General features: G+C 69.4%; 110 protein-coding genes and 1 other RNA gene (1 of these 111 only partly in view). 73 read left to right on the top strand and 38 right to left on the bottom strand.

Features of this window, described 5'->3' with window-relative positions; translation table 11 throughout:
- Nucleotides 1–288: the final stretch of an ABC transporter permease DevC gene (gene devC, locus WJM96_RS00555; RefSeq protein ID WP_424810466.1), read on the top strand. The gene continues 981 nt to the left of window position 1, outside the view; 288 of the gene's 1269 nt are visible here — the last part of the coding sequence; its start codon lies off the left edge, out of view; its stop codon occupies nt 286–288.
- Nucleotides 288–1022 carry an ATP-binding cassette domain-containing protein gene (locus tag WJM96_RS00550; protein WP_424810465.1) on the top strand — a complete coding sequence of 245 codons (735 nt, stop codon included), beginning with the start codon at nt 288–290 and terminating at the stop codon, nt 1020–1022. Before devC ends, WJM96_RS00550 begins: the two co-directional genes overlap by 1 nt.
- On the opposite strand, the gene WJM96_RS00545 is transcribed toward WJM96_RS00550, so the two are convergent.
- Nucleotides 970–1953 (bottom strand): NAD(P)H-dependent flavin oxidoreductase, encoded by a 984-nt coding sequence (locus tag WJM96_RS00545; protein ID WP_424810464.1) that lies wholly within the window; start codon nt 1951–1953, stop codon nt 970–972. The genes WJM96_RS00550 and WJM96_RS00545 overlap by 53 nt on opposite strands.
- A gap of 65 nt (nt 1954–2018) precedes the next feature.
- Nucleotides 2019–2933: an ornithine cyclodeaminase family protein gene (locus WJM96_RS00540; RefSeq protein ID WP_424810463.1), complete on the bottom strand. Its 915-nt coding sequence runs from the start codon at nt 2931–2933 to the stop codon at nt 2019–2021.
- Nucleotides 2934–3060: 127 nt separating this feature from the next.
- Between WJM96_RS00540 and WJM96_RS00535 the strand changes: the two genes are divergently transcribed.
- The 6 genes from WJM96_RS00535 (at nt 3061) to WJM96_RS00510 (ending at nt 10093) form a co-directional block, all read left to right on the top strand.
- Nucleotides 3061–4137 carry an amino acid ABC transporter substrate-binding protein gene (locus tag WJM96_RS00535; protein WP_424810462.1) on the top strand — a complete coding sequence of 359 codons (1077 nt, stop codon included), beginning with the start codon at nt 3061–3063 and terminating at the stop codon, nt 4135–4137.
- Between the two features lie 110 nt (nt 4138–4247).
- Nucleotides 4248–5450 (top strand): amino acid ABC transporter permease, encoded by a 1203-nt coding sequence (locus WJM96_RS00530; protein ID WP_424810461.1) that lies wholly within the window; start codon nt 4248–4250, stop codon nt 5448–5450.
- A gap of 10 nt (nt 5451–5460) precedes the next feature.
- On the top strand, nt 5461–6603 hold the full coding sequence (locus WJM96_RS00525; protein WP_424810460.1) for an amino acid ABC transporter permease: 1143 nt from the start codon (nt 5461–5463) through the stop codon (nt 6601–6603).
- A gap of 35 nt (nt 6604–6638) precedes the next feature.
- Nucleotides 6639–7418, top strand: a complete 780-nt coding sequence (locus WJM96_RS00520) for an amino acid ABC transporter ATP-binding protein (RefSeq protein WP_424810459.1) — start codon at nt 6639–6641, stop codon at nt 7416–7418.
- A 132-nt stretch (nt 7419–7550) separates the two neighbouring features.
- Entirely contained in the window at nt 7551–9389 is a 1839-nt protein-coding gene (locus WJM96_RS00515) for a potassium transporter Kup (RefSeq protein WP_424811801.1), read from the top strand.
- Nucleotides 9389–10093, top strand: coding sequence for a lysophospholipid acyltransferase family protein (locus WJM96_RS00510; RefSeq protein ID WP_424810458.1), 705 nt, complete (start codon nt 9389–9391; stop codon nt 10091–10093). Before WJM96_RS00515 ends, WJM96_RS00510 begins: the two co-directional genes overlap by 1 nt.
- Before the next feature lie 15 nt (nt 10094–10108).
- On the opposite strand, the gene WJM96_RS00505 is transcribed toward WJM96_RS00510, so the two are convergent.
- From WJM96_RS00505 to WJM96_RS00495, 3 genes are read right to left on the bottom strand one after another with little or no spacing between them, the layout of a single operon-like run.
- Nucleotides 10109–10942, bottom strand: a complete 834-nt coding sequence (locus WJM96_RS00505) for a GNAT family N-acetyltransferase (RefSeq protein WP_424810457.1) — start codon at nt 10940–10942, stop codon at nt 10109–10111.
- Nucleotides 10939–11421, bottom strand: a complete 483-nt coding sequence (locus WJM96_RS00500) for a Fur family transcriptional regulator (protein WP_424810456.1) — start codon at nt 11419–11421, stop codon at nt 10939–10941. Before WJM96_RS00500 ends, WJM96_RS00505 begins: the two co-directional genes overlap by 4 nt.
- Nucleotides 11422–11453: 32 nt before the next feature.
- Entirely contained in the window at nt 11454–11885 is a 432-nt protein-coding gene (locus WJM96_RS00495; RefSeq protein WP_424810455.1) for a MucR family transcriptional regulator, read from the bottom strand.
- 87 nt (nt 11886–11972) lie between these two features.
- Here WJM96_RS00495 and WJM96_RS00490 point away from each other — a divergent pair, with 87 nt between their 5' ends.
- On the top strand, nt 11973–12239 hold the full coding sequence (locus tag WJM96_RS00490) for a sulfurtransferase TusA family protein (protein ID WP_424810454.1): 267 nt from the start codon (nt 11973–11975) through the stop codon (nt 12237–12239).
- 48 nt (nt 12240–12287) lie between these two features.
- Here WJM96_RS00490 and WJM96_RS00485 read toward each other — a convergent pair whose 3' ends face one another.
- From WJM96_RS00485 to WJM96_RS00470, 4 genes are all read right to left on the bottom strand, one after another.
- On the bottom strand, nt 12288–12725 hold the full coding sequence (locus tag WJM96_RS00485; RefSeq protein WP_424810453.1) for a GNAT family N-acetyltransferase: 438 nt from the start codon (nt 12723–12725) through the stop codon (nt 12288–12290).
- On the bottom strand, nt 12722–13342 hold the full coding sequence (tsaB, locus tag WJM96_RS00480) for a tRNA (adenosine(37)-N6)-threonylcarbamoyltransferase complex dimerization subunit type 1 TsaB (RefSeq protein ID WP_424810452.1): 621 nt from the start codon (nt 13340–13342) through the stop codon (nt 12722–12724). The genes WJM96_RS00485 and tsaB overlap by 4 nt, the downstream gene beginning before the upstream one ends.
- 61 nt (nt 13343–13403) lie before the next feature.
- On the bottom strand, nt 13404–14264 hold the full coding sequence (locus WJM96_RS00475; protein WP_424810451.1) for a cell division protein FtsX: 861 nt from the start codon (nt 14262–14264) through the stop codon (nt 13404–13406).
- A complete protein-coding gene (locus tag WJM96_RS00470; RefSeq protein ID WP_424810450.1) occupies nt 14257–14922 on the bottom strand; it encodes a cell division ATP-binding protein FtsE in 666 nt (221 codons plus the stop codon). Before WJM96_RS00470 ends, WJM96_RS00475 begins: the two co-directional genes overlap by 8 nt.
- A 70-nt stretch (nt 14923–14992) precedes the next feature.
- Between WJM96_RS00470 and WJM96_RS00465 the strand changes: the two genes are divergently transcribed.
- The 7 genes from WJM96_RS00465 (at nt 14993) to WJM96_RS00435 (ending at nt 21250) form a co-directional block, all read left to right on the top strand.
- Nucleotides 14993–15535 (top strand): zinc-ribbon domain-containing protein, encoded by a 543-nt coding sequence (locus WJM96_RS00465; RefSeq protein WP_424810449.1) that lies wholly within the window; start codon nt 14993–14995, stop codon nt 15533–15535.
- Nucleotides 15536–15757: 222 nt separating this feature from the next.
- Nucleotides 15758–16000, top strand: a complete 243-nt coding sequence (locus WJM96_RS00460) for an acyl carrier protein (protein WP_424810448.1) — start codon at nt 15758–15760, stop codon at nt 15998–16000.
- A gap of 27 nt (nt 16001–16027) precedes the next feature.
- Entirely contained in the window at nt 16028–17308 is a 1281-nt protein-coding gene (fabF, locus tag WJM96_RS00455) for a beta-ketoacyl-ACP synthase II (protein ID WP_424810447.1), read from the top strand.
- A 50-nt stretch (nt 17309–17358) separates the two neighbouring features.
- Nucleotides 17359–18345: an endolytic transglycosylase MltG gene (mltG, locus tag WJM96_RS00450; protein WP_424810446.1), complete on the top strand. Its 987-nt coding sequence runs from the start codon at nt 17359–17361 to the stop codon at nt 18343–18345.
- Complete coding sequence (locus tag WJM96_RS00445; RefSeq protein ID WP_424810445.1) at nt 18342–18734, top strand: MAPEG family protein; 393 nt, start codon at nt 18342–18344, stop codon at nt 18732–18734. Before mltG ends, WJM96_RS00445 begins: the two co-directional genes overlap by 4 nt.
- A 162-nt stretch (nt 18735–18896) precedes the next feature.
- On the top strand, nt 18897–20249 hold the full coding sequence (locus WJM96_RS00440) for an LLM class flavin-dependent oxidoreductase (RefSeq protein WP_424810444.1): 1353 nt from the start codon (nt 18897–18899) through the stop codon (nt 20247–20249).
- 8 nt (nt 20250–20257) lie between these two features.
- Complete coding sequence (locus WJM96_RS00435; RefSeq protein ID WP_424810443.1) at nt 20258–21250, top strand: Bug family tripartite tricarboxylate transporter substrate binding protein; 993 nt, start codon at nt 20258–20260, stop codon at nt 21248–21250.
- A 124-nt stretch (nt 21251–21374) separates the two neighbouring features.
- Here WJM96_RS00435 and WJM96_RS00430 read toward each other — a convergent pair whose 3' ends face one another.
- From WJM96_RS00430 to WJM96_RS00405, 6 genes are all read right to left on the bottom strand, one after another.
- Nucleotides 21375–22214, bottom strand: a complete 840-nt coding sequence (locus WJM96_RS00430) for a DMT family transporter (protein WP_424810442.1) — start codon at nt 22212–22214, stop codon at nt 21375–21377.
- A 13-nt stretch (nt 22215–22227) separates the two neighbouring features.
- Nucleotides 22228–22872: a YciI family protein gene (locus tag WJM96_RS00425; RefSeq protein WP_424810441.1), complete on the bottom strand. Its 645-nt coding sequence runs from the start codon at nt 22870–22872 to the stop codon at nt 22228–22230.
- Between the two features lie 153 nt (nt 22873–23025).
- Nucleotides 23026–23802 (bottom strand): ABC transporter ATP-binding protein, encoded by a 777-nt coding sequence (locus tag WJM96_RS00420; protein ID WP_424810440.1) that lies wholly within the window; start codon nt 23800–23802, stop codon nt 23026–23028.
- Nucleotides 23799–24584, bottom strand: coding sequence for an MlaE family ABC transporter permease (locus WJM96_RS00415; protein WP_424810439.1), 786 nt, complete (start codon nt 24582–24584; stop codon nt 23799–23801). The genes WJM96_RS00420 and WJM96_RS00415 overlap by 4 nt, the downstream gene beginning before the upstream one ends.
- Nucleotides 24581–25624: an alanine racemase gene (gene alr / locus WJM96_RS00410; protein ID WP_424810438.1), complete on the bottom strand. Its 1044-nt coding sequence runs from the start codon at nt 25622–25624 to the stop codon at nt 24581–24583. Before alr ends, WJM96_RS00415 begins: the two co-directional genes overlap by 4 nt.
- Nucleotides 25625–27130 (bottom strand): replicative DNA helicase, encoded by a 1506-nt coding sequence (locus WJM96_RS00405; protein ID WP_424810437.1) that lies wholly within the window; start codon nt 27128–27130, stop codon nt 25625–25627.
- A gap of 249 nt (nt 27131–27379) precedes the next feature.
- On the opposite strand from WJM96_RS00405, the gene WJM96_RS00400 reads away from it, so the two are divergent.
- Together WJM96_RS00400 and acs are read left to right on the top strand one after the other, a co-directional pair.
- A complete protein-coding gene (locus WJM96_RS00400) occupies nt 27380–27694 on the top strand; it encodes a hypothetical protein (protein WP_424810436.1) in 315 nt (104 codons plus the stop codon).
- Nucleotides 27695–27880: 186 nt separating this feature from the next.
- The gene (gene acs, locus WJM96_RS00395; RefSeq protein ID WP_424810435.1) at nt 27881–29818 is read left to right on the top strand and encodes an acetate--CoA ligase; all 1938 of its coding nucleotides are present in this window, start codon (nt 27881–27883) and stop codon (nt 29816–29818) included.
- A 238-nt stretch (nt 29819–30056) separates the two neighbouring features.
- Here acs and WJM96_RS00390 read toward each other — a convergent pair whose 3' ends face one another.
- Together WJM96_RS00390 and nudC are read right to left on the bottom strand one after the other, a co-directional pair.
- Nucleotides 30057–30341, bottom strand: coding sequence for a hypothetical protein (locus WJM96_RS00390; protein WP_424810434.1), 285 nt, complete (start codon nt 30339–30341; stop codon nt 30057–30059).
- Nucleotides 30338–31261: an NAD(+) diphosphatase gene (gene nudC, locus WJM96_RS00385; RefSeq protein WP_424810433.1), complete on the bottom strand. Its 924-nt coding sequence runs from the start codon at nt 31259–31261 to the stop codon at nt 30338–30340. Before nudC ends, WJM96_RS00390 begins: the two co-directional genes overlap by 4 nt.
- A gap of 319 nt (nt 31262–31580) precedes the next feature.
- On the opposite strand from nudC, the gene ffs reads away from it, so the two are divergent.
- From ffs to recR, 4 genes are all read left to right on the top strand, one after another.
- Nucleotides 31581–31678: signal recognition particle sRNA small type (gene ffs, locus WJM96_RS00380), an RNA gene on the top strand.
- A 31-nt stretch (nt 31679–31709) separates the two neighbouring features.
- On the top strand, nt 31710–33608 hold the full coding sequence (locus WJM96_RS00375) for a DNA polymerase III subunit gamma/tau (RefSeq protein ID WP_424811800.1): 1899 nt from the start codon (nt 31710–31712) through the stop codon (nt 33606–33608).
- Nucleotides 33609–33932, top strand: coding sequence for a YbaB/EbfC family nucleoid-associated protein (locus WJM96_RS00370; protein WP_424810432.1), 324 nt, complete (start codon nt 33609–33611; stop codon nt 33930–33932).
- A gap of 4 nt (nt 33933–33936) precedes the next feature.
- Nucleotides 33937–34521 carry a recombination mediator RecR gene (gene recR / locus WJM96_RS00365; RefSeq protein WP_424810431.1) on the top strand — a complete coding sequence of 195 codons (585 nt, stop codon included), beginning with the start codon at nt 33937–33939 and terminating at the stop codon, nt 34519–34521.
- On the opposite strand, the gene WJM96_RS00360 is transcribed toward recR, so the two are convergent.
- Nucleotides 34505–35239 (bottom strand): methyltransferase domain-containing protein, encoded by a 735-nt coding sequence (locus WJM96_RS00360; protein ID WP_424810430.1) that lies wholly within the window; start codon nt 35237–35239, stop codon nt 34505–34507. The genes recR and WJM96_RS00360 overlap by 17 nt on opposite strands.
- 44 nt (nt 35240–35283) lie before the next feature.
- On the opposite strand from WJM96_RS00360, the gene gloB reads away from it, so the two are divergent.
- From gloB to WJM96_RS00340, 4 genes are read left to right on the top strand one after another with little or no spacing between them, the layout of a single operon-like run.
- Nucleotides 35284–36012 (top strand): hydroxyacylglutathione hydrolase, encoded by a 729-nt coding sequence (gene gloB / locus WJM96_RS00355; RefSeq protein WP_424810429.1) that lies wholly within the window; start codon nt 35284–35286, stop codon nt 36010–36012.
- A gap of 1 nt (nt 36013) precedes the next feature.
- Nucleotides 36014–36454, top strand: a complete 441-nt coding sequence (locus WJM96_RS00350) for a cupin domain-containing protein (protein ID WP_424810428.1) — start codon at nt 36014–36016, stop codon at nt 36452–36454.
- Complete coding sequence (locus WJM96_RS00345) at nt 36451–37056, top strand: SAM-dependent methyltransferase (RefSeq protein WP_424810427.1); 606 nt, start codon at nt 36451–36453, stop codon at nt 37054–37056. The genes WJM96_RS00350 and WJM96_RS00345 overlap by 4 nt, the downstream gene beginning before the upstream one ends.
- A 22-nt stretch (nt 37057–37078) precedes the next feature.
- Nucleotides 37079–37252, top strand: coding sequence for a hypothetical protein (locus WJM96_RS00340; protein WP_424810426.1), 174 nt, complete (start codon nt 37079–37081; stop codon nt 37250–37252).
- 2 nt (nt 37253–37254) lie between these two features.
- Here the strand turns inward: WJM96_RS00340 and WJM96_RS00335 are convergent, their stop codons facing one another.
- The 3 genes from WJM96_RS00335 to WJM96_RS00325 all read right to left on the bottom strand — a co-directional run bounded on the left by WJM96_RS00335 (nt 37255) and on the right by WJM96_RS00325 (nt 39290).
- Entirely contained in the window at nt 37255–38247 is a 993-nt protein-coding gene (locus tag WJM96_RS00335) for a hypothetical protein (RefSeq protein ID WP_424810425.1), read from the bottom strand.
- Nucleotides 38248–38444: 197 nt separating this feature from the next.
- Complete coding sequence (locus tag WJM96_RS00330) at nt 38445–38651, bottom strand: NepR family anti-sigma factor (protein ID WP_424810424.1); 207 nt, start codon at nt 38649–38651, stop codon at nt 38445–38447.
- A gap of 9 nt (nt 38652–38660) precedes the next feature.
- Nucleotides 38661–39290 carry a sigma-70 family RNA polymerase sigma factor gene (locus tag WJM96_RS00325; RefSeq protein ID WP_424810423.1) on the bottom strand — a complete coding sequence of 210 codons (630 nt, stop codon included), beginning with the start codon at nt 39288–39290 and terminating at the stop codon, nt 38661–38663.
- A 308-nt stretch (nt 39291–39598) separates the two neighbouring features.
- On the opposite strand from WJM96_RS00325, the gene WJM96_RS00320 reads away from it, so the two are divergent.
- The 6 genes from WJM96_RS00320 to WJM96_RS00295 all read left to right on the top strand — a co-directional run bounded on the left by WJM96_RS00320 (nt 39599) and on the right by WJM96_RS00295 (nt 44155).
- Entirely contained in the window at nt 39599–40318 is a 720-nt protein-coding gene (locus WJM96_RS00320) for a PhyR family response regulator anti-anti-sigma factor (protein WP_424810422.1), read from the top strand.
- Between the two features lie 90 nt (nt 40319–40408).
- A complete protein-coding gene (locus WJM96_RS00315) occupies nt 40409–40606 on the top strand; it encodes a CsbD family protein (RefSeq protein ID WP_424810421.1) in 198 nt (65 codons plus the stop codon).
- Between the two features lie 143 nt (nt 40607–40749).
- Entirely contained in the window at nt 40750–40914 is a 165-nt protein-coding gene (locus WJM96_RS00310; protein WP_424810420.1) for a DUF1328 domain-containing protein, read from the top strand.
- A gap of 2 nt (nt 40915–40916) precedes the next feature.
- Entirely contained in the window at nt 40917–41567 is a 651-nt protein-coding gene (locus tag WJM96_RS00305) for a hypothetical protein (RefSeq protein ID WP_424810419.1), read from the top strand.
- Nucleotides 41564–43432 carry an ABC transporter ATP-binding protein/permease gene (locus WJM96_RS00300; protein ID WP_424810418.1) on the top strand — a complete coding sequence of 623 codons (1869 nt, stop codon included), beginning with the start codon at nt 41564–41566 and terminating at the stop codon, nt 43430–43432. The genes WJM96_RS00305 and WJM96_RS00300 overlap by 4 nt, the downstream gene beginning before the upstream one ends.
- 48 nt (nt 43433–43480) lie before the next feature.
- Nucleotides 43481–44155 carry an RraA family protein gene (locus WJM96_RS00295; RefSeq protein WP_424810417.1) on the top strand — a complete coding sequence of 225 codons (675 nt, stop codon included), beginning with the start codon at nt 43481–43483 and terminating at the stop codon, nt 44153–44155.
- Nucleotides 44156–44258: 103 nt separating this feature from the next.
- Here the strand turns inward: WJM96_RS00295 and WJM96_RS00290 are convergent, their stop codons facing one another.
- From WJM96_RS00290 to groES, 3 genes are all read right to left on the bottom strand, one after another.
- On the bottom strand, nt 44259–44462 hold the full coding sequence (locus WJM96_RS00290) for a cold-shock protein (RefSeq protein ID WP_424810416.1): 204 nt from the start codon (nt 44460–44462) through the stop codon (nt 44259–44261).
- Between the two features lie 235 nt (nt 44463–44697).
- On the bottom strand, nt 44698–46341 hold the full coding sequence (gene groL, locus WJM96_RS00285) for a chaperonin GroEL (protein ID WP_424810415.1): 1644 nt from the start codon (nt 46339–46341) through the stop codon (nt 44698–44700).
- 47 nt (nt 46342–46388) lie between these two features.
- Nucleotides 46389–46679, bottom strand: a complete 291-nt coding sequence (groES, locus tag WJM96_RS00280) for a co-chaperone GroES (RefSeq protein WP_424810414.1) — start codon at nt 46677–46679, stop codon at nt 46389–46391.
- Nucleotides 46680–46979: 300 nt separating this feature from the next.
- Between groES and WJM96_RS00275 the strand changes: the two genes are divergently transcribed.
- Complete coding sequence (locus tag WJM96_RS00275) at nt 46980–47231, top strand: usg protein (RefSeq protein WP_424811799.1); 252 nt, start codon at nt 46980–46982, stop codon at nt 47229–47231.
- A gap of 25 nt (nt 47232–47256) precedes the next feature.
- On the opposite strand, the gene WJM96_RS00270 is transcribed toward WJM96_RS00275, so the two are convergent.
- Both WJM96_RS00270 and WJM96_RS00265 read right to left on the bottom strand, forming a co-directional pair.
- Nucleotides 47257–47934, bottom strand: a complete 678-nt coding sequence (locus WJM96_RS00270; RefSeq protein WP_424810413.1) for a TVP38/TMEM64 family protein — start codon at nt 47932–47934, stop codon at nt 47257–47259.
- The gene (locus tag WJM96_RS00265; RefSeq protein WP_424810412.1) at nt 47931–48674 is read right to left on the bottom strand and encodes a glycosyltransferase family 2 protein; all 744 of its coding nucleotides are present in this window, start codon (nt 48672–48674) and stop codon (nt 47931–47933) included. Before WJM96_RS00265 ends, WJM96_RS00270 begins: the two co-directional genes overlap by 4 nt.
- Nucleotides 48675–48782: 108 nt before the next feature.
- Between WJM96_RS00265 and WJM96_RS00260 the strand changes: the two genes are divergently transcribed.
- Genes WJM96_RS00260 through tldD form a run of 3 tightly spaced genes read left to right on the top strand, consistent with a single transcriptional unit; the run spans nt 48783 to nt 56272 of the window.
- Nucleotides 48783–49880: a COX15/CtaA family protein gene (locus tag WJM96_RS00260; RefSeq protein WP_424810411.1), complete on the top strand. Its 1098-nt coding sequence runs from the start codon at nt 48783–48785 to the stop codon at nt 49878–49880.
- Nucleotides 49877–54802, top strand: a complete 4926-nt coding sequence (locus WJM96_RS00255) for a PAS-domain containing protein (protein ID WP_424810410.1) — start codon at nt 49877–49879, stop codon at nt 54800–54802. Before WJM96_RS00260 ends, WJM96_RS00255 begins: the two co-directional genes overlap by 4 nt.
- A 33-nt stretch (nt 54803–54835) precedes the next feature.
- On the top strand, nt 54836–56272 hold the full coding sequence (gene tldD / locus WJM96_RS00250; RefSeq protein WP_424810409.1) for a metalloprotease TldD: 1437 nt from the start codon (nt 54836–54838) through the stop codon (nt 56270–56272).
- Between the two features lie 36 nt (nt 56273–56308).
- Here the strand turns inward: tldD and WJM96_RS00245 are convergent, their stop codons facing one another.
- Nucleotides 56309–57136: a hypothetical protein gene (locus WJM96_RS00245; protein ID WP_424810408.1), complete on the bottom strand. Its 828-nt coding sequence runs from the start codon at nt 57134–57136 to the stop codon at nt 56309–56311.
- A 293-nt stretch (nt 57137–57429) separates the two neighbouring features.
- Here WJM96_RS00245 and WJM96_RS00240 point away from each other — a divergent pair, with 293 nt between their 5' ends.
- The 7 genes from WJM96_RS00240 to WJM96_RS00210 all read left to right on the top strand — a co-directional run bounded on the left by WJM96_RS00240 (nt 57430) and on the right by WJM96_RS00210 (nt 65166).
- The gene (locus tag WJM96_RS00240; protein ID WP_424810407.1) at nt 57430–58920 is read left to right on the top strand and encodes a hypothetical protein; all 1491 of its coding nucleotides are present in this window, start codon (nt 57430–57432) and stop codon (nt 58918–58920) included.
- Nucleotides 58917–60236 (top strand): glycosyltransferase, encoded by a 1320-nt coding sequence (locus WJM96_RS00235; RefSeq protein WP_424810406.1) that lies wholly within the window; start codon nt 58917–58919, stop codon nt 60234–60236. Before WJM96_RS00240 ends, WJM96_RS00235 begins: the two co-directional genes overlap by 4 nt.
- 176 nt (nt 60237–60412) lie before the next feature.
- A complete protein-coding gene (locus WJM96_RS00230; RefSeq protein ID WP_424810405.1) occupies nt 60413–61588 on the top strand; it encodes a polysaccharide pyruvyl transferase family protein in 1176 nt (391 codons plus the stop codon).
- 255 nt (nt 61589–61843) lie between these two features.
- Nucleotides 61844–62971: a polysaccharide pyruvyl transferase family protein gene (locus WJM96_RS00225; RefSeq protein WP_424810404.1), complete on the top strand. Its 1128-nt coding sequence runs from the start codon at nt 61844–61846 to the stop codon at nt 62969–62971.
- A 78-nt stretch (nt 62972–63049) separates the two neighbouring features.
- Entirely contained in the window at nt 63050–63382 is a 333-nt protein-coding gene (fdxA, locus tag WJM96_RS00220; RefSeq protein WP_424810403.1) for a ferredoxin FdxA, read from the top strand.
- 322 nt (nt 63383–63704) lie between these two features.
- Nucleotides 63705–64727: a CarD family transcriptional regulator gene (locus WJM96_RS00215; protein WP_424810402.1), complete on the top strand. Its 1023-nt coding sequence runs from the start codon at nt 63705–63707 to the stop codon at nt 64725–64727.
- A gap of 7 nt (nt 64728–64734) precedes the next feature.
- Nucleotides 64735–65166, top strand: a complete 432-nt coding sequence (locus tag WJM96_RS00210; RefSeq protein ID WP_424810401.1) for a SufE family protein — start codon at nt 64735–64737, stop codon at nt 65164–65166.
- On the opposite strand, the gene WJM96_RS00205 is transcribed toward WJM96_RS00210, so the two are convergent.
- Nucleotides 65167–65436: an RNA-binding S4 domain-containing protein gene (locus tag WJM96_RS00205; RefSeq protein ID WP_424810400.1), complete on the bottom strand. Its 270-nt coding sequence runs from the start codon at nt 65434–65436 to the stop codon at nt 65167–65169. It lies immediately after the preceding gene.
- A gap of 3 nt (nt 65437–65439) precedes the next feature.
- Entirely contained in the window at nt 65440–68289 is a 2850-nt protein-coding gene (locus WJM96_RS00200) for a helicase-related protein (protein WP_424810399.1), read from the bottom strand.
- 84 nt (nt 68290–68373) lie between these two features.
- Here WJM96_RS00200 and WJM96_RS00195 point away from each other — a divergent pair, with 84 nt between their 5' ends.
- The 3 genes from WJM96_RS00195 (at nt 68374) to WJM96_RS00185 (ending at nt 70373) form a co-directional block, all read left to right on the top strand.
- Nucleotides 68374–69495 carry an MFS transporter gene (locus tag WJM96_RS00195; RefSeq protein ID WP_424810398.1) on the top strand — a complete coding sequence of 374 codons (1122 nt, stop codon included), beginning with the start codon at nt 68374–68376 and terminating at the stop codon, nt 69493–69495.
- Between the two features lie 157 nt (nt 69496–69652).
- Entirely contained in the window at nt 69653–70045 is a 393-nt protein-coding gene (locus WJM96_RS00190; protein ID WP_424810397.1) for a hypothetical protein, read from the top strand.
- A 118-nt stretch (nt 70046–70163) separates the two neighbouring features.
- Nucleotides 70164–70373 (top strand): hypothetical protein, encoded by a 210-nt coding sequence (locus tag WJM96_RS00185; RefSeq protein WP_424810396.1) that lies wholly within the window; start codon nt 70164–70166, stop codon nt 70371–70373.
- 1 nt (nt 70374) lies between these two features.
- Here WJM96_RS00185 and WJM96_RS00180 read toward each other — a convergent pair whose 3' ends face one another.
- Nucleotides 70375–71280 (bottom strand): MurR/RpiR family transcriptional regulator, encoded by a 906-nt coding sequence (locus WJM96_RS00180; protein ID WP_424810395.1) that lies wholly within the window; start codon nt 71278–71280, stop codon nt 70375–70377.
- 108 nt (nt 71281–71388) lie between these two features.
- Here WJM96_RS00180 and WJM96_RS00175 point away from each other — a divergent pair, with 108 nt between their 5' ends.
- Nucleotides 71389–72738, top strand: a complete 1350-nt coding sequence (locus WJM96_RS00175) for an aspartate aminotransferase family protein (protein ID WP_424810394.1) — start codon at nt 71389–71391, stop codon at nt 72736–72738.
- Complete coding sequence (locus WJM96_RS00170; protein ID WP_424810393.1) at nt 72735–73751, top strand: amino acid ABC transporter substrate-binding protein; 1017 nt, start codon at nt 72735–72737, stop codon at nt 73749–73751. The genes WJM96_RS00175 and WJM96_RS00170 overlap by 4 nt, the downstream gene beginning before the upstream one ends.
- A 13-nt stretch (nt 73752–73764) precedes the next feature.
- Here WJM96_RS00170 and WJM96_RS00165 read toward each other — a convergent pair whose 3' ends face one another.
- Nucleotides 73765–74403: a glutathione S-transferase family protein gene (locus tag WJM96_RS00165; protein WP_424810392.1), complete on the bottom strand. Its 639-nt coding sequence runs from the start codon at nt 74401–74403 to the stop codon at nt 73765–73767.
- 114 nt (nt 74404–74517) lie between these two features.
- Here WJM96_RS00165 and WJM96_RS00160 point away from each other — a divergent pair, with 114 nt between their 5' ends.
- Nucleotides 74518–75078 carry a YSC84-related protein gene (locus WJM96_RS00160; protein ID WP_424810391.1) on the top strand — a complete coding sequence of 187 codons (561 nt, stop codon included), beginning with the start codon at nt 74518–74520 and terminating at the stop codon, nt 75076–75078.
- Between the two features lie 61 nt (nt 75079–75139).
- On the opposite strand, the gene WJM96_RS00155 is transcribed toward WJM96_RS00160, so the two are convergent.
- From WJM96_RS00155 to WJM96_RS00145, 3 genes are read right to left on the bottom strand one after another with little or no spacing between them, the layout of a single operon-like run.
- Entirely contained in the window at nt 75140–75766 is a 627-nt protein-coding gene (locus tag WJM96_RS00155) for a DUF1345 domain-containing protein (RefSeq protein WP_424810390.1), read from the bottom strand.
- Between the two features lie 4 nt (nt 75767–75770).
- On the bottom strand, nt 75771–76742 hold the full coding sequence (locus WJM96_RS00150) for a threonine ammonia-lyase (RefSeq protein ID WP_424810389.1): 972 nt from the start codon (nt 76740–76742) through the stop codon (nt 75771–75773).
- On the bottom strand, nt 76739–77842 hold the full coding sequence (locus WJM96_RS00145; RefSeq protein ID WP_424810388.1) for an NAD(P)/FAD-dependent oxidoreductase: 1104 nt from the start codon (nt 77840–77842) through the stop codon (nt 76739–76741). The genes WJM96_RS00150 and WJM96_RS00145 overlap by 4 nt, the downstream gene beginning before the upstream one ends.
- A gap of 271 nt (nt 77843–78113) precedes the next feature.
- Between WJM96_RS00145 and WJM96_RS00140 the strand changes: the two genes are divergently transcribed.
- From WJM96_RS00140 to WJM96_RS00095, 10 genes are all read left to right on the top strand, one after another.
- Nucleotides 78114–79316, top strand: a complete 1203-nt coding sequence (locus WJM96_RS00140) for an ABC transporter substrate-binding protein (RefSeq protein WP_424810387.1) — start codon at nt 78114–78116, stop codon at nt 79314–79316.
- A gap of 60 nt (nt 79317–79376) precedes the next feature.
- Nucleotides 79377–80315 carry a carbohydrate ABC transporter permease gene (locus WJM96_RS00135; protein WP_424810386.1) on the top strand — a complete coding sequence of 313 codons (939 nt, stop codon included), beginning with the start codon at nt 79377–79379 and terminating at the stop codon, nt 80313–80315.
- Entirely contained in the window at nt 80315–81217 is a 903-nt protein-coding gene (locus WJM96_RS00130) for a carbohydrate ABC transporter permease (protein WP_424810385.1), read from the top strand. Before WJM96_RS00135 ends, WJM96_RS00130 begins: the two co-directional genes overlap by 1 nt.
- A gap of 5 nt (nt 81218–81222) precedes the next feature.
- Nucleotides 81223–82311: an ABC transporter ATP-binding protein gene (locus WJM96_RS00125; protein ID WP_424810384.1), complete on the top strand. Its 1089-nt coding sequence runs from the start codon at nt 81223–81225 to the stop codon at nt 82309–82311.
- A 327-nt stretch (nt 82312–82638) separates the two neighbouring features.
- Nucleotides 82639–83724 carry a malate/lactate/ureidoglycolate dehydrogenase gene (locus WJM96_RS00120; protein WP_424810383.1) on the top strand — a complete coding sequence of 362 codons (1086 nt, stop codon included), beginning with the start codon at nt 82639–82641 and terminating at the stop codon, nt 83722–83724.
- Between the two features lie 10 nt (nt 83725–83734).
- A complete protein-coding gene (locus WJM96_RS00115) occupies nt 83735–84412 on the top strand; it encodes a hypothetical protein (protein ID WP_424810382.1) in 678 nt (225 codons plus the stop codon).
- Nucleotides 84413–84472: 60 nt separating this feature from the next.
- Nucleotides 84473–85429 (top strand): Bug family tripartite tricarboxylate transporter substrate binding protein, encoded by a 957-nt coding sequence (locus WJM96_RS00110; protein WP_424810381.1) that lies wholly within the window; start codon nt 84473–84475, stop codon nt 85427–85429.
- A 60-nt stretch (nt 85430–85489) separates the two neighbouring features.
- On the top strand, nt 85490–86476 hold the full coding sequence (locus WJM96_RS00105) for a Bug family tripartite tricarboxylate transporter substrate binding protein (RefSeq protein WP_424810380.1): 987 nt from the start codon (nt 85490–85492) through the stop codon (nt 86474–86476).
- Between the two features lie 80 nt (nt 86477–86556).
- Nucleotides 86557–87765 carry a pyridoxal-phosphate-dependent aminotransferase family protein gene (locus WJM96_RS00100; protein WP_424810379.1) on the top strand — a complete coding sequence of 403 codons (1209 nt, stop codon included), beginning with the start codon at nt 86557–86559 and terminating at the stop codon, nt 87763–87765.
- A gap of 127 nt (nt 87766–87892) precedes the next feature.
- The gene (locus tag WJM96_RS00095) at nt 87893–88132 is read left to right on the top strand and encodes a DUF2171 domain-containing protein (RefSeq protein ID WP_424810378.1); all 240 of its coding nucleotides are present in this window, start codon (nt 87893–87895) and stop codon (nt 88130–88132) included.
- Between the two features lie 6 nt (nt 88133–88138).
- Here WJM96_RS00095 and WJM96_RS00090 read toward each other — a convergent pair whose 3' ends face one another.
- The gene (locus tag WJM96_RS00090; RefSeq protein WP_424810377.1) at nt 88139–89680 is read right to left on the bottom strand and encodes a serine hydrolase domain-containing protein; all 1542 of its coding nucleotides are present in this window, start codon (nt 89678–89680) and stop codon (nt 88139–88141) included.
- Nucleotides 89681–89734: 54 nt separating this feature from the next.
- Between WJM96_RS00090 and WJM96_RS00085 the strand changes: the two genes are divergently transcribed.
- The 4 genes from WJM96_RS00085 to WJM96_RS00070 all read left to right on the top strand — a co-directional run bounded on the left by WJM96_RS00085 (nt 89735) and on the right by WJM96_RS00070 (nt 93400).
- Complete coding sequence (locus WJM96_RS00085; protein WP_424810376.1) at nt 89735–90325, top strand: NeuD/PglB/VioB family sugar acetyltransferase; 591 nt, start codon at nt 89735–89737, stop codon at nt 90323–90325.
- A 165-nt stretch (nt 90326–90490) separates the two neighbouring features.
- Nucleotides 90491–91882: a S41 family peptidase gene (locus WJM96_RS00080; protein WP_424810375.1), complete on the top strand. Its 1392-nt coding sequence runs from the start codon at nt 90491–90493 to the stop codon at nt 91880–91882.
- Nucleotides 91883–91961: 79 nt separating this feature from the next.
- Nucleotides 91962–92921, top strand: a complete 960-nt coding sequence (locus tag WJM96_RS00075) for a divergent polysaccharide deacetylase family protein (RefSeq protein WP_424810374.1) — start codon at nt 91962–91964, stop codon at nt 92919–92921.
- Nucleotides 92918–93400 carry an RNA pyrophosphohydrolase gene (locus WJM96_RS00070; protein ID WP_424810373.1) on the top strand — a complete coding sequence of 161 codons (483 nt, stop codon included), beginning with the start codon at nt 92918–92920 and terminating at the stop codon, nt 93398–93400. The genes WJM96_RS00075 and WJM96_RS00070 overlap by 4 nt, the downstream gene beginning before the upstream one ends.
- A 153-nt stretch (nt 93401–93553) precedes the next feature.
- On the opposite strand, the gene WJM96_RS00065 is transcribed toward WJM96_RS00070, so the two are convergent.
- Nucleotides 93554–93886 carry a hypothetical protein gene (locus tag WJM96_RS00065; RefSeq protein WP_424810372.1) on the bottom strand — a complete coding sequence of 111 codons (333 nt, stop codon included), beginning with the start codon at nt 93884–93886 and terminating at the stop codon, nt 93554–93556.
- 63 nt (nt 93887–93949) lie between these two features.
- Here WJM96_RS00065 and WJM96_RS00060 point away from each other — a divergent pair, with 63 nt between their 5' ends.
- Together WJM96_RS00060 and WJM96_RS00055 are read left to right on the top strand one after the other, a co-directional pair.
- On the top strand, nt 93950–94795 hold the full coding sequence (locus WJM96_RS00060) for an AAA family ATPase (protein WP_424810371.1): 846 nt from the start codon (nt 93950–93952) through the stop codon (nt 94793–94795).
- Between the two features lie 5 nt (nt 94796–94800).
- Complete coding sequence (locus WJM96_RS00055) at nt 94801–95988, top strand: vWA domain-containing protein (RefSeq protein ID WP_424810370.1); 1188 nt, start codon at nt 94801–94803, stop codon at nt 95986–95988.
- Between the two features lie 24 nt (nt 95989–96012).
- On the opposite strand, the gene WJM96_RS00050 is transcribed toward WJM96_RS00055, so the two are convergent.
- Nucleotides 96013–97146: a zinc-dependent alcohol dehydrogenase family protein gene (locus tag WJM96_RS00050; protein WP_424810369.1), complete on the bottom strand. Its 1134-nt coding sequence runs from the start codon at nt 97144–97146 to the stop codon at nt 96013–96015.
- Between the two features lie 73 nt (nt 97147–97219).
- Between WJM96_RS00050 and WJM96_RS00045 the strand changes: the two genes are divergently transcribed.
- A complete protein-coding gene (locus tag WJM96_RS00045; RefSeq protein WP_424810368.1) occupies nt 97220–98011 on the top strand; it encodes an N-acyl homoserine lactonase family protein in 792 nt (263 codons plus the stop codon).
- A 56-nt stretch (nt 98012–98067) separates the two neighbouring features.
- Here WJM96_RS00045 and WJM96_RS00040 read toward each other — a convergent pair whose 3' ends face one another.
- On the bottom strand, nt 98068–98958 hold the full coding sequence (locus WJM96_RS00040; protein ID WP_424810367.1) for a fumarylacetoacetate hydrolase family protein: 891 nt from the start codon (nt 98956–98958) through the stop codon (nt 98068–98070).
- Nucleotides 98959–99098: 140 nt separating this feature from the next.
- Here WJM96_RS00040 and WJM96_RS00035 point away from each other — a divergent pair, with 140 nt between their 5' ends.
- The 7 genes from WJM96_RS00035 to WJM96_RS00005 form a co-directional block, all read left to right on the top strand.
- Nucleotides 99099–100154, top strand: coding sequence for a glycosyl hydrolase family 8 (locus tag WJM96_RS00035; protein ID WP_424810366.1), 1056 nt, complete (start codon nt 99099–99101; stop codon nt 100152–100154).
- A gap of 108 nt (nt 100155–100262) precedes the next feature.
- A complete protein-coding gene (locus WJM96_RS00030) occupies nt 100263–101405 on the top strand; it encodes a hypothetical protein (RefSeq protein ID WP_424810365.1) in 1143 nt (380 codons plus the stop codon).
- 15 nt (nt 101406–101420) lie between these two features.
- Nucleotides 101421–102221 (top strand): cellulose synthase operon protein YhjQ/BcsQ, encoded by an 801-nt coding sequence (locus tag WJM96_RS00025; protein ID WP_424810364.1) that lies wholly within the window; start codon nt 101421–101423, stop codon nt 102219–102221.
- A 44-nt stretch (nt 102222–102265) separates the two neighbouring features.
- Nucleotides 102266–107008 carry a UDP-forming cellulose synthase catalytic subunit gene (gene bcsA, locus WJM96_RS00020; RefSeq protein WP_424810363.1) on the top strand — a complete coding sequence of 1581 codons (4743 nt, stop codon included), beginning with the start codon at nt 102266–102268 and terminating at the stop codon, nt 107006–107008.
- A 114-nt stretch (nt 107009–107122) separates the two neighbouring features.
- Entirely contained in the window at nt 107123–108046 is a 924-nt protein-coding gene (locus WJM96_RS00015) for an alginate O-acetyltransferase AlgX-related protein (RefSeq protein ID WP_424810362.1), read from the top strand.
- A 5-nt stretch (nt 108047–108051) separates the two neighbouring features.
- Nucleotides 108052–108732 (top strand): ABC transporter permease, encoded by a 681-nt coding sequence (locus WJM96_RS00010; RefSeq protein WP_424810361.1) that lies wholly within the window; start codon nt 108052–108054, stop codon nt 108730–108732.
- A gap of 16 nt (nt 108733–108748) precedes the next feature.
- The coding region (locus tag WJM96_RS00005; RefSeq protein ID WP_424810360.1) for a tetratricopeptide repeat protein at nt 108749–109980 on the top strand (1232 nt) is incomplete at its 3' end.

Genomic DNA, 109980 nt, shown 5'->3' with positions numbered 1-109980 from the left:
AGCCACATCTCCGAATACGCGACGCTGAAGGCGATGGGCTACTCCAACGGATATCTCGCACGGGTGGTGATGAGTTCGGCGCTCATCCTCGCGGTGGTGGGTTTCATTCCCGGCTTCGGCCTGTCCTGGTTCCTCTACGACGTGGTGGGCAAGGCGACCTTCCTGCCTCTCTTCATGCATGCCGGCCGGGCACTCGCCGTCTTCCTGCTGATCTTCGCGATGTGCTCGGTCGCGGGCGTGCTCGCGGTGCGCAAGCTGCGCGATGCCAATCCGGCGGACATGTTCTGATGGCCACCGAAGCCCCCGTCGAGCTGAAGGACGTGACCTTCGCCTATGGCGCCGGGGAACTTCGTCGCAACGTGCTGCGCGAAGTGGACCTCTCCGTCGCGCCCGGCGAAATCGTGCTGCTGACCGGCCCCTCCGGCTCGGGCAAGACGACGCTGCTGACGCTGGTCGGCGCGCTGCGCGCCATGCAGCTCGGCTCCTGCCGGGTGCTGGGGCAGGAGCTCGCCGGCGCTTCCGAAGGGGATCGTGTGAAGTTGCGCCGGCGCATCGGCTTCATCTTCCAGAACCACAACCTGCTCGGGTTCCTCACGGCGCGGCAGAACGTCGCCATGGCGATGGAGCTCGACAGCCGGATGACGGAAGCCGGACGCCTGGCGCGCGCCGGCGAGATGCTGGCCGCCGTGGGCCTCACCGGCCATGAGGAGAAGCCGCCCTCCCAGCTCTCCGGCGGCCAGCGTCAGCGCGTGGCGGTGGCGCGCGCGCTGGCGGGCTCGCCGGGTCTGATCCTGGCGGACGAGCCGACGGCCGCGCTCGACAAGGTGAGCGGGCAGGAGGTGGTGCACCTGCTGCGCGACCTCGCGCGCGGCCAGGGCGTGCCCATCCTGCTGGTGACGCATGATCCGCGCATCCTGGACATCGCGGACCGGATCATCGCCATGGAGGACGGGCGTATCGTGCCGGCGACTACAGCCGCCAGCCCTGCCCCCGAGCCAGCAGGGCTTCCGCCTCCTCGGTGATGTTGCGCACGATCTCGCCCGCCGGGAGCACGTCGTGGATCATGGAGATCGCCTCGCCCGCGATCACGGCCGCCACGTCGAAATCGCCGGCCTCGCGCGCGGCGGCGTAGCGGGGACCTTCCTCCGCCATGTGGCGCGTCAGTTCCAGCTCGCGGTCCATCCACTTCCTGGCGTGCTCGTTCATCAGCACGCGGCCGGTGAAGGGCGCGGGCCAGATGTTGTTGCGCGAGATATCGAAGATCAGGCTGCGGATGGTATCGTCGCCCGAGGCGTTCACGATGCGCCGCTTTGCTTCCTCGTTCGCCGCCGCCTCGATGCTCGCGTAGAAGCGCGAGCCGAGGACCACGCCCTCGGCGCCCAGCATCATGGCCGCGGCGAGGCCACGACCGTCGCCCACGCCACCGGCCGCGACGACCACCGCCTTGTCTCCCACGGCATCCACCACCGCCGGTACCAGCGCGAAGGTGCCGCGCGAGGCGCCATGGCCACCGGCTTCCGCACCCTGCGCGACGATGACGTCGGCGCCCTTGGCCAGCGCCTCCTCCGCCATCGCCACACTCTGCACCTGGCAGATGACTTTGGCGCCGGCCGCCTTGGCGCGTTCGGCATGCGGGGCGGGATCGCCGAAGGAAAGCCATACGGCGTCGGGCTTCGCCTCCAGCGCCAGGTCCAGCAGCTCGGGCTGCTTGGCCATGCTCCAGGTGATGAAGCCGATTCCGAACTTGAGGCCCGTCCTTTCCCGCGCGGTGGCGAGCTTGGCCGCCTCCTGCCGCAACCAGTCGGCATCGCCATAGCCGCCGCCCAGGATCCCGAGGCCGCCCGCGGCGGAAACCGCTTCCGCCAGGCGCGCGTCCGCCAGCTTGTCCATGGCCGCCAGCAGGATGGGCCGCTCGATCCCGAAGAGCTGCGTGAGGCGCGTGCTGATCGACATGGCGCGGTTCCCCCTGACGGCGCCCGATGCTAGCGCAGCCGGCCCGGGGCGCGAGGGGAAAAGCGTCAGCCCCCCTGCGTCGCCAGCATCGCGGCGGCCAGGTCCTCGCCCGCCCAGCCAACGGATTTGAAGAGCGTCACCTGCGCCTCACTGGTCCGCCCTGGGTGTTGGCCGCGGCACAGCTCGGCGAGGTCGCACGCGATATCGTCAGCCGTGACGTGGCCTTCGGCGATCGCCTGGACGATATCCCCGGCCTCGGCCAGCGCGCCGATCCGCGTATCCACCACGCAAAGGGCCCGGGCCAGGGCGGCGCCGTCGGCCTCGCGCATATCGGCACGGAAGGCTCCGACGAGGTCCACATGCATGCCGGGCGAAAGCGATGCCCCATGGATCAACGGCTCCCGCGACAAGGTCGCCGAGCTCACGATGTCGAAGCCGGTCGTGTCGGGCGAGGCAGCCGCACGCGCCGGAACGCCATGGACCGCGAGCCGCATGGCCAGCGCCGCCGCCTGCTCCGGCCGACGGGCCCAGATGGCCACCTCCTCCAGCTGGAAGCTGGCCGCATAAGCCTCGGCCAGGGCGGCGGAGACCTTGCCCGCGCCTATAATCAGGAGGCGCCGCGAATCGGGCCGCGCTAGGAAGCGCGCCGCCAGGACCGAGGCCGCGGCGGTCCGGCGGTCCGTCAGCTCGCCGCCGTCGAGGAGGGCGATGGGCGCGCCGGTCACGGCATCCGACAGCAGGTATTCGGCATGGACGGCGGGCAGCCCCCGGCCGGTGTTCCCGGGGGCCACATGCACGATCTTCACCCCCGAATGGGTCGCGCCCACGGCGGGCATCATCAGGAGGGTGCCGCCTTCGGGCAGATCGTGGCGGTGGCGGAGCGGCGCGTAGCAGCCGGCCACGAACATGGCTCTCAGGGCCTCCACCAGCCCGGCCCAGGGCAAGCGGGCCGCGATTTCTGCCTTATCCAGTTGCAGCATGGTCATCCGGGGCGTGATTAGGGGATCATTGTGCGATTGATCGGTGGCGCCTCCTAGCGCAGCATCAGCGAACCAACGAGGCGGCACACGGCCCGCACACCGACTGGGGAGACTTGGAATGAAATCCATGCGTCGTAAACTGGCCAGCGCGCTCGGCGCGGCCGCGGCCATCGTCGCTACCGCCTTGCCGGCCGTGGCCCAGGCGCCCGCCCCCGCGGCGCCCGCACCGGCCGCCGCGCCCGCCGGCAATTCCGGCTCGCCCACGCTGGACGCGATCCGTGCGCGCGGCACGTTGATCTGCGGCGTCAGCACCGGCCTTGCCGGCTTCTCGGCGCCCGACAGCCAGGGCGTGTGGCGCGGCTTCGACGTCGATTACTGCCGGGCGGTCGCGGTGGCGATCTTCAACGACCCGAACAAGGTCCGCTTCGTGCCAACCACGCCGCAGGTCCGCTTCACCGCGCTGCAGTCGGGCGAGGTGGATATCCTGGCCCGCAACACGACGTGGACGCTCTCGCGTGACAGCGCGCTCGGCCTCGACTTCGCGGGCATCAGCTTCTTCGACGGTCAGGGCTTCATGGTGAAGCGCAGCCTGAACGTGCAGAATGCGGCGCAGCTCGACGGCGCGACCATTTGCGTCCAGCCCGGCACGACGACCGAGCAGAACCTGGCCGATTGGGCCCGCAGCATACGGGTGACGATCCGCCCCGTCGTGATCGAGCGACAGGAGGACAATGTCGCCGCCTATGTCGCCGGCCGGTGCGACGCCTATACGACGGACGTCTCGGGCCTCGCCTCCGTCCGCTCCCAGCAGCAAAACCCGAACGACCACGTCATCCTCCCCGACGTCATCAGCAAGGAGCCGCTGGGCCCGCTGGTTCGCCATGGTGATCAGCGCTTCGCCGACATCGTGCGCTGGATTCACTTCGGCCTGATCGGCGCCGAGGAGCTCGGCATCACGGCTGCCACCGTGGACCAGGCGGTGGCGAACGACACCCGGCCCGAAGCCCAGCGCATGCTCGGCCGTACCGGTGACCTTGGCCGGGGCCTGGGCCTCGACAATGGGTGGATGGTCCAGGTCATCAAGGCGATGGGCAATTACGGCGAAGTCTTCGAGCGCAATCTGGGGCCGATTGGATTGCAACGGGGCCGCAATGCTTTGTGGACGACCCCCGGCGGCCTGCAATACGCTCCTCCTTTCCGGTGAGACGCGCAGGCTACGGCTTGGTTTGACTACCGGGGCCAGGGTGCTAACCCCTGGCCTCCCCCCGAAGGCGGAACACCGCCAAAGGGTTCTTGGAACAGGGATCGACATTCATGTCTGGGGCCTCCACCGACCCGCGCCTTTTGCGCAAGGCGCCGCCGCGCCCGCTCCGCCTCTCATGGTCGGATGAGCGCTTTCGCAATATCATCTGGCAGATCCTCGTCGTTGGCCTCGTCGCGGCGGTCTTCTTCTGGTTGTGGTCGAACACCCGGTACAACCTCGAGGTCCGGCGCATCGCCACGGGGTGGGGCTTCCTGGGCCGGGAGGCCGGCCTGCCGATCGGCGAGCACCTGATCCCCTACGATCCGTCCAATACCTATTTCCGGGCCTTGCTTGTCGGCGTGCTGAACACCTTGAAGGTGGCGCTGATCGGCATCGTGCTGGCGACCATCCTCGGCACGCTCCTGGGCGTTGCTCGGCTTTCCAAGAATTGGATGCTGGCCAAGTTCACGGCCGCCTATGTCGAGATCGTGCGCGATTTGCCGCTGCTGCTGCAGCTCCTCTTCTGGTACGCGGTGCTTCAGGGACTGCCGGGGCCGCGCCAAGCGATCAACCCCGTCACCGGCGTCTACCTCTCCAACCGCGGCCTCAAGCTCCCCTTCTTCGAGTGGGACCCGGCGCATAGCTGGGCGCTGCTGGCCTTCGTGGTCGGCCTGGTGGCGACCTTTCTCTATCGCCGGCACGCGCGGGCGAAGCAGATGCTGGACGGCCAGCCGCGTCCCGTCTGGTGGGTCGCGATCGTGCTGATCATCGGCCTGCCGCTCGCGGTGTGGGCGGCGCTGGGCGCGCCCTTCACGCCGGATGTCCCGGCGCTCCGCGGCTTCAACTTCCGCGGCGGCCTCGATGTCAGCCCGGAATTCTTCGCGCTGCTGCTGGGCCTGACTCTCTACACTGCGGGCTTCATCGCCGAGATCGTCCGCGCCGGCATCCTGGCCGTGAGCCAGGGTCAATGGGAGGCCGCCGAGGCGCTCGGCCTGCCGCGCGGGCGGGTGATGTCGCTGGTCGTCCTGCCGCAGGCGATGCGCGTCATCATCCCGCCGATGACGAGCCAGTTCCTGAACATCACCAAGAACTCCTCGCTGGCGGTCGCCATCGGCTACCAGGACATCGTGAGCATCGCGAATACGACGCTGAACCAGACGGGCCAGGCGATCGAGGGCATCGCCATCATCATGCTGGTCTATCTGACCATCAGCCTGTCGATCAGCCTCTTCATGAATTGGTACAACGCCAAGATTGCCCTGGTTGAGCGGTGAGGATCAGGACATGAGCGAAGTCACCGCAGAACCCACCCTCGCCGCCCCGCCCGAGCCGCGCCGCGCGCCGATCAGCATGATCGGCCCGGTAGCCTGGGCCCGTCAGAACCTCTTCGCCAACTGGTGGTCGACCGCGATCACGCTGGCGCTGATCTACCTGCTCGTTCGCGCCGCTGTCGGCTTCGTGAACTGGGGCTTCATCAACGCCATCTGGTCCGTCCCCGTGAACGCACAGGGGGTCGCGAACACGGAGGCCTGCCGCGCCGCCAAGGGCGTCGGCGCCTGCTGGGCCGTGATCACCGAGAAGCACCGCTTCATCCTCTTCGGCACCTACCCCTATGAGCAGCACTGGCGCCCCGCCTTGGTCTGCGTGCTCTTCATCGGCCTCTACATCGTCTCCGCCATGCGCCGCTTCTGGCGGTGGGAGCTGTCGCTGGTCTGGATCGCCACGCTTACCTTGATCGGGATCCTGATGTGGGGCGGCGTGTTCGGCCTCTCTTACGTCCCGCAGGAGCGGTGGGGCGGCCTGCCCATCACCCTGATCCTCGCGACCTTCGGCCTGGCCTTCGCTTTCCCGCTGGCGATCCTGGTCGCGCTGGGCCGGCGCTCTCAGCTGCCCGCGATCAAGGCTCTGTGCGTTCTCTATGTCGAGCTGATCCGCGGCGTCCCGCTGATCTCCCTGCTCTTCATGGCGAGCGTGATGTTCCCCCTCTTCCTCCCCGAGGGGCTGAACATCGACAAGCTGCTGCGCGCGCAGGTGGCGATCATTCTCTTCGCCGGCGCCTATCTGGCGGAGGTCGTGCGCGCCGGGCTGCAGGCGCTGCCCAAGGGCCAGTACGAGGCGGCCGATGCGCTCGGCCTCAGCTACTGGAAGAAGATGGGCTTCATCATCCTGCCGCAGGCGCTGCGCCTCGTGATCCCGCCCCTGGTGAATACCTTCATCGGCTTCTTCAAGGACACGTCCCTGGTGCTGATCATCGGCATCTTCGACCTGCTAACGGCGGGCAAGACCGCGATCATCGAGCCGGCGTGGCAGGGCTTCGGCGTCGAGGTCTACATCACGCTGGGCATCATCTACTTCATATTCTGCTTCGCCATGTCGAAATACAGCGCGGGGCTTGAGGCGGAGTTCAACCGCCATCGGCGCCGGTGATCCCCGTATGACCTTTCTCTCCTGGAGTGCCCCACATGTCGGCTGCTGAAACCCTCGCCTCCTCGGTCCGCAAGGGCGTGCCGGCCATCGAGCTGAACGGCGTGAACAAGTGGTATGGCGCCCTGCATGTCCTGCGGGATGTGAATCTCAACGTGGCGATGGGTGAGCGTGTGGTGGTCTGCGGCCCTTCCGGCTCGGGCAAGTCCACCCTCATCCGCTGCATCAACCGCCTGGAGGAGCATCAGGAGGGGCAGATCATCGTGGACGGCATCGAACTGTCCAACGATCTGCGCAGCCTGGACGCCATCCGCCGCGAGGTCGGCATGGTGTTCCAGAGCTTCAACCTCTTCCCGCACCTGACCATCCTCGAGAACTGCACCCTCGCTCCCATCTGGGTCCGCAAGATGCCCAAGAAGGAGGCCGAGGAGCTGGCGATGGAGTACCTGACCCGGGTCCGCATCCCGGAGCAGGCGAACAAGTATCCGGGCCAACTTTCAGGCGGCCAGCAGCAGCGCGTGGCCATCGCCCGCGCGCTCTGCATGAAGCCCAAGATCATGCTCTTCGACGAGCCCACTTCGGCACTCGACCCCGAGATGATCAAGGAGGTGCTCGACACCATGGTCATGCTCGCCGAAACCGGCATGACCATGATCTGCGTGACCCATGAGATGGGCTTCGCCCGCCAGGTCGCCGACCGGGTGGTGTTCATGGATCGCGGCGAGATCGTCGAGCAGGGCGTTCCCCAGGAACTCTTCGCCAATCCCCGTACGGACCGCCTCAAGACCTTCCTCAGCCAGATTCTCCGCGGCCACTGACGAGGCGGACCACCGGGCTGCCATGGTCGGGCCAAGTCTGATAAGGGAGAGGCGTTGCATCGAAGCGCCCTCCCCGGCCATGGCCATTCCGTGACTGCATCGAACTCCTCAAACAAGCTGACAGCGGCCACGATGCTGGGCGTGCTCGGCGTCGTCTATGGCGATATCGGGACCTCGCCGCTCTATGCGCTGAAGGCCGCGTTGCTGCATTTCGAGGATGGCGGCATCGAGGAATGGGAGGTGCTGGGCGTCCTTTCCCTGATCTTCTGGTCGCTGATGCTCACGGTCACGATCAAATACGTGGCCTTCGTGATGCAGGCGGACAACAAGGGCGAGGGCGGCATCATGGCCCTGATGGCCCTGGCCCAACGCACCGCGAGCACCGAGCGCGGAAAATTCGTCATCGCGATCTTCGGCATCACTGGCGCCTCGCTCTTCCTCGGCGACGGCATGATCACGCCGGCGATCTCCGTGCTGTCGGCGGTGGAAGGCCTCAAGGTCATCAACCCGGTCTTCGAGGACGTGGTGATCCCGCTGACGCTCGGCGTGCTGCTGGCGCTGTTCCTGGTGCAATACCGGGGCACCGGCAGCATGGGCCGCGTCTTCGGTCCGGTCTGTGCTCTTTGGTTCGCGACGATCGGCGTCCTCGGCCTGATCGAGTGCGTGCACTATCCGCCCGTTCTGGCCGCTCTCTCGCCCTGGCCGGCCATCAACTTCGCGCTCCACTATCACCTGGCCGCCTTCATCGCGATGGGCGCGGTGGTGCTGTCGGTGACGGGCGCCGAGGCGCTCTACGCGGATATGGGCCATTTCGGGCGCAAGCCCATCCGCCTGGTCTGGCTCTTCTTCGTGCTGCCCGCGCTGACGCTGAACTATCTGGGCCAGGGAGCCCTGCTGCTCCGCCACCCGGAGGCGATCAGCAACCCCTTCTTCATCCTGGCGCCCGAGTGGTTCCGTGCGCCGCTGGTGCTGCTGGCCACCGCGGCCACCATCATCGCCAGCCAGTCGATGATCTCGGGCGCCTATTCCATCGCGCGGCAATGCGTGCAGCTCGGCTTCGCGCCGCGGCTCGAGGTCAAGCACACCAGCGCGACCTCCGAGGGGCAAATCTACATGCCCCAGGTCAATTTCGCGCTGCTCGTCGGCGTCGTGATCCTCGTGCTCGAGTTCAAGAACAGCGACAGCCTCGCGGCGGCGTACGGCCTGGCCGTGACGGGAACCTTCCTCTGCACCACCGTCCTGGCCCTGCTGGTCTTCCGGCGGCAGTTCGGCTGGCACTGGCTGCTGGTCGGGCTGGTCTTCACGCCGCTGCTCCTGCTCGACTTCTCCTACTTCATCGCGACCGCGCTGAAGATTCCCGAGGGCGGCTATGTACCGGTCGTCATCGGCCTCGTGACCTTCTCGCTCATGTACATCTGGTACCGGGGGCGGGAGCTTCTCTTCGTCCGCTTCCGGCAGGACAGCCTGCCGCTCAAATCCTTCCTGGCCCGTCTGCCCCAGTCGCGCACCATCCGGGTGCCGGGCATCGCGGTCTTCATGACCGGCCAGGCCGATTTCCTGCCGGGCGCGCTGCTGCACAACCTCAAGCACAACAAGGTGCTGCACGAGCGGGTGCTGTTCGTGACCGTCCGCAACGAGGACATCCCCAACGTCGCGCCGGAGAAGCGGGCGGAGGTGACGGAGCTCGGTCCCGATATCCACCGCGTCATCCTTTGCTACGGCTTCCAGGAAAGCCCCAATATCCCGCGCGAGCTGGAGCGTCTGGCGGCCGAGGGCCACTTCGCCTTCGAGACCATGCAGGCGAGCTACTTCCTGGGCCGCGAAACCGTGGTGGCCGCTGCCGTGCCCAAGATGTGGCCCTGGCAGCAGTGGATCTTCACGCTGCTGTCGCGCAACAGCGTGCCGGCCACTGAATTCTTCAAAATTCCATCCGACCGCGTGGTCGAACTGGGTGTGCGCGTCGCGATCTGATGCTGGCCTTGCGTTCCCTGCTCTTCAATATCGCCTTCTTCACGTCGGCCGGTCTGGCCGGCCTGATCGGCCTGCCCCTGCTCTTCGGCCCCAAGCGCTGGCGGAACGCCGGAATGCGCGGCACGGCGCGCATGGAGCTCTGGCTGCTCAAGCTCATCTGCGGCATCGACATTCGCGTTGAGGGGCAGGAGTACCTTCCACGCCAGGGCGCCGCGCTGATCGCGGCGAAGCACCAGTCGGCCCTGGACACCATCGTCTGGTTCGGCCTGCTGCCCGATGTGGCCTATGTGATGAAGCGGGAGCTTTTCCGGATTCCCATCTATGGGTGGTTCGCCCGCCGCGCCGAGATGATCGGCGTGGATCGCAGCGGCGGCGCCCAGGCCATGCGGGCCCTCATGCGCGACGGCAAGCGCGCGGTCGAGGAAGGCCGGCAGATCGTGATCTTTCCCGAGGGCACACGTACCAGCCCGGGACAACAGGTGCGCTACCAGCCAGGCATCGTGGCGCTTGCGGCCGCGACCAAGCTGCCGGTGATCCCGGTGGCCACCAACTCCGGCCTGTTCTGGAGCCGCCGCGCCTTCACCAAGCGGCCCGGCACGGTGATCGTGCGCGTGCTGCCCCCGCTGACCGAGCAGCGGGATGAGCTTCTGACGAGGTTGGAAGCGGTGATCGAGGCCGAGCAGCCGGCGCTGGAAGGGCGCTGACCACGGGCATGGCGCTCAGCCCCGCTCGGGATGGCCTTCCCAGCCTGCCTTGCGCTCGTAGTGCTTATAGTACTTGTCGGTGACCTGGTCCGTCATGACCACGATCGCGACGTCGGTCGTATTGAACTGCGGGTCCAGAACCGCGCCATCGCCCACATAGCCACCCAGGCGCAGATAGCCCTTGATGAGCGGCGGCAGCGCCATCAGCGCGGCCTTCGCGTCGTAGCTGCCGCGCGGCAGCCGGTCCATGTCGAGATAGCGGGATTCCAGGGCCCGCGGCCGCAAGTGCTCCGGCGCCATGTGGTGCTGGGCGAGGTAGGAAAGCTGTTCGGCATTGGCGTCGAGGTCGAGGCCCTGCAGGCTCGCGCAGCCGAACATCACCGCGATCTTGTGATTGAAGACGTAGGCCGCGATGCCCTGCCACAGCAGCTGCAGCGTGCCCCGCGTGCGATAGTCGATCGCCGTGCAGGAGCGGCCGAGCTCGAGAATGCCGCCCGGATAGTTCAGCAGGGTGCTGATGTCGTACTCGTCCTGCGAGTAGAACTGTCCGATCCGCTGGGCGGCGCTGCGCCGGATGAGCCGGTACGTGCCCACCACGGATTCCGGCCCTGCGCCGCGGTCATGGTCCACGACCAACAGATGGTCGGCCACTGCGTCGTAGCCGTCGGCGTCCAGTTTGCTGAGGGCGGTAGCGGCGTCGGGATGGGCGCCCATTTCCTCGTAGAACACGCGATAGCGCAGCGCCTGCGCCGCCAGCACTTCCCATTCCTCGGTCGCCACCCGCACGCCGAGATTGCCCGCACGCAGCTCCGGGAAAGGAGGCGGCCCGAACGTGAAGACCTGGCTCATCGGCGCTTGCCGGGCCGCGCCGCTGGTCCGGGTTCGGCTGCGGCGGCAGGTGCCGGCCGGCGGCCGAAGATTTCCAGGCGAAGCTGAACCATATCGAACCCCAGGCGCTGCGCGATCTTGCGCGCCAAGGCGTCATGTTCCGCGTCCTGGAACTCGATCACGTTGCCTGTGTCCACGTCGATCAGGTGGTGGTGAATGCCGCGGTCGGCGGGGTCGAAGCGCGCCCTGCCGCCGCCGAAGTCGCGCCGCTCCAGAATGCCCTTTTCTTCGAGCAGGCGGACGGTGCGGTACACGGTCGCGACCGAAACACGGCTGTCGAGCGCCACGGCGCGGCGGTAGAGCTCCTCCACATCCGGGTGGTCTTCGCTCTCGGACAGGACACGGGCGATGAGGCGACGCTGACCCGTCATCTTCAGGCCGCGCTCGATGCACATGCGCTCGATCCGGGAAGTCGTCTCGCTAATGTCCCGCTCCCCCATCGTCCCTGTCGCCATCACCCTAGATCGGATCGTCAGCCCTTAGCAGGGGACTCGCCCTTGCGCGACTGGGTACCCAGCCCGATCTGCTTGGCAAGCGACGAACGATGCTTGGCATAGTTCGGCGCGACCATCGGGTAATCGGGCGGCAGACCCCACTTATCCCGGTACTGGTCGGGCGTCATACCATAGGAGGTCTGGAGGTGGCGCTTGAGCATCTTCAGCTTTTTGCCATCCTCGAGGCAGATGAGATAGTCGGGCGTGATCGACTTCTTCACCGGCACTGCGGGCGGCTTCTTCTCGGCTTCAACCCTGACCGGAACGGTGCCGAGCGAGGACAGGGTGCGATGCACATCCACGATGAGCGCGGGCAGGTCATTCACCGAAACCGGGTTGTTCGACACATGCGCGGAGACAATTTCAGCGGTCAGACCCAAAAGGTCGCCGGCGGAAGAGCTTTCGGACATATCGGCGGTTCCCATTCAACTCAAATTGCTGCGAAAGGCTTAACTCCATTTCTGCCGTTTCTGCAAGGCATGCTTCCCGCTTGAACGATGCGCCGGGATTATAGCAAGGAAATTGATGGATCGGACATGACGCAATTAATCGATGTCTCGAAAGACACTTGCCCCATGACCTTCGTGCGCGCGCGCCTCCAGCTCGACCGCATGGGCGCGGGCGAGGTGCTTGAAATCCGCTTCCGGGGTGAAGAGCCGCGCCGCAATCTTCATCGCAGCTTCGCCGAGCAAGGCCATGAGATCGTTTCGCTCGACGTGGCCGAGGATGGAAGCGGCCGCCTTCTGATCCGCAAGGGATCGTGACTTTGATCCCGGCGGCGGTGGTGCCGCAAATCAATTCCAATGACTAATTCAGAGAGCGAAACGTAGCACTCCGGCATCTTGTCCGGGTCCGTAATAATTCGGCCGCCTTCCTATCCGGACAAATCCGGCCAGAGTATAGAGCGCAACCGCGGGTTGATTCGCCTCCGCAACCTCCAGGAATACTTCCGTCACCCCTGCCGCGGCGGCGAAAGCCAGCGCTTCCGCCAGAAGGGTGCCGCCCAGACCCTGCCGCCGGTCCCCCGGGCGCACCGCCAGGGTCAGCACCTCGGCTTCCCCCATGACGTGACGCATCAGGATGAAGCCCTTGTCCTCGGTCCTGAGCCCATAGACCCCCGGCATTGCGAGCAAGGTGCGGAATGCGGGGGCCGACCACGCGCGTCCGGCCGCGCTGTCGGCCGCGAAGGCGGCCTCGTGGATCTCCGCCAGCAACTCTTCCTCGCCGGGCTGGACGGCGACCGGCTTCATGTCGTGGCCGGCGGCTCGACATAGAGGGGTTCGGCGGCGCGGCCCGGCAGTTCGCCCGAAAAGCGCCTTGCGGCCACGCGGGCCAGGGCGGCGGCATCGATCCCGCGCCCGTCTCCCAACGCCACGGGCCATCCCCGCGCGGCCATCCGCGACGCCGCGCGCGGTGCGCCGTCGCCGACCAGGCGCGTCAGGACCTCCGGCTGCGGCAGCGCGTCCTCCTCCACGACGACCGGCCCGCCCTCGGCGCGGAGGCCGGGGGCGAAGCGTTCGAGGAACAGCTGCCCGCGCCGGTTCTCGGTGGCGGCCCAGACCGGGCCGGGACCATGCTCCGCCGCGGCCAGCGCCTCCCCCGTCGTGACGGCCATGACCGGGATGCCACGGGCGGCGGCGAGGCCCTGGGCGAGCGAGATCGCGGTGCGCAGGCCGGTGAAGCTGCCAGGGCCGACCCCTACGGCGACGGCATCGATCTCACCCTGCAGGACCGCTTCCGCCAGGGGGGGCAGCGCGGCAGCCTGGCCATGGGCGCCCTCGGCGACGCGCTCGGCGACCACGTGCCCGTCCTCGACCAGGGCGGCGAGAGAGCGGGAGAGGGCGGCGTCGAGGACGAGAAAGCGCATGCATCCGCATCGCATCCGGCGCGGAGTCCCGGCAACCCTGCGCTTGGCGCGGATGCCCGCCTCAGCCGAGCCGGCGCAGCCAGGTCCGCAGCGTCACCAGCGCGGTGAGCCAGCCCAGTCCGGCCGCGAGCAGCGGCAACAGGGCGAGGCCGAGCCAGGGCAGGTCCGAAAGCGTGGCCTCGCGGGCCAGCGCCACCGGCACCGCCTCGCGCGCCAGCAGCCAGAGCACGGGCAAGGCGATGGCGAGCCCATAAACCGCGCCCAGGCCGCAGAGCCAGGCGAGCCGGCGGGCGAACCGGCCGGCGATGTCGCGGTCGCGGGCGCCGAGCTCATGGAGAATCTCGATCGTCTCGCGCCGCGCGGAAATCCCGGCGCGGGTCGCCACGGCCACGAGGGCGCCGCCCACCAGCCCGGTGATGAGCAGCAGCGCGATTGACAGCACCCGCATGCCCTCCGCGAGCCGCAGGACCTGCCGCACAGCGCCGCCCTGCCCGTCGAGCTGAGCGCCCGGAATGTCCTGCACTAGGTCGAGGAAGGGCGTCTGGTCGGCCTCGGGCCGCAGGGTCACCGAGATCATGCGCGGCAAGGGCAGGCCCGGAACCTCGCCCAGCCAGGGGGCCAGCAGCTCGCGCAGCCGGTCCTCGGGGACGAGCGTGGCCTGCGCGGTTCCCGGCAGCCCGGCCAGGCGCTCCACGACCGGGCCGGCGTCGGCATCCGCGGGGAGCTGCAGCAGCAATTGCCCGGCCGTGCCCTGCGCCCAGCGGGCGGCCAGGGCGCCTGCCCCTTCCGTCCCGGCGATGGCCAGCGCGGCCAGCAGCGCCATGGCGGCCACCAGCGCCGGCAGCAGCCGGTCCGACAGGGCGCGGCGCAGGCCCAGGGGGTCGCGGCCCCGGAGCTGCCGCATGCGCGGGATATCACTCATAGCCGACGAGCCTCCCGGCCTCGAGCCGCAGGGCGGGGGCGGGATATTCGACCGGCAGGATCTCGCTGTGGGTGGCCACCACGACGGTGGTTCCCAGGCGATGCATCTCGCGCAGCAGCGTGATGACGCGCCGGGCCTGGACCTCGTCGAGATTGCCCGTGGGTTCGTCCGCGACCAGCAGGGCGGGGCGGGAGACGACGGCGCGGGCGAGCGCGAGGCGCTGCTGCTCGCCGCCCGAAAGCGCGGCGGGCAGCGTCTCGGCCCGGTCCAGCAGGCCGACCCAGCGCAGGATTTCCCGGACGTCGGCGACCAGCCTGGCCTCGCTGACGCCCTGGATCCTCAGCGGCAGGGCCGCGTTCTCGAAGGCCGAGAGGTGCGGCAGCAGCCGGTAGTCCTGGAACACCACGCCGATGCGCCGCCGGAGCGCGGGAAAGGCGCGACGGGGCAGGCGGCCGATATCGGCGCCGAGCACCTCCACATCGCCCTCCGTCGCGCGGAGCGAGAGCTGCATCAAGCGCAGGAGGCTGGACTTGCCGGCGCCCGATGGCCCCAGCAGCCAGGTGAAGCTGCCGGGCTGCAACAGGAAGTCGATGCCGCTCAGGGCCCAGGCGCCCCGCCCCTCCGGATATCGCAGGCCGACTCGCGAAAAACGCACCATGAGGGAAGTTTCACAGCGCCTTTCATCATAAAGCAAACAGGAGGTTGCAGGATCAGCGCGGCCTTGGCACATGCGAATCGAGATGGACATCAACTGCCCCGCCTGCGCTGCTTTGTACCGCGTGCCGGAGTCGATGCTGGCCAGTGGCCGCCCCCTGCGATGCGGCCTGTGCCAGCACGAATGGGTTCCCGCGCGGCCGGCCGCGGAGCCCGCGGCGATGCCCGTGTCGGTTCCCGTGGAAGCTCCGCCGCCTCCGCCTGCCCCCCCGCCGCCCGAGCCGGAGCCCCCATCCGAGCCGGCTCCAGCCCCGGCGCCGACTGTCACCGAGGCGCGGCCCGCCGAGGAGCCCGTCAGCCGGCCGCTCCGCAAGCCGCCGCCGCTCATCCCGTCGGACGGCATGCCGCCCCCGACGCATCGCGGCCCGCCCCATCTCGCGACCCGGCGCTTGCCCGAGACCGCCAAGCCGCCCGCGCGCCGGGCGGCCCTGCCCCTGGCCTGGATCGCCAGCGTCGCCGCCGTCCTGGTCCTGGTCGCCTGCCTGGTCCTGTACCGGGCGCCGATCGCCGCCGCCTGGCCGCCCTTCGCGCGTCTGGCCGGGCTCCTCGGCGGGTGAAGCGGTCCTGCTGCGGCTGGCGAAACATGCTGTATTGTGACGTGATGCCGGGATGCTCGGCCCGGGCGTGCCAGAATCCCACATTGCGGGCTTGCCACGCATCGCGGGGCGGCCTAGTGCGCCCCACGCATACGTGATAACCCGCCCGGGCCGGTGCCCAGGCGCATCCCAGCCGCAGGTCCCCGAACGACGGGGAACGGCTGGCAGCAGGAGAGCAGGTAAATGAGCGAGACCGCCGACAAGGTGAAGAAGATCGTCGTTGAGCATCTGGGCGTCGACGAGGCGAAGGTGACCCCCGAGGCTTCGTTCATCGATGATCTCGGTGCGGACAGCCTCGACACGGTCGAGCTGGTGATGGCCTTCGAGGAGGCGTTCGGCGTCGAGATTCCGGATGACGCGGCTGAGAAGATCCAGACCGTCAAGGACGCCATCGAGTTCATCGAGAAGCAGCAGGCCGCGGCCTGATTCTCGTCCACGGGTAGGGAACGTCCATTGTTCGCGCAGGGCTTCGCGCCGCGCCGCGTCGTGGTCACCGGCATGGGGATCGCGAGCCCGCTCGGGCTCGGGATCGAGAATGTCTGGAAGCGCCTGACGAACGGTGAAAGCGGCATCTCGGCCATCCAGGCCTTCGATACCAAGGATCTTCCGGCGCGCATCGCCGGGCAGGTCCCCACGGGCGTGAAGGCCGACGGCAAGCTCGACCTTGCCGAATGGATCCCCGTCAAGGACCAGAAGAAGATGGACCGCTTCATCCAGCTCGCGCTGGTGGCGGCCATCGAGGCGGTCGAGGATTCCGGCTGGATGCCGGAAGCCGAGGAAGACCGCTGCGCGACCGGCGTGATGATCGGCTCGGGCATTGGCGGTCTCCAGACCATCCAGGAGACCTCGGTGCTTGTCGCCGAGGGCCGGACGCGGCGCATCTCGCCCTTCTTCATCCCGGCCTCGCTGATCAACCTGGCCTCCGGCCATGTCTCGATCCGCTATGGCTTCAAGGGTCCGAACCACTCCGCGGTCACGGCCTGCGCGACGGGCGTGCATGCCATCGGCGATGCTTCCCGCCTCATCGCGCTCGGCGATGCCGAGGTGATGGTGGCCGGCGGCGCCGAATCCGCGATCTGCGAGCTCGGCATCGGCGGCTTCTGCGCCTCGCGCGCGCTGTCCACCGGCTTCAACGACACGCCGACGGCGGCCTCCCGCCCCTGGAGCAAGGATCGCGACGGCTTCGTCATGGGCGAAGGCGCCGGTGTCCTGGTGCTCGAGGAGTACGAGCACGCCAAGAAGCGTGGCGCCAAGATCTATGCCGAGGTCATCGGCTACGGCATGTCGGGCGACGCCTACCACATCACCGCCCCGCCGGATGATGGCGACGGCGCCTTCCGCTCCATGAAGGCCGCGATGCGCGACGCCGGCGTGACGGCGGATCAGGTGCAGTACGTCAACGCCCACGGCACCTCGACCTTCGCGGACGATGTGGAGCTGCAGGCGGTGGAGCGGCTGTTCGGCGACGCGGCGAACAAGCTGGCCATGTCGTCCACCAAGTCGGCCATCGGGCATCTGCTCGGCGCGGCGGGCGCGGTGGAGGCGATCTTCTCCATCCTCGCGATCCGCGACGATGTGGCCCCGCCCACCCTGAACCTCGAGGATCCGTCGCGCGAAAGCCCGATCGACCGCGTGGCCAAGGTGGCGCAGGAGCGCAAGATCGACGTGGCGCTGTCCAACAGCTTCGGCTTCGGCGGCACCAATGCCTCGGTGGTGTTCCGGGGCGCGCCCTGACGCGCCCGGCATGAACGCAACCCAGCAGCCGGCCGGGGTTTAGTTCCGGCATGCTGCGCGCGCTGGGTCTTCTCGGCGCCCTCCTCGTCATGCTGGCCGTGGGCGCCGGCTTCTGGGGATGGGACGCCTATTCGCGGCCGGGTCCGCTGTCCTCCCCCGCCACGGTCGTCATTCCGCGCGGCGGGACAGAGGCCATCGCCGCCGCCCTGCGCGAGAAGGGCGTCATCGGCGACCCCCGAATCTTCGCCGCCGCCGCCTGGATCACCCGCGACCAGGGCCCGCTCCGCGCGGGCGAATTCGCCTTCGACGCCGCCGTCCCGATGGAGGAGGTGCTCCGCATCCTGCGCGAGGGTCGGATGGTGCAGCATCGGCTCACCATCCCCGAGGGCCTGACCGCCCGGCAGATCGCCGCCATCCTGGAACGCGCCGATACCCTGGCCGGCGAGGTCCCGGCCATCCAGGAAGGCGCCCTGCTTCCCGAGACCTATACCTTCACCCGGGGCGACACGCGCGCCTCCATCGTCCGCCGCGCCACGGCGGCCATGGACCAGGCCCTGGCCGAGGCCTGGGCCTCCCGCGCGCCAGACCTGCCCCTCGCCACTCCTCGCGAGGCGCTGATCCTGGCCTCCATCGTCGAGGAAGAAACGGGCGTGGCTTCGGAGCGGCCGCTGGTGGCCGGCGTCTTCGTGAACCGGCTGCGCCGCGGAATGATGCTGCAGTCGGACCCCACCGTGGCCTATGGCGTGTCCCAGGGCGTACCGCTGGACCGGGCGCTGACCCGCGCGGACCTCGATTCATCTCACCCCTACAACACCTATCGCATCCGCGGCCTGCCGCCCGGCCCCATCTCCTCGCCGGGCCGCGACGCCCTGCGGGCGGTGACCCGGCCCGAGGCGACCGACTACCTGTACTTCGTGGCCGACGGCAGCGGCGGGCACGCCTTCGCGCGAACGCTGGATGATCACAACCGGAACGTCGCTCGCTGGCGCGAGATGGGTCGCCCCACGCCGCCCCCGCCCCGGAGGGCCGCGCCATGACGCTTCCGCTGACTATCCTCGCCTGGGGCTGCGTGCTGGGGCTGGTGCACGTCTTCGCTGCCGCCACCATCAAGACAGCGCAGTACGGCCTGAAATGGAACATGGGCGCGCGCGACGAGACGTTGCCGCCGCCCAGTCCGCTCGTCGGCCGGCTCACGCGCGCCCAGGCCAATTTCTTCGAGACCTTCCCCGTGATGGCGACCGCCGTGCTGATCGTGCACGCCGCCGGCCTGGAGAGCAGCTGGACGAACTGGGGCGCCGTCATCTGGCTGGTGGCGCGGATCCTGTTCCTGCCGATCTATGCGATGGGCATCCCGGGCGTCCGCAGCGCGGTCTTCCTGGTCAGCTTCGCGGGCCTGCTCATGGTGCTGGTTCCCGCGCTGCTCTGAGGCCGTGGAAGGCGCCGGGACAATAGCTTTGTCCGATAGGCGTGACATTGCCCCCGCTTCATGCTGCCCTTTGCACAATCCGCGGTCAGAGGCGCTCCGCGCCGCCTGATTCCGGCCTGGCCGGCCGTTGCCGGCCCACCGAAAACGAGCAGGAATCCAACCATGTCCCGCAAGCAGATGGCACTCGCCACCCTCGTTCAGCCCAACGGAAACCATCTCGCCGCCTGGCTCGCGCCCGAGGCGCAGCCGGATGCCGGCACGGACATCGCCTGGTGGCAGCGCATGGCGCAGATCGCCGAGCGCGGGAAGTTCGACCTCTTCTTCATCGCGGATACGCCCACCGTCCGCACCGACAACATGAAGATCTGGAGCCACGCGCCCACCTTCATGAACCAGCTCGAGCCGCTGACCATGCTCTCGGCCGTCGCGGGCGCGACCAGCCGCATCGGCCTCGGCGCCACGGCCTCGACCAGCTTCAACGAGCCCTACAACGTCGCGCGCTACTTCGCCTCGCTCGACCACATCTCGCATGGGCGCTCGGCCTGGAACGTCGTGACCTCGGCCAATGACTACGCGGCGAAGAACTACGGCCACGCCAAGCTCGCTCCGCATTCCGAGCGGTACGAGCGCGCGGAGGAGTTCGTCGACGTGGTGAAGCAGCTCTGGGATTGCTGGGAGCCCGACGCCTTCATCTACGACCGCGAGCAGAAGCTGACCTTCGACCCCGCGAAGTTCCACATCGTCGACCACCAGGGAAAGCATTTCCGGGTGAATGGCGGCCTCAACATCGCGCCCGTGCCGCAGGGCCATCCCGTCATCATCCAGGCGGGCGCGTCCGACACGGGCCGCGAGCTCGCCGCCAAGACGGCCGAGGTGGTCTTCGGCACCTCCGCCACGATCAAGGGCGCCGTGGAGTTCTACAAGGATCTCAAGGGCCGCATGGCGAAGTACGGCCGCCATCCGGACGAGCTGAAGATCATGGGCGGCATCACCGTCATCGTCGGCGACACGCAGGAGGAGGCGGAGGAGCGCAACCGCCAGTACATGGAGCTGCTGCACCCCGCCGTCGGCGTCATGCGCCTCGGCCAGGATCTGGAGACCGACCTTTCCGACCTGCCGCTGGACGAGCCGGTGCCCGAGGACCGCATCCCCGCCACCAGCAACCACCATCAGGCCTATTTCGCCGAGATCGCCGGCCTGATCCGCGAGGGGCTGACGCTCCGCCAGGTGGCCATGCGCTACAACCGCAGCAAGGCCACCTTCTGCGGCTCGCCGACCCAGGTCGCCGACGTGATGCAGGAATGGGTCGAGGCCGGCGCCTGCGACGGCTTCATGGTCACCTTCCCCGTCATGCCGACCTGCCTCGCCGATTTCGTGGACAAGGTGGTGCCCGAGCTCCAGCGCCGCGGCCTGTTCCGCGAGGAATACACGGGCACGACGCTGCGCGAGCATCTCGGCCTCTCCAAGCCCGTAAACCGCAACCTCGCCGCCGCGACGCGCACGGCCGCCGAATAGGAGACTTCATGACGATGCTGACCCGCCGCGCGGCCTTCGCCGCCAGTTCCGCGCTGGCCCTGCCCTCCCTGGCCCGTGCGCAGACGGCGACAGGCCCCTGGCCGAACCGGCCGGTCCGCATCGTCATCGCCTTCGCGGCCGGGGGCTCGCTGGACGCGATCGGCCGCTCCTACGGGCGCTTCATGGAGCGCGAGTTCGGTCAGCCCTTTGTCGTGGATAACCGCAGCGGCGCGGGTGGTCGGATCGGCACCACCTACACGGCCCGCGCGCCGGGCGATGGCTACACCGTCATCATCACCAGCAGCGCGGCCCATGGCGTGGCGCCGAGCCTCTATTCCGACCTCCAGTACCACCCGATGAACGACTTCACGCATCTCGGGCTGGTGTGCAGCGGGCCGATGGTCTTCCTCGCCAACGTCAACGCGCCGTATCGCGACCTCGCGGGCCTCGTCGCCGCCGTGAAGGCGCGCGGCACGCCGGCGAGCTTCGGCTCGGGCGGCATCGGCAGCCTCGGGCACCTGACGGGCGAGCTGGCGGGCCGCACGCTGGGCATTCCGGTGCAGCACATCTCCTATCGCGGCTCGGCACCCGCGCAGACGGACCTGATCGCGGGCCAGCTGGAACTGATCTCGGACAACATGTCCTCGCACGGCGCCCAGGTGCAGGCGGGGCGGGTGCGCTGCCTCGCCGTGGCCTCGCGCGAGCGGATGGCCGAGTACCCCGATGTCCCGACCTGGGCCGAGCAGGGCTATCCGCAGATGGTGGCGAATGCCTGGTACGGCCTGTCCGGCCCCGCCGGCATGCCCGCGGACATCGTGGCCAAGTGGAACCAGGGCCTCGCGGGCTGGCTGGCGACGACCGAGGCCAAGGATCTGCTGAAGGGTATGGCGATGACGCCCGAGGGCCGGATGAGCCCGGCCGAGTACACCGCCTTCGTCGACAGCGAGGTGAAGCGCTGGGGCGAGGTCGTGCGCGCCGCCAACATCCGCGTCGAATCATAGGCTTAGGGGCTGCGCCGGGGCGCCGCCTTACTATCTTACTATCTTACCGGAACGCGCTGCCGCGGGTCGGCGGACAAACTTCGCCCCATCGCGATTCAGGAACTGGGAACATATTCCCGTACGGTCAAGCCTTCGCGGTGGCCGCCAGCCAGCCGCCGCCCACGACCAATGCGAGCGCGGCCATCACGTTCCAGCCCATCCGCCCCTCGCCCGTGGCGATCAGCAGCAGCGTCGAGGCCACCGGCACGGCATAGGCCAGCGTGCCGAGCAGGCGCGGGTCGCCGCGCTTCATGCCGATGTCCCAGAGGAAGAAGGCCGCGCCGATGGGCCCCAGTCCGAGCAGCAGCGCCGCCACCCATTGGCGGCCATCCGGCACCACGCTCGGCTCCACCGCCAGATGCGCCAGCAGCGCCAGCATGGCCGCGCCCGCGCAGAAGCCCACCACCGCCGCCGTGGGCACCGAGGACAGCCGCTTCGCCAGCACCGAATAGAGGGCCCAGACCACCGCGCAGCCCACGGCGCAGAGGAAGCCGAACCAGGCATCGGCCGGGAAGTTCACGCCGCCGCCCAGCAGCAGCGCGCAGCCGGCGAAGCCCAGAGCCACGCCCGTCAGCCGCCGCGCGCCCAGGCGCATGCCCAGGATCGGGCCCGCGAAGAGCACGATCAGCAGCGGCCAGAGGTAGTTCAGCAGATTCGCCTCGACGGCCGGCGCATAGGCGAGCGCCGCGAAGTAGAGCGCGTGGTAGCCGAAGAGCCCGCCGATCCCGTGCAGCCAGGCGATGGGCTTCTGCCGAAGCGCGCCCAGATCCCCGCGCAGCGCCAGCACCACGAGCCCGAGCGTGCCCGCGACGCCGAAGCTCATGGCCGTCAATTGCAGCGGCGGCACGCCCGCGGCCAGCCTCGACAGCAGGGCGAGGACGGACCAGAGGACCAGGGCGCCGATGCCGGCGAAAGTTGCGCTCAAGCGGAATCCGGAATCAGGCTGGCTGGGGCAGCGCCTTGTAGGGAAGGGGGGCGAAGCGGGTCACGAAGTACTGCATCTTCTGCCACACCTTCTGCTGAACGTAAGGGTCCTCGGCCCAGAAGGCGCGGGCCTCCTCCTCGGTCGGATGGCGGGTGATGGCGATGGAGCCCGTCATCTCGCCCTTCGCGTTCAGCAGCGCGCCGCCCAGCGCCAGCGTGCCGTCGGCGGCCAGGCCGCTCACCCGCTTCATATGCGCCTCGCGCGCCGCCATGCGGCGGGCCAGCGCACCGGCATCCGTGCCGTCCTCGGCGATGATCACGCTGTGGGTCGGCCTGGGCGGCGTCGGGCCGCTGGTCGGCAGGGGCTGGTAGGGCAGCGGCGCGATGCGGAAGGGCCGCGCCTCGTAGCTCTGCCACACGCCCTCGCGCGCGAAGGGCTCCTCCTGGAGGTATTCCTTCGCGCCCACCTCATCCTCCTCGCCGAGGATCATGATGGAACCCGCGACCGAGCCGTCGGCGCGGAAGGTGGGGAAGCCGAGGCTCAGACGCCCCTGCTCCGCCCAGCGCGTGATGACGGCGATGTGCCTGTCGCGCACCGCCATGCGGCGGTCCAGCGCGTCCTTGTCGGTCCCATCCCAGGCAATGATCGCGTAGCCCATTGTTTTCTCCCTCAGACGCCGGATGCGCGCTCCGCGCTTGGCTTCGCCGCGCTGCTGGCTCGCCCGGCGGCACGGGCTTGCGGGCGGCGCCGGCCGCTATGCGGCCGGATTCTCCATGGTTATGGCGGTCCTGCAACCTCGCGCCCGCTGGCGCTACTTCCGCAGTTCCATCTGGATGGGGCCTTCGCGCTCGCCGCGGGCGAACTGGTCCACCATGGCGTTGCCCGTGTCGCCCAGCGCCGCGGCGCTGCCGGACCAGACGATCCGCCCCTTGTGGATCATCGCCGCCTCATCGCCGATGCGGCGCGCGCTCGCCATGTCGTGCGTGATGGTGAAGGCGGTGGCGCCCAGGCGCTTCACGCAATCCACGATCAGCCCGTCGATCACCGCGCCCATGATGGGGTCGAGGCCCGTGGTCGGCTCGTCGAAGAAGATGATGTCGGGCTTGGCCGCGATGGCCCGCGCCAGCGCCACGCGCTTCTGCATGCCGCCCGAAAGCTCCGCGGGCGAAAGATCGCCGACGCTGGCCGCGAGGCCCACCTGCTCCAGCACCTCGGCCGCCTTGTCGCGCGCCTCGGCGCGGCGGATGCGCTTCTGCGCCAGCAGCTTGAAGCAGACATTCTCCCAGACCGGCAGGCTGTCGAAGAGCGCACCGTTCTGGAACAGCATGCCCGTACGGTCGAGCAGCGCGGCGCGTTCGTCGCGCGAGAGCTTCGAGACATCGCGCCCGTCGATCTCGATCAGCCCCTCGTCCGGCTGGATCAGCCCGAGGATGCACTTGATCGTCACCGACTTGCCGGAGCCCGAGCCGCCCAGCAGCACCATCGAGCGGCCCGCATGGACGTCGAGGTCCACGCCGTCCAGCACATGCTTCGGCCCGAAGGCCTTCCGCAGCCCGCGTAGCCGGATCTTGGGGACATCCTCCGTCATCGCGAGAAGAAGACCTCCGTCAGCGCGTAGTCGAGCGCGAGGATGAGGATGGAGGCCATCACCACCGCCCGCGTCGTCGCCTGGCCCACGCCCTGCGCGCCGCCCTTGGAGGTATAGCCGCACCAGGCTCCCATCAGCGCGATGACGAAGCCGAACACGGCCGCCTTCGCGAGGCCGCTCAGCACGTCCACCATCTCCAGCACGTCGAAGGTTCGCTGCAGGTAGAGCTGCGGCACGAAGTCGAGCTTCACGGTGCCGATGAGGAAGCCGCCCGCCACGCCCAGGATATCCGCGACCACGACGAGCAGCGGCATGGCGAGCGTGCCCGCCAGCAGGCGCGGGGCCACGAGATACTTCATCGGATCGGTGCTGAGGGTCGTCAGCGCGTCGATCTGGTCGGTGACGCGCATGGTGCCGATCTCGGCGGCCATGGCGGCGCCGATGCGCCCCGCGACCATGAGCGCGGCGAGAACCGGCCCGAGTTCCCGCGTGACGGAGAGCACGACGACGGAGGCGATCGCGCTTTCCGCATTGAAGCGCGAGAAACCGGTAAAGCTCTGCAGCGCCAGCACCATGCCGGTGAAGAAGGCCGTCAGCGCCACCACCGGCAGCGAGAAATACGCGATCTCGACGAAGTGCCGGACGAACTGCCGGAACTGGAAGGGCGGGCGCAGGATCGCGCTCACGCCCACCACCGCGAAGATGGTGATTTCGCCGAGCGACCGGCAGGCCGAGATCAGGCCGCGGCCGAGCAGCGCGAGGAAGTCCAGCAACCAGCTCATGCGGCAATGTAGCGGCGGCGGTAGCGCCTGCCGAGGGCCGTCAACACTTCGTAACCGATGGTGCCCGCGATCTCGGCCAGCGCGTCGGGGTCCTGCCAGGGGCCGATGATCTCGATCATGTCGCCGGGCACCGCATCCGGCACGTCGGTCACGTCGAAGCTGCACACATCCATGGAGATGCGCCCGGCGAGGGGCACGGTGGCGCCACGGAACTGCCCGCGCATCCCGCTGCCCAGGGAGCGGAAAAGGCCATCCGCGTAGCCGCCCGCGCAGGTCGCGATGCGCGAGGGGCGCGCGGCCAGCCAGCCGGCGCCGTAGCCCACCGTCTCGCCCGCGCCGATGCGGCGGATCTGCAGCACAGGCAGCTCCAGCCGCACGACCTGCTCCATCGGGTTCGGGCGGCCCGGCGTGGGATTGATGCCGTAGAGCGCGCAGCCCGGCCGGGCGAGGTCGCTCGCATAGCGGCCGCCCAGGAAGATGCCGGAGGAATTGGCGACGCAGCGCCGCGCGCGCGGCAGCTTCAGGCAGAGCTCGGCGAAGCGGTCGATCTGCGCGGCGTTCACCGGATGCGCCGCATCCTCCGCCGCCGCGAGATGCGTCATGACGTAGAGGATCTCGACATGCGCCAGCAGGCCGGGATCGCGCGCGATGGCCTCCACTTCCTCCGCGTCGAGCCCTAGGCGCGACATGCCCGTATCCACCTGCAGGATCACCGGGCCCTTCGCGGCGCGCAGCTGCGGCAGGCTGTTGATGACCGGCGTCAGGTCGGGACGCATGGCCGGGTCGTAGCCGTTCAGCACGGCGATCATCGGGCCTTCGCCGAGCAGCTTGCGCAGATAGTCGCCCTCGCCGGGCGTCGCGACGAAGAAATGGCGGCAGCCGGCCTGCAGCAGCGCCGGCGCGATGCGCTGCACGCCGAGGCCGTAGGCATTCGCCTTCACCACGCCCGCCACCGCGCCCGTCGCATGGATCCCGCAGAGACGGCGCCAGTTCCGGACGACCGCGCCGCAGTCGATTGTCAGCAGACCCTGGGACGGCATTCAGTCGCCATAACTCTGTGCATGGGTGGTGTCGAGGTCACCGAAGCGGGTGAACTCGGCCTCGAAGAAGAGCGGGATGGTGCCGGTGGGGCCGTGGCGCTGCTTGGCGATGATGAGGTCCGCCTTGTTGTGCGCGCGCTCCATGTCCTGCTGCCAGCGCGTCATGGCGTCCTGGAACTTCGAATCGTCTGGGAAGTTCGTGATCTTCGGCTCGCGCTGCTTGAGGTAGTAGTCGTCGCGATAGACGAACATGACGCTGTCGGCGTCCTGCTCGATCGAGCCCGATTCACGAAGGTCCGACAGCTGCGGCCGCTTGTCCTCGCGCTGCTCCACCGCGCGGGAGAGCTGGGACAGCGCCATCACCGGCAGCGATAGCTCCTTCGCGATGGCCTTCAGCCCCTGCGTGATCATGCTGATTTCCAGCACGCGCGACTCGGGCCGCGTTCCGGCGGCGGGGCGCATGAGCTGAAGGTAGTCCACCACGATGAAGCGCAGACCGCGCGTGCGCTGGATGCGCCGGCAGCGCGTGCGCAGCGCGGAAAGCGTGATGGCCGGCGTGTCGTCGATGAGGATCGGCAGCGAGGCGAGCTCGCGGCTCACGCCCACGAAATGGTCGAACTCGCGCTGGCTGATCTCGCCGCGGCGGATGCGGTCGCCCTGGATGCGGCTGGCCTCGGAGAGAAGACGGTTGGCGAGCTGGTCCGAGCTCATTTCCAGCGAGAAGATCGCGACCTGGCCGGGCCGGCCGCCGGTCTGCTCCGCCTCGCGCAGCAGGGCCTGGGCGGCGCCGAAGGCGATCTTGGTGGCGAGCGCCGTCTTACCCATGCCGGGACGGCCGGCGAGGATCATGAGGTCCGAGTCGTGCAGGCCGCCCATCTTGGCATCGAGGTCGCGCAGGCCCGAGGAAAGGCCGGAGACGCCGCCGCCATTCTCCTTCGCCTTGGCCGCGATCTCGACCGCGCGCGTCAGCGCGCGCTCGAAGGTGATGGCGCCGCCCTCGCTCGCCTTCTCGCTGGCGAGGTCGAAGAGCTGCTGCTCCGCCGCCTCGATCTGGTCCTTGCCCTGGAGCTCCGGCTCGGCGCCGAAGGCACGGTTCACCACGGTTTCGCCGAGGTCGATCAGCTGGCGGCGGATGAAGCAGTCATGGATCAGCCGGCCGTATTCGCCCGCGTTCACGATGCCGACCATGGCGCCCAGAAGCTGCGCCAGATAGGCGGTGCCGCCGACTTCCTCGAGCTCGCCCGTGTGCTCGAACTCGTGGCGCAGCGTCACGGCGTCGGCGAGCTGTCCATTCTCCACCCGGCGCTGGATGGCGGCGTAGATGCGGCCGTGGATGGCATCCACGAAGTGCTGGGCCTCCAGGAACTCGGAAACGCGCTCATAGGCCTTGTTGTTGGCCAGCAGCGCGCCGAGCAGCGCCTGCTCCGCCTCCATGCTGGCCGGGGGGAGGCGCGTGCCGAGGCCGAAGAGGCCGCGGTCCTCGTTAGGGGGCTGGATGCTGTTCATATGCCCCCATCCTACCCGCGAAGGCCGGGGCGCCGCCATGGGGCGGTCTGTGGATAACGTGGGCAACTCGACCGGACCTTCCCGTTGTCGAAGGGATTGCGGCGGCCGGGCCGCATTTGCCGCGAAGGTGCCCTCATCGCCGCCGAATCACCTTGAGCGCGCCCAAACCCAGCCCCGGGCCGCGGACAACCTTGTCCTCACACGGCGCCCCAGACCCGGATCGCCGTGGTTCCAAGGAGGAACAACACGATGCTCTCGTTTCGCCCTCTCCTGATTGCTTCCGCCCTTCTCGTCAGCGCGGCTCCCGCCTTCGCCACCGGCCAGAACGCCGGCAGCGCGCCCACCGGCACGCAGCGCCCCGCGGCCGCGGCGCCCGCAACCCCGTCCGCCCGCGTCGTGACGCCGGCGACGCCCGCCACCCCGGCCAATCCCGGCGGCCAGGCCTCGGCGACCCGTCCGGCCACCCCGGCGCCCGCCGGCCAGGCTGCCGCCCCCGTGCGGCCGGCCCAGCCCAGCGGTACCGCCGCGACCACGCCGGCGCCGACCGCGCCCCGCGCCAACTGATCGCGGGAGGCAAACTAACCGCTGTTTGCCGCGTTACTACGGTCTCTCCCAACCCAACCCGGCCTGACTGCGCCGGCACCTCGCCCCCCTCCGGAACTTTCCGGAGGGGGTTTTTTTCGCGTCCATTGACGAGCGCGGACGCGGCATGCCTTTGTCCCGGAAACAGTTCCGCAGAGGGAGGGATCCATGTCGGATGACGCGCTGATCGCCATCAAGCCCGAGATCGCCGCCAAGGCGCGCGTCACCGCCGAGAAGCGGGCCGCCATGGTCGAGCAGGCCGCACGCGATCCCGACGGCTTCTGGCGGAAGGAAATGTCCCGCATCGCCTGGATGCGCGAGCCGACGAAGATCAAGAACACGGATTTCCACGGCGACGTCTCGATCAAGTGGTTCGAGGATGGGGAGCTCAACGCCTCCGTCTCCTGCCTGGATCGCCACATTGCGGCGGGGCGCGGCGACCAGGTCGCCATCCTGTGGGAAGGCGACGACCCCAGCGCCGACAGCAAGACGACCTATGCCGAGCTGCATGCCCATGTCTGCCGCATCGCCAACGCCCTGCGCGCGCTCGGCGTGAAGAAGGGCGACCGCGTCTGCATCTACCTGCCCATGATCGTCGAGGCGGCCGTGGCCATGCTGGCCTGCGCGCGTATCGGCGCGGTGCATTCCATCGTCTTCGGCGGCTTCTCGCCCGACAGCCTGGCGAGCCGCATCCAGGATTCCGAGTGCTCGGTGCTGCTGACGGCCGACGAGGGCCGCCGCGGCGGGCGCAAGGTGCCGCTGAAGGCCAATGCCGACGAGGCGCTGAAGACCTGCCCCTCGATCCAGCACGTCCTCGTCGTCCGCAACACGGGCAGCGAGGTCGCCATGCAGGCGGGGCGCGACCATTGGTGGCACGAGATGGCGGCCAAGCAGCCCGCGACCTGCGAGCCGGAGCGGATGAACGCGGAGGATCCGCTCTTCATCCTCTACACCAGCGGCTCGACCGGGAAGCCCAAGGGCGTGCTGCACACCACGGGCGGCTACATGGTCTGGGCCAGCTTCACGCATGAGCTGGTCTTCGACTACCGCCCCGGCGAGATCTACTGGTGCACGGCGGATGTGGGCTGGGTGACCGGCCACACCTACATCGTCTACGGCCCCCTCGCGAACGGCGCGACCACGCTGATGTTCGAGGGCGTGCCCAACTACCCCGATTCCAGCCGCATGTGGCAGGTCGTGGACAAGCATCAGGTCAACATCTTCTACACGGCGCCCACCGCCATCCGCGCGCTGATGCGCGAGGGCGAGGGGCCGGTGAAGAAGGCGTCGCGCAAATCGCTGCGCGTCCTCGGCTCGGTGGGCGAGCCCATCAATCCGGAAGCCTGGCTCTGGTACTACCGCGTGGTCGGCGACGAGCGCTGCCCGGTGGTCGATACCTGGTGGCAGACGGAGACGGGCGGCATCCTGATTTCCCCGCTGCCGGGCGCCGTGGCGCAGAAGCCGGGCTCGGCCACCCTGCCCCTGCCGGGCGTGAAGCCCGCGCTGGTGGATGGCGAGGGCAAGTTCCTGGAGGGCGCGACGGAGGGCAACCTCGTCATCAGGGACAGCTGGCCCGGCCAGATGCGGACGGTCTATGGCGACCATGCCCGCTTCGTGCAGACCTATTTCTCCACCTTCCCGGGCCTCTACTTCACGGGCGACGGCGCGCGGCGGGACGCGGACGGCTACTACTGGATCACCGGCCGCGTGGACGACGTGATCAACGTCGCCGGCCACCGCATGGGCACGGCCGAGGTGGAAAGCGCCCTGGTGGCGCACCCCAAGGTGGCCGAGGCCGCAGTCGTGGGCATGCCGCACGACATCAAGGGCCAGGGCATCTACGCCTATGTGACGCTGGTCGCCGGGGAGGAGCCGACCGAGGCTCTGCGGAAGGAGCTGGTGGCCTGGGTCCGCAAGGAGATCGGCCCCATCGCGACGCCGGACGCCATCCAGTGGGCGCCTGGCCTGCCCAAGACGCGCTCGGGCAAGATCATGCGCCGGATCCTGCGCAAGATCGCGGCCAACGAGACGGACAGCCTGGGCGATACCTCGACTCTGGCCGATCCGGCGGTGGTGCAGGACCTGGTGGAGAACCGGGTGGGGTAGGCCACCTGCCCCCGGCTTTAATTCAGGCCTGGGAATGGTTCGGCGAAGGGCGGAACATAGAGTGAATCCGGGCGAAAATCCCGGAAAATGAATCGCTTGGAATCAAGGCCCTTCTCCGAGTCGCGCGAACGAATCGCTGACCCTTTGGCCGGGGAGGCCAGCCACAAGCCCTTGTGGTGATTCGGTTAATAGACCGCTAAGGCGTTCGCGTTTCGTGCGGGTGGCGCCGCCCGATTCGCTAGTCGAGGCGCCGGACCGGCTCCACACCGCCCGAGACGGGCAGGCCGTGGCTGCGCAGGCAGTCGTCGTACTCGCTGCGCAGCGCGACGTTCCGTTCGGACTGCACGCGGCGCATGTTCGACTGGTTCTCCGCATTCTCCTCGCGGAAGGTCTGGCGCACTTCGCGGCTCGTCCGCGCTTCGCGCGCGCATTCCGCATTGGTCATGACCGGGGCGGGCACCACGGGGACCGGGCTCGCGCAGGCGGCGGCCACCAGCAGGGCGGGGAGGGAAAAGCGAATCATGCCGCGAGCCAATCCTCGATCAGGCGCCGCGCGATGGAATCCACGCGCGGCAGGGCGAAGCCATGCGCCTCGGGGTCGCGAAGCTCGGCGCGGCTGAACCAGCGCGCGTCCTTCAGCTCGTCCGGGTCGATGACGATGTCCTCCGTCAGCCCCTCGCCATAGAAGCCGAGCATGATGGAGGCTGGGAAAGGCCAGGGCTGGGACGAGTGATAGCGCACGAGGCCGACGGCGATGCCGGCCTCCTCCATCACCTCGCGCCGGACGGCTTCCTCCAGGCTCTCGCCCGGCTCCACGAAGCCGGCGAGGGTCGAGTACATCTTCACATTGGGGAAGCGATGCGAATGGCCGAGCAGGCAGTGGTCGCCCCGCACCACGAGCATGATCACGGCCGGGTCCGTGCGCGGGAAATGCTGCGCCGCGCAGCCCGGGCAGGACATGGAATTGCCCGCGCTGCGCGGCTCCATGCCCGTGCCGCAGACGCCGCAGAAGCGGTGCTTCACGCGCCAGTGCATCAGCCCGCGGGCATGCGCCAGGACGCTCGCCTCGCCCTCCGGCAGCAGGCCCGCGACCATGCGCAGATCGGAAAAGGCGCCCATCGCGGGCGGCAGCAGGGGCAGGGGATCGTCGGTCTCGGAGCAATCCACGGCGAAGACCGGGCGCTTTTCCCAGAGGCCGAGGAAGGCCCAGGGGCCGCCCGCCATGCGAACGGCCTCGGCGCCGGAGCGGCTCAGCAGCACGGCATGGGGCTCACCCTGCTCGACGCCGCGCATGAGGTTGCGCGATCGCCAGACCGGCACGAAAAGCGCGGCCTCGTCCTGGAGCTGGGCCTGGATCCAGTCCGCATCGTCGCGCTTGCCCGAAACCCGGTCGAGCGGGCTGCCGGTGTAGACGTTCTCGCGGCTGGCAGGGATCATGAGCATGGCCGCAACCTGCCATGCCCTCGAGCGGCCGCCAACCGGCCGTTACGCCCGCGCGATCAGCCCGCCAGGAAGTACCAGGCCGCGGCGAAGGCCGGGATCACGAGGCAGAGGCCGCCGATCAGGACCCAGCGGGTCATGTTCAGGGTCTGTCCCTGGCGCACCTCGGTCGTGGTCATTTGGTGCTTGTGCTCGGTCATGAAGGGGGAACGCGAAGGCGGGACGCCGGTTTCCCGGCGGGTGGACCTTTGCGCCAACGCGACCCGTCGCTGGCCTGGGCCCCCCCATGCAAAGGCGCGGCGGGCGTGCTATATGCACTCCCGGAAGGTCGGCGCGGACGGGCTCCTCGCCAACCCGGTCAGGTCCGGAAGGAAGCAGCCGTAACGGGTTCTTGCCCGGGTCGATGTCCGGCCTTCCACCCGAATGCGCTTTCCCCTACTCGGCGTGGATGATGGCCAGCGACCTGACCGGCGACATCAGCCCCGAGGAGGGCATCCCCGAACCGCCGCCCCCCGAGGGGCCCGGCCTCTTCGGCTTCGACGATCCACCGCCCCCCGCGCCCGTGGCTGACGCCCCCTTGGCGGCGCCCCCGCCCGTCGCGCCGGCGCCCAAGCCCACGCCCTATCGCGTGCTGGCCCGGAAATACCGCCCGCAGAATTTCGACGACCTGATCGGGCAGGAGGCGCTGGTCCGCACCCTGCGGAACGCCTTCGCGCGCGGCCGGGTCCACCACGCCTTCCTGCTGACCGGCGTGCGCGGCGTGGGCAAGACGACCACCGCCCGCATCATCGCCCGCGCGCTCAACTGCATCGGCGTGGACGGCAAGGGCGGCCCCACGGCCGATCCCTGCGGCGTCTGCCCGGAATGCGTGGCGATTCTCGCCGACCGTCATCCCGACGTGATCGAGATGGACGCGGCGTCGAATCGCGGCATCGACGATGTTCGCGAACTCCGGGAAGCGCTGAGGTTCCGTCCCGCCCAGGGCCGGCAGAAAGTCTTCATCCTGGACGAGGTCCACATGCTGACGGAGCAGGCGTTCAACGCCCTGCTCAAGTCGCTGGAGGAGCCGCCGCCCAGCATCACCTTCATCCTGGCCACGACCGAGCTGAGGAAGGTGCCCATCACCATCCGCAGCCGCTGCCAGGTCTTCTCGCTGAAGCGCGTTCCCGAGGAACGGCTGCGCGCGCATTTCCGCGGCATCTCGGCCAAGGAGGGAGCGGAGGTCGAGGACGGCGCGCTCGCCATGCTGGCCCGCGCCGCCGACGGCTCGGTGCGCGACGGGCTCTCGCTGCTGGACCAGGCGATCGCGCTCGGCGGCGAGGATGCCGCCGTCTCGGCCGAGAGCGTGCAGGAGATGCTGGGCCTCGCCGACCGCGCGCTGGTCTTCGACATCCTGGAAGCCGTGATGTCGGCCGAGCTGCCCACGGCGCTCCGCCGCATGCAGGAGGCCCACGAGCGCGGCGCCGACCCCGCGACCGTCATGCAGGACCTGCTGGAGCAGGTGCACATGTTGACGCGCTTCGCGGCCATCCCGGCGCTGGCGGACGATGCCGGCCTGCCGGAGACCGAGCGCGTGCGCGGCGCGGCGCTGGCCCGGCGCCTCTCGGTGCCGATGCTGACGCGCGCCTGGCAGATGCTGCTCAAGGGGATCGAGGAGGTGCTGGCCGCCCCGGACCGCCGCGCGGCGGCCGAGATGGTGCTGATCCGCCTCGCCCATGTCGCCGAGATGCCGACGCCGGGCGATATCCTGAAACGGCTGGAATCCGGCGGCACCGTGGCTTCCGGCTCGCCCGCGCCTTCCGGTGGATCGGGCGGGCTGCGGGCGGTGGCCGGCGGCGCCCCCGTCATGGAGGCCGCGCCGGAAGCCGTCGCCCTGCCGCGCCCCACCGCCTGGCGCGAGGTCGTGGCGCTGGCCTCGGGCACGCATGCGCTGCTGCACGCGCATCTGCTGCATGACGTGCACCCGGTGCGGATCGCCCCGCGGCAGGTCGAGATCCGCGTCCGGCCGCAGGCGCCGCGCGACCTCGGCGCTCAGCTCGCCTCCATGCTGGAGGCCAAGACCGGCGAGCGCTGGACTGTCGCCCTGTCCAATGCGCCCGGCGAAGTCACCCTGGCCGAGCAGTCCCGCAATGCGGAGACCGATCGCCGCACCGCCGCGTTGAACCACCCGCTGGTGCAGGCCATCCTGCAGGAATTCCCGGAGGCCAAGCTCGAAGCCGTGCGCGACGAGAATGTGGACGCCTATGGCCTGCTGCCCGTCATCGCGCAGGACGAGCCCGACCTGCCCGATTTCGCCCCGCCCGACGCCGAGCCCGCGGGCTTCGACCCCGATATCCCAGAGGAGGATTGATTGAAGAATCTCGGCAACATGCTGAAGCAGGCTCAGCAGATGCAGACCAAGATGGCGGAGATGCAGGCCAAGCTCGAGGCCACCGAGGTCGAGGGCCAGTCCGGCGCCGGCATGGTGAAGGTACGGCTGACCGGCAAGGGCGACCTGCGCCGCATCACCATCGACCCCTCGCTGATGGCCGCCGACGAGCGCGAGGTGCTCGAGGATCTGATCGTGGCCGCGCATGCCGACGCCAAGCAGAAGGTCGAGGCGACGATGGCCGAGGAGATGCAGAAGGCCACCGCCGGCATGAGCCTTCCCGCGGGGCTGAAGCTCCCGTTCTGAGCGCATGGCGCCTGACGATCCCGTCGAGCATCTGATCGGCCTGCTCGCGAAGCTGCCCGGCCTCGGCCGGCGCAGCGCGCGGCGGGCCGTCTTGCGGATGCTGATGGATCCGCACAGCCGCATGCTGCCGCTGGCCGAGGCGCTGCGCGCGGCGGCCGAGGCGGTGAAGCCCTGCTCGATCTGCGGCAACCTGGATGCGGCCGACCCGTGCCGCGTCTGTTCCGACCCGCACCGGGACCAGGGGTTGATCTGCGTGGTGGAAGGCGTCGCCGACCTCTGGGCGCTGGAACGCGCGCAGGCGCATCACGGCGCCTATCACGTGCTGGGCGGCGTGCTCTCGCCGCTGGGCGGCGTGGCGCCGGAGGATCTCTCCATCCCGGCCCTTCTCTCGCGCGCCAGTACCGCGCGGGAGATCATCCTGGCCCTGCCCGCGACCGTCGAGGGCGCGAGCACCGCGCATTACCTGATGGACCGGCTGCGGCCGGTGGGCGTCGCGGTCACGCGGCTGGCGCAGGGCGTGCCCATGGGCGGCGCGCTCGATGTGCTGGACGACGGGACGCTGGCCGCCGCCTTCAGGGCGCGGCGGTAGTTTCCCGCTTCGCGGCGGCGAAGCGTGCCGGCACCGGCACGACGACGCGCCTCCGCAGCGGCACGCGTCCGGCCGGGATGGCCGCCAGCATGTCCTTCTCCGCCTCGATGAGCGTCACGCCCGCGAGGCGCCGCACAAAGCGCCTTCCCGCGCGGTCCCATACCCCCGCCCCGCGCAGCAGCGTCCCGGAGGGGAAGGGCGGCACGAAGAGCGCGGCCTCGCGCCGCCTCATGCGGAAGAGCTGCTGCTCCAGCAGGCGCTGGAGCTGGCCTCGCGAATAGGGGCGGCCCTGGCCGAAGGGCGTGTGGTCGAACAGCGCCCAGCTTCCCAGTCGGTTGGGCACGACCACCATCAGCCGCCCGTCGTCGCGCAGCACGCGCCAGCATTCGCGCAGCAAGGCGCGCCCGGTTTCGCTGATCTCCAGCCCATGGACGAGGAGGATGCGGTCGAAGCTGCTGTCGGGCAGGGGCAGGCGGTCTTCCTCGGCCGCCGCCGTGCCGGGGGGCGCGGGGCCCAGATCGGCCGGCGTCAGCAGCACGCGCCGCCCGGCCTGCCCGGCCCAGGCCGCCATGTAGGGGCCGGCCCAGCCGAGCCCCAGCATGTCGAGACCCGTGCAATCCGGCCAGAGCGCCGCCATCCGCGCGCCCACCAGCCGCGCGGCGACGCGGCCCAGCGGGCTCGCGTAGAATCTCGGCAGGGCGTGGACCTCTCCGCTCATGCGGGGGATATAGGCGTTACATCCAGTTGCAGGGAGGCCTTGCCATGAGCCTGACCGTGAAGCCCATCGCCATCCTCGACGACAACTACGCCTGGTTCCTGCGCGACGACGCCACCGGGACCACCGCCGTGGTGGATGCCGCCGTCGTCGGCCCCATCGCGGATTTCGTGAAGGCCGAGGGCGGGCGGCTCGACTGGCTGATCATCACCCATCACCACGGCGACCATATCGACGGCATTCCCGAGCTCGCGGCCCAGACGGGCGCCAAGGTCACGGGCAACGCCAACGACTCGGCGCGCCTGCCCAAGCTGGACCTGGCCGTGAAGCCGGGCGACCGCTTCTCGCTGGGCCAGAGCGAGGCGGTGGTCATCGACACGCCCGGCCACACGCGCGGTCATATTTCCTGGCACTTCCCGACGGGCGATGCCGTGATGTGCGGCGACACGCTCTTCGCCGCCGGCTGCGGCCGCCTGCTGGAGGGCACGGCCGAGGAGATGTTCCACTCGCTGGCCAGGCTCGCGGCGCTTCCGGCCGCGACGCGGGTCTGCTGCGGGCACGAGTACACGCTCTCCAACATCCGCTACGCGTTGAGCGTGGAGCCGGAGAACGCGGCGCTGAAATCCTTCGAGACGCTGGCCAAGTCGCTTCGCGCCGAGGGCAAGCCGACCCTGCCCACGACGATCGGCACGGAGAAGGCCATCAACCCCTTCCTGCATGCCCGCGACGTGGCTCACTTCGCGGAGCTGCGGAAGGGCAAGGACAACTTCCGCTGAGATGAGGCTGGACGATCCCCGCCTCGACCCCGCGCGGCTGATCGAGGCGCTCGGCCTTCAGCCGCATCCGGAGGGCGGGCATTTCCGCGAGATCTGGCGCGATACCCCGCCCGGCGGCGGGCGCGGCGCCGGCACGGCCATCTACTATCTCCTGGCCCCCGGCGAGCGCAGCCACTGGCACCGCGTGGATGCGGACGAGGCCTGGCACTGGTATGGCGGCGGGGCGCTGCGCCTGCGCCTCTCGGCCGACGGGCATGAGGTGACGGAGCGGCTTCTCGGCCCCGATCTCGGCGCGGGGCAGGCGCCCTTCGCCATGGTGCCGCGCGGGCAATGGCAGGCGGCGGCCCCGGAGGATGGCTGGGTGCTGTGCGGCTGCACGGTCTCCCCCGCCTTCCAGTTCTCGGGCTTCGAGATGGCCCCGCCCGGATGGGAGCCCGCATGAGCACCTCACTGGCCTGGGACGAGCGCTATTCCGGCGGCGGCTTCCAATTCGGGACCACGGCCAACGAGTACCTGCAGGCCCAGGCGCGCCGCCTGCGAGCGGGCATGACGGCATTGTCGCTCGGCGATGGCGAGGGGCGGAACGGGGTCTGGCTGGCGAAGCAGGGGCTTGCCGTCACCACGCTCGACTGGTCCGGCGTGGGCGTGGCCAAGGCGCGGGAATTCGCGGCGTCAGAGGGTGTGGCGATCGATGCCCGCCAGGGCGACGCCGCCGGCTGGGACTGGCCGGAAGCGGCATTCGACGTCATCGCCTGGATTTATATGCACCTGCCGCCCGGCGATCGCGACCGCGCCGCGGCCGGCTGCCGGCGCGCGCTGCGGCCGGGCGGGCTGCTGATCCTGGAAGGCTTCTCGCCCGCGCAGGAAGGACGGCGCAGCGGCGGCCCCAAGGACCCGTCCCTGCTCTGGACCCGCGCCATCGTGGAGGCCGCCTTCCCCTCGCTGGAAGTGCTGGAGCTGACGGAAGGCGCCGTGCGGCTGGACGAGGGGCCGCGCCACCAGGGCCTGGCCGAGGTCGTGCGGGGGGTGCTCCGCAACCCCTGACCCGCCCGGCGGTTGACCCGCCATGGACAAGAAGCCCCGCACCCCTCCCGCCACGCCGCAAGACGAGCCCAAGGGCCGCCCCGATAGCGCGCGGCACAAGACCGAGCAGGTTCTCGAGGAGAACATGCCGCCGCCCATCAAGAGCGGCGACCCGGCGGTCAGCCGGACACCTGCCAAGCCGAAGCCATCCAAGTAGGATCAGGCCGAGAGGCGCGCGCCCGCATAGGCCGAGGCGCGCTCCACCTTCCGCATCAGCGCCGCCGCGCGGCCATAGACGGTGTCCCAGCCCATGCCGTCCAGTAGATCGTCGATGGCGACGAAGTCGCTGACGTCGGTCATCGACATCGCGGCGTCCAGGCCCTGGACGAAGCCTTCGGCATCCTGCGCGAAGCTCACCGCCGAAATCCGGCCGAAGGCCTCCACCAGACCCGGCGCCGGGGCGGCCACGATACGACGTCCCGCGGCCAGCATGTCCCAGGCGCGCGTTTCCTCCTGCGCGGGAGCATCCGCCCGCAGCGGCAGGAAGGCGGCATCCCAGTGGCACAGGTAGGCGGGGAGGCGCCGGTAGGCTTTCGGACCGAGGAAATGAAGGTTGGGGGCCAGCGGAAGCTCGGCCTCCGGCATGTGAATGGGGCCCAGGAAGACGAAGTGCCAGTGGGGCCGGAGGGACGCCAGGCGGGCGATCAACGCGGTATCCAGGCGCCCGTCCACCGGTCCGAGATAGCCGATCAGGGGACGGGGGATGTGCAGCTGGTCCGCGGGTTCGGGGATCAGATCGCGCGCCCGGGCGAAATGGCCCTGGTCCACGCCGTTGGGCAGGAGATGGATCTCCGGCCCATAGGCCGACAGCTCCGGCGACGAGGCGACGACCAGATCGGCGGCCCGCATCAGATGCGCCTCGGAATGAAGCTCGTTCGGGCCGAGCCGGTCATAGACGATGGAGAGCCAGGGAATGTGGTCGGAAAAGCCGATGGCCTCGCAGCAGCAGTACCAGGCGGAAGCCGGGCCGACCCGGGCCATCAGGAGATCCATCGCATGGCGCTGCTCGTCGGCGTTGCCCGGATCCGGGAGGCCGAGCGTCACGGCCTGCACGCCCGTTTCCGTGCAGGGCGTCACGCGCAGCCAGGCCTGGTCGCTGGTGACCGCGGGTTCCACCACGAAGACGGTGCGTTCCCGTGCGAAGCGGGTCATGAGGTGGCGGGCGCGCCCCCAATTCTCGGCCCAAGGGGTGTCCAGAAAGCAAACGAGCGCAGATTCCTGCGGCTTACCTTGTTTCTCAAGGAAGCGAGTTCCGTCCATCGCAGCGACAACCCCTAGCAGACGCGAAATGCACTCGGCTGTCGGTTAACGAAGGAGAAGGCGCTGTGGTTTCACTGCCCGCCAAAAAATCAGCGGCGGTTGCGGTCGCGCTCGATCAGATTGAGGAGCTCCTGCGGTATGGGCTCCTGGGCGACGTTGTCGAACATGGCGTGAAGACCGCGGTCGAGCCAAGCGTCAAATGCGACGTCGGACGGAGCCTTTCGGCTCCGCCCGGCATTTTTCGGCCGCAGCGCCGTCACGGCGCCCTTCGCCGAGCCATCAGGACTGTCGGCCACCGCAGTTCCTTAAGACAGGCGCAAGCCTTCGTCAGCCCGCTCCGCCCGGTTGGCGGAGGCGCGACGCGCGGGCCGCACCTCACGCTTGCGGGCAGGAGCTTCTTCCTCGTCCTCGCCGAGCATCCACAGCTTCAGCTGGCGCCGGGCGCGGAACACGCGGCACTTCAGCGTGCCCACGGCCACACCGAGCTGCGCCGAAGCCTCGTCATAGGACATGCCCTGGACGGAGATCATCAGGAGCACGAGCCGCTGGTCCGCCGGCAGGCGGGCCAGGTTGGCGCGGAGCTCCTTCATCGCGATGCTCTCCTCCTGGCCACCGCTGCGGCCGAGCAGGGAGGAAGGGGCATCGTCGATGTCCACCGTCTCGCGACGGCGGCGGAAATTGGAGAAGAAGCGGTTACGCAGAATGCGCGTCATCCAGGCGCGAAAATTCGTGCCTGGCTCGAAAGAATGCTGCGCAGCCAACGCGTTCGTGACCGCTGCCTGCACCAGATCCTCCGCATCGGCGCGGTGGCGTGTCAGCGCCAGCGCCTGCTGCCGGAGCGAAGGCAGGGTCGCGATCAGAAGATCGTGGAAGGCGGGGTGCGGCGATTCGGCGACGTCGTCACGGACAATCTCGTCCGGTCCATTCGTTCGCATCTCGGGGTCCTCGTTGCTTCGCATACCCCTCAAAACTCCGGTTCGCGTCGGGCGTTGCATCTGCCGCGAAAAAAATTTCCCTGGGGCTTCCCACGGGCGCAACCCTTAAGGTTGCGGCCCGTTAGGATGACAATGATCGGACCGGACTGCAATCCATTTTACCTCCAGGGGCTGGCAAGGCGCGCTTGCGCCGCCGGCGGAACGCGCCGTCCGTCCCCGGCAGGAGCCTGTCCAGGCCCCTTCGCGCTCATCTCCCCTCTTTCGCCATGGCGTCGTAGCCTGACATCTGGCTCGCAGGAGTTTCCCGCATGACATCCGCCGCCGAGTTGATCGCCGTTCTGCCCTATGCCCGCCGCTATGCGCGGGCGCTGACGGGTACCCAGGCCGAAGGCGACGCGATCGTGGCGAAGGTGCTCGGCGCCCTGCCCGAGGACCTGCCGCCCAAGCTCGCCCTCTATGCCGGCATCACCCGCGAGACCGAGAATGCCGAGCACCCCGGCCCCGTCCGTACCGAGCCGCTCGGCCGGCACCTCCTTCTGCTGACCACCCTCGAGGAGCTGTCGCTGGCCGACGCCGCCCTCGTCACCGGCCTCGACGAGGATGTGGCCGCCGCCCGCCTCTCCCAGGCGAGGGACGCCGTGCGCGCCGCGGCGGCGACGGACGTGCTCATCATCGAGGACGAGCCCGTCATCGCGATGGACCTGCGGATGCTGGTCACAGGGTGTGGGCATCGCGTCGTCGGCATCGCGGCGAGCGAGGCGGAGGCCATCCGCGTGGCGCAGGAGGCCAAGCCCGGGCTGGTGCTGGCCGACATCAATCTCGGCCGCGGGGGCAACGGCATCGTGGCGGTGCGGAACATCCTCGCCAACAGCCAGGTGCCCGTGATCTTCGTCACCGCCTATCCCGAGCAGCTGCTGACCGCCGAGGGAGTCGAGCCCGCCTTCGTCATGCGCAAGCCCTTCGACCCGGTGACGCTGGCCATCTTCACCTACCAGGCGATCACGGCCGGGCGCGTGCCGCTGCCCTGATCGGAGGCTTGCCCGGCGCTGCAACCAGGAATGCCGTCCGGCGTTCTCTCCACAGTCCGCAAAGCGGCCTTTTTGCAGGAGAAAACGCAAATGAACTGGGACACCATCAAGGGTAACTGGAAGCAGATGACGGGCTCCGTGAAGGAGCAGTGGGGCAAGCTGACCGACGACGACCTGACGGTCATCGAGGGCAAGCGCGACCAGCTCGTGGGCCAGATCCAGGAGCGCTACGGCATCGCCAAGGACGAGGCCGAGGCTCAGGTGAAGGCCTGGGAAGCGCGCCACTAAGGCAACCGCGCTCCCGGCGCGGTTTCGGGATCGCCGGTCCATCGGGCCGGCGACTTCCGTCTCCGCCAGCCGGCCGAGCCGGTCGATAGCCGACGCGGACACAGTTCCGGTGCTGCCGCGTGGGCGGCGAAAGGAGCATCGCCATGCTGACCTGGACCATCATCTTCCTGGTCGTCGCGCTGATCGCCGGCGTCCTGGGCTTCGGCGGGGTCGCGTCCACCGCCACGGGCATCGCCCGCGTGCTGTTCTTCGTCTTCCTCGTCCTCTTTGCCGTTTCGCTGCTCACCGGCCGCGGCGTGAGCCTCTGACGATGCCGCGGCGGCGCATGGTGCTCGGCGGGGCCGCGGCCGGGCTGATCGCCTATTCCGCCCCAGCGCCCGCAGCCGATCATGGCGGCCTCACGCTCTGGTTCGACCCGACACAGCTCCCCTCCTATTCGGGCAGGCTCGACCGCTGGGTTGCCAACCCGGCCGGCGAGATCGATCGCGGCATCTTCCGCGAAGGAACGCAGTTCCTCTTTCCCTCCGCCGAGGCCGAGGCCCTCATGGCGGCGACGGAGCGCGGCGGGCCGCTGGCGGTCTGGGGCATCCGGGCCCGCACCGCGCCCGTCGTGATGATGCTGGCCTGGGCCAGGACGGATTCGGACGCCGCGAACTTCGTGGAGCGCCCCGCCTGGTTCGCCAACATGGCATCCGGCCGTGACGAGCTGACGCTGACGGGGCGCATTCTCGCGCCCATGCTCAACCCTCAGGGCGAGCCCATGGGGGTCATCCTCGCGGAAGGCGGCGCGATCCGCCTGACCACGGCCATGCACAAGCAGCTGGCATCGCGGCTCGGCAATGGCGAGACGATATCCGCGCAGGGCCCCGGTACCCAGCGGGGCGAATTCGCCGCCATCGACGCGCGCCGTATCGGCCGCGACCCCTCCTCCCTCGAAGGTCTCCCAGAGCCACGCCCATGAGCCAACAAACGGACGACGGCCGCCTCCTCGGATCGCATGAGGCGGAGAATACCGTCCGGGCTTTTGCTTCCATCACCGGCAATTGGCTTCGCGCCCCCGATCGCGGAAACGCGCGATGGCTCATCGCGCTATTGCTTTTCCTGACCATCAGCCAGGTGCTGATCCAGATCCGCTTCAACCTCTGGAATCGCGACTTCTTCAACGCGCTGGAAAACCGCGACGGCGCGGCCTTCCGCAACCAGATCTTCTTCTTCCTCGGCCTCGCCGCGCTCTCGATGATCGTGGCCGTGTACCAGCTCTACGTGAAGCAGCTCATCCAGCTGCGCTGGCGCGAATGGCTGACGCGCCACCTCGTCGAGGCTTGGCTGCGCGAGGGCCGGCACTACCAGCTGGAGATGGCGGGCAACACCGATAATCCGGACCAGCGGATCTCCGAGGATGTGCGGATCTCGACCGACCTCGCGGTGGATTTCGCGGTGGGGCTTATCAACTCGCTCATGATGCTGACGGCTTTCATCGGCATCCTGTGGACCATCTCGGGCCCGCTGCATCTGGCGCTGGCCGGACGCGAGATGGAAATCCCCGGCTACATGGTTTGGGCGGCGCTGCTCTACGCGCTGCTGGGAACCTTCCTGACCTGGCTGGTGGGGCGGCCCATGGTGCGGCTGAACGTCGAGCGGTCGGCCGCCGAGGCGGATTTCCGCTTCGGCCTGAACCGCGCGCGGGAGAGCGGCGAGGGTATCGCCTTGATCCGCGGCGAGGAGGACGAGCGGCGCGGGCTGACCTCGCTCTTCGGCAGCGTCGTGACCTCCTGGCGGGGGCTGATGCGGAGCCAGCGCAACCTCATGTGGCTCACCAGCGCCTATGGGACGCTGGCGATGATCTTCCCGACCATCGTGGCCTCGCCGGCCTATTTCGCGGGGGCGATCACGCTGGGCGGGCTGATGCAGATCGGCGCGGCCTTCGGCCAGGTGCAGGGCGCGCTCAACTGGTTCGTGGATAATTTCGGCCTCATCGCGCAGTGGCGCAGCGCGGTGCAGCGCGTGGTCACCTTCCGCGACGTGATCGAGGAGCTCGATGCGCTCGTCGCTGACCCGGACCAGCCCACGATCGAAGTGCATGAGGGCGGCGATTCCCTCGTGCTCAACAATCTGGAGGTCGCCTTCTCCAATGGGACGACGGTGATCAATGACGCCTCGGCCGAGATCAAGCCGGGCGAGCGAGTGCTGATCCAGGGCGAATCCGGCACCGGCAAGTCCACGCTCTTCCGTGCCATCGGCGGGCTCTGGCCCTGGGGCGCGGGCGAGATCCGCACGCCGCCGCGCACCGACATGATGTTCATGCCGCAGCGTCCGTATCTGCCGCTCGGCACCTTGCAGTCCGCCATCTCCTACCCGGCGGCGCCGGACAGCTTCGAGAAGGAAGCGCTGGCCGAGGCGCTGGGCAAGGTGGGGCTGGAGCGGCTGGTCGAGCAGCTCGGCAACGAGGACCGGTGGGACCGCGTCCTCAGCCTCGGCGAGCAGCAGCGGCTGGGCTTCGCGCGGCTGCTGCTGCACCGGCCGAAATGGATCTTCATGGACGAGGCGACGGCCGCGCTCGACGAGGAGAACCAGGACGCGATGATGCAGCTCGTGCTCGACGAGCTGCCGGAATCGGCGCTGGTCTCGATCGGCCATCGGCCGGGCCTGGCGGCCTTCCACACGCGCACGCTGAACCTCGCGCGGGCGGAGGGCGGCGCGCGGCTGGTGCGGCCGGCCAAGCGCGCGACGAAGCGGCAATGGCCGCGCGCGATGGCGAAGCTGCCGCCGCGGCCGGAGAAGGCGCGCCGCATCCGCTGGGGCAAGACGCGCAGCAGCCCGGCCTAGCCGAGGTCCCTCCTTCGTGGTGCCATGCGCGCCTCAAGGAGGAATGCCATGACCGTCGGATTTCGTATCAAGCCTGTCACCCAGCGCGTGGACGCCGCGCTCGTCGCCCGCGCGGCCAAGCTGCCCGTCGCCAATATCGGCGACGTGATGAACCGCCTGCAGTCCTTCTCGGGCACCTTCCACGCCTTCGGCGGCCGCCAGAAGCTCTGCGGCCCGGCCTTTCCGGTGAAGGCGCGCTCGGGCGACAACCTGCTGCTGCATCGCGCGGTGGACATGGCGGAGCCGGGCGACATCATCGTGGCCGACGGCAATGGCGATCTCTCGGTCGGCATCATGGGCGACCTGATGCTGGGCCATGCGGTGAAGCGCGCGCTCGGCGGCGTGATCGTGGACGGGGCGGTGCGCGACGTGGCGTCGCTGGCGAAGATGGACCTCGGCGTCTGGGCGCGCGGGCACAATCCGGGCGGGCCGTTCAAGGATGGTCCGGGAGAGATCGGTTATCCCGTGTCCTGCGGCAACCAGGTGGTGATGCCGGGCGACCTCATCTGCTGCGACGAGGATGGGATCGTGGTGGTGCCGCTCGCGGATGCGGAGCAGGTGATCGCGGATGCGGAGAAGCACCAGATGAAGGAGATCCAGGCCGAGAAGGACATCCAGGCCGGCAAGTGGCCGCGCGACTGGGTGGTGGCGAGCCTGAAGGAAAAGGGCTGCGCCGGGGTCTGAGCGGAGGCGCATGGCGCTGAGCCCAGGCCGCGACTGCGGCCGACCGGCGCCTGGGGGCGCAAAAAAATACGGGGGGCGGCGTGAGCCGTCCCCCGTAAATCGTTCAGACCGCCTTGAGGTTCACGGCGGCGGAACGGCCGCGCTCCTCAGCGACGTCGAAGGAAACCTGCTGGCCGTCCTTCAGGCCCTGCAGGCCCGCCGCCTGTACGGCGGTGATGTGGACGAAGACGTCCGAACCGCCGGTCGACGGCGCGATGAAGCCGAAGCCCTTGGTGGCGTTGAACCATTTCACGGTGCCAGTGGCCATCCGCGTTCTCCTTGTCGATGCGTGCGGAAACTTCCGCACGCGAGCCGCCTCCTCCAGCCGGACAAACACGGGCGTCCAGGCGATCTGAGGAAAGCATCTGGGGTCGGCACGGCAAGGAAGGCGCGCGCAGAGGCGCAGATCGGCGCGCCAATGTCAAATGCCGTGTGATCTAAAAACAGAAAAAGGGCGGCCCGCGAGGGCCGCCCTTCCCATTCGAGCAAGCTTGGGACCGGACTTAGAAGTCCATGTCGCCCATGCCGCCCATGCCACCCGGGCCACCGGCCGGAGGAGCGGCCTTCGCCGGCTTCTCGGCGACCATCGCCTCGGTGGTGATGAGCAGCGAGGCGACCGAGGCCGCATCCTGCAGAGCCGTGCGCACGACCTTGGTCGGGTCGATGATGCCGGCGGCCACCAGGTCCTTGTACTCGTCCTTCTGCGCGTCGTAGCCGAACACCCAGTCGGAGCTGCGGAGCACTTCGCCGGCCACCACGGCGCCGTCCTTGCCGGCGTTCGTCGCGATCTGCTTGACCGGCGCCTGGATCGCCTTGCGGACGATCTCGATGCCGACCTGCTCGTCGTTGTTCGCGCCCTTCAGGCTCGACAGGTTCTCGGAGGCGCGCAGCAGAGCCGTGCCACCACCGGGGACGATGCCTTCCTGGACGGCGGCGCGCGTCGCGTGCAGCGCGTCGTCCACGCGGTCCTTGCGCTCCTTCACCTCGACCTCGGTGCTGCCACCGACGCGGATGACGGCCACGCCACCGGCGAGCTTCGCCAGGCGCTCCTGCAGCTTCTCACGGTCGTAGTCCGAGGTGGTCTCCTCGATCTGCGCCTTGATCTGCTCGCAACGGCCCTCGATCTCGCTCTTCTCGCCGGCGCCGTCGACGATCGTGGTGTTCTCCTTCTCGATGCGGATGGTCTTGGCCTTGCCAAGCATCGGCAGCGTGACGGTCTCGAGCTTGATGCCGAGGTCCTCGGAGATCAGCTGGCCACCGGTCAGGATCGCGATGTCCTCGAGCATCGCCTTGCGGCGATCGCCGAAGCCCGGAGCCTTCACGGCCGCGATCTTCAGGCCGCCACGCAGCTTGTTGACCACGAGCGTCGCCAGGGCCTCGCCCTCCACGTCCTCGGCGATGATGACGAGCGGACGGCCGCTCTGCACCACGGCCTCGAGCAGCGGCAGCATCGGCTGGAGCTGGGAGAGCTTCTTCTCGAAGATCAGGATGTAGGGCTGATCCATCTCCGCGATCATCTTCTCCGCATTCGTGATGAAGTACGGGGAGACGTAGCCACGGTCGAACTGCATGCCCTCGACGACGTCGAGCTCGGTCTGGATGGACTTGGCTTCTTCGACGGTGATCACACCCTCGTTGCCGACCTTCTCCATCGCCTGCGCGATCATCTCGCCAATCTCGGCCTCGCCGTTGGCCGACAGCGTGCCGACCTGGGCCACCTCGGCCGAGGTCGTGATCTTCTTCGTCTTCGACTCGAGCTCGGCGACGATCTGGGTGACGGCCTTGTCGATGCCGCGCTTCAGATCCATCGGGTTCATGCCGGCGGCCACGGCCTTGGCGCCCTCGCGGACGATGGCCTGGGCCAGAACCGTCGCGGTGGTCGTGCCGTCACCGGCCAGGTCGTTGGTCTTCGAGGCCACTTCGCGCACCATCTGGGCGCCCATGTTCTCGAACTTGTCGGAGAGCTCGATCTCCTTCGCGACGGTCACGCCGTCCTTCGTGATGCGCGGGGCACCGAAGGACTTGTCGATCACGACGTTGCGGCCCTTGGGGCCCAGCGTCACCTTCACGGCGTCGGCCAGGATGTCCACGCCGCGGATCATACGCTCGCGGGCGGAGGCGCCGAACTTCACGTCCTTAGCAGCCATAATACACCTCTAAATGAATGGGGTTGTCAGGAAGGCGCGGGGCCAGTTCAGGCCGCGATCACGCCCATCACGTCCGACTCCTTCATGATCAGCAGCTCTTCGCCGTCGATCTTGACCTCGGTGCCGGACCACTTGCCGAACAGGATGCGGTCGCCCGCCTTCACGTCGAGCGGGCGGACGGTGCCGTCTTCGGAGACGTTGCCGTTGCCGACGGCGAGGATCTCGCCTTCCTGCGGCTTCTCCTTGGCGGTGTCGGGGATGATGATGCCGCCGGCCGTCTTCTCTTCAGCCGTGATACGGCGAACGAGGACGCGGTCGTGCAGGGGACGGAACTTCATGGGGCTCTTTCCTCCAGGGAAATCAGGCCTGCGAATTCTCCCTCCGGCCAGTGCTGGCACTCGCCGGCGGGGAGTGCCAGCGATCTAAGAGGAGCTTTCGACCGAGTCAAGGCAATCAGCAGCACTCTCTGAGTGAGAGTGCTAATCGGCTGTAATGATATGAAATTCCTGGCGGATCGGCGGCCAGACGTGTCACGCTTTCTTCATCGGAGGGCCCGCCAGGGCCGGCGAAGGGAGCAAAGGCCGGTCCCGCGGGCATCAGACCCGAGGAGGCCGATTGTGCTGGATAGCCTGGTTCACATGGTGCGAACCCCCGACTGGCGGCTGATGACCGCCGAGATCCTCTACCATATGCCCGACCACCCCGCCGTGCTGCAGAGCTTCGTCTGGCAGAAGCATGACCTGGCACCGGAATTCCCCGAGCTGACGCGCTTCCTGGACTTCTGGCGGCGGGAGATCGACGGGCCGCTGCATTCCGTCCGGGTGGCCAGCGAAGCGCTCATCAAGCCGGCCGAGCTGCGTTACTCCAACGGGGTTTTCAGGCTGCACTGAAGCGCCTTGCGGCGGCGGAACGGGGCTACTCGACCGGTGCCTGTTCCACCGCCCGGCCGGCCCGGTGCCGCCGCATGAGCCAGATGCCCAGGCCGATGCTGCCCAGCAGCAGCACACCCGAGAGCGCGAGCTGCCAGGTCCCGTCCACGCGGACGCCCTTGCCCAGCAGGGCGAAGACGATGGTCTGCGGCACGTAGCCGATCGCCGAGGCGAGGAAGAAGGGCGCCGCCGCGATCCCGGACATCCCCGCCAGGAGGTTCAGCGCCAGGTTGTTCCCGACCGGGAAGAGCCGCAGCGCCAGCGCGGCCCCGAAGGGGTTTTCCCGCAGGATGCCGACGATGGGCCTGAGCTGCTTGCCGAACCGCCCGGCCAGCCGCCGCTCGGCCCAGGCGCGGCCGACCGCGCGCGCCCAGTAGAAGGCGATGGCGCAGCCCAGCAGCTGCGCCACCAGCGCCAGCGCCGTGCCCACCGAGGCGCCGAAGGCATACCCGCCGAGGAAGGCCACCGCCTGCCGTGGCATGCCCGCCGCCAGCGCCGCCGCGCCCACCGCGAGGAACAGCGTCTCGCCCAGGATGCCCTGGTCGCGCACATGGGCGTCGACCCAATCCGTCCCCGGCACGGCGCCGAGGACGCGCAACACCAGCCCCGCCAGGGCGAGGCCCATGACCATGAGCAGCGCCCGGAGGAGCGCCTTGCCGGTCACGGCTGCCCGGTCTCCGTGCTCTCGATCTGGGGACGCTTGCCGCGCCGCTGCAGCCAGGCCACGCCCACGAGGTCGAGGAAGCTCACCGCCAGCCGGTCGAGCGTGCCGTAGTTGGAGACGCCGCGCACGCGGGGGCGGTGGTTCACCGGCTCGCTGATCACCTTCGCGCCCGCGCGCAGCGACAGCGCGGGCAGGAAGCGGTGCATGTGGTCGAAGCGCGGCAGGTCCAGGAAGAGCGCCCGGGGGAAGACCTTCAGCCCGCAGCCCGTGTCCGGCGTCGCATCCCGCAGCAGCCAGGCGCGGATGGCATTGGCGAAGCGGGAGCTGCGGCGCTTGATCCAGGTATCCTTGCGGTTCACCCGGTGCCCGGCGACCAGCACCTGCTGCCCGGTCTCGGCGGCCATGGCCTGGCCGCGCGCCAGCAGGCTCGGGATATCGGCCGGGTCGTTCTGGCCGTCGCCGTCCAGGGTGGCGATCCAGGTGCCCCGCGCGGCCTTCACGCCGGTCGCGACCGCGGCGGACTGGCCGCAGCTCTCGCGGTGCCGGATCCAGCGCAGGGGCGCGGACCGGGCCGCGGCGGCCAGCTCCTGCGGGGTCGCGTCGGTCGAGCCGTCGTCCACATAGACGATCTCGTGCGGGATGGCGGCGAGGGCGGTTTCGATCTCGGCGACGAGCGGGGCGATGTTGGGCGCCTCGTTCCGCACGGGGACGACGACCGAAACCAGGGGGGCGGCGGACATTCGGCGCCGTTATCAGGGCCGGGGCGCGGCCACAAGCGGTCCGGCGGCCGTCCGGGCGCGGCTTTTGGCTGGGCTGCCAGCGCAGCCGATTGATATTATATGCCCCTCATGCCGTTCGACACCCGCAGCCTGCCGGCCGATTCTCCCTCCTCGCGAGGCGACAGGGCCCGGCCGCGGGCCGTCGCGGTCTGGCTTCTCGGCATGGCCGCGATGATCTGGGTGATGATCGCGCTCGGCGGCGCGACGCGGCTGACGGGCTCGGGCCTCTCGATCATGGAATGGGCGCCGATCATGGGCGCCCTGCCGCCGATGTCGGAGGCCGAGTGGAACCGCCTCTACGATCTCTACCGCACCATCCCGCAATACGAGCTGATCAACGCGGGCTTCGGGCTGGAGGGCTTCAAGCGCATCTTCTGGCTGGAATGGCTGCACCGGCTCTGGGGGCGGCTGCTCGGCTTCGCCTACCTGGTGCCCTTCCTGATCCTGTGGTGGCGCGGCGCCATCCCGCGCGGGCTGATGCCGCGCCTCGCGCTGCTCTTCGTGCTGGGCGGCGCGCAGGGGGCGATCGGCTGGTTCATGGTCGCCTCGGGCTTCGAGGCCGACCGCACCACCGTCTCGCCCTACCGGCTGGTGGTGCATCTCTCCATGGCCTTCCTGCTCTTCGGCGTGATCGTCTGGACGGCGCTCGGGCTACTGCGGCCGGTGCCGGAAAGGGTCGCGCCCGCCCAGGGCAAGGTGCGCCGGCAGGTGCTGGCCGCCTTCTGGCTGGCGGTGCTGACCATGCTGGCCGGCGGCTTCGTCGCGGGCATCCGCGCCGGCTTCACCTACAACACCTTTCCGCTGATGGACGGAAACCTGATCCCACAGGGCTATCTTGGCGAAGGCAGTCTGCTGCACAATCTGACGGCGAATATCGCGGCGGTGCAGTTCAACCATAGGATGCTGGCGACCCTGACGGCCCTGGCGATGATCGGTGCGACCCTGGCGGCCTTCCGCCGCCTGCCCCGCGGCTTTGCGCGCGGCGCGGTCTTCGCGATGGCGGGAGCCGTCGCGCTGCAATACGTCCTGGGCGTCGCGACCCTGCTCCTGGTGGTGCCGCCCGCGCTCGGCACCCTGCATCAGGCGGTGGCGGTCGGCGTGCTGGCGGCCGGCCTCTGTGCCTGGCATGCCCTGCGTGAGCCGGCGGGAGCGGCCCCGTCCAGGTGAACGGCCCGCCGCCCTCGGATCCCCGGATCGCGGCTCTGACCGCCCTGCCCATCGCGATGATGGGCTTTGCCGCCGACGGCGCCCTGTTGCTCATCACCGACGAGATGCGCGAGCTGCTCCGCATCGACGCGGCTGCCATGCCGCTCGGCACGCCCGAAGCCGAGGTCTTCAGGCGCCTGGCCTTCCAGGGCGTCCTGGGCGCGGGCGAGCCGGAGCAGCGCGCGCGGGAGGTGATGGTGCTGAGCCGGGAGGCCATCCATCGCCGCATCGTCCGCGACATCGCCGGCCGTGCGCTGGAGCTCCGGCTGGCGCCGCTGGCCCCGGCGGGGCGGCTGCTCACCATCGCCGACGTCAGCGAATACGTGCAGGCCCGTGAGGCCGCGGAGGCCGAGGCCCGCGCGTTGGACGACATCGCCAACCGGCTTTCCACCGGCATCGCGCAGTTCGACGCCCATCATCGGCTGCGCCGGAACAACAAGGCCTATGCCCGCCTGATCAATGTCGATGAGCGCCATCTCCCGGCGGGCATCTCGGTCCCCGAGATCGTCCGCCTGCAGCAGGCGGCCGGCGAATTCGATGCCGGGCAGGCCGAGGAGATCATCCAGAGCATGGCCGCCTATCCGCGCGGCCGCGACTGGTCGAAGGAGCGGACGCGTCCTGACGGGCGGACGCTGCGCTTCGACAACCGGCCGATGCCCGACGGCGGCTGGCTCGCCGAAGTCACGGACATCACCGACAAGCACGAGGCCGAGCAATCCGCCCGCCGCCGGATCGCCCTGCACGACGCGCTGATGGAGGCGCTGCCGGTCGGCGTGGCGGTCTATGGGCCGGACCGTTCCGTCACCATGGTGAACCCCGCCTATAACGAGATCATGGCGCATAGCCCGATCCGGGTCGGCGAGAGCCTGCGCGACATCCTCTGGAAGCGCGCGGTGGAAGGCGAGTTCGGGCCCTGCGATCCGGCGCAGGAAGTGCCGCGGCGGCTCTCGCGCGTGAACACGCGCCACAGCTTCGACCGCCGCAGCCCCAACGGCCTCGCCACCACGCATCGCAGCGTGCCCCTGCCGGATGGCGGGCACGCCATGGTCGTCGCGGATGTGACGGCGCTGCACGCAGCCCAGGCCGAGGCGCGGGAGCGCGCCGAGCTTCTCGGCACCATGCTCGACAACATGCGGCACGGCATCGCCATGTTCGACGAGCATGGCACCGTCGTCGCCGCAAACCGCCTGGCGGCGGAGCTCAGCGGCGTGCCGCCGGAGAAATACGTCGCCGGCGTCACGCTCGACCGGCTGCGCGAGATCCAGATCGAGAGCGGCGTTCACGGCGACGACGAGACGACGGAGCAGTTCATCCGGCTCCGCCGCGGGCGGGAGCTGAAGGGACCTGACCGCTATCAGCGCCGCAACCGCCACGGCCAGGTGATCGAGGTCATCACCGACCGCATGCCCAGCGGCGGCTACGTCCGCAGCTATACCGACGTGACCGCGCAGGTGGCGGCGGAGGCCGATGCGCGCAACCGCGCCACGACGCTCCAGGCCGTGCTGGACAACATGCGGCACGGCGTCTTCCTCTACGATCCCGAAGGCTACCTCCGCGTCGTCAACGACCTGGGCGCCCGGCTTTCCGGGATTCCGCCGGAGCTGGCCAAGCCCGGGGTCCACTTCACCCAGCTGCGCGACGCGCAGATCGCGCAGGGTGAGCTCGGGATCGACCTGGAGGGCAAGCGCCACCCGGTCGAGCCGGTGATGGAGCCCTGGCGCCTCGCCACCCACTACACCCGCCGCCGCCCGGACGGGACGATCATCGAGGTCCGCACCGACATCACGCCCGATGGCGGCGCCATCCGCAGCTTCACCGACATCACGGCCCTGACCCAGGCTCAGGCCGAGGCCGCGAGCCGCGCCACCGTGCTGCAGGCGATGCTCGACAATATGCGCCATGGCATCGCGCTGTTCGACAGCGAGCGGGTGCTGGTCTCGGCCAATGCCCTCGCCGGGCAGCTCATGGGCATCCCGGAAGGCCTCCATCCTGGGATGACGCATCGCGAGGTCCTGGATGCCGAGGCGGCGAGCGGCGAGTTCGGCCCGCCGGACGTCGCGGCGGCCTGGATCGCGCGGGTGCTCGGGAACGACCTGACCCAGCCGCACATCACCCGCCGCCGCCGCCCCGACGGCACGGAGCTCGAGGTGGGTTCGAGCCCGGTGCCGGATGGCGGCTTCGTCCTGACGCTGACCGACATCACCGCCCGCGTGGTGGCGGAGCGCGAGGCCGAGCGCCGGGCGGAGGTGCTGGGCACGACGCTGAACGCCGCGCGCCAGGGCATCACGCTCTACGACGGCGACAACCGCGTGGTCGCGGCCAACGATATCGCGGCGCGGCTCGCGGGCTTCGCCCAGGGCCAGGACATGGTCGGCCTCCGGCACGAGGAGATCGTCCTCGCGCAGCAGCGCATGGAAGGCGCCTCGGCCGAGGAGGACGCCTCGCGGCTGGAATACCACCGCGCCATGGATCGCTCCCGCCCGCTGCGCTACCAGCGCCGCCGGCGGGATGGCGTGGTCCTCGACGTCAGCTCCGACCCGACCTCCAACGGCGGTTATGTCGTCTCCGTCTCCGACGTCACGGAACTCGTGATGGCGCGCGAACAGGCGCAGGCCCAAGCGCGGGCGCTGGCCGTCACGCTCGACGCCTCACGGCACGCCATCGCCCTGTACGACGCCGATTCGCGCCTCATCGCCGGCAACCGGATCGCCGCCAGGGTCGCCAGCTTCGCGGGCCTGGAGATGATGACGGGGCGGACCTTCGAGGAGGTCATCCGCCACCAGGCGCCGCTCGACTATCCCGGCGATCCCGAGGCCGCCGAGCGCTTCGCCACCGAGATCCTGGCGCTCGATCGTTCCAAGCCCATCCGCTACCAGCGCCGCCGGCCCGATGGCATCGTGCTCGATGTCGCCTCGGATCCGACGCCGGAAGGCGGCTTCGTCATTTCCGTCTCCGACGTCACGCCGCTCGTGGACGCGCAGGAGGAAGCGCAGCGCCGCGCCGGCATCATGCAGGTGATGCTCGAGAACAGCCGCCAGGGCATCGTTCTCTATGATGCCGAGCAGAGGCTCGTGGCGGCCAATGCCCTGGCCGGCGAACTCATGGGCGTGCCGGACCTGCTGCGCCGCCCGGGCATCACCCAGCGCGAAATCCTAGTGGAGCAGCGGGCACGGGGCATCTTCGGCGCCGATGCCACGGCGGAGAACTGGGAGAATTACTTCCAGCAGCTGGACCGCACCCAGCCCCAGCGCGTGCAGCGCAACCTGCCGGACGGGCGTCGCCTCGACATCGCCTCCGACCCGACGCCCGATGGCGGGCACGTCGTCTCCATCTCCGACATCTCGGCGCTGGTGCGGGCGGAGGAAGCGGCGGAGCAGCGCGCGGGCGTTCTCAAGACCATGCTGGAGAACAACATCTCCGGCGTCATGCTCTATGACCGCGACAGCCGGCTCGTCGCGTTCAACGCCCTGGCCGCGGAAATGACCGGCATGCCGGGGTTGGGCGGCCTCATCGGACAGACCCTGGCCCAGAACCTCGAGGTGCAGGCGGCCAGCGGCAATTTCGGGTCGCCCGAGGCGGCGGAAGCCCGGCGCCGCCGCCTGCTGTCGCTGGATCGCTCGAAGTCGCACCGCAGCCAGCGCGTGACGGAGGATGGGCGGGTTCTCGTCGTCGCGTCCGACCCGACGCCCGACGGCGGCTTCGTGATCTCGCTTCAGGACGTGACGGCCGTGGCCCGCGCCGAGGCCGAGGTCGCGCGCCGCGCCGAGATCCTGGGCATGATGCTGGGCAATATCCGCCACGGCATCATGCTCTTCGGCGCCGACCGGCGGCTGGTCGCCGCCAATCCCAAGATGCACGAGATGCTCGAGCTGCCGGAGGGCGTGCTGCGGCCTGGCATCACGCATGAGGAGATGGTGGACATCTTCTTCCAGCGTGGCGAGTACGGCCAGGGGCCGGAAGGGCGGGCGCGGTCGGATGCGATCAAGTACCGCGATCGCGCCAAGCCCATCCTCTCCGTCCGCACGCGGCCCGACGGCGCCATCCTGGAGGTCGTCTCGGACCCCACGCCCGATGGGGGCTGGGTCGTCACCTATACCGACGTCACGGAAGACCGCCGCATCAGGGCGGAGCTGGACGCGGCACGCGAGGCGGCCGAGGCGGCCAGCCGGGCCAAGTCGCGATTCCTCGCGACCATGAGCCACGAGCTCCGCACGCCGCTCAACGCCGTCATCGGCTTCTCCGAGGTGCTGCAGGGCGGCGCCACGCCGGAACAGGTGCAGGAATTCGCGGCTTCCATCCAGGAGGCCGGACGCCATCTCCTCACCCTGATCGACGACATCCTGGACGTGACGCGCGCCGAGGGCGGCAGCCTGCCGGTGGTGATCGAGAAGGTCTCGCTGCAGCCCCTGATGGAGGGCGCGGTGCGGATCATCGGCGGCATGGCCTCGAGTTCCGGCCTGCAGCTGCGGCTCGACGCGCCCGAGCACCTGCCCCAGCTCCGCGCCGACGAACGGCGGCTGCGCCAGGTCCTGCTCAACCTTCTGAGCAACGCCACCAAGTTCACCCCCCAGGGCGGCCAGGTGACTCTGAGCGCGCGGCTCGCAACCCCGGGCCTGGTGATCGAGGTCAAGGACACTGGCATCGGCATCGAACCGAAAGACCTCGCGCGGGTCTTCGAGCCCTTCACCCAGCTCGACAGCGCCTTGTCCAGGCGGTTCCCGGGCTCGGGCCTCGGCCTGCATCTGTGTCGCGCGCTCATCGAGGCGCAAGGCGGAACGCTGGAGCTGGAAAGCACGCCGGGCCAGGGCACGACGGCCCGCATCACCTTCCCGGCCGACCATCTCCTCGCGCCCGATCGCGTCCTCGTGCAGCCGCATGCGTGAAATTTCGCCGCGGAGCGCCTAGATAGAGCCATCATGCCCCTCGACACGCCCCTCGCCGTCACCGACCGCCTCTTCTACGCCGAGCTCGACCCCGAGGCCGCCGCCCGGCGCCTACGCGAGGCGACCCAGGGCGCGGAGGATGGCGAGCTCTTCTTCGAGTACCGCGAGAGCGAGGCCATCAGCCTGGAGGACGGGCGCATCCGCTCGGCCAGTTACGACACGGCGCGCGGCTTCGGCCTGCGCGCGGTGCAGGGCGAGGCCGCCGGCTACGCCCATTCGGGCGAGATCAGCGACGCCGCCCTGGCCCGTGCCGCCGCGACGGTTGGCGCGGTGCGCCAGGGTCGCAGCGGCACGCTGGATGTCGGGCCGCGTGCGACCAATACCCAGCTCTACGAGGCCGCGAATCCGCTCCAGGCCATGGGCTTCGCCGAGAAGACCGCGCTGCTGCTGGAGCTCGATGCCTATGCCCGCGCGCTGGACCCGCGGGTCACGCAGGTCATGGCCTCGCTGACCGGCGAGTGGCAGGCGGTGCAGATCGTCCGGCCAGACGGGCTGCGCGTGGCCGACCTGCGGCCGCTGGTGCGTTTCAACGTCAGCGTCGTGGTCGAGCAGGACGGCCGGCGCGAGACGGGCAGCTTCGGCACCGGCGGGCGCTTCGCCTATTCCCGCGTGGTGGAGGACGGCGCCTGGCAGCGCGGCGTGAAGGAAGCGCTGCGCCAGGCGCTGGTGAACCTGGAGAGCGTGCCCTCCCCGGCCGGCGAGACGGAGGTCGTGCTCGGCCCCGGCTGGCCCGGCATCCTGCTGCACGAGGCGATCGGCCACGGGCTGGAGGGCGACTTCAACCGCAAGAAGACCTCGGCCTTCGCCGGGCTCCTGGGCCGCCGGATCGCGGCGCCGGGAGTGACCGTGGTGGATGACGGCACCATCGCCGACCGCCGGGGCAGCCTGACCGTGGATGACGAGGGCACGCCCTCCGGCCGCACCGTGATGATCGAGGACGGCATCCTGCGGGGCTTCATCCAGGACCGGCAGAACGCGCGCCTCATGGGCGTGCAGCCCACCGGCAACGGCCGCCGCCAGAGCTATGCCCACAGCCCCATGCCGCGCATGACGAACACGATCATGCTGGGCGGCGACATGGTGCCGGAAGAGATCATCCGCAGCGTGAAGAAGGGCATCTATGCGGTGAACTTCGGCGGCGGGCAGGTGGACATCACCTCCGGGAAGTTCGTCTTCTCGATGAGCGAGGCCTATCTCATCGAGGACGGCAAGGTCGGGGCGCCCGTGAAGGGCGCCACGCTGATCGGCAACGGGCCGGACGCGATGACCAAGGTCAGCATGATCGGCAATGACAGCGCGATGGATCCCGGCATCGGCACCTGCGGCAAGCAGGGCCAGGGAGTGCCGGTGGGCGTGGGTCAGCCCACGCTGAAGATGACCGGCCTCACGGTCGGCGGCACGCGGATCTGAGGCGGGGGGCCCGCTTGGCGCGGGCCCCTGCGCGACTTACTCGTCCTTCGCGAAGAACACGTCGAGGCCGGACTTCCCGGCCGATCCCTTGCTGCCGAAGGCGGCGCGCGCATCCAGGAACACGAGCCGGTCCGGACCCAGGGAGTAATCCACCGGGGCCTTGCCCAGTTCCTGCAGCGCGCTGTCCTTGTGCGAGCCCTCGATGACATCCACGCGCCCGCGCTCGCGCGACCAGAGCGCCACGATGGGCGACAGGCCGGCACGGATGCGATCCGCCGTGATGTTCGCGACGTCGCCGATCGCCTTGACCGTGACACGCTCCACCGCTGTCTCGCGCAGGGCGAGAAGGGCGAAGAGCTCCTTCGCCAGCTCGGCGGGGTCCATCATGTTCGCATCGATGCGTTCCGCCGTCTCGACGCGGGAGGCCAGCGAGCGGTCGTAAATGCCGAGCTGCGCGAAATACCGGAGGAAATCGTAGTCCGACTGGGACAGCCAGGCGCGGCGGCGCATCCAGTTGACGGTATCCTGCGGCAGGCCGAGCGCGCCGGTGGGCTCCGCCTTCGCCAAGGTGCCCTCGATGCGGCTCTGGGCCTGCTTCAGCAGCGCATCGCTGCCCTCGAGCTTGATGATGAGGCGGGTGCCGTCATCGGGCTTGAGGAGCGAGACCGGAAAGGAATAGCCGAACCGCCCGTCGCCCAACCCCGCATCCGCCAGGTCCTGCCGGAAGACGTCGACCTTGCCGGCGCCGACGCACTCGTCATCCACATAGGCGAGGAGAGTCGCCCCCTGAAGGTTAGACGCGGAGGAGTAGATCCAACCGCTCACGCGATCACTGAGAACCTGTTCGATGGAGCCTCGGAGCATGTTTCTCCTTTCCCGACCTTCAGGAAGCCTGCGGCTGATGCTGCTATGATGCAGCGCACACTAACCGGGGTCGGGGGTGCTTGCCAGGGAAAGTTTGGTTATCCTCCTGATGAATAAGCCATTGTTCATAATGACCTAACTTTGCATCTCCTTGTGGCAGTCCTTAACGGCCATCTGCCGGAAATCTGGGCGCCTCCATGACGGCTCCGCCAAAACACCGCATGCGGGAATTCGATGCCTTGGCGTGCGGTTTTACGGTGTGATAAGCGGGGCCTACCGCAGAAGGACCGAGGATGTTCATTTCCTTTGGCGAGGGCTTCCAGCTCGGCGTGGACTGCATCGCGAGTGTCGGCGCGCAGCGATGGCTCATTCTGGGTTGGCACATGACGCCGCGCGGCCAGCCGGTGGATCTTCAGTTCAGCACCACCGACGGGCAGGCATGCCGTGTCGATTTCCTGTCCCGCCATCCCCGGCCGGACGTCCTGCCGTCCGATCCGGCGGCGGCGGTGGTCCATGGCTTCTCCATTTCCATCGTGGCGCCCGAAGGAATGCGCGGGCTCAACATGGCGGTCGTCGCCGGCGACCGGGCCGGCCAGGCGAACCTCACCGACGGGGGCGCGAACACCGATCTGTTCCAGATCATGACGCTGCAGGACTGGCGCACCAGCTTCACCCTGCTGCGCGAGAGCCTGAACCGCCCTGCCGCCCTGCCGCTCTTTTCCTATCAGTACCGGCCCTATGGCGCCTTCGCGACCTGGATCGCGCAGATGCCGCTGGTCCAGGGCGTCGCCCATCACATGGGTGTGGCCGAGCGGATCACGGCCTCCTGCTCGCCCGCCGGGGAGGTCGCGCTCGACTTCCGCTTCGTCGGCCGTTCGCGCGGGACGGTGGAGATCGACGTCGTGGCCATCGCGCGCCTGCGCGCCGAGGATGACGGGCCGGACGAGATCGTCCCCCTGCCGCTGCAGGATGGCATGGTCAGCCGCTCGCCCGGCTCGCTGGCCTATTATGGGCGGATCGACTGGGATTATGTGCCGCGCCTCAGCGCGATCGAGTTGGTGGCCGAGATCACGTTCGATTCCGAGCGGCTCTGGGTCCGCTGCCACCCGCGCGAGGACACGGTGCCGGGCTTCCTCGACACGCTGGCGGCGGCCCCGGCCGGCAATGCCGGCCATGCGATGCTGCGCGCCGTTCTCGACCAGCGGCGCCTGACCTTCGAGGCCCTGGCCGCCACCGAGGTTCCCGGCCTGCCGGCCAATGACGCCGATGAGGGCTTGGCGGAGCTGGCCCTGATCGGCGTGGACAGCCTGGCCGCGGTGCGTCTGCTTCACCTGCTGGTGCCCGAGATCGAGCGCGCCGCCTCCTCCATTCTTTTCATGGGCGAGGCGGCACCGGCCGCGGCCGACATCTTCGCCCGGCGCGGGATGCCGGTCGAGATCGCGACCTCCCCCGGCGTCGTGCTCGAGCGCGCGGCCGTCCTGGGGTCGGGCCGCCTCATCGCGCTCGACCTGCCGCGGCTTGCGCGCGCGGCCATCGAGGGCAACGTTGCGGAATTGCTCGCGACCTCGCGCGGCGCGGCGCTGGCGCGGCTCTTCGTGCTGCACGCCGCCGCGGGCCGTTCGACGGCACTGGGTGACAGCCTCGCGCAATTCGTGTCTCTGGCGGAGGATCCCTCCCTGCCCTGGGATCCTGTGAACCGTGAATGGAGCAGCGCCTTTGGGGCCGAACTCGTGAACGATCACATCGAGACCATGTGGCGCTCCGCGGCGGAGCACGCGGCATGAGCGATATCGCGGTGCCGCGCCGCGTCTGCGTCGTCTCGCACGCCCATCCGGATTTCTCGCGCGGGGGCGGCGAGATCGCGGCCTATCGCCAGCACCAGATGCAGCGGGCGGCCGGCTGGCGCTCCATCTTCGTCGCGGCTTCCGTGCTCAACACGGAACAGGCGGCGCGGCAGTCCCTGCCGACGGTCATGCCCTATGAGAAGGATGAGTACGTCTTCGCCTTCTCCGGCATGACGGAGGACCGGCTTTCCTGGAACGACAGCCTGCAGCGCCAGGCGCTGGTGCGTTTCCTCGCGGGGCTCGATGTCGACGTCTACCACTTCCATCACTATTGGCGCATCGGCTTCGACCTGGTGGCCGAGCTGAAGGAAGCGCGCCCGGACGCGACCTTCGTCATCACCCTGCACGAGATGCTCGCGATCTGCCTGCATCACGGCCAGATGATCAAGACGCGCGGGCGGGAGCTCTGCCGCAGCGAGGCGCCGCTGCGCTGCCTGTCCTGCTTCCCCCAGGAGACGCTCGACAGCCTGGCGCTCCGCAAGGCGTACATGATCAGCGGCCTCCGGCGCTTCGACCATATCATCTACTGCTCGGAGTTCCTGCGTTCGCGCTACCGCGCCTGGGGGCTGGATGGGCCGGGCTCCGTGCTGGAGAACTACCTCGGCGACGCCATGTGGCGGGTCCGCCGGCTGGAGCCGTCGGGCGAGAACTCCATGCGCTTCGCCTTCTTCGGCCAGCCCACGGAGTTCAAGGGCCTCGACATCCTGATCCGGGCCATGGCGCTGCTGCCCAAGCCCGGCGTGGGCGAGCCCTTCCCCACCCTGACCATCTTTGGCGCCGATCTCGCGGACGTGACGCGGATGTTCCCGGACCTCGAGACCATCATCGAGGATGCGGGGCCGTCCATCGTCATGGCCGGCCGCTACGATCCGGCTGACGTCCTGGATCTCATGCAGTCGGTGGGCTGGGTGCTGGTGCCTTCGATCTGGTGGGAGAACTCGCCCGTCGTGATCCAGGAGGCCCGGCGGGCCGGCACGCCGCTCATCGTCTCGGACATCGGCGGCATGGCGGAGAAGGTGCACCACGAGGTCGACGGCCTGCACTTCCGCCGCGCGAGCCCGAGCGACCTCGCGCGGGTGATCATGCGCGCCAGCGATCCGGCCCTGCACGAGCGGATCGCGCGCAGCCAGCGCGACGTCATCACGCGCGACGAATTCCTGGCCGGGCTGTCCGAGGCGTTCGGCGCCCGGACCGCGGACCCGAACCCTGTTATCGCCGCTGCGCGGCGGAGCGGGGCGCGGGCGAGGCAGGGCTGAACCCCGACCTGCCGCACGGCCATCGCCGTCGAGGCAGCTCTTCGCACCAGCAAGACTTTGCGGCCCGCCGGTCCGCGACGCCCTTCAACGAGACAGACCTTCAACGGAGCCTGACGATGTCCTCAGCCGCACAAGACAGTCTCGAAGCCAAGCCTCAGCCGGCCGCTCCGCCGGTGGTGGCCAAGGCGCCCAAGGTTCCCCGGGTGGCGCTGCTCTGGCAGAAATCCTCCCTCGGCCTGTATTCCAACGCCCCGTTCGACGATCTGTACAAGGGCGTCGGCCACAACAACGGCAACCTGGCCTTCGTCTATGCCATCGCGAGCCATATCGCGAACCCGATGCGGTGGCTGCCCTGGCACACCTCGGTCGAGACGCTGAAGAAGACGGCCGACATCGTCGTCATTCCCTGCGCCAACCAGATCGGCAAGCACACCGACCTCGGCACCATGGCCGACAAGCTGGAGCAGGCGGGGCTTCCCGTCGTTTCCATCGGGCTCGGCGCGCAGGCGGACAGCTACGATCACGACGTGGCCGTCAGCGAGGGCACGCTGCGCTGGGCGAAGGTCATCGCGCAACTGCATGGCGGCTCGGCGCCGAACATCTATACGCGCGGCGCCTACACGACGGGCCAGCTCGAAAAGCTCGGGATTCCCGGCGCGCAGACGGGCGGCTGCCCGTCCTACTTCATCAATCCCGCGCCGGATCTGGGCCACCGGATCTATGCCAACTGGACGAAGCAGATGCCGCCGCGCTTCATCTCGGTCGCCGGCGGGCACCAGTCCTGGGCCAAGATCCGCACCATCGAGCATCAGCTGATCTCCATGATCATGGATCCGGTGACGCCGGGCCAATACGTCGTCCAGTCGATGAGCGACATGATCAAGGTTTCGCGCGGCGAGTTCGACCTCATCGATCCCGTGGTGCTGGAGCACATCCATCGCCACACGGTGCCGCACTACACGCCGGAGGAGTTCCGCAACTGGTGCCGGATCTATGCCAAGTCGTTCTACGACGTGCCGGCCTGGATGGACTCGCTGCGGAACTACGACCTGACCGTGGGTTCGCGCTATCACGGCATCGCGCTGGCCCTGCAGGCGGAGCGCATGGGGCTGACGGTCACCATCGACAGCCGCACGCGGGAACTCTGCGAGAACACGATGGTGCCGAACATCCGCCAGGAGGATCTGCAGCAGCCGCTGACGCGCACGGCCCTGGGTAAGATCGTGCAGTTCGACCCGGTGGCCTACGACAAGCACCGCGCGGCCGCGGCGGCGCGCTACGTGCCCTTCCTCGAGGCGAACTCGGTCGTGCCTTCGCCGTTCCTCTACAAGATCGCCGAAGCCGCCGAGTGAAGGTCGTCATGGCCTATCGCCGAAGGGCGCCCGAAAGGGCGCCCTTTTTTGTTGGACACCGAACGAATTCTGCGACGCTGCCTTGACGACCGCATGGTGCATGCGTACGCATTTTCGACGCAGCAGTAGCGGCGCGAAGCCCTATCCCGGTAAAGTCGTTCGAATTTCGTGTCGCTGGACGGACATGGCTTCATTTTTAATTTGAAACGATGACCGATAGAACAATACGGGGGAAGTGCTTTGAGTGGGCAGCAGATGCGACGTGTTCTTGTCATTTCACCGGCAGGTCGCGTCTACGAGCATGACCGCGTCCAATGGTACGATTTCCCGCAAGAGCGCATCGCCAGCGAGTATTTCAATATTGGCGATATGGTGGTTTTCGATTCCACCCTGAAATTGTTGCAATATACGCAAGTCTCGGAAATGAAAATTCGCGATCCGTCTGAGGCGGATATCGAATTTTACAAGACGTTCGATTACATCATCGTGCGTGCTTCCAACTTCATTCACAACTACATGAATTGGGAGCGTGCGATCGAGGTTCTCAACCGCGTTCAGATCCCGGTCTATGCGCTGGGCGTCGGCGGCCAGGCGACGAGCCGCGACGACTACAAGCTCACCGGCGACAATCTGCGCTTCTGGCAGATCGTTTCCGAGCGCAGCAAGGCCGTGGGCGTGCGCGGCACCTTCACCGCCGACCTTCTCTACGCCAACGGCATCAGGAATGTGGACATCGTGGGCTGCCCCTCGCTGTTCCGTGCGCGCAACCGCGATCTCCGGATCGAGGCCCCGGCCGACATCAAGCGCGTCGCCTTCTCCGTCCGGCGCGAGGTCGGCGGCGGTTATTCGAGCAATCCGCGCGACTACCTGCGGATCCAGCGCGACCTGCTGCTCCATACGATGGACGCTTTCGACACCACCGTGACGACGCACGGCGAGGTCGACGAGAAAGCCTTCTACTTCCAGAACGCGCAGGGCATGGCCAAGGCGCGCGAGCTGTTCCTGAAGGAGGGCTGGTGGACGCCGGAGACCGCCGAGCGGCTGGAGCGCCTCTATCGCGAGAAGATGTTCTTCTTCCTCCGCGTCGAGGATTATGACCGCTTCATCTGCAGCCAGGATTTCGCCTTCGGATACCGCGTCCACGGAGTCCTGCCCGCCCTGGCGAATGGCGTGCCGGGCGTACTGGTGAAGTACGACAGCCGCAGCACGGAACTGGCGGACTCCCTCTCCGTCCCCTCGCTCGTCATCGAGAACGAGCCGCCGAGCGATGTCGGCAAGCTGCTGCGCGAGGTTTCCTTCGACGATTTCAACAAGACCTTCGCCCTGCGCTACGACAGGATGAAGCTTCTGATCGAATACAACGGAATCCCGCACCGGATGTGACGCGCCTGGGGTTGCCAAGGGGGGCGGCCGGGGTCATTTCTACGCCCTGCTCGCCCCGAAAACCCAGGAGCCGCCTTCGTGACCTATGTCGTCACCGAAAACTGCATCAAGTGCAAGTTCATGGATTGCGTCGAGGTCTGCCCGGTCGACTGCTTCTACGTGGGCGAGAACTTCCTCGTCATCCACCCTGACGAGTGCATCGACTGCGGCGTCTGCGAGCCTGAATGCCCCGCGGAGGCGATCCTGCCCGACAGCGACGACCGCGCCACGCCCTGGCTCGAGATCAACCGGAACTATGCCAAGACTTGGCCGAACATCACCCGCAAGGGCGATCAACCGGCCGACGCCGAGGAGTGGAATGGCAAGCCCGGCAAGATGGCGCTGCTGAGTCCGGAACCCGGACAGCCCTGACAGGTAACGGGGCGTTTGCCTCTCGGCGCGTGACTTGAGGCCATTTTTGTGTTATGTTTGAGGAACTGAAGCGCAACTTGCGCGTTCAATGGCCACAGTCGTCCGCTCCGTGCGGCGGCTGGCCCCGGGGCGCGAAGGTCGTATCTTCGGTTGTTCCTGAACCCGGGCCTCCAGGAGTGCCTGCCTCATGGCCACGTCGCCTCGGAGTCATTCTACCCCCGCGCGCGCCCGCAAGGCCCCTCCTCCTGCCAAGAAACCCGCTCCTAAGCCAGCCGCGAAAGTCGCCGCGAAGCCCGCGTCCAAGCCGGCCGCCAAACCGGCGGTGAAGGCCGCGCCGCCCAAGCCCGCCAAGGCGAAGCCGGCGGCGAAGAAGACCGTCACGGCCAAGCCGGCCCCCGCCAAGGCTCCGCCGCCCAAGGCGGCCCCGAAGAAGCCCGAGGCCAAGGCCAAGGCCAAGCCGGCCCCCAAGTCCAGTCCGACCAAAACTCCCGTCAGCAAGGTAGCAACCACTCCTGTGACCAGCAGCAAAGCCCCGGCCAAGACCACGCCGAAACCAGCTCCGAAGGCAGCGCCGGCCGCGGCGCCGAAGGCCGCCGCCAAGCCGCAGCCCGTCGAGACGCCTCAGGTCGTAGCCGCACCGGAGCCCGAGCCCGCGCCGGCCCCCGCGCCATCGCGCCCCGCCTTCGTCGTGGCGCCGCCGCCGAACACGCCGGTGCGCCCGGCCAGCGGCGGCAATCCCATGTCTCCCCGCCCGCCCATGGGCCGGCCGAGCATGCCGCCCTCCTTCGCCGTGCGCGGCCCCGGTCGCCCTGGCTTCAACGAGGCCCAGACCGCCGCCCCCCGTGCCCCCGCCGGCAAGGTGGAGCTGAAGGCGGGCGACCATGTCGTCTACCCGACCCATGGCGTCGGCACCGTCCAGGGCATCGAGATCATCGAGGCCGCCGGGATGGAGCTGCAGATGATCGTCGTGACCTTCGAGGAGAACCGCATGACGCTGCGCGTTCCCGTGAACAAGGTTCCGACCGCCGGCCTGCGCAAGCTCTTCACGTCGAAGGAGTTCGAGGCCGCGATCGACACGCTCAAGGGCAGGGCGCGCATCAAGCGCACCATGTGGTCCCGCCGCGCGCAGGAATACGAGGCGAAGATCAACAGCGGCGATCCCATCCAGATCGCCGAGGTGGTGCGCGACCTGCAGCGCAACGCCGGCCAGCCCGACCAGTCCTTCAGCGAGCGCCAGATCTACGAACAGGCGCTGGAGCGCCTGGCGGCCGAGTACGCGGCCATCCAGAAGATCGACAAGTTCACGGCGAGCGAGCAGCTCGTCAACTTCGCGAAGTCCAGCTGAGCACGCCATGACCCTGGACCTCTCCTCTTCCATCGAGGAGGTCGTCGCCGATCTCGAGGAGGGCTTCGCCCTCTTCGACGATTGGGAGGATCGCTACCGCTACCTCATGGACATGGGCCGGGAGCTCCCCGAGCTCACGCCCGCCGAGAAGGTGGAGGCGAACCTCGTCCCCGGCTGCCAGTCGCGCGTATGGTTCGTGCCGCGGCTGGAGGATGGGAGGCTGTATTTCCGCATCAACAGCGACGCCGCGATCGTCCAGGGGCTGATGGCGCTGGTGCTGCGCGTCTTCAACGGCCGCACGCCGGACGAGATCCTGGCCGCCGACACGGATTTCCTGACGCGGCTCGGCCTCGGCGAGCATATCAGCCTCTCCCGCCGCAACGGCGTCGCGGCGGTGCTGGGGCGCGTGCAGGCGGCGGCGCGGGCCGCGCAGGCCTAGCTAGGGCACTTCCTCGTAGAGTTCCCGAGCCTCGGCCGGCGGGCCCCGCCGGTCGCCGAGCGCCAGCACGCGCCAGACGCGCGTCTCGCCCTGCCACATGAAGGTCAGCACGTCTCCCACGCGGATGCGCGCATGGGCCTTGGTGACGGATTGCCGGTTCAGCCGGAAGCCGCCCGCCTCGACCATCGCGCCGCAGAGCGACTTCGATTTCGCCAGGCGCGTGTGCCAGAGCCAAGTGTCGAGGCGCAGGAAATCCGGCCCCGACTCCATGCGCTACTGCTGCAGCTTCAGCTTCATCAGCGCGGCGAAGGGGCTGTCCTCCGCGCGCGATGCGGGCCGGTCCTCGTGGAAGGTCCGGGTCTCGGGGCCGCCCGCGCGGTCACGGTCGCGCGGCGGGCCATCGCGGCGGTCGCGGCGCGGGCCGTCCTTGCGGAACTTGTCCGGCCGGGGGCCGTCCTGGCGTCCCTCGGGGCGGGCTTCGCGCTCGCCCTGGCCCTGACCGGGCCGCGGGCCCTGGCCAGGTCGAGGGCCCTTGCCGTGGTGGCGCGGCGGGCGCGGCCCATCGCGGCGTTCCTGGCGCTGGCCCTCCGGCGCGCTCTCCGCAGGCGCCTCGCCGGTCGCGGCCTGGGCGGCGTCCGGCTTGCGGGGGCCGCGCTGGTGGTCGCGGCGGGGATGCTGGTGCTGGCGACGCGGCGGCTGGGCCGGGCGGGCCCAGGCGATCATCGTCGGCAGGACCGGGCCTTCCACGCCCTCCGGCAGCGGCTCGGACGGGATCAGGCGGAAGCCCAGCGCGGAGAGCACCGGCTCCAGCATGTCGCCCTTGATGCCGAAGCGGCCCAGGATCTCGGGGGGCAGCGGCGCGGGCGCGCGGCGCGTGAGGTAGCCGAGCTCGGCCGCGACACGCTCCGCCACGTCCAGGCGCAGCAGGACGGGGCCGGCGGGCACCCAGCCCATGATGTGGGCGAAGCCCTCGGGCCAGGACAGCGCCATGACGCCGTCGGTGGGGATGGAGACCAGCCCCGGCGCGGGCAGCGGCGGCGTCGGCAGGTCGTAGCTCAGCGCCCAAAGCTGCGCGCGCAGCGCCATGGGGCGGGGCTTCAGCGCCTCGGGCACGTAGAGCGCGAAGCGGCCGGCGCGGATGCCGATGGCCTTCAGCTTGGCCCGCAGCTCGTGGCCGATGTTGTGGCGCGTGTCACCGGGCTTCAGGCCCAGCGTCTCGCGCAGCTGGAAGGCGGGGCCGCGCAGCGTGTTGTCCTCGGCCGCCTTGGCCTCGATCGCGCCGATGGCGGCGAGATCCTTGGACAGCACGCCCTCGATCCAGGCCGCGAGGCGCGTGCGGATGCGCTCGCGCTGCGGGCTGTCGAGGAATTCGGAGTTGTTCACCTCGATGAGCGGCTTGCCCGGCTCGCTGCCCATCTTGAGGCGGGCGATCTCGGCGCCGTCCCAGGTGATGCGGTGCTCCGGCGTCAGCGCCAGGGCCTCGATCTTAGCGATCTCGAGCGCGGCGATCCGGCGCGGGATCTCCTGCACCAGCGCGCGGCGCGCGGCGCGGAGGATGAGTTTCTTGTCCTCGTCCCCGCCCTCGACATCGGGCAGGAACTCGAAGCCCACGACGCGGCCGACCTTGTGGCCCTCGACCACCACCTCGCCCTGGCGGGTGACGGCGGAGAGGAGCTCCTCCTGCGTGTTGTCGAGGCTGCGCATCAGGTGCGCGGCGCGGCGGTCCACGAAGCGGGCGGTCAGGCGCTCGTGCAGCGCGTCGCTCACGGCGTCCTCGGCCGCGCGGGCGGCTTCCTGCTGCACGGCGGCGTCGCGCACCCAGTCGGCGCGCGCGGCGATATAGGCCCAGACGCGGATGGAGGAGAGGCGCGCCATCAGCGTGTCGAGGTCGCCCTCGGTGCTCGTGCAGCTCGCGATCTGCGAGGCGATCCAGTCCGACGGCAGGGCGCCGTCCTCGGCCAGGTTCGTGAAGATGCGCGCGCAGAGCCGCGTGTGCGTGTCGTCCGCGAGCTTGCGGAAATCGGGGATCTGGCAGGCTTCCCACAGCAGCTCGACGCGCGAGCGGGAGGAGGCGAGCTTGCGGATGCCTTCCTCGCGCGCCAGCAGGCTGAGCGTGATGTGGTCGGAGGCGTCGTGGCCCTTGGTCAGGCCCGCCTGCGGCGCCGGGGCGCCCAGGCTGTCGAGCAGCGTATCGGTGCTGGTGAAGTCGAGGTCGCTGTTGCGCCAGACCAGCGCCTGAAGCGGCTCGAAATGATGGTTCTCGATCTTCTCCACCATCTCGTCCGGCAGGCCCGGGCAGTCGGCGGTGGTGCCGAAGGTGCCGTCGCGCATGCCGCGGCCGGCGCGGCCGGCGATCTGGGCGGCCTCCTGCGCCGTCAGCTGGCGGGGCGTGTGGCCGTCGAACTTCTGCAGGCTGGCGAAGGCGACATGGTCCACATCCATGTTCAGCCCCATGCCGATGGCATCCGTCGCCACGAGGAAATCCACCTCGCGGTCCTGGTACATCTTCACCTGGGCATTGCGCGTGCGCGGGCTGAGGCGGCCCATCACGACGGCGCAGCCGCCACGGCGGCGGCGGATGGCCTCGGCGATGGCGTAGACCTCCTGCGCCGAGAAGGCGACGACGGCGCTGCGGGCGGGCAGGCGGGTCAGCTTCGCGGGGCCGGAATATTCCAGCTTCGACAGGCGCGGGCGGGTGTCGATCTCGACCTGCGGGACCAGGCGCTGCAGCAGCGGGCGGATGGTCTCCGCGCCCATGAACATGGTCTCGACCAGGCCGCGCGCGTGCAGCAGCCGGTCGGTGAAGATATGGCCGCGATCGGGGTCGGCGCAGAGCTGGATCTCGTCCACCGCGACGAATTCCACCTTGCGGTCCAAGGGCATGGCCTCGACCGTGCAGGCGAACCACTTCGCCTCGGGCGGGATGATCTTCTCCTCGCCCGTGATCAGCGCGACATGGGCCGCGCCCTTCTGGGCCACCATGCGGTCATAGTTTTCGCGCGCCAGCAGGCGCAGCGGAAATCCAATGATCCCGGACGAATGCGCGAGCATCCGCTCCATGGCGAGATGGGTCTTTCCGGTGTTGGTGGGGCCAAGAATGGCCTTCACGCGAGCATCGAACATCAGCAATTCCGGCAACAGGCGCGCTTCTTATGGACCGTTTGCGGGTGATTGCAACGTTGCCCCCTTGAGGCAAGATGGCCCGGCGTGTCAGCCCCCCTCAGCTTCGCCCTGGTCTTCGGCGCCCAATTCCTCGGAATGGGGGCCATCATGCCCTTCCTGCCGGCCATCCTGGCGGAGGGCGGGCTCACCGCCGCGCAGGTGGGCGGGGTGCTGGCGGCAGGCTCGCTGATCCGCCTCATCGCGGCGCCGCTGGGCGGGCAGATCGCCGACCGCGCGGGCGACAGCCGCGTGGTCCTCGCGACCGCCGCCATCCTCGCGGCGGCGAGCGCGATGGGCTTCGGCGTGGCCGCCGGCCTCGCGCTGCTGCTGGCCGTGCAGATCGCGCACGCCATCACCATGGCCCCCGTGGTGCCGCTGACGGATGCGCTGGCCATCGGCGCGGTGCGGCGGATGGGCTTCGACTATGCACGGGTGCGGGCGGCGGGCTCCGTCTCCTACATCCTGGGCGCCGTGCTGGCGGGCTGGGCGGCGGAATGGGCGGGGCCGCGCGCGGCGGCCTGGATCCTCGCGGCGTCGTTGGCGGCGACCGCCGGGCTCGCGCTGTTCCTGCCGCGCACGCCGCGCATCCCGGCGGCCTCGCAGGGCTCGGCCTGGGCGCCGATGCGCGAGCCGGGCTTCCCGCGCATCCTGGCCATCGCCGCGCTGATGCAGGGGAGCCACGCGGTCTATTACGGCTTCTCGACGCTGCACTGGCAGGCAGCAGGGCTCTCCAGCGGCTTCATCGGCGTGCTCTGGGGCCTCGGCGTGGTGTCGGAGGTGCTGCTCTTCGTCTATGGCCGCGCCTTCGCGGACCGGCTGGGCGTGCGCGGCCTGGCGCTGCTGGCCGCGGGCTCGGGCGTGCTGCGCTGGAGCGTCACCTCGGTGACGACGGAGCCTGCGATCCTCATCGCCGTGCAGGTGCTGCACGGCATCACCTTCGGCGCCACGCACCTCGCGACCATGCGCGCGCTGCTTGCCATCTCGACGCTGCAGGCCAAGGCGCAGACGCTGGTGGCGTCCGCGATCGGCGCCACGACGGGCGGGCTGATGTGGCTGAGCGGCGGGCTCTACGCGATGATGGGGGGCGGGGCCTTCCTGGCCATGGCACTGCTTTGCGCCATCGCCTTCGTGCTGGCGCTGGGGCGCAATGAGGACAGGGTCGAATGATGTGGCTGAACCTGCGGCCGGGGGCATCGCCCCGGGCCGGGAGCGCAAAGCGCGGCCGCGCCGAAGTATGGCGCGAAGCCAAGCAGCCCGGAGCGCTGCGCCTGGCGCCTCAGGGCCTGGGAATAGGCAGTGGTGCGCCATGCCAGGGAGCGCCGCGATGAGGTTCAATCACGTCGCCAACCGGTTGGCGGCCGCGCATTTCGAGACGGTGGTGGAGATGCTCCGCACGCGCCTCGGCTTCATCGAGCTGCGGCGGACGGAGCGCGCCATCTGGCTGCGCCAGCCCGGCTTCAACATCGATCTGCAGTTCAGCCGCAGCCCCACCGAGGCGCGCGATCCGGACAAGCTGCGTTCCCAGGTCTCCTTCCTCAGCGAGCGGCCGCAGGAGGAGCTGGAGGCGCTGGCCGAATGGTTCCGCGCGCGCGGGCTGGAGGCGAGCGTGGGTGCCTATTCCGATCGGGAATTCTACCTCGACGTGCCCGCCGCCTTCGTGGATTTCGTGATCGAGGCGATGCGGCCGGAGCTCGCGGATTACGGCATCGACGCCTGATCGGCGCGCGGGACGGATGCGACAACTCTTCGGCCGCGCGCGATGGAGCGACGACACGGCTCCCCGATAAGGCCCGCACCGCGCCGGATGGACCGGCGGGCCCTTATAGGAAACGCACATGAAGACGACCCTTCTGATCGCCGCCATCGCCGTCACCGTCGCCTCGCCGGCCTGGGCCATCAACATCCTGAACGGCCATTCCCCGAATGGCGCCGCTTTCAACGGGATCATGAACGGCTTGGAGCTGAACGGCACGGCCGGAGCCCATGGCGTGAAGCCCGACGTCTCCGGCATCACGCTGCCGGGCGGCGAGCGCGTCTCGCGCTAGGTCAGCGCGCGGTTCTGGCCTCGAGATACTCTCCCGAGGCCACGATCCGCCGCTCATTCGCGCGGATGCGGCGCTGGGCCGGCGCGCCCAGCTTCGCGACGGTGAGGGCGACCAGCAGGTTGCCCATCGCCAGCGCGCCGACGGCCGATTCCGGAAAGGCGTGCGAGGTCGTGGGCGTCACGAAGAGCAGCCTGCCCGCCAGCTTGCCAAGCGGCGCCGTGGGCGCGTCGGTGATGCCGATGATGCGGGCGCCGGATTTCGCCGCGGCGCTCGCCAGGTTCTGCGTCATGCGCGCATAGGGGGCGAAGGTGACGGCGACCACCACGTCGCCGGGCAGCACATCTTCCAGGAAGGCCTCCGGCGCACCGGCCGCATCATCCGCCAGCGCCACGTCCGGCCGCGCCTTGCGCAGCGCATAGGCCAGCGCGAAGGCCGCCGGATAGGTGGTCCGCCGCCCGACGACATGCACGCGGCGCGCCTGGGCCAGCAACCCGGCCGCTTCCTCCAGCGCGGCCTCGTCCAGCCGCGCGGCCGTCCGGCGCAGGATCTCCTGCTCGGCCGCGAAGAACTCGCCGGCGAAGCCGAGTGCGCCGCTGTTGCGCGCGGCGGCGGCGGCGATGTCGCGCGCGGCATCGGCATTGCGGTTGGCGGCCGGGCCGAAGAGCCGGCCGGCCCGCACGCCATCGACGTAGCGCCGCCGCAGCTCGGCATAGCCGGGCAGGCCGAGGCGCTGCGCCAGCCGCACCATGGTCACGGGCGGCACGCCGGCCCGCCGCGCGAGCTCGCGCATCGAGAAGACCGCGACATCCTCGGGATGCGCCAGCACATGGCGCGCCGCCCCCGCCATCTGCGAGCCGAGCTCGGGCAGGAGGGCGGCAAGGGCCGCGGAGGTCTGGTCCGATTCCATCGCGCGATCCTCGCACGGACGGCATCCATGAACCAAATGTTCCTGTTGCACGGGTAACGGATCATATGGTTCAGTTCCGGCGCAACACATGATCCAAGGGGTCGTCCGATGAGTTCGTCCACGCTGCTCAACGACACGGGGATGGAGGCGCCGATGACGCGTTCCGCCGCGGCCTTCCTGCGGGAAAAGCGCGTGGTGCCCGGAGGCTCCATGCGCCACGCCTCCTGGTTCCCGCCGCACCCGCCCTATGCGGCGCGCGGCGAGGGCTGCTGGATCATCGACCTCGACAACCGGCGCATCCTGGATTGCGCGAACAACTTCTTCTCGCTGGCGCATGGCCATGCCTTCGCGCCCATCGTGTCGGCGCTGACCGATGCCATCGCGCGCGGCACCGCCTTTGGCCTGCCCATGGAGGGCGAGATCGCGCTGGCCGAGGCGCTGGCGGCGCGCAACCCGCGCCTGGCGCATACGCGCTTCTGCAACTCGGGCACCGAGGCGGTGATGGCCGCCATCAAGGGCGCGCGCGGCGCCACGGGGCGCCATCGCATCGCGAAGTTCGAGGGCTGCTACCACGGCTCCTACGACCATGCGGAGGTGAGCCTCGAGAGCAGGCCGGAGGAGTGGGACGATGCCTCGGGCAACCCCGCCTCCATCGCCTATGCCAAGGGCACTCCGCCCGCCGTGCTCACGGACACGGTGGTGCTGCCCTATGCCGATGCCGATCGCTGCGCCGCCATCCTGAAGCGGGAGGGGCCGACGCTGGCGGCCATCATCCTCGACCCGCAGGCCTCGAAGGCCGGGATGGTGCCGATGCCGGCCGAGGTGATCGCGGCCGTGAAGGAGGCCTGCGCGCGCGACGGCATCCTGCTCATCGTGGACGAGGTGGTGAACTTCCGCCTCGGCTTCGGCGGCATCTCGCCCCTCTTCGGCCTGGAGCCGGACTTCGTGACACTGGGCAAGATCATCGGCGGCGGGCTCCCGGTGGGCGCGGTCTCCGGCCCGGCCGAGCGCATGGCCGTCTTCGACCATGCGAGGGGCAAGCCGAAGGTCGCGCTGGGCGGCACGTTCAGCGCCAATCCGCTGACCATGGCGGCGGGCCTCGCCTCGCTCACGCATTACGACGAACCCGCCGTGGCGCGCCTCAACGCGCTGGGCGGGGCGCTGCGCCAGCGCGTGAACCAGGGGCTGGAGGCCGCCGGCCTGCCTTGCCGCCTGGCGGGCGCGGGGTCGCTCTTCCGCCTGCATCTCGGCGCGCGGAAGATCGTGGACTATCGCAGCGCGCGGCCGCTTCCCGCCGAGGCGGAGGCGCTGCCGCGCATCCACGCCGCGATGTTGGCGGCGGGCATCCTGCTGACGCCCAATTGCTCCGGCGCGCTCTCCACGCCGATGGGCGAGGCGCAGGTCGCGCAGATCGCCGAGGCGCTGGTCCGGGCCACCATCGCGGAGGTCCGGGCATGAGGCGCTTCTTCCTGGCCGCGGCGCTCGCGCTCCTGGCGGCCACGCAGGCCCAGGCCGGCGCGGTGCTCGACCGCGTGCGCGCCAACAACACGGTGCGCTGCGGCGTGGGCGGCTCGCTCGCCGGCTTCTCGCTGCCCGACAGCCGGGGCGAATGGCACGGCATCGACGTCGACTACTGCCGCGCGCTCGCCACCGCCGTGCTCGGCGACCCCGCGCGCGTCACCTTCGTGCCGCTGACGCTCGCCACGCGCTTCGCCGCGCTGAGCTCGGGCGAGGTGGACGTGCTGGCGCGCGACACCGTGATCACCTTCTCGCGCGACACCAATCTGGGCATCGTCTTCGTCGGCGTGAACTTCTACACCGGGACGGGCGTGATGGTGCGCCGCGCCTCGGGCGTCACCAGCATGGCGCAGCTCAACGGGGCGACCATCTGCGCCAGCGGCGGCGGCTCCAACCTGCCGGAGGTCTCGGACTATCTCCGCGCGCGCAACCTGCCCTTCACCCCCATCACCTTCGACCGGCTCGCAACGGTGCTGGAGGCCTTCCTCGCGGGCCGCTGCGACGCGGTGACGGCGGGCGCGGCGGACCTTGCCTCCGCCGTGGCGGTGCAGGTGCCCAATCCGCGCGACTACCTGGTCCTGCCCGAGGTGCTGAGCCGCGATCCCTACGGCCCCGCGGTCGCGCGCGGCGACATGGAGTGGTTCGCCATCGCACGCTGGACGCTGGCGCTGCTGGTGGAGGCGGAGGAGCGCGGCCTGACACGCGAGAACGTGCGCGGCATGGTCGCGACGGCGACGGACCCCGCGCTCAAGCGCATCCTCGGCACGGAGGACAATCTCGGCGGCATGCTCGGCCTCTCGCGCGACTGGGCGGTGCGCGTGATCGCGGCGATCGGCAATTACGGCGAGGTCTATGACCGCAACTTCGGACCGGCCACGCCGATCAACCTCAACCGCGGGCAGAACAACATCGTCTCCCGCGGCGGGCTGCATTACGGCATGCCGTTCCGCTGAGGCGGGCGGCCGGTCAGAACAGCTTGGGCGCGACGAAGCGCCTGAAGCCGGGGCGCTCGCCGATGCGGGCGAACCAGGCGGCGAGGCGCGGGAATTCCGGCATACCGGGCACCCGCACCTCCTCGCCGAACCAGCGGCGGGCGAAGCAGCCGAGGATGATGTCCGCCAGCGTCAGCGTGTCGCCCTCGATGTAGAGGCGGCCGTCCTTCAGGCGGTCCTCCAGGATGGCCCAGCAGCGGGCGCTGTTCGTCACGGCCGCCGCGACCGCCTTCATGTCGCGCTTCTCAGCCGGCGTGCGGACCATGCCCCAGAAGAGGTCGCGCTCGGCCGGCGAGAGGGTGGAGAGCTGCCAGTCCAGCCAGCGGTCCACGCTGGCGCGGGCGGCGGGCGCCGCCGGATAGAGGCCCTTGGCGTCGCCTCCCGCCAGCAGGCAGAGGTAGCGGCAGATGCTGTTGCTCTCCCACAGCTCGATCCCGTCATGCCGCAGCGAGGGGATGCGTCCGTTCGGGTTCAGCGCCCGGTACTCGGGCGTGTCCACCACGCCATGCTCCATGCCGGCATCGCTGCGTTCGTAGGGCAGGCCCAGCTCCTCCAGCACCCAGAGCGGCTTCCAGACATTGGTGCTGTTCGCGCGGCCGAGGATGTGGATCATGCGCGTTTCCTCCTGATGAAGATTTGAACGGAGGGTTGCGCGGCGGGTCCGCGGTTGCAACCTACCCCCACGGTCAGCGTTGGTGCCTGCGTTCCACTCTTGGAGGATATCGCCATGCAACGTCGCCAGATCGCCCGCGCGGCGGCCATTCTGCCGTTCCTCGGGGCCGCTCCCTTCCTGAAGACCCGCCCGGCCCAGGCCGCCACGCGCGCCGAGATCGACGCCGAGGTCAGCGCCGCGCTGACGCGCCTGCGCGGCATGCAGAATGCCGAGCCGCTCTTCGCCCCGTCCAAGGCCATCCTCGTCTTCCCGCGCATCATCAGCGGCGGCTTCCTGGTCGGCGGCCAGTACGGCGAGGGCGCGCTGCTGCGCGGGAGCCAGACCGTGGGCTACTACAACATCGCCGGCATGTCCTTCGGCCTGCTGGCCGGTGCCCAGGCCGCGGGCCTCGCCATGTTCTTCATGACCGAGGAATCCCTGCGCGCGCTGATGGCGGCCGATGGCTGGGAGGTCGGCACCGGCCCGACGGTCGTGGCGCTGGACCAGGGCCTGCAGGCCAATGCGAGCTCCACCACGCTCAGCCAGCCGGTCTACGCCATCACCTTCGGCCAGCAGGGCCTGATGGCGGCGGTGGCGCTGAACGGGACGAAGATCACCCGCATCCGGCCGGATTGAGGTTACCGGCACGGTCGCTCCTTGCGCTCCCGGCCCGAGGTCAAGCCTCGTGCCGGGGGCGTCAGCTCGCGAGGCTGGCGACCGTGTTCACGGCCGATGCGATGATGGCGGCGTTGAACCAGAAGGCCGTGAGCCCGTGCAGGATGACGAGCCGCCGCATGCGCGGCGCGCTCGTCGTCACGTCGCTCACCTGGAACGTCATCCCGATGGTGAACGCGAAGTAGAGGAACTCCGAGAATTCCGGCGTGCCGTCGCCGCCGGGGAACTCGATGCCGCTGTCGTTCGTCCAGTACTCGTGCGCATAGTCCTGCGCGAAGAGCAGGTGCACGTAGAACCACGAGAGCACGATCGTCAGGATCGGGACGACGAGCCCGCCGAGCTCGTGCTCCTCCCTGCCCGCCAGCTGCAGCACCACCGTGAGCATCGAGGCCGAGGCCGCGAGCACCGACAGCACCAGCACGGTCGCGCGCCCTTCGGCGAGATCGCGCGCGCGACGGCGCATCTGCTCAGGCTCCGCCTGGCCGAGATGATGGATCAGCAGCGCGGCGTAGAAGACCACATGCGCCGACCATCCCAGCATCGCCGCCGTGCCGAGCGACACGCCGGCCGACCAGGCGCCCAGAAACAGGAGAAGCCCTCCCGCCACGCTCTTCAGCGTAATGACGTGGCGCAGGATCGACCTGATCATTCCCTCAGGCCGCCATGGCCTGCGAGAAGACGCCGCCATCCACATTGCCGCCGCTCAGGATGATGGCCGTCACCTTGTCGCGCGTGTCGATCTTCCCGGCCAGCACGGCGGCGAGGGAGACGGCGCCGCCGGGCTCCACCACCACCTTGAGATGCGTGAAGGCGAAGCGCATGGCGGCGAAGACCTCCTCGGCCGTCACCGCAAAGCCGTTGGCGACGCGTGGCGCATTGATCGAGAAGGTCAGCACGCCCGGTGCCTTCGAGAGCAGGGAGTCGCAGAGCCCCGGGCCGTTGCCGTCCGCCGGGATGCGGTGGCCGGCGCGCAGCGACTGCCCGTAATCGTCCCAGCCCTCGGGCTCCACCGCGTAGATGGTGGCCTGCGGCGCCAGCGCGCGCGCCGAGAGGGCGGAGCCGGCCAGCAGCCCGCCGCCGCCTGTGTTGATGGCGAGCTGGTCGGGCTTGAAGCCGGCATCGCGCGCATCCTCCAGCAGCTCCAGCATCGCGGTGCCCTGGCCGGCGATGACGTCCGGGTGGTCGAAGGGGGGGATGACGGTGGCGCCGCGCTTCTCGGCGAGCTCGCGTGCCAGGGCGTCGCGATCCACGCCGTGGCGGTCGAAGAAGTGGATCTCCGCCCCCCAGGCGCGCGTCGCCTCCACCTTCACCTTCGGCGCGTCCTGCGGCATGGCGATGAGCGCGGGGATGCCCAGGCTGTGGCAGGCGGCGGCGACGGCCTGGCCGTGATTGCCGGAGGAATGCGTCACCACCCCGCCCGCCCGTGCCTCGGGCGGCAGCTGAAGCGCGGCGTTGGTGGCGCCGCGCAGCTTGAAGCTGCCAGTGATCTGCAGCGGCTCCGGCTTCACCAGAACGACACCGCCGGCAGCGGCATCCAGCGCGCGATGGCGCAGCATGGGCGTGCGGCGGATGCGCCCCTTCAGCCGCTGGGCCGCGGCCTGGACGTCGTCGAAGGAGGGAGTCATGCGAACCTCAGGGGATTGGTGGGCGCGATGGCGGGGGCGACGTCGGCGTCGGGCGTCTCGCCCCGGATGAGCTGGGCGAGCAGCCGCCCGGCGGCAGGCGCGGTCTGGATGCCATAGCCGCCCTGGCCGCAGAACCAGAAGAAGCCGGGCTGCTCGGAGGCGCCGATCGCGAGCCCGCGGTCGGGGGTGAAGGTGCGAAGGCCCGCCCAGCGGTGCTCCACGCGCGTCACCGGAATGTCGAGGCATTGCTGCATGCGATCGATGGCGATGGCGACGTCGAGCTCGTCCGGCTGGGCGTCCATGGGCTCGCTATCCGTCTCGTCGGCGGGGCTGACCATGAGCTTCCGCCGTGCCTCGGGCCGCACGTACCAGGAATGGTTCACATCGACCACCATGGGCCAGTTCGCCGTGTCGTACTCGCCCGGATCGATGATGAGCGCCGTGCGCCGCTTGGGCTGCAGTCCGATGGGCTTCACGCCCGCGACCTTGGCGACGACGTCGCCCCAGGCGCCGGCCGCGTTCACGATCACCGGCGCGGCGTAGATCGTTCCGTCCGGCGTCTCGACATGCCAGGCGCCGCCCTCGTGCCAGATGCGCCCGGCGCGGCTGCGCAGCGCGAGCACGCCGCCCTGGTTGCGGATCTGCTTGAGGAAGCCCTGATGGAGCGCCGCGATGTCGATGTCGAAGGCGTCGTACTCGATGGCGGCGCCGGCGACCGCCTCCAGCTTCAGCGCGGGCACCAGCGCCTTCGCCTCCTCGAGTGCGAGCGGCACGCGCCCGTGCTGCAGCGTCTCCTCCAGATCGGCGAGATCCTCGGCCTTAGCCAGATTAAGCACCGGCCGCGGATGCGCGAGGGGAACCTCGGTGAATCCCGGGGGAGGATTTTCCAGGAAGCGGCGGGAGGCGGCGGTGAGAATCTGCGCGTCGGCGCTGCCGTAGCTGAGGATCCAGATCGCCGCAGACCGGCCTGTCGTATGGTATCCGGCGCTTTCCTCCATCTCGAGAAGCGCCACGCGGTGGGTGGTGGAAAGATGCGCGCCGGCGGTGGCGCCTGCGATGCCGGCTCCGATCACGAGGGCATCGAAGAATTGCTTGTCCATGGAACCATCTTCATGCGGGGTCCCGTCGCGGCAACGGTTGCAACGGGTCCCGCAGCATGCCTAACCTCGGCGCGGCGGCAAAGACCGCGACGGAAAAAGCAGGGAGTGGTTCAAGATGGCAGGCAACGGGATTTCCCGTCGCAATACGCTGCGCTCCGGCGCGGGCGTCATTGCTGCGGGCGTGCTTTCAGCGCCCATGGTTCACGCTCAGGGTACCGGCGGCACGCTCAGATGCGGTTTCTGGGACCATTGGGTTCCAGTCGGCAACGACGTGCTTCGGCGCCTTTGCGCCGAGTGGGGCCAGCGCAACCGCGTCGACGTGCAGATCGACTTCATCACCTCGGTCGGCAACCAGAACCTGCTGACCATCGCCGCCCAGGCGCAAAGCCGCTCCGGCCACGACATCCTGAGCTTTCCGACCTGGGAGCCCTCGGCCCATGCGCGGCTGCTGGAGCCGATGGACGACGTCGTCGGCCGCCTCGTCGCGAAGTATGGGCCGATCAACCCGATCGGCGAATATCTCGCGAAGCGCGAGGGCGCCTGGCGCGCCATCCCGGCGGTGTCCGGTAGCCAGCACAAGCCCTCGCTCGGCCGGTTCGACCTGCTGAAGCAGCATGCGGGCATCGACGTGCAGGCGATGTATCCGGCGGCGGCCCAGCTCGGCCCGGGCGTCGACCAGTGGAACTGGGACAATTTCCTCGTCGCCGCCGAGAAGTGCGCGCAGGCCGGCGTTCCCTTCGGCCTGCCCATGGGCAGCTTCACCGACGCGGTGGACTGGGTGGGCTCGCTCTTCCGCAGCTACAACGCCTCGCTGATCGACGAGCGCGGCAACGTGACGGTGCGGAACAACCCTGCCGTCCGGCAGGTGCTGGAATACGCCGTACGGCTCTGCCGCTTCCTGCCGAACGACGTCTATGCCTGGGACGATGCGTCGAACAACCGCGCGCTCATCTCCGGCCGCTCGGCGCTCATCTTCAACCCGCCCTCCACCTGGGCGGTGGCCAAGCGTGACGCGCCGCAGGTGGCGGAGAAGTGCTGGACCTTCCCGATGCCCGCCGGCCCGGCCGGGCGCTTCACGCCCTACCTGCCCTACTTCTGGGGCATTTGGAGCTTCAGCCGCGCGAAGCCGGCCGCGAAGGGCCTGCTGGAATTCCTCTCCGAGCGGGAGCAGGCCGAAGCCCAGACGACGACGAGCAGCGGCTACGACATCCCGCCCTTCGGCACCATGTCCGACTTCAAGATCTGGGAAACCGAGGGCCCGCCGACTGGCGTCGTCTACAACTACCCGCTGAAGCCGCACCACAATGCGCGGCAGAATATCGCCTTCGCGCCTGCACCGGCGGAGATCGCGGTGCAGGCCTACAACCAGGCGATCAACACCAAGATGATCGCCCGCGTGGCGCAGGGCGGCGAGACGATCGACCAGGCACTCACCTGGGCCGAGCGCGAGCTGCGCAACTTCGCGCGCGGCTGATCCGTCAGGGCGGGGGCCCCGGCCTCCGCCCGTTTTGTGTTGGGAGGCAGGGGGATCTCGATGGCTGCCGATTCACTCACGGCCGATACACGTCTCGTAGCGCCCCCAGCGGGTTCCGCGAGCCTCAAGCGCTTCGCGCGACGGCGCTCCACCATCGCCTTCCTGATGACGCTGCCGCTGCTGCTCGTGATCGTCTGCCTCGTCGCCTATCCGGCGGCGTATGGCGTCTACCTCTCGACGCTGAACCGGACGATGGTCCGCAACATCGGCTTCGGCAATTTCGAGATCCTCTTCGATACCGACACCTTCTGGAACGTCGTCTGGCAGTCCTGCATCTTCGCCATCACGGCGGTGATCGTGAAGGCGCTGATCGGCTTCTGGCTGGCGCACATGCTGCACCACATCCCGACCAAGGGGCAGCGCAAGTGGCGCGGCATGCTGCTGGTGCCGTGGGTTATCCCCCCGGCCCTGTCCACGCTCGGCTGGTGGTGGATGTATGATCCCTCCTACAGCTCCATCAACTATCTCATCTCGCTGGTCGGCGCGCCGCCGGTGCCCTGGCTGGGCGAGCCGCTCTGGGCGCGCGCGGCCATCATCATCGTGAACGTCTGGGTGGGCGCGCCCTTCTTCATGATCATGTATCTCGCCGCGCTGAAAAGCGTGCCCGAGCAGCTCTACGAGGCCGCGGCCATCGATGGCGCGTCGGGCTGGCAGCGGCTGCGCTACGTCACGCTGCCGATGATGGCGAACATCATCTCCATCACCGTGCTGTTCAGCCTGATCGTGACCTTCGCGAATTACGACATCGTCCGCGTGCTGACCAATGGCGGCCCGCGGGACCTGACGCATGTCTTCGCGAGCTATGCCTTCCAGGTCGGTATCCTGAGCGGGAACATCCCGCGTGGCGCCGCCGTCTCCCTCTTCATGCTGCCGATCCTCGCGATCTGCGCCTTCTTCGTGCTGCGCGGCGTGACTCGCCGGAACAAGGAGCAGATGTGATGTCCGTCGCGACCGCACCTTCGACCGGCGCCGCCGCGCCCATCTACGGCAAGGCCGGCAGCCTCTCGCGCGAGCGGCGATGGGCCATGTGGTGGGCCTATGCCTCGCTGACCCTGGCCGCCGTGATCTTCCTGGCGCCGCCGGTCTACATGTTCATCACGAGCCTGAAGGGCAGCGCGGAGATCGCGAACATGCAGGGTAATCCCTGGCTGGTTCGCGACCCGACGCTGGAGAACTACACGGCGCTGCTCGGCAACGGCATGTTCCTGCGCTTCTTCGTGAACAGCTTCATCATCACCGGCCTGGTCGTCGCGGTGACGATGGTGATCTCGGTCCTCGCGGCCTTCGCGCTGTCACGCATGCGCTTCTTCGGCAGCCAGTTGCTGGCGACGGGCGTGTTCCTGACCTACCTGGTGCCCGACACGCTGCTCTTCATTCCGCTGTACCAGATCGTGGGCGGGCTGGGGCTGCTCAACTCGATCTGGGGCCTGGTGCTGGTCTATCCGACGCTGACGGTACCCTTCTGCACCTGGATCATGATCGGTTACTTCGCCTCCATCCCGAAGGAGCTGGATGAGGCCGCGCTGATAGACGGCGCGACATGGCCGCAGATGCTGCTGAAGATCTTCGTGCCCGTGGCGCTGCCCGGCATCATCGCCGCGACGATCTTCGCCTTCACCGTCTCCTGGGCCGCCTTCGTCTATCCCACGGCCTTCGTGACGACGCCCGAGCAGATGCCGCTGACCATCGGCATCGTTTCCCAGCTGGTGCGCGCGGACACCTTCGCCTGGGGGCAGATCATGGCGGGCGCGCTGCTGGCCGCGCTGCCGCCGGTCGTCATCTACGCCTTCCTGATGGATTATTACATCGCGGGCCTCACGGCCGGCGCTACCAAGGGCTGAACCACATGGCGCAAGTCTCGCTTCGCAAGGTCGTCAAGATGTACGAGGGCGACGTCCAGGCGGTGAAGGGCATCGACCTCGAGATCGCGGATCACGAGTTCGTCGTGCTCGTCGGCCCGTCGGGCTGCGGCAAGTCCACCACGTTGCGCATGATCGCGGGGCTCGAGGAAATTACGTCCGGCGACATCGCGATCGGGGGCACGGTGGTGAACGATATTCCGCCGCGCGACCGCGACATCGCCATGGTGTTCCAGAACTACGCGCTTTATCCGCACATGTCGGTCTTCGACAACATGGCCTTCGGTCTCACGTTGCGGAAGTTCCCGAAGGAGGAGATCAAGCGCCGCGTGATGGAGGCGGCGCGCATCCTCGACATCACGCCGCTGCTGGAGCGCAAGCCCAAGGCGCTCTCGGGCGGGCAGCGGCAGCGCGTGGCCATGGGCCGCGCCATCGTGCGCGACCCGAAGGTGTTCCTCTTCGACGAGCCGCTGTCGAATCTCGACGCCAAGCTGCGCGTGCAGATGCGGACGGAGATCAAGAAGGTGCACCAGACCGTCCGCACCACGACCGTCTACGTGACGCATGACCAGGTGGAGGCCATGACCCTGGCCGACCGCGTCGTGGTCATGAACCATGGCGTCATCGAGCAGGTGGGGCCGCCGCAGGAGCTGTACCACAACCCCGCCACGCGCTTCGTCGCGGGCTTCATCGGCAGCCCGGCCATGAACTTCCTGCCCGCGCGGGTCGAGAACGGCGCCGTCCACCTGCCCGGCGGCGCGGTGCTGCCGATCCCCGAGGCGCGGCGCGCGCGCTACGCCGGCGCGCCGGGGATGGACCTGCTCTTCGGCATCCGGCCGGAGCACCTGACCGACCACCGCCCCGGCTTGCCCAATCGCGCCGAGATCACCATCACGCCCGAGGTGATCGAGCCCATGGGCATGGAGACATTGGCCCATTTCCACCTGGGTGAGGCGCGGGACTGCTGCGCCCGGCTGGAGCCCACCGTCGCGGCCGAGCCGAACGTCCCGCTGGTTTTGACGGCGGACATGAACAACATGCACCTGCTCGACGCGCGAACCGGCCGGGTGCTGTAAATTTACGAAAGGCGCGGCCTGTCGGGGCCATCGCCACGGTCGGGTGGCCGCTTGCCACCGACCCGTCATCCCGCGCCACGCCGGATCGCGGCGCGGCGCGGCAGGAAGGCCTGGACACGCCATCTGTCGCTTCACCGCGGCCCTCGGCGCTGGTGCCGCGCTGCCCGCCACGGCGTCCCTGGCCGCTGAAGCCATGCTGTCGGGCGACAGCCAGAGGAAGTCCGTGCGCGTGAGCCTCACGGCCTGCGGCGTGGCCTCCTGAACCGGCACGGGTCTGGACGGGCCGACGGGCCAGGGGCAATTTCTTCCGCGGAAGAGGAACAAGCCATGGCCGAGCCCGATTACGTCTACATCCCGGTGAAGGAGCTGGAGAGCTTCATTACCCGCATCTTCGCGGCCTCGGGCTGCGATGCGGTGGAATCTGCGCGCATCTCCAACCACCTCATCGGCGCCAACCTCGCGGGCCATGACAGCCATGGCGTGGACCGCGTGCCGCGCTACGTGCAGTGGCAGAAGGCGGGCTATGTGGTCGCCGGCCAGAAGATCAGCGTCATCAGCGATGGCGGCGCCTTCGCGCTGCTCGACGGCAATTTCGGCTTCGGCCAGACGGTGGCCAAGCAGGCCACCGAGTTCGGCATTGCCCGCGCGCTGGAAAAGGGCTCCTGCATCGTGGGCCTGCGCAATGCCGGCCATATCGGCCGCACGGGCGACTATGCCGAGATGGCGGTGGCCCAGGGCCTCATCTCCATTCATTTCGTGAATGTCGCGGGCTCGGTCCTCGTCGCGCCCTTCGGCGGCAAGGAGCGGCGCTTCTCGACGGCGCCCTTCAGCGTCGGCGTGCCGCTGCCCAATGGCCCGATCATCCTCGATTTCGCGACCTCCTTCGTCGCCGAGGGCAAGGTGCTGGTCGCGTCCAATGGCGGCAAGGCGCTGCCGGACAACGCCCTCATCACCGAGGATGGCGAGATGTCGGGCGACCCGCACACCCTCTATGGCGACTATGAACAGGTGGGCCCGCGCAACGCCGCCGGCGGCACCGGCGCCATCCGCGCCTTCGGCGACCACAAGGGTTCCGGCCTCGCGCTGATGTGCGAGCTGCTGGCCGGTGCGCTGACGGGCGGCGGCTGCTCCGGCCCGATCACCGAGCGCGGGCGCATCGCCAATGGCATGCTCTCCATCTACCTGTCGCCGCAGCATTTCGGCGACGAGGAATCCTTCCACAGGGCGGCCCAGGACTACGTGGCCTGGGTGAAGTCCTGCGCCCCGGCCGTCGCCGACGGCACCGTGCTGGTCCCGGGCGAGCCGGAGAACCGTCGCCGGGCCGAGCGCATGGTCTCGGGCGTTCCCCTTTCGCGCGATGCCTGGCAGGGGATCCTGGAAACGGCCGCATCGCTCGGCATCAACGGCCCCTGAGGAATACTTGGTGAGCACTTCCGCCTACGAAGCCTATCGCGCCATCCGCGAGCGTATCCTGACCGCGGCCGCGCGCCGTATTCCCCGGGCCTCGGCGGCGAGCCAGGCGCGGGCGCTGGGCTTCGGCTGGAAGGACGACGCCGTGCAGGTGGCCAACGACGCGCAGTTCCAGCTCGTGCTGGACCTGGGCGTCTTCGGCCCCGCGGGCGGGCATTCCCGCGCCCTCGACCGTGAGGCCAAGGCCGGCGACTACCCCGAGGGCAGCGAGGATGCGGCGGTGCTGGCAGCGCTCTCCCGCGCGCATTTCACCCTGTTCCGCGTGGTGGGGCCGGACCCGCAGGGCGGCGTCGAGGCCGACGACCTGCTGCGAGGCACCAAGCTGCGCATCCAGGACGGGATGCTGGCGCGCGAGGGCATGGAGGGCACGGCCTTCGCCGGGCGCCTCATGCGGATCGGCGGCTTCGAGATGACCTGCGGCGCGCTGGCGCCCGTGACGGACGAGGTGGTGGAGACGCTGCTCGGCCGGCCGGTGACGCCGAAGCCCATCCCGCAATTCCTGCCCGAGATCACGCCGCTGATGGACAGCGATATCGCCGCCCTGCGCGGCGCGGCCTCGGCGAGCGAATTCCCGCTGCGGGTCTATCGGGCCTCGCTGGACCACGGGCTCTTCGGTAAGCTGCCCGACTAGACGCGGGACCGACGCGAAAGCGACATGCCCGCGCAACATCGCTGGGGCATGTCGCGCCGCATGCAACGTCGCAGCTTCATCGCCCTCGCGGGCGCCGCCCTTCCTTCCGCCGCCCTCGCCTTTCCCGAGCGCGGCATCACCCTGATCGTGCCCTTTCCGCCGGCCGGCAGCACGGACATCGCCGCGCGCCTGCTGGCCGATCGGCTCTCGGCCCGCCTCTCGGCGCGGGTCGTGGTGGAGAATCGCGGCGGCGCGGGTGGCGCCGTCGGCAGCGAGGCGGCGAAGCGCGCGGCGCCGGACGGGTACACGCTGCTTTTCGCCTCCGCGAGTTCGCATGGCGCCAATCCGGCCGTCTTCCGGGACCTGCCCTATGACGCCGTTCGCGACTTCGACGCCGTCGCGCTGACGGGCGTGACGCCGCTGGCGCTGGCCGTGGCGCCCCAGGGCCCCAGGGACCTTGCCGCGCTGCGCGGCCTGCTGGCGGAAGCGCCGGGCACCTATGGTTCCGCCGGCGCGGGCAGCATCACGCATCTCGCGGCCGAGCTGTTCCTCGCGCGCACGCGGCTGCGCGCCGAGCACATTCCCTATCGCGGCGGCGGCCACGCGCTGGAGGCGCTGGCCCGCGGCGAGGTCTCCTTCGTCTTCGAGACGCTGGCGAGCCTCTCCGGTATCGCGGGCGATGGGCGCGTGCGGCTTCTGGCCGTGGCGACGCCATCGCGCGCCGCGACCCTGCCCAACCTGCCCACGCTGGAGGAAGGCGGCCTCGCGCCCTTCGACGTCTCGACCTGGAACGCCATGCTGGCGCCGCGCGGTACGCTTCCGGAACGGATCGTGACGCTGGCAAATGCCGTGCAGGCCTGCCTCGCGGAGCCCGCGCTCGCCCAGCGCCTGGCGGGCCTGGGCGTCGCGGTGCCGCCGCCGACGGGGCCGCAGGCGACCGCGCGCTTCATCGCGGCCGAGGTGGCGAAGTTCCGGGGCATCGCGGAAGGCGCGGGACTGCGGCTCGAGCGTCCGTGACGTCTTGCACGAGCGCCATGCGTCGGGCTTAGTCCTCCTCACAAAAAAGTGAGGATGTCCATGTTCCGTAGACTCGCGCTCGCCGCGTTATCCTGTGCCGCGCTCGCCTCGCCGCTCGCGGCGCAGACATATCCCGAACGCGCCATCACCCTCGTGACCGGCTTCGCGCCCGGCGGCAGTACGGACATCGCCTCACGCATGATCTCCGAGCGCTTCGCGGCGAACATCGCGCCCGGCGGGCGGATGGTGGTCGAGAACCGCGCGGGCGCCTCGGGCGTCGTGGCATCGGACTGGCTGCGGCGGCAGGCGCCGGACGGGCACACGCTCATGCTGATCGAGGTCTCCTCGCATGGCATCGCGCCCGCCGCGCTGGAGGGCGGCACGGCCTATGACCCCGTGAACGACTTCACCCATATCGGGATGGTCGGCACTGCGCCGCTCATCCTCGTGGTGAATCCCAGCTTCCCCGGCCGCACGCCGACGGAGGTGGTGACGCGGCTGCGCAACTCCCGCCCCGAGGAGTTCGCCTATGCGACCTCGGGCGTCGGCTCCATCCCGCATCTGGCGGTGGAGGTGATGGCGCTGCAGCTCGGCACGCGCTTCACGCATGTGCCCTACCGCAGCGGCGGCCTGATGCTGACGGCGATCCATCAGGGCGAGGGGCAATTCGGCATCGCGGTGCTGGCCAGCGCGGCGGGGCAGGTGCGCGACGGGCTCGTGCGCGGCCTGGCGGTCACGAGCCGCGAGCGCTTCCCCTCCTTCCCCGATATCCCGACTCTGAACGAGAGCGCCATCCCGGGCTTCGAGATGACGACCTGGAACATGATCATCGGCCCGCCCGGCATGCCGCCGGCCGTGCTGGCGCAGGTGAACCGCGCGCTCGCCGCGACGGTGTCCGAGGCGCCGATCCGCGAGCGGCTGCTGAGCGCGGGCGTCAGTGCCTGGACCGGCCCCAACACGCCCGAGGGCGCGCGCGACTTCATGACCGCCGAGGTCACGAAGTACCGGGACGTGGTGGCGCGGACGGGCGTTCGCCTGCAGCGCTGACCCGGGGGCGTCGACGGGGGTTCCCCGGCCCGGCGTTTCGGTCTGATAATGGCCGAAACGCCGCGCAGGAAACACGCCAGATGGATGGTTCGACCGCCCCCGCCCCCGCCCGCCCCATGGCGCGCGGCCGGCTCTTCTTCGCCAATCCAGGCCCGACCAACATCCCGGATTCCGTGCTGCTCGCCACCGCGCGCGCCAGCATCGACTTCAACGACCCGGCGTTCATGGCGGTCTACGACGCCTGCTTCGCGGGGCTGAAGCGCGTCATCAAGACCGAGCAGAACCTCTTCATGTACACGGCCTCCGGCCACGGCGCGTGGGAGGCCGCGCTGGTCAACACCCTCTCGCCCGGCGACCGCGTGCTGATCCCCGAGACGGGCCACTTCTCCGATTCCTGGACGAAGATGTGCGGCACGCTCGGCTTCGAGGTGACGCCCGTTCCCTGCGACTGGCGCCGCGGCGTGGAGATGTCCGCGATCCGCGAGGCGCTGGCCGCCGACACGGCGCACGGCATCAAGGCCGTATGCTGCGTGCACAACGAGACGGCCGCCGGCATGCGCCTGCCGCTCGACCAGGTGCGCGCCATGCTCGACGAGCTGAAGCACCCCGCACTGCTGATGGCGGACACGATCAGCTCGCTCGGCTGCTACGATTTCCGCATGGATGAGTGGGGCGTCGATGTCTGCGTCGGCGGAAGCCAGAAGGGGCTGATGCTGCCCACGGGCTTCAGCTTCACCGGCGTCTCGGACAAGGCGCTCGCCGCGCATCGCGCCAGCACGCATCCGCGCCACTATTTCGACTGGACCGAGATGCTCGCGCGCAAGCAGAAGAGCTTCGTCGGCACGGTTCCCGTCACGCTCTTCTATGGCCTGCAGGAGGCGCTGCGCCTGCTGCTGGAGGAGGAGGGGCTGGACAACGTCTTCAAGCGCCACAACCGCCTCGCCAAGGCCGTGCGCGCCTGCGTGCAGCATTGGTCCGGCAACAACGGACCGCAGCTCTTCTGCCAGAATCCCGAGCGCTATTCCGACAGCGTCACCGCCGTGCTGATGCCGGAGGGCTTCGATGCCGAGGCCGTGCGCAAGATCGCGCTGGAGAAGTTCAACGTCTCGACGGGCGGCGGGCTCGCCAAGCTTTCGGGCAAGGTGTTCCGCATCGGGCATCTGGGCGACCTCAACGAGCCGATGATCCTCGGCACGCTGGCCTCGATCGAGATGGCGCTCGGCCTCGCGGGCGTGCCGCATGCGAAGGGCGGCGTGCAGGCGGCGATGGACAGCCTCGCCAAGGGCTGAACTTGGCGGTTCCGGGAACGTGATCCATGAAGAATGGGTCACGTCCGCCGGCCGAAACCCCTCTATCCGCGAGGCGTTCTTTTCACGACGGCGCGCTCAACGCGTCGCAGCTGAAAAGGAGCGACTCATGAACGCCAGCGAGATCAAGGACCATATGCAGATCGTCGGTTCCTGCGGGAATCCGGTCGGCACTGTCGATCATGTGGAAGGCCAGCAGATCAAGCTGACCCGCGACAGCGATCCGCACGGGAAGGGCCATCATCACTACCTGCCGCTCAGCCAGGTGAAGGGTGTCGAGAACGGCAAGGTCGTGCTGACAGTCAATTCCGGCGAGGCGAAGCGTTCCCTCCAGGCGCAGCACGCCTAGCCGCCGCTAGGCTATCCGACGAAAATTCAGGCGGCGCGCCCGGCCGGCGTTGACGGTCAGGCGCGCCGCGTCTTTCGCGAGCACCGCATCCGCCCAGGCCGTATAGAGCGACGAGGGGATGACGATGCGGGCGTGGTTGGCCCCCAGCCCTTGTACCGTCCAGGGACCGTTGTTCCGGATCGGCCCTTCGGCCCTCGCTTCCCGCCCCTCGATGATCCAGCGCGTCCCGAGTTCCTCGCACTCCCAGGTGCCGTCGAGCTCCGGGGCCGAGGGCGTTTTCACGCGCGTGAAGGTGGAGCGATGGCCGGCGTCGAATTCCACCTCCATGCGATCGTCCCTGGGCGGCGAAGCAGTGAAGGCGAAGCTGCCGCGCGTCGCGCCCATGCGGCCATCCGGCGTCGGCGCCAGCGTATAGGCGACGCCATGCATGCGAAGCTGGCCCTCGGCATCCATGTCGAAGGAGATACCTTCCTCGTCGCTCCACCAGCTTCCCTCCATGCCGGCCAGGTCCACCGGCGCGGGCGCGGGGCCGACATCCGGATCCTCGGACAGCACGGCCTCCAGCGCCTTGTAGGCGATGAAGGTGGGGTCGAGCCCGGCGTGATTGGCGATGACGACGATGGCGAGGTCCTTGGCGGGCACGCGCAGGAACAGCGTCTTGAAGCCCGGCCAGAGCCCGCCGTGGCTCAAGGTGGGAATGCCGCGCCAGACATCCGTCTGCAGCCCGCGCGCGTACCTGTTCGTCAGCCCGTTCTCGAAGGCAGTCGCGCCTTCCAGCTCGGTCACCAGGCCGCCCAGCGCCCGGTCGCCGGCATGCGCCCAGATCAGCAAGTCCTCGACGCAGGAGACGAGGCCGCCCTCGCCGCCCAGGGGGAAGCCGTGCGGGGCCTTGAGGAAGCCGCCCTCGGCGGTGAGATAGCCGGTCGCGAGGCCGGGGATGGGCACTGCCAGATCCGGCGTGTGGCGGGTCCGCGTCATGCCGAGCGGCGCGAAGATCCGGCGCTCCAGGAAGTCCTCCAGCGGCTCGCCCGCCACGCGTTCGACCACCTGGCCCAGCAGGCGGAAGCCGCTGTTGGAATAGAGGAAGCGCGTGCCGGGCGCGAAGTTCAGGCTCGCCTGGCGCCGGATGGCCGCATCCAGCTGCTCGTCCGTCACCGCCATGGAAAGGTCCACGCCGCCGAGGCGCATGAGCTCGAGCATGTCCCGCAGGCCGGAGCTGTTGCGCATGAGGTGGTCGAGCGTGATGCTCGCGAGCGATTCGGACAGGCCGGGCAGGTGCTGGCGCACCGGGTCGGACGGCGAAAGGCGCCCCTCGCGGGCCAGGAGCATGATGGCGGCGCAAGTGAACTGCTTGGAGACGGAGGCGATGCGGAAGGTGGTCTCCGGCCCGATGGGGACGCCGAGCTCGATGGAGGCCAGCCCACCGGAGCGGTGCAGCAGCACCTCACCCCCGCGTGCGATCCCGATGGTGGCTCCCGGCGCCCCGGAGGGCAGCGCCAGAAGGGGGGCCACGCGCCGTTCGAGACGCAGCAGGTCGAGATCGGTCATTCTGGGAAAACTCCTGGACGTGAGGAGCTTAGCCCTGGATTCGAGCATCGCGCCATGCGCGTAACCATTCTGGGCGCGGGCGGCCATGGCCGCGCCGTCTGCGAGGCCGCGCTGGATGCGGGCTTCGAGGTGATGGGATTCCTGGACGGCCGCGCGCCGCTGCCGGAGGTGCTGGGCCTGCCCGTCCTGGGCACGGAAGCGGCGCATGGGGGCGGGCCGCTGTTCATCGCCCTCGGCGACAATCCCACGCGGCTGGCCGCGGCCGCGCGGCTGGGCTCGCCGCTGCCAGTTCTGCTTCACCCCTCGGTAGTTCGCGCGCGCAGCGCCGAGATCGGTGAGGGCGCGGTCGTCATGCCCCGCGCCGTGCTCGGCGCGCAGGCCAGGATCGGCCGTCTCGCGCTCGTGAACACGGGCGCCATCGTCGAGCATGACGTTACGATCGAGGAAGGAGCGCATGTCGCGCCCGGCGCGGTCATCTGCGGCGGCGTGACGATCGGGACATGCGCGATGGTCGGCGCCGGTGCCGTCATCGCGCCGAATCTGAGGGTTGGCGCGGGGGCGGTCATCGGCGCGGGCGCGGCGGTGCTGGAGAACATTGCCGCTGGTTCACGTATGGGCGGGGTTCCTGCCCGAAGCTTGCGCTGATTCCGCATTGCGGGGTGCGCCCAGCCTAGATTCCCGCCTATATTGCCATTTGAGGGATGCGTTAAGCTTTCTCGATGCTCTTAGTCGCGATCCCGGGAGTGGGGCCCCGGGGGTGGGGCCGCGGGCATCGGAGAGGGCGAGCCAACCAAGCATGAGGTTGCCTGCATGAAGTTCAAGGTCGGGACCACCGCTGCCGTCGCGGGCGCCTTCGCCGCCGGCATCATCATCGGTCCTCAGGTCGCGGCGCTGGCGCAAGCCGATGGCGGCCGCGCCGAGACCTATCGCCTGCTGCAATTGTTCGGCGACGTCTTCGCGCGCGTCCGCGCCGAATATGTCGAGCCGGTGCAGGACCGCGACCTCGTCGAGAATGCCGTGAACGGCATGCTGACCGGGCTCGATCCGCACAGCGCCTACCTGAACCCGCGGAATTTCCGCGACATGCAGGTGCAGACGCGCGGCGAGTTCGGTGGCCTCGGCATCGAGGTCACGCAGGAGAACGGCTATATCCGCGTGATCTCGCCCATCGACGACACGCCGGCCGCGCGCGCGGGCGTGAAGCCGGGCGACTTCATCACCCATCTGAACGGCACCAGCACCCAGGGCCTGACCCTGCAGGAGGCCGTGGAGCAGATGCGGGGCGAGCGCGGCACCGCGATCCGCCTCACCATCCGCCGCGAGAACGAGCAGCGCCCCATCGAGGTGAGCATCACGCGCGACGTGATCCGCCCGCAGGTGGTCCGCTACCGGCTCGAGGGCAACGACGTCGCCTATATCCGCATCACCTCCTTCAACGAGCAGACCGACGTCAACCTGCGCCGCGCCATGACGACGATGCGCCAGCAGGCCGGCGGCACCCTCAAGGGCGTGATCCTCGACCTGCGGAACAACCCGGGCGGGCTGCTCGACCAGGCGGTACAGGTCGCGGACGACCTGCTCGACCAGGGCGAGATCGTCTCCACTCGCGCCCGCCGGGCCGAGGATGCGCAGCGCTGGAATGCGCGCTCGGGCGACATCACCAATGGCTTGCCGATCGTCGTGCTGGTGAATGGCGGCAGCGCCTCGGCCAGCGAGATCGTGGCCGGCGCGCTGCAGGATCACCGCCGCGCGGTGGTGCTGGGCACGCGCAGCTTCGGCAAGGGCTCGGTCCAGACGGTGATGCCGCTGGGCGGCAACAACGGCGCCATCCGCCTGACGACCGCGCGCTACTACACGCCCTCCGGCCGCTCCATCCAGGCGACGGGCATCGAGCCCGACGTCGAGGTCCGGGCCTCCCGCCAGGAGGCGCAGACGGCCGCCAACGCTTCCTCCGCGCGCGAGCGCGAGCAGGATCTGCGCCGCGCGCTGCGCGCCGAGGGCGGCGAGGGGCAGCAGAACGCGGCCGTGCCGCTGCCGCCGCTCAATCTCCCGGCCTCGGTGCTGGAGCGCGTGCAGCGCCAGCCGCCCGAGGGCGCGCCGGCGCTCGACCTCACCAAGCCGGAGACGGATTTCCAGCTCCAGCAGGGGCTGGTCCTGATCCGGGCCATGGCCTCGACGCCGCAGCGCCGCGCGCAGCGGTGATGAGGGCGATGCGGCACCCGTGACGGCTGGGGCTGCGAAGCGTCGGGGGTGGCGTGCGCTGGGAGTTTTCTGGGCGGTCGTGCTGATCGCCCTGGGCGGCGGCGCGGTCACCCTGCAGGTGATGGGACCGCCCGAGGCGCGGCCCTTGACGGTCGTCCAGGAAGCACCGGCTGAGGTTCCCGCAGCCGGTGCCGCGGTCACCGCGGGCGCCTTGCGAGCGCGGCTGCCCGAGCCGCTGCAGCGCTTCGTGGACCCCGACCTGGTCGAGGATTCGCCGAACGGCCTGATGCCGCGCGTCGCGGCCGACGGGCGGGCGCCCATGCGGGCCTATGCGCGCAGCTTCAACCAGGCCGAGACGCGGCCCCGCGTGGCGCTCATCCTGGGTGGCATCGGCCTGAACCAGGCGTTATCCGAGCAGGCGATCGAGACGCTGCCGCTGACGGTGGCGCTGGCCTTCAGCCCCTATGCCGCGCGGCCGGTCCCGCTGCTGGAGCGTGCGAGGCAGCGCGGCTTCGAGACGCTGCTGGCCCTGCCGACGGAGCCCGCGGGCTATCCGGTGAACGATCCCGGCAACCGCGCGCTGCTGACGGGCCTCTACTGGGCCGAGAATTCGCAGCGGCTGGACTGGCTGCTGACGCGCTTCCCCGGCCATGTCGGCGCCGTCGGGGCGCTGGGTGCCATGCGCGGCGAGCGTTTCGCGGCGCTGGGCGAGCCCTTCGGCCTGATGCAGGAGCGTCTGGCCTCGCGCGGGCTGCTCTATTTCGACGCGCGCCCAGGCGCGCCCAATCCGCAGCGCGCCTGGGGCCGGACCGCCGACGTCGTCATCGACGAGCCGCATACGCGCGCCGAAATCGACCAGCGGCTCGGGCAGCTGGAGCGCGTGGCGCGGGACCGGGGGGCGGCGCTGGGCTATCTGGGCGAGGTCTCGCCCGTCGCCTTGCAGCGGGTCACCGAATGGGCCAACGGTATCGAGTTTCGGAGCGCGGTCCTCGCGCCCGTGACTGCCGTCATGACCCGTCCGGATTCCGCCGCCCGATGAACCTGCCCTATCGCCCCAATGTGGGCGCCGTCCTCTTCAACGCCGAGGGGTTGATCTTCGTCGCCCGCCGCGCCGACCTGCCCAACGCCGAGGGCGCGCCCGGCGGCTGGCAGCTGCCCCAGGGCGGCGTGGATGCGGGGGAGGACCTGCGGGTCGCGGTCATGCGGGAGCTGGAGGAGGAGATCGGCACCGCCAAGGCCGAGATCCTGGCCGAGCATCCCGAATGGCTGAACTACGACCTGCCGCCGGAGCTGCTGGGCAAGGCGCTGGGCGGCAAGTATCGCGGCCAGACGCAGAAATGGTTCGCCATGCGCTTCACCGGTACGGATTCCGATATCCGGCTGGACCTGGACCCTCACCCGGAATTCGACGCCTGGCGCTGGGCCCGGCTGTCGGAGCTTCCGGCGATGGCGGTGGCCTTCAAGCGCGAGATCTACGACCGCCTGGCGGTGGATTTCGCGCGCTTCGCGAAGGCTTGATTTTCAAGGATATTTTTCCTATAATGCTGCCCGCCCACAGGTGAGCCGCGCCCGCCACGCTGCGCGGCACGGGTAAGATAGTAAGATGGTAAGATAGTAAGGCGGGGTCCGGGCCCAGCCTCGGACCGGGAGCGTAGCGACCGCGCCGGGGGCTTAGAATGCCTCGAAGAAGATCTTGCTGGTGAGGCCGAGGCCGACCAGGGCAAGGCCCATGGCGAGCCCTGGCCACCAGGGCCGCACGCCGTTCTGGACCACCAGCGCATTGACCGCGAGCGAGCCCAGGAGGGCCGCCACCGGCTGCCACCATTCCAGCTTCCAGAAGCCGAAGAACAGCAGCACCGCCCAGAAGAGAAAGGAGATTCGCCCCAGCAGCCGGAAGGCGCGGTCGGCCGGCGGATATTCCGGGCGCAGCGCGGGGGTGCTGCAGCGGTTCTCGATCATCCCCGCGATGCCGAGCAGGATGATGGCGGCGAAGTAGATGTTCATGGGGCTCTTATGTCGGCGGCGGCTCCCCTCGCCAAGGGCGTGGCGCTTCGGCAGAGTGGGCACATGAAGAGATTCCAGAGCACCGAGCGCTACATCGCCCCCCGCGAGCTGGAGGTGGCAGTGAACGCCGCCGTCGCGCTTCAGCGGCCGCTGCTGGTGAAGGGCGAGCCGGGCACGGGCAAGACGGTGCTGGCGCAGGAGATCGCACGCAGCCTCGGGCTGCCGCTGATCGAGTGGCACATCAAGTCCACGACCAAGGCGCATCAGGGCCTTTACGAATACGACGCGGTGAGCCGGCTGCGCGACGGCCAGCTCGGCGACGAACGCGTTCGCGACGTCTCGAACTACATCATCAAGGGCAAGTTGTGGGAGGCCTTCACGGCCGAGACGCCGGTCGTGCTGCTGATCGACGAGATCGACAAGGCGGACATCGAGTTCCCGAACGACCTGCTGCTCGAGCTCGACCGCATGCAGTTCCACGTCTACGAGACGCGGGAGACGATCGTCGCGAAGCAGCGACCCATCGTCATCATCACCTCGAACAACGAGAAGGAGCTGCCGGACGCCTTCCTGCGCCGCTGCTTCTTCCACTTCATCCGCTTCCCCGACCGGGAGACGATGGAGCGCATCCTGCAGAGCCACTATCCCAACCTGCGCGTCGACCTGGCGCGCGAGGCGCTGAACGTCTTCTTCCAGATGCGCGAGGTGGGCGAGCTCAAGAAGAAGCCCGCGACCTCGGAGCTGCTGGACTGGCTGAAGCTGCTGATGATCGAGGACATGCCCGCCGAGGCGCTGCGGACCAGCGACGCCAAGGTCGCGATCCCGCCGCTCTACGGCGCGCTGCTGAAGAACGAGCAGGACGTGCATCTCTTCGAGCGGCTGGCCTTCCTGAACCGCGCCCGCAGGTAACCGGGATGTTCGCGCCCTTCATCCATGAGCTGCGCAAGGCGGGGCTGCCGGCCTCCGTCACGGAATGGCTCATGCTGATGGGCGCCATGAAGGAAGGCGTCGCGGATTACGACCTCGACGATTTCTACTATCTGGCGCGCGCCACGCTGGTGAAGGACGAGCGGCATCTGGACCGCTTCGACGTCGCCTTCGGGCAGTTCTTCAAGGCGCTCGAACCGGAGACGAAGGTCACCGGGGAGATCATCCAGCGCGAGCTCCCGGATGAGTGGCTGAAGAAGCTCGCCGAACGTCTCTTCACGCCGGAGGAGATGGCGAAGATCGAAGCTCTGGGCGGCTTCGAGAAGCTGATGGAAACGCTGAAGCAGAGGCTGGAGGAGCAGAAGGGCCGCCACCAGGGCGGCAGCCGCTGGATCGGCACCAACGGCACCTCGCCCTTCGGCGCGGAGGGTTTCAACCCCGAAGGCGTGCGCATCGGGCAGGAAGGCTCGCGCCACCGGCGGGGCGTAAAGGTCTGGGACAAGCGCGAGTTCCGCGACCTGGACGACGACGCGGCGCTGAGCTCGCGTGCGATGAAGCTCGCGCTGCGGCGCCTACGGCGCTTCGCGCGCCAGGGCGAGGCGAGCGAGCTGGACGTCTCGGGCACCATCGGCGCCACGGCGCGCAATGCCGGCACGCTCGACATCAAGATGCAGGCGGAGCGGCGCAATGCCGTGAAGGTGCTGCTGCTGCTCGATATCGGCGGCAGCATGGACGACCACATCCGCGCGTCGGAGGAGCTGTTCTCCGCCGCGAAGTCGGAGTTCAAGCACCTCGTCCACCTCTACTTCCACAACTGCCCTTACGAGCGGTTCTGGAAGTCCAACCGCCGCCGGCACGAGCAGCAGATCCCGACCTGGGAGGTGCTGCGGACCTATGGCCCCGACTGGCGCGTGGTCTTCGTCGGCGACGCGTCGATGTCGCCCTACGAGGTGGTTGAGCCCGGCGGCAGCGTCGAGCATTGGAACGAGGAATCCGGCAAGGTCTGGATGAAGCGCATTACCGGCCATTTCCGCCGCGTGGCCTGGCTGAACCCCACGCCGCAGAAGCACTGGGGCTACACGACCACCATCGGCATGCTCCAGGACGCGGTGGAGGGCCGGATGTTTCCGATGACGCTGGAAGGCCTCGACGGGCTGGCGAAGGCGCTGCGCTAGCGGCCGAGGCACCCCAGCGCGGCCTCAGGCGTTCGGCCGCAGGATCTGCCGCAGCACGGTCCCGTCCGAGAGCCGGTCGAAGCCGAGGTTGATCTCGTCCAGCGTGACGAAGCCGCTCTTGAGCTTCTGCACCGGCAGCTTGCCGCGACGATACATGCCCAGCAGCAGCGGGATGTCGCGCTGCGGGACGCAGCTGCCCATGTAGCTGCCGCGAATGCTGCGCTCCTCGCTGACCAGCGCCGCATGCTGGTAGGCGAACTTCGACGCCACGTTCGGAAGCCCTGCGCTGATCGTGCTGCCGCCGCGCGCGGTGATGGCATAGGCGAGCTCCAGCGCCGGGATGCTGCCGGCGGTCTCGATCACGGTGTCGAGGCCGCCATCCGTCGCGTCGCGCACGGCCGCCGCGCAATCGGCATTGCCGGCGAGGAAGGTATCTGTCGCGCCCCACTCCTTCGCGAGCTCCAGCTTCGCGGCGCTGGTATCGACGGCGATGATGCGCGAGGCGCCTGCCGCGACCGCCGCCAGCAGCGCATTCATCCCCACGCCGCCGAGGCCGACCACGCCGACCTCCTCGCCGGGCCGCAGCCGGGCGGTGTTGAGCACGGCGCCCGCGCCCGTCATGACGGCGCAGCCAAAGAGCGCCGCGTCCTCCAGCGGGATGTCGGGGTCGATCTTCACCAGGCTGTCGCGCATCACCACCGCGTATTGCGCGAAGAGCGAGAGACCGGAGTTGTGGTTGATGGCCTCGCCATTCAGCCGCTTCAGCCGCTTGGCGCCGGACATCAGCGTGCCCTTCGCGCGCGTCGCGAAGGAGGCGCCGCAGATGTTCGGCCGGCCGCGCACGCAATAGCGGCACTCGCCGCAGCTCGTGACGAAGAGCGCCACCACATGGTCGCCGGGCTGGAGCCCCGTCACGCCGTCGCCCAGCGCGCGCACGATGCCCGCGCCCTCATGGCCGATGATGATGGGCAGCGGGCGCGGGCGCTGGTTCTCGATGGTCGAAAGATCGGAATGGCAGAGGCCGGCGGCCGCGATCTCGATCAGCACCTCGCCGGGGCCGGGGGCTTCGAGCTCCACTTCCTCGATCTGCATGGGCCTGGTCTCGGCATAGGGGCGTGGCATCCCTTGGGCGTGCAGAACGGCGGCCTTCATGCGCATGCGGAAATATCCTCCTGTTCCGTCCAGGCTGGACGCGGCGGCACAGCCTGTCCAGCATCCGGCGGAAAGGGAGATGATGATGACCTGGGATCTCTACGCCATCCGTTATGCGACCAATCCGCGCCGCAAGGCGCGCGACAATTTCGTGCTGGCGCCCGCGGACCCGCATGATGGGCCCATGCCCATGGACTATTTCGTCTGGGCTGCCGTGAAGGATGGGCGCGCCGTCGTCATCGACAGCGGCGCGGATGCGGCGACCTGCGAGGCACGCGGCAATGATTTCCTCCGCTGCCCGACGGAAGGGCTCAAGGCGATCGGCGTCGATGCGGCGAATGTCGAGGCCGTGATCAACACGCATCTGCACTGGGACCACGCGGGCAACTTCGAAAAATTCCCGCGCGCGCGCTTTCACGCCCAGGCCTGCGAGATCGCGCACGCCACGGGCCCCTGCATGTGCAAGCCCTTCATGCGCCGCGCCTACGACGTCGAGCAGGTGGTGAGCTTCGTGCGCCTCGTGCACGGCGACCGCGTGGAGTTCCACGAAGGCGAGGGCGAGGTCGCGCCAGGCATCACGGTCCGCCAGGTGGGCGGGCATGCGCCGGGGCTGCAGGTGGTGCGGGTGCACACGAAGCGCGGCTGGGTCGTCGTCGCCTCCGACGCCATGCACTACTTCGCCAATGGCGAGACCGGGAATCCCTTCCCGGTCATCGTGAATGTGCAGGACTATCTGGACGCCATCGCCATCCTGCCGAAGCTCGGCGAGGGGCGGGACCATGTGGTCCCGGGCCATGACCCCCAGGTGCGGAAGCTCTATCCCGAGGTCGCCGAGGACATCTATCGCCTAGACGTCATGCCGAAGGCGTAGCCGACGCTGGCCCGAGGCGCAGGCTCGGGCCAGGATCGCGTGCCCGGCGAAACGCCTTAGCCGACGGGGTTCGTCAGCTCGCCGATGCCCTCGACGGCGATGCGGACCGTATCGCCGGTCTTGAGCACGCGCGGCGGCGTCATGGCATAGCCGACGCCTTCCGGCGTGCCCGTCATGATCACGTCGCCGGGCCGCAGGGTGAAGCCCTTGGAGAGGTGATGGATGATCTCCTTCGGGTCGAAGATCATCTTGCTGGTCCGGCTGGACTGCCGCTGCTCGCCATTGATCCAGAGCTGGATGGCGAGGTCGGAGGCGTCGAGGTCCTCGGCGGGGATGATCCAGGGGCCGAGGGGGCAGGAGCGGTCCAGCGACTTGCCCTTGAACCACTGCCCGTAGCGGCGCTGCAGGTCGCGGCCCGTGACATCGTTGGCGATGGTCCAGCCGAAGACGTGGCTCAGCGCGTCCTCGCGCGAGATGTTCGCGCCTTCCTTGCCGATGATGAGGGTGAGCTCGGCCTCGTAGTCCAGCCATTCCGTGACGCCGGTGGCGCCATGGTCGGGGATCGTGTCCCCGGGCGCGATCACGGTCTCGGGTGCCTTGGTGAAGAATTGCGGGAACTTGGGCAGCTCGCTGCTGGTGATGCCGCGGGTGCGGTCGCCCTCCGCCACGTGGTCCATGTAGTTGCGGCCGACGCAGAAGACGTTGCGGGCCGGGCGGGGGATCGGCGCCAGCAGCTTCACGCTGGAGAGGGCCAGCTTGGCCTCGGCCGACGGGGCCGCAACCAGGGCGCGTATCTTTTTCAGCGATGCGGCGCCTTCCGCGATGATGGCCAGCATATCGGGCTGGGCGAGCCCGGCCTTCCGCAGGTCCAGGACCTCGGATTCGCCGATCACGACGCCCGGCCTCGCTTCGCCGTTTGCTTCAAAGGTCACGAGTTTCAACGTCATTGTACTTTCCTCCGGCCGGGTTGGGCACCTGGACGGATAGGGGAACGGATTGCGGGTGACCTGGCAAGGCAGGCACCTCAGGATTTAAATTGTATACAGTTCCCGCTTCATGGTACGCGCTGCCCTTAGAGGAGTCCTCCATGCTGCCGCGCCGTGCCGCCCTGCTTGCCATGTCAGGATCGATGGCCGGTGCGTCGGCCGCGAAGGCGCAATCGCCCGATCATTTCCATCGGATTCAGTGGGCTGCGTTCCGGAACCGCTTCATGGCGCCGGAGGGCCGTATCATCGACACGGGCAATGACCATGTCTCCCACACGGAGGGGCAGGGATGGGCCATGCTCGCGGCCGTGCGCGCCGATGACAGGGCCTCTTTCGAGAAGCTCCATCGCTGGACCAACCGCACCTTGCGGCGCCAGGGGGATGAGCTTTTCGCCTGGCGCTTCCGGCCGGGCGCGGCGCGGCCGGTTGATGATCCCAACAACGCGACCGATGGCGACCTTTTCATCGCCTGGGCTTTGCTGGAGGCAGGGCGCCGCTGGGGGCGGGCCGATTGCACCACCCAGGGTACCGCCATGGCGCGGGATATCCTGCGCCTGCTTTGTGCCCAGGCGGGGCCCTTCACCGTCCTTTTGCCGGGAAGTCAGGGCTTTCAGCGCACCGACCATACCGTGGTCAATCCGTCCTACTACGCGTTTCCTGCCATCCGGGCGCTGGCGATGGCGTTGCCCGACCCGGCCTGGCTGCGGCTGGCCGCCGATGGCGTGGCGCTTCTCCGCGCCAGCCGCTTCGGGCGCTGGGGCTTGCCGCCGGACTGGCTGACGATCCGGCATGCCGACGGCGCGCTCGCCCTTCCCGGCGACTGGGCGCCGCGCTTTTCCTATGACGCGGTGCGGGTGCCGCTCTATCTGGCCTGGGTTGGGCTTGCGGATGAGCCCGCCCTGATCGGGCCTGCGGATTTCTGGTCGGACCGCCAGCATCGGCACATGCCGGCCTGGACCGATCTGACCAACGACGGCATCTCGCCCTACGCCGCCTCTCCCGGGATCACGGAGGTCGCGCGGCTCACCCGGGCCCTTCGGGAGAGAAGTCGGTGGCTCGCGGACCGGCCTGTCGGTGCTTTGGATATGCCAAACTACTATTCTGCCGCCTTGAGCCTTCTTGCTGGGCTGGCTGCCTGGGATTCCGGCATGGCTTAACAACAACAGCCCGACAGGAAACCTTCCAACGTCGAAAAAAGCGGTTGCAGGTTTCTCGATTGAGCGCGACCCTCCATCGTCCCTGTTTACAGAGGTTTAGGTTTTTCGATGGCGAAGGAACCGGACGTGGCGCGCGTTGCGGCCGCGTTTAATACGCCTGGGCTGAAGTATCGCAGCTTCGGCAATCTGCCGGTGCGTAATGATTCGCCGCGTGCCGAAACCCTCGCCGACCCTGAAGCTGTATTGCGGGAGCTCCGTGCGGCGAATGCGGCCCGGGATGCCGAGGCCGCCGCGGCAGCTGCGGCGGCCGCTGCCGCTTTGGCCCAGGCGTCCGTTCCGGTTGTGGAAGTCGTCGAGGTGATTGAAGAGGCGCCGCCAGAGGCGCTGATCCTGACGACGCCGATTGCCCCGGCTCCTCCCGTGGCCGCGGCGCCGACGCCCGCTGCCGAGCCGGCCCCCGCCCCCGCCCCCGAGCCCGTGGCCGTGACGCCCCCGCCCCGGCGTATCGCTCCGTCCCAGGCCGCGCAGCCGCCGCGCCCGCCGGTGGCACCGCCGCCGGTCCATGCGGCGCCGGCCGCGCCTTCGCCGCCGCCGGTCCAGGTTCAGCCGCGTCCCGTCTCGCCGGGGGCCATTCCGGTGCCCCCGGTCCCCGAGCCCGAGCCCCCGAGGCCGGAGCCCGTGGTTCTGCAGCCGCCGGCTCCAGCGCCGGCGCCGGTCCTGGCCCCGCCGCCCGCGCCGATTTCCGTGCCGGCGCCAGAGCCGGTGCGCGCGGTCCAGATGCCGCCTCCCCCTCCGCCGCCCGCCCCGCCCGCCCCCCTGCCGGAGGAGCCCGGGATCGATTGGGCGGCGCTGGCCTCGGCCGCGCATCCCGCGCCGCCGCCGGTCCGCGACGAGGAAGCCCGCCGCCTGTCGGAGGCCGAGATCGAGCAGGCCCCGGCCTTCGCCCTCCTGGATGCGATCGGCCAGGTTCCCGACGTGCCGCCGACCGCCGCGCCGGCTCCTGGAGGCACGCTCGCGCGGCTTCGCCAAGTGATCGCGACGACGGTCGAGACGCCAGTATTAAGTCCGGCTTATCAAACTGGAACCGCAAGCAAATCCACCCAGTCCCTGGGTGGTGAAGGGATGGTACCCGCCTCGGCAGTGACAGTTCCCCTGGGGGAGGTTATGCGCATGATTGCTGCCGGCGGCCCGCCGCCAGCATCCCCTGTCGATACGTTCCGCACCGCCCTGCGGTCGTCATCGTCCTTCTAGACTGCCGGAGGCTCCATGCCCCTTATCTGCTTCGCTTCACCCAAGGGCGGTGTCGGGAAGACAACCCTGGCCGCCAATGTCGCCGATGCGATGCGGCGACAGGGGCGGCGTGTGCTGGTGATGGACTTCGATCCCCAGAACACCCTGCGTCTGCATTTCGGCATTCCGCTCACCGACAGCTCGGGGTTCATGACCGAGCTTCCCAAGCGTCCGGATTGGCGGGAGCTGGTTCGCCAGACTTCCTCCGGCGTGATGCTGCTGCCGCACGGCTCCATCGACATCCGCGGCGCGCTGGGGCTGTTCCATTCGCTGGAGCGCGATCCCGAACTGCTCGCCGCGCCCATGCGCGCCATCCTCTCCGACCCGAACCTGCTGGTCATTGCGGACACGCCCCCCGGAGCCTCGCACTCGCTGAATATCCTGGCGCCCATGTCGGCGATGGTGGTCGCGGTGCTGCTGGCCGACGCGACCAGCGCGGCCCTGGTGCCGGACATCGACAACGGCCGCTTCCTGGGCGCCGGGACGATGGCCGCCCTCTTCGCCGGCCGGCTCCGGGTCGTGCTGAACGGCGTCGACCCGAATGCGCGCCTCTCGCGCGCCGCGGCGGAAACGGTGGCGCGCCACCTGGGGCCGCGCCTGCTCGGTGCCGTTTGCCGCGAGGAGATCGTGGCCGAGGCCCTGGCCGCGCAGCGGCTCGTGCTGGATATCGCGCCGGCCAGCCAGGCGGCGGAGGATCTGCGGGAAATCTCCCGGGGCATCGAGGCCGCGCTGCCGGCGGTGCCTGAACCATTCAGCGCGAACTGGGGAGCTCGATGAGCGAAGTCGCGGCCCGCAGGGAATGGCTAGCCCGCCTCCCCTTGATGAGAAACAAGTGGTTTGGCTGGCTGGTCACGATCGTGGGCCTCACGGCGGCGCTCGTCGTCATCACCGTTCCGATGCAGCCTGAGCAGCAGGCCATCTTTGCCATCGGCGGGTTCATTGTCTTCCTGATCTTCAACAGGTTGGAGGGGCGGACGGTGACGCTGCTCCTCGCCCTGCTCTCGATCGTCGTCTCGCTGCGCTACATCTTCTGGCGCGTCACGGAGACGCTGGACTTCAGCACCTTCCTGCAGACCTTCCTCGGCACCGGCCTCCTGCTCGCCGAGGTCTACGCCATTGTCGCGCTCGTGCTGGCCTATTTCCAGACGCTGTGGCCGCTGGACCGCAAGCCGGCGCCCATGCCCGCGAACCCGGACGACTGGCCGGTCGTGGACGTCTTCATCCCCAGCTACAACGAGCCGCTCGACATCGTGCGCCCGACGGTCTTTGCCGCGCTCGCGCTCGACTGGCCACCGGAGAAGCTCAATGTCTACCTGCTCGACGACGGCCGGCGCGAGGATTTCCGCCGCTTCGCCGCCGAGGTGGGCTGTGGCTACATCATCCGCCCCGACAATCGCGGCGCCAAAGCCGGCAACATCAACCATGCGCTGAGCCAGACGACCGGCGAATACGTCGTCGTCTTCGACTGCGACCATGTGGCGACGCGCGGCTTCCTGCAGCTCACCGTCGGCTGGATGCTGCGCGACCGCGGCCTCGCCATGGTGCAGACGCCGCACTACTTCTACTCGCCCGATCCTTTCGAGCGGAACCTCGTCGCCGGACAGCGCGTGCCCAACGAGGGGCTTCTCTTCTACGGCCTGATCCAGCAGGGCAACGACTTCTGGGGCGCGACCTTCTTCTGCGGCTCCTGCGCGGTTATGCGGCGCACGGCGCTCGAGGCCGTGGGCGGCGTGCCGACGCAGACGGTGACCGAGGACTGCCACTGCTCGCTCAAGATGCAGAAGCTCGGCTGGCGCACCGCCTATCTGCGCGTGCCGCTCGCGGCGGGCCTCGCGACCGAGCGACTGATGCTGCACATCGGCCAGCGCATGCGATGGGCGCGCGGCATGATTCAGATCCTGCGCATCGAGAACCCGCTGACCTCGCACGGTCTGAATCTGGCGCAGCGCCTTTGCTACTTCATGGCGATGTTCCACTTCCTCTTCCCGCTGCCGCGCTTCGTGTTCCTGACCGCGCCGCTCGCCTTCCTGATCTTCGGCGAAAGCATCATTGCGGCCTCGCCGCTCGCCATCGTGGCCTATGCCGGTCCGCATATCGTGCATTCGGTCGTGACGAACTCGCGCATCCAGCGGCGCGTGCGCCACTCCTTCTGGTCCGAGATCTACGAGACGGTGCTGACCGTCTACCTGCTGCCCGTGACGCTCGCGACGCTGCTCGATCCGAAGCGCGGCCGCTTCAACGTGACGGACAAGGGCGGCACGCTGGAGGAAGGTTATTTCGACCTTCGCGCCGTGGGCCCGAACATGTTCCTTGCGGGCGCGCTGATCTTCGGGCTGCTGCTCGGCATCTACGGCCTCGCGGTGAACCCGCCGGCCAGCCTGGAGTTCCAGGCCTATGCGCTGAACGTCGTCTGGGCGACCTTCTGCCTCATCACCGTTCTCGCCGGCCTCGCCGTGGGCCGCGAGCGGCGCCAGGTGCGTGAGCGCGCGCGCGTTGCCGCCGAGGTGTCGGCGGCCGTGACCTTCGCGGACGGCCGGCGCATCGAAGGCGTGTCCGAGGATCTTTCGCTGGGTGGCGCCGCGCTGCGGATGCCCGCGCCCGAGACGCTGGGCGAGGAACCGCTCGTCATGGTGGAACTGGATGCCGGCTCGCAGATCGTGAGCTTCCCGGCCGAGGTTCTGCGCTGGCAGGGCGATCGCCTGAACCTGCGCTTCCTGCCGCAGGACATCCAGGACGAAGGCAATGTTGTGATCGCGACGCTGAGCCGCGCCGATGCCTGGGTGGATTGGGACAATATCCGCGCGGACCGGCCCCTGCGCTCGCTGAAGGAAGTGCTCGTGTCGATTGGTGGTCTGTTCTCGGGCGGCTCGCAGTTCAGTTTCCGGCGGCGTCCCGCGCGCGGCCGTATCATCAACGCGGAGCCGCTGGCGCCGCCTGCGCCGCCCGTGTCGGCTCGAAACGAGAACGCGCGCACGGCCGTCACGGCCGCCGTCAGCGGTGCCGTCATGCTGCTGATGGCCTCGACGGCCCTGGCGCAGACGCGCGTGCCGGGCTCGGCCCTCGGAACCGGCGGCGGCAATGTGCCGGCCGCGCCGACGCTCTCGCCGCTGCCGGGGTCTGCCGGCGGTCCCGCGCCTTCGGCGCCGCCGCTTGCGCCAGCCCCCGCCGCGCCGGTCCTCTCGCCTTCACCGACCTTGCCGCCGATCCTGTCCCCGGCCCCAGCGGCCGCGCCGGCGCAGCCGCCGATGCTCTCGCCCGCGCCGACCTTGGCGCCGGCGGGAGGCAACCCGCTGGCCCCTGCCGGCGGCAACCCGTTGGCGCCCGCGGCCCCGGCAGGCGGCAATCCGCTGGCTCCGGCCGGCGGTGCGCCCAATGCAGGGCCCATGGACCTCAATCCGCTGATGCAGGCGGCCGGCCAGGACGCCCCGGGCACGCGCACCGAGACGCGCACGCTGCGGCAGCTCGGCCTCCGTGGCCCGATGCAATTGCGGGGCGTTTCGGATCTCCAGGGCATTCTCTTCGGCGTGCGAGGCGACGAGGTGGTGACCTCGGCGCGGCTGGTGCTCCAGGGCGCGACCTCTCCGGCGCTGATCCCCGAGCTCAGCCAGATCGCCTTCACGGTGAATGAGCAGTTCGTCGGCACGGTGCAGCCCGATCGCTCGCGCCCCGCCTTCGGCCCGCTCGAATTCCCGATCAATCCGTTCTTCTTCGCGGATGTGAACCGGCTGAACTTCCGCTTCACCGGCCGCTACGCCATCGAGTGCAACGACCCGCTCTCCGGGCTGCTCTGGAGCACGATCTCCGACAATTCGACGCTGTCGCTGCGGCTGGAGCGCCTGCCGGTGACGCGCGACCTCGCGCGCCTGCCCGAGCCCTTCTTCGACCCGCGCCTGCTGCGCGAGCCGCTGGTCCTGCCGATGATCATGCAGGATACGCCGAGCAACGACGCCTTGCGCGCGGCGGCCATCGTCTCCTCCTGGTTCGCCGTCCAGGCCGACTATCGCGGCGCCACCTTCCCGGTCGCGACCGTGCTGCCGCCGACGGGCAATGCCGTGGTCATCACGACCGCGCCCGACGCCATTCCCGGCCTGATCCTGCCGCGCCTGGAAGGACCGACGCTGGCCGTGGTGCAGAACCCGAGCGATCCGCTCGGCCTGCTGCTGGTCATCGCCGGCCGCAACGGCGGCGAGGCCGTCACCGCCGCCACCGCGCTGGGCGTGGGCCGCGAGGCGCTGAGCGGCGAGATCGCCACCATCACCTCGCAGGACGTTCCCGCCCGCCAGCCCTACGACGCGCCGCGCTGGGTCCGCACGGACCGGCCGCTGCGCTTCGGCGAGATCATGGACCCGTCGGAGCTGCAGGCCTTCGGCTACGTGCCCGGCCCCATCGCGGTTCCCTTCCGCACGGCGCCCGACCTCTACACGGCGCGTGAGCGCGCGCTCTCCTCGCTGGTGCGCTTCCGCGCCCCGCCGGGACCGATCATGGACGTCGCGGTCTCGCGCCTCGACGTCGCGATCAACGATATCTACCTGCGCTCCGTCCCGCTGCGCGCGGCGGACCTGACCTGGCCGCTGAGCTGGATCCAGCGCCAGTTCGTCTCCAGCGAGGTGGACGAAGCGCAGGTCGCGCTGCCGAGCTACATGCTCTTCGGCCAGAACGAGCTGCAGCTGCGCTTCGACATGCGTCCGCTGCACCGCGGCGACTGCATCGCGGTGCCGGGCGACATCCGCGCCTCGGTCGACCCCGACAGCACCATCGACCTGACCGGCGCGCACCGCTTCACCACGCTGCCCAACCTCGCCTTCTTCACGAGCTCGGGCTTCCCCTACACGCGCCTCGCCGATCTCGGCGATACGGCGGTCGTGCTGCCGGAGCGTCCGAGCCAGCAGGAGCTGGAATCCTTCCTGACGCTCATGGGCCGCATCTCCGCTCTGGTGGGCTACCCGCCCGTGCGCATGCAGGTGATCCGCCCCGGCGCGCTGCAGGAGAATGCGGACAAGGACCTCATCGTCATCGGTACGCTCGGCCGGCAGCCCGCGCTGCAGACGCTGATGCGTGAGGCCGGTCCGCTGCGCGTGGAAGGCAACCGCCTCTCCGTCGCGCTGAACGACGGGATGGGCGATTTCCGCAACCTCTTCGGCGGCGAGCGCCGCGGAGAGCTCGAGCGCCTCCAGGCGCAGCTGGCCGCCCCTGGCGAATCGCTGGGCGCGCTCATCGGCTTCGAGAGCCCTCTGAAGTCCGGGCGCTCCGTCGTCGCGCTCACCGGCTCCAGCCCGGCGGGTCTCGAGGCGATGATCATCGCGCTGCGCGATCCGGAGCAGGTGCCGCGCGTTCAGGGGGACACGGCGGTCCTCTCGGGCGGTCGCGTCACGGCCTATCGCGTGACCTCCACCTACCAGGTCGGCAGCCTGCCGCCCTGGCTCTGGCCGGAATTCTACCTGGGGAACAACCCCTGGTACCTGCTGATCATCCTGCTGGTCGTGCTGCTGCTCGTGCCAGCGCCGCTCTACTGGATCCTGCGCCGTCGCGCGGCCCAGCGCCTACGTGAAAGGTCTGCCGTTTAAGGGGGAAAGGCCGCTCGCCAGCCTTGCCTTGGGTTTGTGTTCGGGGAGTGTTTGATGGGATTTGGTCCGGCTGCCTTGACGCGGCGTGCCTTGTTGGCCGGTGGGGCCGCGGGGTTGGCGTCCGTTGCTCAGGCGCAGAGCGCGCTGGTGGATATCGGGACGGAAGGATGGCTCTTCCCGGCCTGGGACCGGATCAATCGCCTCGACGTCGAGGCGATGCGCCGAGCCGTGCAGGGCATCATCGAGGCCGTGACCATCATCCGCGGCGGCCGGATGGACGTGGTGCTGCTCGTGATCCCGTCGAAGAAGCGGCTCATGCGGCGGTTCCTGCCAGGCGCTCAGGTCGCCGCTGATATCGACCGTCGCTACACCATGATCCTGCAGGAAGGGCGCCGCGCGCAGGCTGTGGTGCCCGACCTGGACACGCTGTTCCGCGAGACGATGGGGCGAGACCCGCGCCGGGTCGTGTTCTTCAAGACGGATACCCATTGGACGCCGGTCGGCGCCGAGGTCGCGGCCGTCGAGACCGCGCGGTTGATGCGCGAGCAGCTCGGCATGCCGGCGAGCCAGAAGCCGGGCGTCCGCCTGGGCGACCTGCGGCCCATGACCCTGGCCCAGGGCGACCTCCTCACTTACGTCCCGGCCGCGCAGCGCGCCAATTTCGGGCGCGAGGAATCCTGGGTGCGTCAGGTGCTTCCGGCGCAGGGCGGGGGCGGCGGATTGCTGGAATCCGACGACGCCGATGTGGCGGTGGTCGGCACGAGCAACATGCAGCCTCGCTTCGCCTTCACCGAAGTTCTGTCCAACCAGCTGTCGCGGCCGGTGAACCTGCAATGGCGCACGAACAATTACGGCCCGTACTACGTGCTTCTCGAATATCTGCGCAGCGAGGGTTTCCGGCGCCAGCGCCCGCGCGCGATCGTCTGGAATTTGTTGGAGATTGACATGATCAATGCGTCGAACAGCTCGTCCTGGGGGCAGTTCGCCATGCCGCCGGCGAACTTCATCAGCGAGTTGCGGCGGCTGGTGGCGGTATGAGGGCCATGCTTCGTCTCGCGGGGCTCGTTGCGGCCGCCCAAGTCTGGCTCGCGACGCCGGGATTTTCGCAGAGCCAGGTCTATGACGCGGCGCCGCCGCGCGGCTCGGCCTATGTGCGGCTGGTGAACGGCCTGCCGGGCGAGGTCTCGGCAAGGCCGGACTTCCTGCCCCAGCAGCGCCTCGGCACCGGTGTCGCCGAGCGCGCGATGCCCTTCACGGTGGTTGAGAATGTCGCGAACCGCCAGCTCCGCCTGGAGTTCCAGGAAGGCCAGCGCCGTGGGACGGCGACCTTCCGCGCCGAGGCCGGCAGCTTCACCACCGTGCTGTTGCACGCCACGGCGGATGGCAACATCACCGCGACGGCGATCACCGATGCGGCGGACTTCAACCGTGCCCGCTCGCGCCTGGCCTTCTACAACGGCCTTCCGGATTGCCCGGCCGCGGCCCTGACGCTGCTGCCCTCCGGGCCTGCGGTGTTCGAGGATGTGCCCTCGCTGCAGACGCGCTCGCGCAGCGTGACGCCGGTGGAGGCGCAGGTCCGCGCGAGCTGCGGCACGCGCAATGCCGCGCCTGTTGCCCTGCAGGGGCTGGAGGCCGGCGGCATGTACAGCGTGTGGTTGATCGGCGCCGGAACGAATATCGGCGCGTTCGTGACGCGCGACACAACGGCCCGCTACCGACCGTGACGACAGGAGACCGGGGATGAAGGGGAGGCAGGCGAGCTCGTGCATCGGGCACCGCGAAGGCGGCAGGGATCTGCTGCAGCGCGGAACCGCGCGGCTCGCGCTTCTGCTTCTCTCCACGGTTTCGCTGCCCGCGTTGGCCCAATCGGATGTCCGGATGTCGGGCGGGGCGGCGACGACGAACCTGGTCGAGCAGGCGCAGTTCTGGCAGCAGCAGGGGCAGCCCGAGCGCGCGCTGCAGGCTTATGAGCGCCTGCTGGCGGTGGAGCCGAACAACGTCGATGCGCTGGCCGGCGCGGTGGAGATGGCGGCGCTGGCGAACCAGTCGTCGTCGGCGCAGCGGTATCTGGCGCAGCTGCGGCGTGTTTCGCCGCAGGATCCTCGGCTGCCTCGGGTGGCCGAGCTGGTGCGTCTGATGAACGAGGATGCGGAGGTGCTGGCCTCGGCCCGGGGCCTTGCGGCGGCGGGCCGTGGCTCCGAGGCGGTGGCGCGATACCGGGAGCTCTTCCGCGGCGGCAACATCCCCTCGGTTCTCGCCCCGGAATATTACCAGGCGCTCGCGGGCTCATCCGAAGCGGGTTACCGCGAGGCGGTTCAGCAGCTGAGCCAGCGGACGGCGGCGAACCCCAGCGATCAGCGCCTGGCGCTGACCTACGCGCAGATCCTCACCTACCGGGAGGATTCGCGGGCGGAAGGCATCGTCCTCCTGCAGGAGCTGTCGCAGCGGCGCGGCATGCGGGAAGCCGCGCGCTTCGCCTGGAGACAGGCGGTGATGTGGCTGGGCCCGGCCGTGGAGGCGACGCCCTTCCTGGAGGCCTATGCGGCGGCCTATCCCAACGACTCAGAGGTGCAGTCCCGCCTTCGCGAAGTCCAGAACCTGTCGCAAGGCGCGTTGACGCCCCTTGCCGCTGCTCGCATCGCGGCCTGGAGCGAGATGGAGCGCCGCCAGTTCAACGCCGCCGAGCAAGGCTTCCAGGACGCGCTGAAGATCGAGCCCAACGACGTCGATTCCATGATCGGTCTCGCGCTGGTTCGCATCAACCAGCGGCGCCAGCCGGAGGCCCGGCGGCTCTACGAGCAGGCCATCGCCATCGCCCCGGACCGGACGCAGGAATTCGGCACGCTGCTCGGCTTCATCGGGGGTGGCGCGGGTACGGTTGGCGCCGGCACTGGTGTTGGTTGGGTTGCTGGGCCGACGGTTCAGGCGTGGCGGTTGCTGGAGCGGGGTGATCTGGATGGTGCTGACCGGCT

The sequence above is a fragment of the Roseococcus sp. YIM B11640 genome (assembly GCF_049727625.1).
Lineage (GTDB): Bacteria > Pseudomonadota > Alphaproteobacteria > Acetobacterales > Acetobacteraceae > Roseococcus.
Note: the sequence above shows the minus strand (reverse complement) of the source record. Positions and strands in the feature narration are given on the sequence as shown.

Bases quoted from the DNA above. Each gene is read 5' to 3' on its own strand.
- WJM96_RS00550 (WP_424810465.1), top strand. From the start codon at position 288: ATGGCCACCGAAGCCCCCGTCGAGCTGAAGGACGTGACCTTCGCCTAT.
- WJM96_RS00545 (WP_424810464.1), bottom strand. From the start codon at position 1,953: ATGTCGATCAGCACGCGCCTCACGCAGCTCTTCGGGATCGAGCGGCCC.
- WJM96_RS00540 (WP_424810463.1), bottom strand. From the start codon at position 2,933: ATGCTGCAACTGGATAAGGCAGAAATCGCGGCCCGCTTGCCCTGGGCC.
- WJM96_RS00535 (WP_424810462.1), top strand. From the start codon at position 3,061: ATGCGTCGTAAACTGGCCAGCGCGCTCGGCGCGGCCGCGGCCATCGTC.
- WJM96_RS00530 (WP_424810461.1), top strand. From the start codon at position 4,248: ATGTCTGGGGCCTCCACCGACCCGCGCCTTTTGCGCAAGGCGCCGCCG.
- WJM96_RS00525 (WP_424810460.1), top strand. From the start codon at position 5,461: ATGAGCGAAGTCACCGCAGAACCCACCCTCGCCGCCCCGCCCGAGCCG.
- WJM96_RS00520 (WP_424810459.1), top strand. From the start codon at position 6,639: ATGTCGGCTGCTGAAACCCTCGCCTCCTCGGTCCGCAAGGGCGTGCCG.
- WJM96_RS00515 (WP_424811801.1), top strand. From the start codon at position 7,551: ATGCTGGGCGTGCTCGGCGTCGTCTATGGCGATATCGGGACCTCGCCG.
- WJM96_RS00510 (WP_424810458.1), top strand. From the start codon at position 9,389: ATGCTGGCCTTGCGTTCCCTGCTCTTCAATATCGCCTTCTTCACGTCG.
- WJM96_RS00505 (WP_424810457.1), bottom strand. From the start codon at position 10,942: ATGAGCCAGGTCTTCACGTTCGGGCCGCCTCCTTTCCCGGAGCTGCGT.
- WJM96_RS00500 (WP_424810456.1), bottom strand. From the start codon at position 11,421: ATGGGGGAGCGGGACATTAGCGAGACGACTTCCCGGATCGAGCGCATG.
- WJM96_RS00495 (WP_424810455.1), bottom strand. From the start codon at position 11,885: ATGTCCGAAAGCTCTTCCGCCGGCGACCTTTTGGGTCTGACCGCTGAA.
- WJM96_RS00490 (WP_424810454.1), top strand. From the start codon at position 11,973: ATGCGCCGGGATTATAGCAAGGAAATTGATGGATCGGACATGACGCAA.
- WJM96_RS00485 (WP_424810453.1), bottom strand. From the start codon at position 12,725: ATGAAGCCGGTCGCCGTCCAGCCCGGCGAGGAAGAGTTGCTGGCGGAG.
- tsaB (WP_424810452.1), bottom strand. From the start codon at position 13,342: ATGCGCTTTCTCGTCCTCGACGCCGCCCTCTCCCGCTCTCTCGCCGCC.
- WJM96_RS00475 (WP_424810451.1), bottom strand. From the start codon at position 14,264: ATGAGTGATATCCCGCGCATGCGGCAGCTCCGGGGCCGCGACCCCCTG.
- WJM96_RS00470 (WP_424810450.1), bottom strand. From the start codon at position 14,922: ATGGTGCGTTTTTCGCGAGTCGGCCTGCGATATCCGGAGGGGCGGGGC.
- WJM96_RS00465 (WP_424810449.1), top strand. From the start codon at position 14,993: ATGCGAATCGAGATGGACATCAACTGCCCCGCCTGCGCTGCTTTGTAC.
- WJM96_RS00460 (WP_424810448.1), top strand. From the start codon at position 15,758: ATGAGCGAGACCGCCGACAAGGTGAAGAAGATCGTCGTTGAGCATCTG.
- mltG (WP_424810446.1), top strand. From the start codon at position 17,359: ATGCTGCGCGCGCTGGGTCTTCTCGGCGCCCTCCTCGTCATGCTGGCC.
- WJM96_RS00445 (WP_424810445.1), top strand. From the start codon at position 18,342: ATGACGCTTCCGCTGACTATCCTCGCCTGGGGCTGCGTGCTGGGGCTG.
- WJM96_RS00440 (WP_424810444.1), top strand. From the start codon at position 18,897: ATGTCCCGCAAGCAGATGGCACTCGCCACCCTCGTTCAGCCCAACGGA.
- WJM96_RS00435 (WP_424810443.1), top strand. From the start codon at position 20,258: ATGACGATGCTGACCCGCCGCGCGGCCTTCGCCGCCAGTTCCGCGCTG.
- WJM96_RS00425 (WP_424810441.1), bottom strand. From the start codon at position 22,872: ATGGGCTACGCGATCATTGCCTGGGATGGGACCGACAAGGACGCGCTG.
- WJM96_RS00420 (WP_424810440.1), bottom strand. From the start codon at position 23,802: ATGACGGAGGATGTCCCCAAGATCCGGCTACGCGGGCTGCGGAAGGCC.
- WJM96_RS00415 (WP_424810439.1), bottom strand. From the start codon at position 24,584: ATGAGCTGGTTGCTGGACTTCCTCGCGCTGCTCGGCCGCGGCCTGATC.
- alr (WP_424810438.1), bottom strand. From the start codon at position 25,624: ATGCCGTCCCAGGGTCTGCTGACAATCGACTGCGGCGCGGTCGTCCGG.
- WJM96_RS00405 (WP_424810437.1), bottom strand. From the start codon at position 27,130: ATGAACAGCATCCAGCCCCCTAACGAGGACCGCGGCCTCTTCGGCCTC.
- WJM96_RS00400 (WP_424810436.1), top strand. From the start codon at position 27,380: ATGCTCTCGTTTCGCCCTCTCCTGATTGCTTCCGCCCTTCTCGTCAGC.
- acs (WP_424810435.1), top strand. From the start codon at position 27,881: ATGTCGGATGACGCGCTGATCGCCATCAAGCCCGAGATCGCCGCCAAG.
- WJM96_RS00390 (WP_424810434.1), bottom strand. From the start codon at position 30,341: ATGATTCGCTTTTCCCTCCCCGCCCTGCTGGTGGCCGCCGCCTGCGCG.
- nudC (WP_424810433.1), bottom strand. From the start codon at position 31,261: ATGCTCATGATCCCTGCCAGCCGCGAGAACGTCTACACCGGCAGCCCG.
- WJM96_RS00375 (WP_424811800.1), top strand. From the start codon at position 31,710: ATGGCCAGCGACCTGACCGGCGACATCAGCCCCGAGGAGGGCATCCCC.
- recR (WP_424810431.1), top strand. From the start codon at position 33,937: ATGGCGCCTGACGATCCCGTCGAGCATCTGATCGGCCTGCTCGCGAAG.
- WJM96_RS00360 (WP_424810430.1), bottom strand. From the start codon at position 35,239: ATGAGCGGAGAGGTCCACGCCCTGCCGAGATTCTACGCGAGCCCGCTG.
- gloB (WP_424810429.1), top strand. From the start codon at position 35,284: ATGAGCCTGACCGTGAAGCCCATCGCCATCCTCGACGACAACTACGCC.
- WJM96_RS00350 (WP_424810428.1), top strand. From the start codon at position 36,014: ATGAGGCTGGACGATCCCCGCCTCGACCCCGCGCGGCTGATCGAGGCG.
- WJM96_RS00345 (WP_424810427.1), top strand. From the start codon at position 36,451: ATGAGCACCTCACTGGCCTGGGACGAGCGCTATTCCGGCGGCGGCTTC.
- WJM96_RS00340 (WP_424810426.1), top strand. From the start codon at position 37,079: ATGGACAAGAAGCCCCGCACCCCTCCCGCCACGCCGCAAGACGAGCCC.
- WJM96_RS00335 (WP_424810425.1), bottom strand. From the start codon at position 38,247: ATGACCCGCTTCGCACGGGAACGCACCGTCTTCGTGGTGGAACCCGCG.
- WJM96_RS00325 (WP_424810423.1), bottom strand. From the start codon at position 39,290: ATGCGAACGAATGGACCGGACGAGATTGTCCGTGACGACGTCGCCGAA.
- WJM96_RS00320 (WP_424810422.1), top strand. From the start codon at position 39,599: ATGACATCCGCCGCCGAGTTGATCGCCGTTCTGCCCTATGCCCGCCGC.
- WJM96_RS00315 (WP_424810421.1), top strand. From the start codon at position 40,409: ATGAACTGGGACACCATCAAGGGTAACTGGAAGCAGATGACGGGCTCC.
- WJM96_RS00310 (WP_424810420.1), top strand. From the start codon at position 40,750: ATGCTGACCTGGACCATCATCTTCCTGGTCGTCGCGCTGATCGCCGGC.
- WJM96_RS00305 (WP_424810419.1), top strand. From the start codon at position 40,917: ATGCCGCGGCGGCGCATGGTGCTCGGCGGGGCCGCGGCCGGGCTGATC.
- WJM96_RS00300 (WP_424810418.1), top strand. From the start codon at position 41,564: ATGAGCCAACAAACGGACGACGGCCGCCTCCTCGGATCGCATGAGGCG.
- WJM96_RS00295 (WP_424810417.1), top strand. From the start codon at position 43,481: ATGACCGTCGGATTTCGTATCAAGCCTGTCACCCAGCGCGTGGACGCC.
- WJM96_RS00290 (WP_424810416.1), bottom strand. From the start codon at position 44,462: ATGGCCACTGGCACCGTGAAATGGTTCAACGCCACCAAGGGCTTCGGC.
- groL (WP_424810415.1), bottom strand. From the start codon at position 46,341: ATGGCTGCTAAGGACGTGAAGTTCGGCGCCTCCGCCCGCGAGCGTATG.
- groES (WP_424810414.1), bottom strand. From the start codon at position 46,679: ATGAAGTTCCGTCCCCTGCACGACCGCGTCCTCGTTCGCCGTATCACG.
- WJM96_RS00275 (WP_424811799.1), top strand. From the start codon at position 46,980: ATGGTGCGAACCCCCGACTGGCGGCTGATGACCGCCGAGATCCTCTAC.
- WJM96_RS00265 (WP_424810412.1), bottom strand. From the start codon at position 48,674: ATGTCCGCCGCCCCCCTGGTTTCGGTCGTCGTCCCCGTGCGGAACGAG.
- WJM96_RS00260 (WP_424810411.1), top strand. From the start codon at position 48,783: ATGCCGTTCGACACCCGCAGCCTGCCGGCCGATTCTCCCTCCTCGCGA.
- tldD (WP_424810409.1), top strand. From the start codon at position 54,836: ATGCCCCTCGACACGCCCCTCGCCGTCACCGACCGCCTCTTCTACGCC.
- WJM96_RS00245 (WP_424810408.1), bottom strand. From the start codon at position 57,136: ATGCTCCGAGGCTCCATCGAACAGGTTCTCAGTGATCGCGTGAGCGGT.
- WJM96_RS00240 (WP_424810407.1), top strand. From the start codon at position 57,430: ATGTTCATTTCCTTTGGCGAGGGCTTCCAGCTCGGCGTGGACTGCATC.
- WJM96_RS00235 (WP_424810406.1), top strand. From the start codon at position 58,917: ATGAGCGATATCGCGGTGCCGCGCCGCGTCTGCGTCGTCTCGCACGCC.
- WJM96_RS00225 (WP_424810404.1), top strand. From the start codon at position 61,844: ATGCGACGTGTTCTTGTCATTTCACCGGCAGGTCGCGTCTACGAGCAT.
- WJM96_RS00210 (WP_424810401.1), top strand. From the start codon at position 64,735: ATGACCCTGGACCTCTCCTCTTCCATCGAGGAGGTCGTCGCCGATCTC.
- WJM96_RS00205 (WP_424810400.1), bottom strand. From the start codon at position 65,436: ATGGAGTCGGGGCCGGATTTCCTGCGCCTCGACACTTGGCTCTGGCAC.
- WJM96_RS00200 (WP_424810399.1), bottom strand. From the start codon at position 68,289: ATGTTCGATGCTCGCGTGAAGGCCATTCTTGGCCCCACCAACACCGGA.
- WJM96_RS00190 (WP_424810397.1), top strand. From the start codon at position 69,653: ATGAGGTTCAATCACGTCGCCAACCGGTTGGCGGCCGCGCATTTCGAG.
- WJM96_RS00185 (WP_424810396.1), top strand. From the start codon at position 70,164: ATGAAGACGACCCTTCTGATCGCCGCCATCGCCGTCACCGTCGCCTCG.
- WJM96_RS00180 (WP_424810395.1), bottom strand. From the start codon at position 71,280: ATGGAATCGGACCAGACCTCCGCGGCCCTTGCCGCCCTCCTGCCCGAG.
- WJM96_RS00175 (WP_424810394.1), top strand. From the start codon at position 71,389: ATGAGTTCGTCCACGCTGCTCAACGACACGGGGATGGAGGCGCCGATG.
- WJM96_RS00170 (WP_424810393.1), top strand. From the start codon at position 72,735: ATGAGGCGCTTCTTCCTGGCCGCGGCGCTCGCGCTCCTGGCGGCCACG.
- WJM96_RS00165 (WP_424810392.1), bottom strand. From the start codon at position 74,403: ATGATCCACATCCTCGGCCGCGCGAACAGCACCAATGTCTGGAAGCCG.
- WJM96_RS00160 (WP_424810391.1), top strand. From the start codon at position 74,518: ATGCAACGTCGCCAGATCGCCCGCGCGGCGGCCATTCTGCCGTTCCTC.
- WJM96_RS00155 (WP_424810390.1), bottom strand. From the start codon at position 75,766: ATGATCAGGTCGATCCTGCGCCACGTCATTACGCTGAAGAGCGTGGCG.
- WJM96_RS00150 (WP_424810389.1), bottom strand. From the start codon at position 76,742: ATGACTCCCTCCTTCGACGACGTCCAGGCCGCGGCCCAGCGGCTGAAG.
- WJM96_RS00145 (WP_424810388.1), bottom strand. From the start codon at position 77,842: ATGGACAAGCAATTCTTCGATGCCCTCGTGATCGGAGCCGGCATCGCA.
- WJM96_RS00135 (WP_424810386.1), top strand. From the start codon at position 79,377: ATGGCTGCCGATTCACTCACGGCCGATACACGTCTCGTAGCGCCCCCA.
- WJM96_RS00130 (WP_424810385.1), top strand. From the start codon at position 80,315: ATGTCCGTCGCGACCGCACCTTCGACCGGCGCCGCCGCGCCCATCTAC.
- WJM96_RS00125 (WP_424810384.1), top strand. From the start codon at position 81,223: ATGGCGCAAGTCTCGCTTCGCAAGGTCGTCAAGATGTACGAGGGCGAC.
- WJM96_RS00120 (WP_424810383.1), top strand. From the start codon at position 82,639: ATGGCCGAGCCCGATTACGTCTACATCCCGGTGAAGGAGCTGGAGAGC.
- WJM96_RS00110 (WP_424810381.1), top strand. From the start codon at position 84,473: ATGCAACGTCGCAGCTTCATCGCCCTCGCGGGCGCCGCCCTTCCTTCC.
- WJM96_RS00105 (WP_424810380.1), top strand. From the start codon at position 85,490: ATGTTCCGTAGACTCGCGCTCGCCGCGTTATCCTGTGCCGCGCTCGCC.
- WJM96_RS00100 (WP_424810379.1), top strand. From the start codon at position 86,557: ATGGATGGTTCGACCGCCCCCGCCCCCGCCCGCCCCATGGCGCGCGGC.
- WJM96_RS00095 (WP_424810378.1), top strand. From the start codon at position 87,893: ATGAACGCCAGCGAGATCAAGGACCATATGCAGATCGTCGGTTCCTGC.
- WJM96_RS00090 (WP_424810377.1), bottom strand. From the start codon at position 89,680: ATGACCGATCTCGACCTGCTGCGTCTCGAACGGCGCGTGGCCCCCCTT.
- WJM96_RS00085 (WP_424810376.1), top strand. From the start codon at position 89,735: ATGCGCGTAACCATTCTGGGCGCGGGCGGCCATGGCCGCGCCGTCTGC.
- WJM96_RS00080 (WP_424810375.1), top strand. From the start codon at position 90,491: ATGAAGTTCAAGGTCGGGACCACCGCTGCCGTCGCGGGCGCCTTCGCC.
- WJM96_RS00070 (WP_424810373.1), top strand. From the start codon at position 92,918: ATGAACCTGCCCTATCGCCCCAATGTGGGCGCCGTCCTCTTCAACGCC.
- WJM96_RS00065 (WP_424810372.1), bottom strand. From the start codon at position 93,886: ATGAACATCTACTTCGCCGCCATCATCCTGCTCGGCATCGCGGGGATG.
- WJM96_RS00060 (WP_424810371.1), top strand. From the start codon at position 93,950: ATGAAGAGATTCCAGAGCACCGAGCGCTACATCGCCCCCCGCGAGCTG.
- WJM96_RS00055 (WP_424810370.1), top strand. From the start codon at position 94,801: ATGTTCGCGCCCTTCATCCATGAGCTGCGCAAGGCGGGGCTGCCGGCC.
- WJM96_RS00050 (WP_424810369.1), bottom strand. From the start codon at position 97,146: ATGCGCATGAAGGCCGCCGTTCTGCACGCCCAAGGGATGCCACGCCCC.
- WJM96_RS00045 (WP_424810368.1), top strand. From the start codon at position 97,220: ATGATGATGACCTGGGATCTCTACGCCATCCGTTATGCGACCAATCCG.
- WJM96_RS00040 (WP_424810367.1), bottom strand. From the start codon at position 98,958: ATGACGTTGAAACTCGTGACCTTTGAAGCAAACGGCGAAGCGAGGCCG.
- WJM96_RS00035 (WP_424810366.1), top strand. From the start codon at position 99,099: ATGCTGCCGCGCCGTGCCGCCCTGCTTGCCATGTCAGGATCGATGGCC.
- WJM96_RS00030 (WP_424810365.1), top strand. From the start codon at position 100,263: ATGGCGAAGGAACCGGACGTGGCGCGCGTTGCGGCCGCGTTTAATACG.
- WJM96_RS00025 (WP_424810364.1), top strand. From the start codon at position 101,421: ATGCCCCTTATCTGCTTCGCTTCACCCAAGGGCGGTGTCGGGAAGACA.
- bcsA (WP_424810363.1), top strand. From the start codon at position 102,266: ATGAGAAACAAGTGGTTTGGCTGGCTGGTCACGATCGTGGGCCTCACG.
- WJM96_RS00010 (WP_424810361.1), top strand. From the start codon at position 108,052: ATGCTTCGTCTCGCGGGGCTCGTTGCGGCCGCCCAAGTCTGGCTCGCG.